Origin of the sequence: Leptospira dzoumogneensis, assembly GCF_004770895.1 — a bacterium.
GTDB classification, from domain to species: domain Bacteria; phylum Spirochaetota; class Leptospiria; order Leptospirales; family Leptospiraceae; genus Leptospira_B; species Leptospira_B dzoumogneensis.
Map to the genome: position 1 here is coordinate 748,118 of NZ_RQHS01000005.1, position 115,343 is coordinate 863,460.

Sequence of the window (115,343 nt, forward strand, 5' to 3'; positions counted from 1 at the left end):
AGTTTTTCTTTCCTCCGAGATTTGGGCGAGCAGAAGGTTGACGGAGACCTCATCTCTTTTGCGGATCGCCCTTGCCTTACAGTCTTCTCTCAATGTTAAGATCGGTTTTTCCTGATTGGGGACTGGAACAGTCACCACTACTTGGAAATAATCATGAGATATAAAACCCGAGTCGTTTATATTATCCCAGACCTTTCTTCTGTATTCAGGGTCTGCAGGTTCACAATAACCTAAGAAGAATGTCAGGAATAAGACCGACGAAACCCGCAACATAGTTCCTAGTTTAAAGCTCCCCTCTACAAAAACCAGCGGGATTTTTTCCCGGTATCTTCTGGACAACATAACTTTTAGGGGAAATCTTGTTGGTATGTGGGAATATCTTTCCAAGTCCGTCATTTCTCGTTTCAACTTTTTGTTTTTCACACTTTGTATTTTTATAAACTTCGAAGCATTCGCTAACGAAGACATCTTCTCTGAGATCCGAACCACTTTGGAATCCAGAGTGAAAAAGGTGACTTTAAAGAATGGGATCAGACTCCTCATGATGAAAAGGGCCGATTCTCCAACTGTCGCAGTCTATACCAAATTTTTGGTAGGTGCTGCAGATGAAACTCCTGAGATCGCGGGCACTGCCCACCTTTTAGAGCATATGCTTTTTAAAGGCACTAAGAACATCGGGGTCACCGATGCTAAAAAAGAAAAAGTATATTTGGACCAGATACGTGTTTGGGGAAAACGTTTAGATTCGTATCGTTTGCAGGAAAGAGAATTGGCTGCTAAGGGTGAGCCTGTTCCTGAAAAGCTTATCAAAGATAAGAATATTTTAGAGATCCGATTTAAAAATCTGTTGGAGCTCCATCGTAAGTTCGTGGTTTCGAACGAAGACTCTTATATTTACGAGAAGAATGGAGGCACAGGTTTTAACGCATACACTACGAATGATGTTACGAATTATCAAATTCTTCTTCCTGCAAATAGATTGGAGATCTGGGCAAAACTAGAATCGGATAGATTAAAAGATCCTATATTAAGAGAATATTATACGGAAAGGGATGTGGTCCTGGAAGAGCGCAGGATGAGAGTGGAAAACCAAGGAATGGGGATCTTAAGAGAGAAGTTCTTAGGCGCCGCTTTCCCGAATCACACTTATGGAATGCCGGTGATCGGTTATGAATCCAATCTTCCTTTTTTAGATATAGATAGAACGGAAGAATTTTTCAAAAAGAATTATAGACCTCATAAAATGGCGATCGGGATCGTAGGAGATCTGGATTTTGATAAGACTGAAAAATTGGTCCGAAAATATTTTGAAGATATTCCGGACGGACCTTCTCCTAAACTTTCTCATGCTTCAGAGAGTTATGATCATGAAACCAGGAGAATTAGCGTAAAACATTCTTCCGGTCCTATGAAGGTAATGGGTTGGTTGACCCCTGCTTCTCCTCATCCCGATAAACCTGTTTTGGAATTGATAGATGCGATCTTGTCCCAAGGTGAGACCGGTAGATTATACAAACGACTCGTGCTTAGGGACAAACTCGCTCAAAGAGTAGCCTGTTGGACCGGAGAGCCTGGAGAAAGATACGCGAATTTATTTGCGATCTACGTGACTAATGTAAGAGGAGCGGATCCGGATAAAATAGAATCTTCTATCTTGGAAGAAATTGAAACTCTTAAAAAGGAAGCGGTCACCGAAGAGGAACTGGCAAAGATCAAAAATCAGATCGTCGGGGACTATATCAGAGGACTAAACAGCAATTCCAAACTCGCGGACGTTCTTACCTATTACGAATTGGTGCCAGGAGATTGGACGGAAATTTTCGATGATTATGCACGTTTGGATAGAGTGACTCCGGATGATATCATGAGAGTTGCCCAAAAATATTTTACGCCTAGGAATTTGACCGTAGGTGATCTGATCAATTCAGACGGAGAGAAAAAATGAATATTATAAAAAAGATCACTATCTCCGTTTTCGTATTTTTATTCTCCTTTGTCAGCGCTTATGCTGCTCCTGGAGATTTTGTAAAAGATGTAAAGATCCCCGCTTTAGAATTCCATTTTCCTGAAATCAAGGAGATCGGTAAGGATCCGAATACTAGAATACTTTATTTGGAAAATTCGGAGTTCCCGATCAAAACTCTGGAGATCACATTTTACGCAGGACCGGATTTTTATACTAAGGCACCTTTAGAGTTAGTGGAAATTTTTCCGGAAGCTTGGAAGAAGGGAGGCACAACCTCCCATCCGGGAGAAAGTTTTGCGGAAGTTTGGGAATCTTACGGTTCCAAAATGAGAGTCGCATCCGACTTGGACACTGTGACTTTGACATTCTCCTGGCTTTCCAGATACGACCAAGAATCAAAGGCATTGATCTCCGAATTTCTGAAACAACCCATCTTCGGAAAAGAAGCGTTCGAGATCGCAAGACTGCAGTTAGGCGAACAGATCAAAAGAAGGAACGACAATATCGTAGGACTTGCTTTCAGAAAGGCGAACGAACTTGTATACCAGGGAAAAGTAAAGGGTAGGTCCGCATCCTTGGCTATATTGGAACTGTTAAAAGAAGAAGACCTGGAAGAATATTATAAAAACCAATTATTAAGTTCCAGACGTTCCATACTCGTAAGCGGTAAATGGAACCAGGAGGAGATACCTCAGTTTCTGGGAGATATTCTGCCTGCATTCTCCGGGACGCCTGTAATAGAATCCCAAGGTTCCAACCCGGAAGAATTAAATAAAAATCTAAAGCAAAAAGAGATCAAGAACCTGATTATCGATAAGGCAAATACCCAAAACGTAGTTTTGTTTTTGGGAGTCGGACCCGCTCATAATGACAAGGATTTTTATGCGGTCCAAGTTTTGAATTATCTGGTCGGAGGAGGCGGTTTTACTTCCTACTTCATGAGTAAGATCCGCTCGGATAAGGGGCTTGCTTATTCTTCTTCCAGTCATCCTGTGTTTGAAAAAGATCATTCCGTGATCTACTTTTTCACTCAGACTAAATCCCAAAGCGCCATGGAAGTTTATAATCTTATGGGAGAAATTTTGGGAGATTCTACCTTCTCCAATATAAGCGAAGAAGAATTGAAGAATGCAAAAGAAGCAATTTTAAACAAGTTCATCTTCTTATTTACAGACTCTGTGGAAATCCTCAGGAACGAGGTCCGTTTCAGAGAACATAAGATGCCTAAGGATTATCTGAAAAATTATAGAGATAAGATCCAAAATGTTACTCTTGAAGATTTGAGAAGAGTGGGTAAGATATATTTTAGAAGAGATAAACTGACTGCGGTGATCTCCGGTCCAAAATCTTCGGTCTCTTCCGAGCTGCCTGGGCAAAAAACAATCGGTCCGGAAGATCCGATCCCATAATGGATTGTAGGTTCGAACATAAAGGATATTTATTCGAAGGAATTTCGGAAGGAGGAATTCGAACCTCCATTGTAATGCCTCGTTTGAGTTTGATGTTCGATATAGGACACCAAAATCCGAATCGTATCAATATAGAAAGATTACTTTTGACCCATGCACATTTGGATCATTCTGCAGGGATCCCTTATTATATCTCTCAAAGGTCCTTACGTAAATTAGGACCTCCTAAAATATATCTTCCTAAAACTTTAGAAGCTCCCATGAGGGAAATTTTATCTCTCTACTCCAAGATAGAGGACTTCCCTTACTCCTACGAGATGAAAGGATTGGAAGAAGGAGAAGAGATCGAAATAGACGCGTACCATTTTTTTAAAGTCTGGAAAACATTTCATAGAGTGGACTCACAGGGTTATACGATCTATGAAAGAAAGAAAAAATTAAAGGCGGAATTTGCGGGATTAGATCGAAACGAACTTTTAAAAAAGAAAGAAGAAGGTATCGACGTTAACGAATTTCATTCTAAACCTGTGGTCAGTTTTTCCGGAGACACTAAGATAGAATATGTGCTGACCCACAAAGATGTGGCAGAATCCGAGATCTTGTTTTTAGAATGTACTTATATAGACCAAGAAAGAAATGTAGAGAATGCAAGAGAATGGGGGCATATTCACCTCGACGAGATCTTACATCATATTTCTTCCTTCAAAAACGAAAAGATAGTTCTGATCCATTTTTCAAAACGTTATCCCCCCGCTTATATTCGAAAAGTATTATCTAAAAGACTTCCTCCTTCCGAAAGAGATAGGATCCATCTCTTTCTTCCCGAATAATATGGCTTCTCAAAATCCGAAACAAAAATACGGGACTTCTATTTATAAGGAAGGATTAGAAGATTGGATCCATTCCGAATTAGTAAAACGCCCGTATGATTGGCTGGAGGATCTAGAAAAGAAGGCGGCACAAGATAGATTTCCAGTTTTAACTCCGGCCTCCGGAGCGGTTCTTGCTTTTTTAGCTTCTTCTTGGGATCCGGATTTTGTTTTGGAATTAGGAACAGGTTACGGGATCTCCTTATTCTGGCTCATCTCTGCTGTTCGAAAAAATACTAAGATCCAAACAGTGGATAGAGAGGCGGAGTTCATACAAGTTGCGAAAGAATTTTTTGCCAAGTTGGAGCCTAACTCTGATAGAGTGGAATTTACAAACGCGGACTGTTCCGAGATCGCAAAGGAATTTTTGGAACCTTCTTCTTTAGATCGAAAGGAACTCATGTTTGTGGACTGCGATAAGATCCGCTATCCGGAAATTTTAGAAATGATCCTGGAAAAAGGGAAAACCAGAAATCTAAGAGTGATCTACGATAATGTTCTTTGGCATGGAAGGATTGCTGACCCTGAAAACCAAGCCCCTTCCGACCAAGCGGTACGTAAATTATGGTCCTTAACCAAAAATTCTAAGATAGAATACACCTTATTCCCTGTTGGTGACGGAATATTATGTTTCGATTTTAAGCAATAAAAAGCTTGTTTGCTTCTTAAGCGTTGTGTTATATTACCGCGAAGGGTCGATCACATGATAAAAATTTCTTTCCCTCGGATCGTCGCGGTTCTTGCGGCATTCTTCTTAATTTCGTACGGCGTAACTGCACAAAATAAACCTGCAAATAATGACGGTAAGGGTTCTGCCTTGGCTAATGCGGCCGAAGATCCTAAATACCAGGGAGATTATTTGGAAGAGTTCCATTTTGCCAGGACCTTGGATTCCACTCAGAATAAGATCAAAGGTGATTTAGGTGCCTTGGAAGTGGTTGTAAAAAATTTCGGATCTCAGGTACAGAACTCCCAACAGGACTTCGATACCATCTGGAAAAAATACAACGAGGCATATCGATATTCTTTAATGCGTAAATACGTTGTCGCCGGCCGCAAGATGAAAGAGACCGAGGACGAGACAAATAAACTATACGGCAAATTCTCCGATCTTTATAACCAAAAGGTGGATCAACTCCTGGGAGAATGTGCGGATGCGATTGTTTCCATCGAGCAAAAGTCCGGACCCGGCGCTGCCGCAAAAGGATATGCAGGAAGAGAAGTTTCCAATAACCAACATAAACTTCAGATCGCTTATTACCAATTCATCCAAGCGGAGAAGATGAGAAGGGATTCCAGATTTAAGGAAAGTCTCATGCATCTTAGGATCGCGAAAGAATACGGGATTTCTATCCTCAGCAAATTAAAGACCGAAGAGGAAAGCAAGAATGTCCGGGAGAAATACAAAGTGGATCTGAGCGATAACCGCAATATGGTTTACGCAGAATCCAAACTATAAAAGATCTCCGGAAGGAAAACTTCGGATTCCTTCCTTGACGTATCGTATGGGGATAACAGGCTATGCCTGATATCCCCGGAGAAATAAATTTCCATACGTGATACGAAAAATTTTCCTTATTCCTTTACTCCTCATTTTTTCATTCTCCGTTTCTTCTCAAGAAACAATCCCGAAAAGAACCTATAATATAGTCATAGATCCGGGGCACGGTGGTTTGGACTTAAAACCTAAAGAGGAACACGGAGACAAATACGATCCGATCTCGAATAAATATCTGGAACCTTATAAAGCGGGAGCCCAAACAAAATCCAGAAGAGAAAGCGAAGTGGTGCTGGCTCTCGCAAAAGAAGTAAAAGAAATTTTAGATCTTACAAAAACTGCGGAAGGATTCGAAACATTCAGATCTCACGCAAAAAAATTCACGAACGAACCGTTACCTTGGATACGAATCGATTCGGATCTAACCAGAGAGGAAACGGCAAAAGAAGAAGGAGCAGATCTATCTTCCGACCCGAATGCTTTTTACAGATTATACGATTATCCGGATAAAAAAACGGGCAAGCTCAAACCCGGAAGAATTTCCAGGATCAATGCCGCTCGACCTTATTTAGTTCTGTCTCTGCATTTGAATCCAAGTTGGAAGGGACATCCTGGCGGAATGGCGGCAGTTCTTTCTCCTTCTTATAGAACATTCTATAATTTACGAAAAATTTCGGAAGGAAAATCTTCCAAGTCTTTCGAAGACGGGCCTTGGAGTGAATGGATGCGCTTCAAAATGGAATGGTCCCGTTTAGAAAATGCAGTGGCGGATGCTTGGATCTATTTTAACGGATACTGGCCGAATAAATCCGGAAAAAAAACGGACCTTTCCAATTTCGAAGGATACCGCCAAAATATGGTGACTTGGAAATATGCGGATCCTTCTGGCTGGATCGATAAAGCGGTGTTAGACGGTCCTGGGCCTTATGCCAAAAAACATTCGGAATATTCCGCAAAAGGAAAGTTTTGGGATAGAGAAAGAGCTGAACCTGAACTCTGGAGAAGAGAAGACGGTGCAGAAGGATTCGGAGGAGACAATCATTACGCCGCCGCGGAACTAATGAGGTTCTTGCAATATGGCCTTAGGACTTTGCCTAATTCAGAAGAGGAATTATCTAATCCGGGTCCGATCAATAAACCGTATATCTCTACGTATAGCCTTCCTACATTTATCAATGCGATCTCCGCTTATTTAGAGATCGGTTATATTGATAAGGAGAAGGACATGAAAATCCTGACCCAAAGAAGAAAAGACACTGCGATCAGTTTGGCGGTAGGTGTTTATTCCTTATTTCATGGCATCAAGATCAAGTCTGCGGATCTACCTTATACTCCTAAAGGGAAGAAGATAGACTGGGCGCGTTATGAGAACTTGAAAGAAGGAAATTATTTCAGGGTGGTAAGGGAGGATTGATTCCCTGTTGATATTTATCAATAGCCCATTTTCCCATTTATCGTAAAAATTATGAATGACAGCAGTCACATTTTTCTATACATACGTTAAACTCATTTTTCAAGTTATTCTCCTTTGATAAATGGATTTTAGGTCGGGATTGGCGATAATGGATCAGGAAACAGATCGTCATTGGATCAATATTTTTGCAGCGTTTTTTGTCGCTTCATTGCCTATCCTGATCATCCAAGTTTTCCATCCATCCGTTTATTTTGAATCTAAGATCCCTCCTTATCTCGTTTTTCATAATATCGCCGAGTCATTTAGTATTATCGTATCCATGTCTATCTTTGGAGTGGGATGGTTTACTTATGCGCAAAGTAAGGATAAGCATACTCTATTTTTAGCGACCGCTTTTTTGGGGATCGCTTTAATCGATATGATGCACATGCTGGGATATTCCGGTATGCCGGATTTACTTACCCCCAATTCTCCCAATAAGTCCACTCTGTTTTGGATCACAGTTCGTTTCTTTGCGGCAATTTCATTTTTGATGAGTGCGTTTATCCCGAAGGAGAACGGTCTGCTTAAGTGGAAGAGTTGGACACTTTTAGCGCCGATCCTGGTTTCCGCTTTTACGTTTGTTACGGTAACTTATTATCCGGATCTTCTTCCTGCTACTTTTTCTCCCGAGGCCGGTTTAACAAATTTCAAAAAGGTCTCGGAATTCGTTATTATTTTTATCCTAATACTTGCTCTGGTCGCTTATTGGTTCAGAATACCAAAATTCGGCTGGGATCATACTAAATATTATATATACGCATTCGTATTTTGTATATCGAGCGAACTTGTATTTGCGATATACACTACTGTATTCGATATATATAATGTATTAGGTCACGTATATAAGATTGTGTCCTTCTTCCTTATTTACAGAGGGGTTTTTATTTCCACTATCAACAGTCCTTATCGAAACGTCTTAGAAACGAATGAGAAGTTGTCCAAGTCTTTGGCTGAAAAGGAGAATTTAATCCGGGAAATATATCATCGTTCTAATAACACTTTGCAAGTGATCGGCAGTATGATCTATCTGCAAGCGGAGGCATATCCGGATAGTCAGGAAGTTAAAACGGTCGTATATAGGACCCAGGATCGTATACAGGCTATTTCTCTAGTGCATAGGTTACTGTTTTCCGGGCAGGATCTGTCTTCCGTCCCGATCAAACAGTATATCTCCGATTTATTAAATTATACGCTGCAGGCTAACGCCAATAGTTCCTGCCAGTTAAAATTGAATATGGATGTGGAGGATAAAAAAGTCCTTTTTGATGTGGTAATTCCTATAGGTTTGATCCTTTCCGAACTTTTGAATAATTCGATCAAATACGCTTTTCCGGAGGCTTCTTCCGGAAATATCTCGATCACTTTTAGGGAAAGGCAGGACGGCAGATTTCACTTAACGTATTCGGACGATGGGATCGGGATGAAAGAAAATTATAATTTTAAGGACTGCAGTTCTTTAGGAATACAACTTGTCAAAGGGATTTCGGAGAGCCAATTGTCCGGAAAAATACATTTTAAGACAGGCCCTAAATTTCATTGCGAGATCGATTTTCCGATTAATATATATAGGAAACGGGTGTAGTCTTAAATGAACAATTTAAACGTACTTATTGTAGAAGACGAGGTCTTAACGGCCATGGTGATCCGAAGGGAATTAAGGAAGATCGGATGTAATGTGGTAGAACTCGCCACTTCCGGAGAAGATGCGGTCCGAATTGCGAAGGAGGATAGACCGGATCTGATCTTAATGGATATTACTCTTGCCGGAGAGATGGATGGGATTACTGCGGCTTCCGAGATAAAAGAATATCTTGATGTTCCTATCGTTTTTGTCACCGGCTATCAAGATAAGGCGACTAGAGAAAGGGCTTCCTTGACCAAGCCCTTAGGTTATTTTGTAAAACCTTTACAGATCGACCAACTGAAAAATTTGATAGACTCTCATTTCTGATCTTTCTTTAAATATTCTTCTCAATACCGAAACTTAAGCTTAATACTGAAACGGATTTGCTGAATTGGAATTGAGCCAATTGGATATCTTTCGCGGAAAAGATAGAATGTGCAAGAGCCCAATCCGAAGATCCACTTCCTTGCATAGATTTTGGAAAAGCATATTCAACGGCCAAGTGGATCGCGGAACCGTTCGAAGTATAATATCCTAAACCTCCCGCAAGATGATGTTCATTCGTAGTCCCGAGCATTGGATTCAATCCCTGAGGGGTCATAGGAGTTTTGGCATAACTGTATCCTGCTCTGAACCTAAATCCATATTTCCATTCGTATTCCGCACCGAATGCGAAACAATATTGGTCTCTCCATCTGAAATTCATCTGCATTACGTTAGATTCTAGACCGATCGGAGTGGTTAATAACGGTTGTTCCAGGATGAATCGATTCGTGCGAAAACTTTGGGACCAAGGAATGAATTTGATATCAAAATCGAAGATCCAGGAATTATTACGATAAGAGATCCCGAATATATGTCTGTCCGGCCAAACCATATATCTGGAGACTCTGGATCCGTTCTTAACGATAGGATCTTCTCCTTCTACTTTCATTTGTCCGTCCATATGTAGAACGTTTCGCAGGGTATATGAATAGGCTACTCGAACATTAGAGGAAAGTTCATAAGAAAATCCTAATTTCCCCCCGTAAGAGTAGGCGGGATCGCTATTATATGCGAGGCTGCCCGGCAGTTCGACTGTCCTGCTCAGATCCAAGTTTGTCTTCTTCATTTCCATGAATGCATACGCAAGATCGAGTCCTAAACCCACTGATAAATTTCCGAATCTATATCCGGCGCCTATAGTCAGCTTAGTCAGCATAAATTTGAATTTTAGATCTTCTTGTACCTTTCTTTCCGTTCCGAAAGGAACATTGCCTCTTAATGTATCATTTAAACTTTGTTTTCCGGGCGATATGCGGGTGATATTCGAAAAAGAACCTCCTCCTCCGCCTTGTGTATATAATGCAAATCCGATCCCGAGACGATCCGTGACAGGATGGATATAGCCCATATAAGGAAAAACGGCTCTTGGAGTTTCTATTATATTATTTTGGTAGGAAAGTTTAGGATCTTGGTCTATAAAAGAATCTGAATATTCTATTTTTGCAAAATGAACGGAAGTCCCGAATTCCCATTTAGGAGTAGTGAGTCTCGCCAAATGAGATGGATTTGATTCCAGGTCCATAACGGATCCGCCGACTGCCTGGAATGCGCCTCCCATCCCCGCTTGCCTTGCTCCGAAAGAAGTGGGCATAATCCCTTGGAATCCATAAACAGAAGAGTAGATCGAGGAGAATAGGAGTAACAGGATCGGCAAAAGTGGGCCAGTGGCTCTTTTCGGGCCGTTAGATTTGCTCATTATTCTGATAATAATTCCGAGATTCATTCTCAAATTATACAAGATATTCCAAGCTTTGCATTGATCCAAGTCAATTTTTCAGAATCTGGTGAGATAAACCATAGGTTCAGGATATGCTGGATAACGGATAGAGAACCTGGATGCAGTTTCGGTTTTTCTTCTATCTTCCGGAAAGCAGATGAATTCGATCCGAAAATCCCGGATTTCCATCTCGGGAGGCTGGATCCCGTCTATAAAATCCATCCACTCCCAAGTTGGAACATTAATAAAAAGTAATCCCCCCTCCGGGAATTCATAACGCGGCTCTTTCTTATATTCGTTCGAATTCCATTCTAGATGGATATACACTCTGGGATGATGTTCTTCGAAATCCATTATCAATTCGTAATTGATACGATCGAGTGCAGGTTTTAGAGAGGGGAAGGAGATCGTTTTCATAGCTTTCGTTTTAAAAATTTTGCGGCCTTTCTTCCGATTTCTTTTCCTAATTCGACCGTTTCCTCCAGCCTGGATTGTTTCGTGGTGATCAATCCGACTGGGAGTTTGGATTCGGGTGCGATCGTATAAATGCGGACCCCTTTTGGAGGATTAGAAGCGATCTCTCTTGCTGTATTATAATTCGTATGATGGGAAAATTTCATGATCTTGGACAATTTCCTATCTAGAGGAAAGGATAAAAATCTACTGATGGATGTAAGCGGCGGAGAAGAATGTTGGATGGGAGAATTTAATACTACGGTAATATCCTTATATCCTGCCTGAATTAGATCCTGTAATGGCAAAGGATTTAAGATCGCTGCGTCGGATAAATATTCACCTTCTACTTTATATTTTCCCCTGGTTGCGATCGGAAGGGAAGTGGCCGCTTTTAATAGATCAAAAAGATTTTCTTTTGTAGCTTTTCTGTATTCCACGGATCTGGAGCGAAGATTACTTACCGCAATCCTGAGTTCAGGCAGTCCTTTTTTTCCCAAATTTTCGGTTAAGATCCTATATTTTTTTCGGAATAGATAATCTATTAAATATTTCTGATCTAAGAACGGTTTACCGAAAAGGGGGTGGAAGACCGAGATCAATTTTTTACCTGCGAGTTCGTATTTCCAGATAGAAAGAGTGTGATCTCCTGAGACAGGTTCTGGGTCGGGAGTGGTCGCATAATAAGCTGCACAGCAAGCTCCCGAAGAAACCGCCAGGACCAGATCGAAATTTTTGGCAGGTAAAATACAATTCAGAGAATGTAATACTCCTCCCGCAAACGCCCCTTTCATTCCTCCTCCTTCTACCAATAGTGCTCGCTTTCCTTTTTTTGCTTTAGGAAGTTCCATAATTTCTCCTTTGAAGGAAACTTGGAAATTTATTTCTAGTTTCCATTTACAAAAGATAAGAGATCATCCCTTCCGAAAATGTTGCAAATTCAAGACAACCCTAAGGTTAAGAAATTCATTACAACTTATTAAACATGATAAATGTTAATGCGCACATTGATATCGATCAATTGCGTCGGAAAGATTTTCAGTTAAAATTTTATTCTGAAAATGGAAGAGAATAAGAAAGAAAAAATATCCTTATCCACCGAAGTTTTAGTGATCGGAGGCGGTCTCGCCGGGATCGTTCTCGCTTTGGATCTGCTGGATGCCGGAAAGAGAGTAACCTTGGTAGATCGCGATTCCGAGGATCGATTAGGAGGTCTTGCTAGACTTTCTTTCGGAGGTATCTTTATGGTCGATACCCCGATCCAAAGATGGACTGGGATACAGGATAATGTTTCTTTAGCTCTTTCCGATTGGAATTCTACCGCCGAATTTTCGAAGCAAGACAGGTTCCCAAAACTTTGGGCGCAGGAATACGTTAACCGATCCTTAGAAGATATATTCTATTATCTTAAGGGAAAATCCGTCGGCTTCTTTCCTGTCGTTCATTGGGTGGAAAGAGGGATGTTCAAACCGGGGAATAGTGTTCCTAGATTCCATATGGTTTGGGGAACAGGAGACGGATTGATCTCCGCCTTAAAGAAAAATTTATACTCACATAAAAACATAAATCGACTTCATTTCATATTCGGCACCCGAGCTAAGGAGCTGATCCGTTCCGGAAAAAGAGTGCAGGGTTGTGTCGCGGAATCTGAAACGGATGGAATAAGATACGAGATCTTTGCGGAACATACCGTACTCGCCAGCGGTGGAATTGCGGGAGATATGAAGAAGATCCGAAAACATTGGCCTAAATCTCTTGGAAAACCTCCTGAGATCATTCTGAACGGTTCCCATAAATATGCGATCGGAGATCTTCATACCGCTTCTGCAAAGATAGGAGCGAATCTAACTCATCTGGATAAGATGTGGAATTATGCAGCGGGTGTTCATCATCCTGATCCGAAATGGGAGGGAGAAGGACTCAGCTTGGTCCCTCCTAAGTCCGCTCTTTGGTTGAACTCTAAAGGAGAAAGGATCGGACCCATTCCTTTAGTTACCGGTTTTGATACTCGCTATCTTGTAGAAAGGATCTGCGCTCAAGAAGAGAAATTCTCTTGGCAGATCATGAATTGGAAAATTGCAGCTAAGGAACTTGCAGTTTCCGGTTCGGAGTTCAACGACTCGATACGTAATAAGGATTTTTTCGGATTTTTAAAAACGGTATTTTTCGGGAATGAACCATTCTTAAAAAAGATCAGCTCTGAATGTACTGATTTCGTAGTGGCAAATTCAGTCGCGGAACTTGCGGAAGGAATGAACCAATTGAATGAAGATCGTTCCATCGATGCGGAAAAATTAGAAAGAACAATCCTAGAATATGATGAGATGATCGAAAGAGGAGAGGCATTCCATAACGACGATCAACTTAGAAGGATCACACAACTTCGTAATTATCGGGGAGATCGTGCGAGAACCTGTAAGTTCCAAAAGATCTTGGATCGAAAAGCAATGCCTCTCATTGCGATACGTGAATTTATACTTACTCGAAAATCTATGGGTGGGATCCAAACGGATCTAAGATCCAGGGTTTTGGATCCGAAAGGAAATCCTATAGAAGGTTTGTATGCAGTCGGAGAAGCGGCCGGCTTCGGTGGTGGGGGCATCCACGGAAAAGGCGCTCTAGAAGGGACCTTCTTAGGAAGTTGTATACTTACCTCCAGAATCGCCGCTCGTTCTATTATAAAACCATAAATAACAGGGATCATCATGAAAAAGACCGGAGCAGAGTTGATCGTATACGCCTTGGAGCAGATCGGAGTGAAATTTACTTTCGGGATACCCGGCGTTCATAATACGGAATTGTACGACCAATTGAATATATCTAAGAGCATTACCCCTTATCTAGTAACCCATGAATGTGGAGCTGCGTTTATGGCGGATGCAATTAGTCGGACTTCCGAGTCTATCGGAACGCTCGTGATCGTTCCTGCGGCGGGAGCGACTCATGCATTAAGCGGAATTGGAGAGGCATACTTGGATGGAATTCCTATGCTTATTATCTCGGGCGGGGTGAGAACAGATTCCGGAAAAAAATTCCAGTTACATCAAATTGATCAGTCGGGTTTTCTAAAAGGGATCACTAAAAAATTCTTCCGGGTAGAAACTCATGAAGAAATTATCCCGATCATATTCGAGGCCTACGAGGTGGCAACGGAGGACGAGGCAGGGCCGGTTTTTATAGAAATTCCGGTAAACATACAATTATTTTCGGGAAAAGTATCTTATATTCCAAAGTTCACACCTGAAAGGAATGTATGGAAGATAAACGAAGCAGCGTTAGAACAAGCATGTGATCTTTTGAAAAACTCATCTCATCCGGGAATTTTTGCAGGCTGGGGAGCAAGAGAAGCAACGAAAGAATTGATCGAACTTGCGGAACTTCTGGGTTCTCCTGTTGCAACTACCCTGCAAGGATTGAGCGTATTTCCGGGAGACCATCCTCTTCATACCGGGATGGGATTCGGGCCTTATTCCGTTCCTGCAGGAGAAGCCGCTTTTGAAAATTGCGATTGTCTCTTAGCGATCGGTACAAGGTTTTCAGAGATCCCTACCGGAAGTTTCAGTATGAAAGTGCCTGAAAATCTGATCCATATAGATGTGAATCCGGATGTATTCTCTAAGAACTATCCTGCTAAATCCGAGTTAGAAGGAGACGCCAAACATATATTAGGTGCTATCTTAGAAAAATTGAAGAAGGAAGGAATTCAGAAAAAAGGATCCGAGAAAATGAAGGATCTAATTCTGAAAAAGAAAAAAGAATACGAAGAAGAATGGGAAAAACATTCCGTTCCGGATAAAGTGAATCCTTCTATTTTCTTTCGAGAGCTGCGTAAACAAATGAAAGAAGAAGATATCCTAGTTGTGGACGACGGGAATCATACTTTTTTAGCCGCAGAACTATTCCCGGCAATCCGCTCTAAAACATTTATTTCTCCTAGTGATTTTAATTCTATGGGGTATTGTGTACCTGCTTCTATAGGAGCTAAGATCGCAAATCCGGATCGGAATATTGTAGGTATTGTTGGCGACGGTGCATTTTTAATGACCGGGTTAGAGTTACTCACCGCTAGTACGAATTCTATCGGGGTAGTGATTTGTGTGTTTTATGACGGAGAGCTAAGCCAGATCTCTCAAGGCCAACAGATACCTTATTCCCGTAAAACTTGCACCATTCTTGGAGAATTACAATTAGAGGGTATCGCAAAAGGAACGGGTGCTGCTTATCTTTCTCTAAAGGCGAATGAAAACATTGAGTCAGTGCTTCAACAAGCGTTTCGTATCTCGGGAGAAGGAAGACCGGTCATCGTGGATATAAAGATAGATTATTCTAAAGCAACTAGATTTACTAAGGGAGTGGTCCAGGCCAATCTAGGAAGATTTCCTTTAGGGGAAAAATTCAGATTTATCGGCCGTGCTCTTTGGAGAAAATTGACAGGCTAAAGCTTATTCTTCATGTATTTTATAGCTCTATTATTCCATTTTTTCGCGGCTGCCTTTTGGGTGGGTGGAATGCTTTTTTTTGTGCTGATCTTTCGTCCCGTATACAAGGATAAGGAGCTTTCGGACGTTAAAACCCTGTTATTACTTAAAATCGCGTTACAATTCCGGAAACTTTCTTATTATGTATTTGTAATATTATTGGCATCCGGGATAAGTATCGCCTATTTGAAGGGATACTTTGAGGTTTATTCTCAGTTCTCTTACTGGATATCCCCTCATGGGAGCATTTTTCTCGTAAAAATGCTCCTCTTCCTTCTGCTGCTTCTTAGTTCTATTCTACATGATTTTTTGATAGGTCCAACCGCGTTTAAGGATATGGAAAAGGGGATCAAATCGGATAGTAGGAGTAGGAAATACGCTTCCATTTTCGGAAGGATCAACCTTCTCATCTCTTTATTGATCGCAGTGTTAGGTCTTGCGTATTCTAGGGGTTTTACGTTTTAGAGTACCTTCTACCCTAAATATGTATTAGAAAAATTTTTTTAATTCTTCCTTATTCAAAACTTCTATCATACCTCTTTCCGGATTTATGATCCCTTGGTCCTTAAGTTGTTTGAGTGCTCTTGAAAAAGTTTCAGGTCTCAATGCGAGCATGGATGCGATCTGAGAATGCGCAAGAGTTGCTTGGCTCTCAGGTAAATAATACAAGAAGTGAGCGACTCTTTGCAGGGAATCCATGGTCATTCCGCGATTAATGGAAAGATTTAAGGCTTGTATCTTACTGAACAAGGATTGGATCAAAAGGTGATTTAAAGGGATGTCCGTTTTTATTCTTTCACGCAGCTCTTTAAAAGGAAGGGAAAGAACTGCTCCATCCGTTACGAATCTGCCCGAGGCAGGAAAGGGGATCCCGTTGATAAGTGCAAGTTCCGCGATCATCGAAACCGGATTAAAAAAATTCAGAGTGATCTCATTAGAACTGGAATCATATTTAAATATCTGTAGTTTACCCTCTATAAGAAGATGCAAACAATCGGTCTCATCGCCTTGGTGAAATAAGAATTCGTCTTTTTTTAGGATACGTTTTCTTCCGGCGGAAAAGATCGATAACATCTCTTCCTTAGATATTTCATCGAAGATCATTAATCCCATATCTTACTCATTATCATTCGATTCTTTTCTATATGTTTTGACGATCTGAAAACGGTTAACTCGATCTGCAGACCGTATGACAATTATCATCGGCGGCTTTTGTATTGGATTGATCCGGGTCAAGGTGCTTCTTCTCCGAACGTAGTTAGATGAGTTGAAGTCCGGTCATAGGATCTGATCGCAGAAAACTAAAGATCCGGACTCTCGGGTGTTTATGAAGATAATTAAGAATATCATAAAATTCGGTAAGATCACTCCGGTACTGTTAGGTTTAATCGCTTTCTCTTATTGCGGGAAAGAAAAACCGGCAGAGGCCGAGAGTTCTGTCGGTAGTAAAGGGATAGGGCCCGTCACTTCTGTTACGTTAGGCGCATTAGATGAAGGGATGGCTCAAAAAGGGAAACAGAACTTCGAAACAAAATGTAGTGCCTGTCATAAATTCGAAGAGAAGGTCGTAGGACCTGCACTAAAAGGAGTAACTGAGAGAAGGACTCCTGAGTGGATCATGAACATGATCTTGAATCCTATGGAAATGACACAGAAGGATCCTATCGCTCAAGAACTTCTCGCAGAACATTTGACCCAGATGACTTTCCAAAACGTACAGGAATCTGAGGCCAGAGAGATCCTGGAATATCTTAGAAAAATGGATAAGAAATAAGGGAGGAAGAAAATGAAAAAACACAAATTCAGGAATCTTGTGCCTTTCGGACTGATGATCTTCATCGGTTTAGGGTACGGATGTAAGGGTGGGGCGGCGACCGCTGCTCTCGCTTCCGATGCAGCGAAACGTGTGTATGTTGCACCGGGAGAAAAGGACGAAGTTTACGCCTTCCTTTCCGGAGGATTCAGCGGCCAAATGTCCGTCTACGGAATTCCTTCTGCTCGTTTATTCAAGATCATTCCGGTCTTCTCGGTCTTTCCGGAGAACGGTTACGGATATGATGAAGAAACTAAGAACATGCTTAGAACTACTCATGGATATGTTCCTTGGGACGATAGTCACCATATAGAAGCATCCATGACCGATGGAAAACAAGATGGTCGTTGGTTGTTCTTGAATGCAAACAACACTCCTAGACTTGCTCGGATCGATTTGAAGTCTTTTGAAACTAAGGAGATCATCGAGATCCCTAACAGTGCGGGTAACCATGCTTCTCCTTTTGCCACCGAAAACACAGAGTATCTGATGGCGGCGACTAGGTTCTCCGTTCCGATCCCTCAGGCAAGTGTTCCTATAGAAAATTTCTCTAAAGGAGATTTTAAAGGAACAGTTTCTATGGTGAAGGTGGACCCTAAATCCGGAAGACTTTCTATCGAGCTTCAGATCCTTGTTCCAGGTTTTGATTACGATCTATCACACTGCGGAAAAGGAAAATCCCACGATTGGTGCTTCTTTACATCTTATAACTCCGAACAGGCATATAAGATGATAGAAGTAGGAGCTTCTAAGAATGATAAGGACTATATCTTAGCATTCAACTGGGTCCGTGCAAAACAATGTTTGGACCAAGGAAAGGCGTCTAACTTTGGTGGAGAATATTATAGAAATTATCTACCGGAGAACCAACCCGTGATCTCCGAAAAGTTGAGCGGAGTGAAAATGCTCCAACCTAAGGACTGTCCTGGGGTCATGTATTATATGCCTACTCCTAAAAGTCCTCACGGAACGGACGTGGATCCTACGGGAGAATATATCGTAGGAGGAGGAAAACTCGCTACTGTTATTCCGGTCCACTCCTTCTCTAAACTTATGGATGTGAAAGATAAACCGGAACATAGATCCGGAATGATCATGGATATCCCGGTTTTAAAATACGAATCCACTCTTGCCGGAGAAGTTAAAAAACCTTGTTTAGGTCCTTTGCATACGGAGTTTGACGGAAAGGGATATGCTTATACTTCCTGTTTCGTAAGTTCCGAAGTTGTAAAATGGGAATTGGGGACCTGGGAAGTTGTACAACATCTTCCTGCTTATTATAGTGTAGGACACCTTTCAATCGTAGGTGGAAGTTCCAAAGATCCGTACGGAAAATATCTGATCGCATTGAATAAGATCACTAAGGATAGATATCTTCCGGTAGGTATGGAATTACCTCAGAGTGCCCAGCTCTACGATATTTCCGGAGGTAAAGCGGAACTTCTCTCCGATTTCCCTACGGTAGGAGAGCCTCACTATTCTCAAATGATCCCTGCAAAACTTCTTATGGATAAGGCTGCAAAAATCTATCCATTAGAAGAAAATAAACATCCTTATGCGATCAAGAACGAGAAGGATGCGAGAGTTGTTCGTGAAGGAAATACAGTTCGTGTTTATATGACACAGATACGTTCTCACTTTAAACCGGACACTATCGAAGTGAGAAGCGGAGACACCGTATTTTTCCATGTGACTAACTTGGAACAAGACTTCGATATTCCGCACGGTTTTGCAGTGGGTGGGGCGCCTGAGATGCCTAACCTTCTGATCATGCCGGGACAGACCAGGACTTTCAAATGGAAAGCGCCTAAGCCTGGAATATATCCTTTCTACTGCACGGATTTCTGTTCGGCTCTTCACCAAGAAATGCAGCAGTACATTAGGGTGCTTCCTTAAACGAGGGATCTTATGCAGGAACTTCTCTTAAAGAAGATCTCCAAAATGAACCGGCTCCTAATTTTAGGAGTCGGTCTTTTGTTGATATCAGTTTATTTTTTGCCTATCTGGCATATATCGTTAGCCGCCCCCCAGTATCCGGAAGGTTTGGGAATGAAGATCTGGATCGATAAGATTACCGGTTCTTCTACTTATGATCTTCAGAATATCAATTTACTGAATCATTATATAGGAATGCATGAGATCGTTTCGGAATCCGTTCCGGAATTATTGTTTATGCCGTATGTTTTGGGATTTTTGATCTTCGGGGCATTCGTAACATTTCTTCTTCCGAGAGTGTATCTGATCGTTTTAGGAATTCTGAATATTGTAATATTGGGGATCTTAGGAATGTATGATTTTTGGAGATGGGAATATAATTACGGCCATAATCTTAATCCTGATGCTCCTATCGTGGTTCCGGGGATGGCCTACCAACCTCCGCTTTTGGGATGTAAGGAGATGTTGAATATCACCGCTTGCAGTTTCCCTTCTTGGGGAGGGATCATTCTGTTCGCGACCCTCGGGATCCTTGTTTTTATACTATGGAATGAGAAGAGGAGGATGGATGTTTCGAAATAGATCCGGTTTTCGGACTATCATTCTACTCTTGTTAGGTTCGATTTCGGTTTTCTGTTCTAAAAGAGAACCGATCCTTCCTGAATTCGGAAGGGAACTTTGCGCTCATTGTTCTATGGCAATCGTGGATAAACGTTTCCATGTTCAGTTATTAACGGAGAAGGGGAGACGATACTATTTCGATTCCATAGAATGTTCTCATTCTTTTGAAAAATCCGCAAGGTATTCTTCCGGATCAGTATGGTTTGCGGATTTCGAAAATCCGGGTCAAATGATCCCTGAAGATATGGCAGTGCTCATAAAATCTTCGGAGCTACGTTCTCCTATGGGAGAAGGTCTTGCGGCATTCTCCTCTATGGGCCGAGCAAAAGATTTTTTGAATACTCATAAAGGCTCTATCTGGAGTCGAAACAATGAAAAAGATCATTGATCTGCATCCTGAAGATTATAGGACCGGCTTTAGACATTCGCGATTGATTGCGATGTTCTCCTTCTTCTTTTGTCTAACTACTTCAGATATTTTTTCCAAAGAAATAGAAGTATGTACGGATCAGTGCGGCTTCTCCACTATTCAAGCTGCGATCGATTCCGCGAATTCCGGGGATACGATCCGGATCGGAAAAGGTATCTATCGAGAAGGTATGATATCGATTTCGAAACCTTTAGTTTTGGAAGGTTCGACCGGTGCTACCCTGGATGGAAAAAAAGAAAAACATGTGTTGGATATTCGATCCAATCATGTCGTAATTCGAGGATTGAACATCATAGGAAGTGGAGTTTCGGATACCTCGGAGTATGCCGGAGTTCATGCAGAAAAAATAAAATACTGCGTAATAGAGAATAATACTTTTGAGGACAATGCGTACGCGATCTATCTGGCAGAAACGGAAGATTGTGCCGTGCGAAGGAATATTTCGACTGGGAATGCGGTAAATGAAGTTTCCGGAGGGAACGGGATCCATCTTTGGTCTTCTAAGGGAACCAGGATAGAAGGGAACGAATTAAAAAAACACAGGGACGGCATCTATCTGGAGTTTTCGAGTAATCTTAAGATAGAGGATAATATTTCACACGATAATATCCGTTATGGAATGCACTTTATGTTCTCTTCGGATAATGATTTTAGGGGGAACAGATTCGAAAATAACTCGGCGGGAGTCGCCGTGATGTATAGTAAAAATATTCTGATCGAAAATAACAGCTTCGAAAATAACTGGGGGGATAGTTCTTACGGACTTTTGTTGAAGGAAATCTCCGAGAGTATTCTTACAAAGAACTCATTCATACATAATACCGTGGCGGTCTTTGCGGACGGATGTAATCGAAATTATTTTACTCATAATGAGCTGAAAGATAACGGATGGGGAGTGAAAATTTTAGGTAATAGTGAATCCAATCAATTCGTACAAAACGAATTCAAAGAGAATGTATTCGATATCAGCACTAATACGAAACACAGCACGAATTCGTTTAGAGAAAATTTTTGGGATAGTTACGACGGTTACGATCTGGATCTGGATAGATTCGGGGACATTCCTCATAAGCCGGTTCATTTTTTCGGATATTGGGTGGTAGTTTATCCTTTTCTAATGGTTCTTTATAATTCCCCGGTTGTGAACTTTTTACAAGCGATTGAAAAGGCTTTTCCGATAGTTACCCCGATCGATTTGGAAGATCCAAAACCTAAGATGAGGAGTCATGTATGATGAGGGTAAAAGATTTAACCGTTCAATATGGAAGATCACTTGCCGTTAAAGGGATTTCTTTCGATGCGGAAGAGGGGCATATTCTATCTTTGATCGGCCCAAATGGTTCCGGAAAAAGTTCAGTCCTCAAAAGTATCGTAGGTTTAGTAAAACCTGCCCGGGGGCATATAGAATTTGTGGGAAAGGAAGAAGAGCGGGTTAACTCTAAGATCGGATATATGCCCCAATCCCCTTTATTCCCAAAAAATGTAAAGGTATCCGAACTTGTGGATTTTCTAAAAAAACTGGAATCTTCCGATCCGGAGGAATTCCGGGAATTATTCGATCTACTAGGTTTAAAGGATTATGAAAATATAAAGTTCGGGGCTTTGTCCGGGGGTACAAAACAAAAAGTAAATATTCTACAATGTTTTTCGATACGTAAGCCTGTGTATATAGTGGATGAGCCTACTGCAAGCTTAGATCCTTATATTTCTAATCTTTTAAAGGAAATATTGCTTCGAAAAAAGAAAGAAGGGGCTTTGCTTATTTTTTCCACTCATATCTTAAGTGAAGTGGAGGAGATCGCGGATCGTTTTTTGCTTATGTCGGAAGGTTCTCTATTAATCGATGATTCACCTGGAAATTTCGTAAAAAATAGGGATAGAGGGAATCTTCAGAATACGTTAATGGAATTTTGGAATACCAAGTATTCGGAAAGAATATGAAAGAGCTAATCTTATTCGAACTCAGAGAAAATATCAGAAGCAAATGGATGTTCGTGTTCGCAGGCTTTCTTGCAATTTCTGCAGGAGCGCTTAATTATTTTGGGGACGAAAGCGGGGGAAGATTAGTGGTGAGTCAAATGAATTTGGTATTATTCGTCGTTCCTTTATTTTGCATTACATTTGCCGGATTAACATTTAATGATTCTCTTCCTTTTGCAGAAGTACTTCTCTCTAAATCACTGACCAGATCTCAGTATTTTTTCGGAAAATACTGCGGGGTAAGCCTATCTCTTTTTTTAAGTTTTCTGATCGGGCTCGGAATTTCTGGAGTTCCACTTTTCTTCAGCGAACCTAAACTCGCGATCTTATTCTCCGAGTTGATCTTTTTCGGAACCGTGCTGATCTTAGTATTCGTTTCTTTGGGATTTTTATTAGCTTCCTTCTTTAAAAAAGGGGAATTGATCGTTTCAGGAGCCTTACTCGTTTGGTTATATTTCTTTTTACTTTTTGATTCATTCGTGTTTATGCTGAGTATTTATTTGGGAGATTATCCTGTAGAGATCCCTGCATTACTCGTAATTCTATTTAATCCGGTCGATCTGGTGAGGATTTTGATCATTCTGCAGACTAAGGCTTCCGTACTGCTCGGATTCTCCGGAGCATTTTTGATCAGAAGTTTAGGAACATCGATGGTAGTTCTATTATCTATCTTGTTCCTAACGTTTTGGGTTCTGATACCTTTACACATTTCATATAAAAGATTTTTAGTTCGAAATTTTTAAAAAAGAAGAAGGCCCGCAATACAAAACCGATCCGGGCCTTCTACACTTTATATTAAAGATCGTAACGAACGAATACATTGAACATTGTCTGCATTGCAAGTTGAGGTCCGTTCAAATGTTGGTGGAAAGGTTTGCCAAGTTCGAAACCGAATCTAATTTTTTCATCTAAAAGGAAATTCATCCCGACTAATGCGTCCGTGCGATTTCCTCCTTGTCGATTCGGATCGTTTTGAGGATCCATCTTAGGGTCCAAAGAACCGTCTTGCCCTTTGATATTATCCCAATAAACCGCTTGTACTCTGATAGATACGCTTGTCCAAGAAAATATAGAATAAGCGATCCATGAACTCAGTTCATATATATTCCCGAAACGATATTGGTTCTGATTTTTCGAGCTGCGCAGATTTGCGTTCCCTCCTAGTCCCCAAGAGAATCGATTCGATTTTCCGGAATAAGCTATCCCGGGTAAATAATTGATCGTTCCGGTTCCCGGCTGCATATTATAGGGAACTTTTTGATTTCCCATCATAGGCATCCAATCTCGTTCATCAATGGAACCGGTGGGAAGAGAGATCCCAAAATTCAGAAAGAATTCGTGATCATTCCGTTTGAGTATACGGTGTGCCGCGGAAAAAGAAATATCTCCCACTCCTCCCGACTTCATAGCAGAAGAATCGAAATTACTAGTTTCCATCATCATTTGGTTTTTTATTACCGGGACCATGAACATGATCATCGTATCGTCCGAAATACCGTACATCGCACTCGTCATATAAGATTCCATTAACATGGATTTAGGAACCGACATATAACGATATCCGTTAACGGATGTTTGAGGAATGCTCGGTCCTCCCGTCAGCAGGCTCCCGCTCGGCATAGAAACGCTCGGATCGAATTGAGGGAACCAAAGAGTTTCATAAGTCCCCATGGATCTGCTTCCGTTCAGCAGTCCCGACATCTGCATTCCCATATAGCGAAAATCCAAAACCCAAGAACCTTTGTTATGAACATGAGGGAACATTAGACCTGCAGGTGCGATCTGATCTGCCCTCGATCCGTGGTGATGGCCTTGTTCTTTAGATCCATTACGGTGATGAGCGTGAGGATCCGTTTCTTCTACAGGCTTAGGTACATCGATCTCGCCCGAGAAAATATTATGAAAAGAAAATATAATTAAAAAAGAAAAAATGAAAACGTGATACTTCATGATCACCTCCAAGTATCCGGACCAAAAAAAGAGGGCCGCTTATGCGGCCCCAGTGGAAACAATCAGTCGACTTGGGACAAAATCGAACCGATCGTGAAAGACGTTAGTTTTGCTCCATTCAAAATGAAGCCGATCCTATCTCCGGAATAGGCAGGCACGCTCATCATCTGCATGACCGGGAACATCATCATGGAATTTCTTTCCGCCTGAGTGACCTCGGAACAGGCTTTGGGCCAGGCGTTGATCCATTGCTCCGAACTTGCGTATTGGAAGTCGATACAGTAGGTGTAATTCGTATCAGGGGATAAGGCAGCGGTTCCTTTACTCACGACCGCAAAGTTCCCCGACATATCGGAGTAGAATTGTTCCTTGGTTGAATCCGTTAGCCGGAATGCAGGACCTGAGATGGGAGTTCCGGATCCGTAGACATATATTGTCAGACTTCCGCCGGTTTTAAGCGAGAAGGAGACTTCCACATTTGTTCCTCCATTTGAACCGGGAAGAACAACATTACCCAGGCTGGAGAATGAAGAATCCGAGGAATTTCCACTCAATCCTTTTTCCAGATTGGGGGTATTTCCGCTGAATCCGAGTCCTTCTATATCGCTTGGAGAACAATTTTGGATATCATATCTTGTGCGCTTGGGATGCACATATGAGAGAGTGTTCGAGATCGGAGTTAAACTTTGGGTAGAACATCCTTCCTTTGCAGCTACTCCTAGGACGAGAGTCTGCAGTAGTTGTTGTTCTGAAGAAGTTCCGTTCGACAAAGAACCCAACTGGGAACAGTCGAAATGGAAGAAAGAGAGAATGATCGCGGTTATTGAAATATGACGTGATAGCATATTTACTTTCCTTTATATTATGAATATACACTTATGATCTCTTCTAGAACGGTATATGTTATTCTAGAAGACGGATACGATTAGGCTAAGGAAAGATGTTTGGGCGGGCGTTTGAATTTTCGGTTATGGGCTTTGGACAATTCTGCGGAGTATAGATCCTTCATTTCGAAGGAGGGTCCGAGAACTGGAATAATATAAATCCTAGGTATGATTACATAATAGGAAAAAACCCTGATTTGAGAGTATATCCGATCCGAATTCTCTTTTTTGCATCTACATTCATGAACGGTTGATTTCGGATCGGAATGGCAGTTTATACGATCCTGTTTTTCGGGATCGGAAGATTTAGTAAGATCAATCTTAGTACGGAAAAAATCGTCCTCTTTGCTTGTATGTGTTTCTTTATCGGAATTATGATTACAGTGACAGATCAAATTTCCTAAAAATAATTTTTCAAATATGCTGCCTTCCGCAGGAACAAGCAGGCGTGGAAAAAAGATCAAAATTAAGGAATAGGCTGTAATCGTTTTCATCTCGAGAGACTCTAACGTATCGAATTTAACTCCTTATGATCTGAAAATGCATTGATTGTGGTCAATCTGAGAGGATAAAAACCTTTATAGGATTTTGATTTATCTCAAGAGTTGGATTGGTGTTTGGAAAGGAGGACGAATGTCTTTGCCTTGCTCAATATTTTTTGAAAAGGTAAAAAGTAGATCCTAAAAAGATTTTCGAAGTTGCTATCTTCTTCTTCCTTTAAACCGAAAACCGTATTTTCTGCTTCTCCTTTCTCCGGAATATAAAGACTTCCGAAAAGGATATCCCAAAACGCGAAAGATACTCCTATGTTCTTGTTTTGAAGGTTAATATCAGTACTATGATGGATTTGATGTTGAGCAGGACTTAAAAATATTCTGCTCAACCATTTGGGAAATCTAAGACCTATATGAGAATGCCTTAAATTCGCATATAGGTTAAATACGAAAATTCCCGCATTCACTCCTAAAAAAGACAACATATTGATCCCATTCGGAAATAAAAAAACGGCAAACCCGGTTATGATCCCCGAACAAATAGCTCCGAACGAATTTACTAAGATAGCTTCCACAGGATGTACTCTATACACTGTGAGAGGATTTAATACTTTTGCGGAATGATGTAATTTATGGAATTCCCAGAGAAATGTTTTATGAAGAAGCCAATGGGCGAAAAATCTTCCGAAATCGTTCGCAAGCCAAAATAAAATGGAATAAATTATAATAAAAAAGGTCCCGGGAGAGGAAAGATGATTTGTCTCTCCGAATATTTTAAACAGAGATCCACTGATGTATGTGGATACAACTGCTCCGGATATAACGAAATAACTGAAGAAGAGTGCGAATAAGAACGTATTTATTAAATAATACTTATAATCTAATAAGGCGGATCTATGCAACCAGATCTTCTTAGAAAGATTTTCACGAAGATAGTCCTTGGATCTAAATCCTTTTTCCTTCCGACTTCTCCATACGATCAATAGTAGAGTGAACAGGATCGAACTTAAAATATAGAACCAATATATCTTTACGGAAGGAAGAAATATGATCCGTATCGGACTTAAAAGAGAACGAAAAATCTCAGGCACTGGTGAATGCTCTCGGGCTTATTAAAATTTTAGAATATTGAACCGCAAATATCAAAAACGAGATTATCCAGAATATTGCGGAAAACAGATAAGCTTCCCTGTACTTATTCAATAAGGGAAGAAATACCCTGGCTACAACCGCTAAGTTAATCAAAATATATCCAAGGATTATCGATTTGGAAGCTCTAATCGGCCTGCCCGTATGACCAAGTGAAACCCTAGTGATCATACCGTATATAAAAACTCCTATTCCTCCTACGGTGAAGATATGAAAGGCGGAAGAAGTGGGAAAAAATCCTAAATGAGAAAGTCCATATGCTAAAAATCCGGAGCATAACCAGAAATAACCCGAATGTAAGATCCAGAGGATCGGCACCTTTTTGGATTTCCAAGGTTCCCAGAAAAGCCAGCGAGAATAGTTTAACATTCCGAAAGCGAGACAAAATAATCCTGCAAATGGAATGATCTCAGAAAACCAGAAAGCACAAGCTTCTATTATTAAAAATATAAATCCTCCGTATCTAATCAAACTTTCTAATTTTAGAAATCTTTTCGGACTTGAACCTGGGATAGCTGCCGAAGTGAAGAAGGGCATAATCCTTCCTCCGATAAGTATGACAAATTGAAGTATTACAAAAAGAGAAAGATGAATAAAATGTAAACTCCATCCCTCCGGTAAAATATTCAAAAATGAGAACGCAGTCAATATATGAAGTAAGAATAATAGAAAGTAAGTAACCGCAACAACGCGGTTATGTTCCTGGCCTTTTGCGAATAAGGGTGGTGCCAGATAAAAAAGTACAAGTAGATCACAATACAGGTCTGCAGTAAGTGCAAGATAGGAAAGATATTGGTTGGATAAAAATCCGAATCGACCCAAAAACCAGAGTCCGAATAGAAGCGCTAGATAACCTTCTTTCGCGAGTACTTTTTTTGTCCAATTCTGACCTGCAGTAAAAAGGAATCCTATGATCGCTCCTCTTCCAAAACCGAAGACCATCTCATAAGAATGGATCTGAATTCCTCCGGTGAGAAAAGGAGAAGGAATGATCGAGAATAGGATTAAGATCCAGACAAGTACTGCAAATATAGCGTGGAATGAACTGGCTAAAAAGAACGGGCGAAAAGCAACCGACCAGATCGCAGAACGAAAATCAAGAAGTGATTTCATCCTTTCTATTATAAGAAAGGAGCCTTCTTTTGTCTTTGATCTGTGTCAAAGTAGAATGTAATACATTTTCCGGAAACGGTAAGTACGGTATTTTTTTGTTGATAAAGTCGTTTCTTATTTCAAGATCATTTTCTCGGAATAGAGTGGAATTGGAATCGAATAGTCTCTCTCCTTATAAAGGGATCCTCTATTTATGGAATAGTAGAGTGATCTTTGCGACGAGTGTTATGCAGACGGATTTTCATGAGCATTACGCCGCTACTTTGGCGATCTCTCTCGAAGAAAATATCTGCATAGAAACGGAAGCAGGAAAAGAAGAATATCGTGTGGCACTGGTCGCTCCCAACACTTATCATAGGACCATTTCCCCCGGAGTGAAAATGGTTTCCTTACTGATCGATCCTGAAACCTACGAATACGGAGCCATTTCAGAATATGCGGGAAGGGGTATTGTCAAACGTTTGGAAATTTCCTCCTTCCTTCCTTTGATGGGAAGGTTATGGGATCTATATTATGGAAATTTAACGGACTCCGAAGCTTGGGATCTGCATATAGACTTATTGCAGTGTGTACATCCTTTTAAAAAACTCGAAAAGAATATAGACGAACGGATCGTCCAAATCGCTCATAAGATCAGAACTGAAATACCCGACAGCATTCGGATGAAAGAGATCGGTAAGGACTTTTCGATCTCGGAAGATAGATTGATCCGTTTGTTCAAGGAGAATCTAGGCATTCCACTCAGAAGATATCTTTTATGGGTCAGGATCCTGAATACCGCAAAACTTTTAAAAGATGGAAAGAGCCTGACAGAAGCTGCACATTCCGCAGGATTCTCCGATTCGGCTCATTTTTCTAGGACCTTTAAGGAAAACTTCGGATTTGTACCTTCTCTATTTTTCGGACATTTAAAATCGATAGATGTTCGATTTTGTGATTCAGGCGATCTGATCTAATTAAAAATTTTTCCGATACCGGAATCATTCAAGCGGAACTTACCTCTCTCTGTTACTCTTCTCTTATCCGAGTTTAGAGAAACGATATGCCAATAGAAAATCAGAGAGGATTTTTATCCAAACTCTCCTCCAAAATTTCCAGATACAATTCCACATCGATACATACGCCTAACCAAGAGGAAAAGGCCGGATTTCTGAAAGCACAAAGATTAGCATATCAATGTGTTACGGAGATAGAAAAAGAAATGCAGGAAGGTTGGACTGAATTCCAAACAGCAAAACGTATGAATACATTCCTGAGAGATCATGGAGTAAAAGTATTTTTGCATCGTCCATTCGCTTGGTTTGGAGAACATGCAAGATTTGACGGCTATAAAAGATTCACTCAATTCCATCCGAATAAAAAAAGAAGATTACAGGCAAACGAATCATTCATCTTAGATGTTTCCCCAGTGGTGGATGGATATATTGGCGACATCGGATACTCATCTTCATTAACTAGGAATTCGGAATTAGATAATGGGATGAGATATTTATTAAAGCTAAGATCCGAACTTCCTAAATTATTTTCCTCTTCCATGAGTTCTTCGGAGATCTGGCATAAGATAGATCAGGACTCCAAAAGACATGGATTTGATAATGTTCACTCTTTGTATCCGTTTGCGGTGCTCGGACATAGAGTTTATAAGGTAAATTTACCTAATATATCCTTTCCTCTATTGCCTATCAGTTTTGCGAGTTGGTTCAGTCTGCAAGGATCTTTCGAGTTCCTAAGTCATAAGGTGCTTCCCGAACTTTTGACACCGGATCATGAAGGAGAAAAAACCGGTCTTTGGGCGATAGAACCTCATTTAGGAAGAGGCAAGACGGGTTTCAAATTCGAAGAGATCCTGGTGGTAGAAAAAGATAAAGCCTACTGGCTGGACGACGAAGTTCCTCACGTAAAAAAATACGGAAAATTATTGGAAGCGGTATGAAATTAAATTATAAAATATTAATATTATCTACTCTTGCTCTTGCTCTTGCAGGTGCATGTAATCCTTCCGGGATCAAAATAGGGGAACCTTATAAATTGGGAGAAGTCCCTTCTTCTATTTCAGAAGTACAGGACAAAGAGGATCCATTCTTAAACGGACTCAAAGTAGAAATGAAAGATCTACCGGGTCATGACGATCTACTTTTCGATCGTGCGAAAGGATTCGGATACGCCTCCGGAATGGATGGCTGGGTCTGGAGATTGGATTTAAAAGCAGGCAAGGCGGAACAATGGATAAAACCTCCGGTAAATCCGGCAGGGATGCAATATTCGGATAAGGCTAAGTCAAAAATTTTAGTATGTGCTTCCAGACTTGGAGGAGAAATCTACGAAGAAAAAAATAGGGTAGGACTTTATGAAATAGATATTGATACTAAAAAAATAGATCCGATCATTTTAGATCTTCCTAAATTAGAAAAAGAGGAATTTGAAAAAGTATATTCTTATTCGGAGATGCCTGCCTTCTCTCTTGAAAATTTGGATCCTTCCAATTCAAGATCTTTTTCCTTATGCAATGACTTGGCTGTGTCGGATGATGGAAATAGGATATATATTACGGAACCTTTTGAAAGGTCGGATGCGGCTATGGGAAGCGGTGCCGTTCCGGAAGCTATCGGTCTTTATCCTCACGGAAAACTTTGGATGTTGGACAGAACTAAAAATACAATCTCACTTGTGTTAACCGGATTTACTTTTGTGGACGGGATCTTGGTCGAAAATTCTGAGAACGGAAAAGAAGAGTCCGTGGTATTTACGGAAACAAGTAAGTTTAGGATCATAAGAGCGTTTCTTTCCGGAAAAAACCGGGGAAGCTCCGAGGTATTATTCGAAAATCTGCCTGGCCTTGCAGATGGTCTAGAAAGAGATACGGAAGGAAGGATTTGGGCAGGGATTATCAAAAAAAGATCGGGGCTGATCAACTTTGTACATAAAAATCCTTGGCTGAAAAAATTGATCCTATCCTTGCCTCAGAAGATATTACCGATCTCTCATAATACTGGAATACTTGTGATCGATCCGAGCGGGAAAAAGCCTCTCTATTATTCCATGCATGACGGTTCTAAAGTTAATGATATTTCAGTTTCTGTTCCATTTGAAGATAGAGTATATTTTCCTTCTTTCGATAAAACTTCGAGAGGTCTGTATTCTTTGCCTATATCTTCTATAAAAATTAAGGAATTTTAATGCACTTCCACTGCAAGTAAAGTGACGTCGTCCTGGAAACCTCTCGGGCCTACGAAAATTTGCAGTTCAGAGATCAGATCCTCTGCTACTTCTTGGATGCCTGTATTTCTGCTTAAAATGGACAAAACTCTGTTTTCTCCGAATTCCTTTTTTTCCTGGTCGAATTCTTCGAAAATACCGTCCGAAAAGAAAAAGATCCGATTTCCTGGAAGGAGAGGCACGGTCACATTTTTATATGTAGCTTCTTTTTTTAGACCGATGATCGGTCCTCTGGAATACAGATAATCCGCGCCTTCTTGTTTTTGTTTTAAAACCTGAGGAGGATGTCCCGCAGAAGAATAATACAGAACATTATTGTTCAGGTCTATATCGGCGAGTACTGCGGAGAATATAATATTGATGCTCCTATATTTTTGGCAGCAAGCCGCATTTAATAATTCTAATATTCTAGAAGGTTGGTCTTTGACAAATTTAATACTTTCGAATTCCGCTTTGATGGTCATCGTAAGAAGTGCGGCCTGGACCCCGTGTCCGGTAGCGTCCACTAAGAACAAACGGAAATAACCGGGTTCCAATTCGAAAATATCGTAATAGTCTCCTCCTATCTCCGACATAGGTAGATAATAAGGATGAATGGATACATTCTTTCCGTTTAAGTTTAGAGTAGGCAAGGTCTTCTGTTGTAACTTTTTAGCGAGAGAAAGGTCTCCTTTTAAAAGTTTCAAAGATTCGTTTAGATTTTCCGTTCTTTCAACTACGATCTGTTCCAGATTTACGTTCAGTCTTTTGAGCTCCTCTCCCAGGTCTTCTGCGAGTACGAATCCTTTGGAAAATCTGGAAGCAAGCAGCACACATTGGGAAAGAACAAGCGCTAAAACTCCATACGGGACCATATAGAAAGAATCTATAAACTTATTCAGATATAGTACATCATTTGCAACAGTGATCAGGTTTACGACCAGGCTGAAAAAACAAATTCTGGCGCCTTCTACCTTTTTTAAGGACATAAAAGCAAGTCTGAAAAATAGATAGGTCAAAACTCCCAGCATCATTATCTCTAAAGAATTGATGAAGAAGGACATCGTATAAATTTTTGTGGGAAGGAATGTCGCCGAGAAAACTAAAAGTAAACTTAAGTAAAATATAATATTAAATACTTTGTCCTTTCTGAATTGTTCCTTGAATATGGATTGGACATATAAAATTGTACCCGGCAAAAGTAAGAATAGGAATAAAATTTCTCCCCTGACGGAGAACTCATAGTTTTTGAAGATCGGGAACACATTATAAAATATCCTTTCCCCGTAAAAGGAAACTCTAAGTGCGATACACAAGCAGAGCACGGCAAAGAATAGAGCGGAAGGGTCCCTTCTTCTCATTAAATAAAACGTAAAATGATATAACGACATCACGAACAAGGTCCCGAATGTGATCGAATCCAGCATGGTCGCTCTTAAGGATAGTTGTTGGATATCGGATGTGCTGCCTAGCTGGATCGGATTCCAGATCCCGGAACCGTTGGAATATTTATAATTCGAAACATGGATCAATATATCCAACTCAGGTTTGTCGGAGATAAAACTAAAAACGCCGGGTTTATAACCGGGGGAATATTCGGATTCTTCTTTGCCTATATTCCCTCCTTTGGAGATCTCTTTTCCATTTACGAACAAAGTATAAGAGGAACTGATGGAAGAGATCTTAAGACTGAGTTGTGTGCTTGCTTCGGGTAATAATACTTTTGCCCTATAACTCGCGAAACCATAGCTCGGATATTTATGAACGACGTTACGTCCTTTATCCCATTTTGAAGGGACCTTTATGTAAGAGATAGAAGATGATCCGTCTTTAGATTTGGTATCCGGAAGAAGCTCATTCCAATAAAATTCCCATTCTCCGTCCAGGCTGATATTCCCGTCCGTTTGGAAATTCCATTGCCTAAGATCCAAGATCCCTTGTATAACTTTAGGGCTTTCTTTTCCAGGCTGGCAGCCTAAAAAAATGAAGAACAGTATAGATCCTAAGAGCCTCTGCGGTATTTTATTCTTGCTCAAAATCGGGATCTTCCTGCTGAGAAATTTCAATAGGCTTATGCTCTATATGGATTTCTGATAGCTAAAAATATTCGGATCGGATTTTTTTTAGGGAGAGAAACACGGGTTAAACGCCCCGTTTTTTCGTCGAATGCCTGATGCGATCCAATATTTTAATCATAGAAAATAGGGAAGAAGAATACATATGGATCCGAACTCTATTAGGAGGTATCGAGTCCTTTACTCCTAATTGTACCAGGGCCTTGGATTTTCAAGATGCCTTGGATAAGACCAAGACCGAATTTTTTGACGTTATATTATTCCAATACGATTCCCGGAATAGTTTAGATATTCTGGAGAAGTCCAAGATCCTTCTCCCCTTGATTGCGATCGCAGAAAATCAGGAAAGTAAGGAAGTCCTCAAAAATTCAAAGATCAATTTTTCGGATCTATTGAGTAAAGAGAGTGTGAACACGGATCTTTTGGATCGTTCTTTACGTTTAGTTATACAAGCTAAGACAACGGAAGAAAATCTAAATCTTCTTAAAATAGGGATCGAAAGATCCAAAGATATTTTTCTGATCACGGAAGCTTCTCCTATAGATGAGCCGGGGCCAAAGATCGTATATGTAAACGGAGCCTTTGAAAGGTTAACAGGTTATAAAAGGGAAGAAGTATTAGGAAAAACCCCAAGGATCCTGCAAGGCCCTAAGACGGATAGGATTGTGCTGGATCGGATTCGAAAGGCAATCTCCGAAGCCAAACCTTGCTTCGAAGAGATCATCAATTACGATAAAGATGGAAAGGAATATTGGATCGAGATGGATATCTTTCCTATCGTGAATGAGAAAGGTATAGTCACTCATTTGATGGGGATAGAAAGAGATATTACGGAAAGGCGAAACTCGGAGGAAAGGATCAGGCATTCACAAAAGATGGAAGCTGTAGGACAGCTCGCCGGCGGAATGGCTCATGACTTTAATAATCTATTAAATGTAATATTAGCAAATCTAGATCTTCTTGAAATGAAGTTGAAAGATTCGGAAGATCTGATGAAAAGGGTACGGTCCGCGCAGGACGCTATACAAAGAGGAGTCGAGATCAATAAAAGACTTCTTGCCTTTTCTAGAAAGCAGGCCTTGAATCCGGAATCATGCGACGTAAACCGGGTATTAAAGGACTTTGTTCCCATACTGGACAGGATCAGGACTGAAAAAATAGAGATCGAATACGAGATCGCCGACGAAAAGACGGTTTGCGACATAGAAAAGACCGGATTAGAGAACGCGATACTCAATCTTGCATTAAATGCAAGGGATGCTATGCCCGATGGCGGTAAAATATTTATTTCCACTGGGTTTGTTCGTAATGGAGATACAAAAGGGCCTAAAATTTCCGGTTTGGAGGCAAAGGATTATTTTTTGGTTACCGTTACGGACACCGGGACGGGCATGGACGATATCACTAAAGCCCGTATTTTTGATCCCTTTTTTTCGACCAAGGGAGGTGGAAAAGGAACCGGTTTGGGATTGACCATGGTTTACGGTTTTGTAAAACAATCGAACGGTTTTTTAAAAGTTATCACAGCACCGGAATATGGTTCCAGTTTTCTAATATTCTTGCCCCTGCATGAGCAGGCAAAGAACGAGCAACTTACCGTGGCCAAAAAGAAAACTTTGGTCATGGAAGAAAATCGAGAAACTGCCGAACTTGCCTGTGTATACTTAAGAGAACTGGGATACGAACCTCACGTGAGTTCGGATATGAAACGGTTGGCAAAATTTTTCTCAGGCGATCCAGAGATCTCTTTCGTATTGTTGGACCTCCAACTAGCGGATTCCAAAGGAATAGATCTGAAAAAAGAACTGGAAAGATTCGGTTCCGGAAAAATAATCGCTACTTCTTCGAGCCGAGGAGAAAGTTTAGAACTTCCTAATACTATTCCTCTGGTCCGAAAACCTTATACCAAAACCTCATTGAAAGAAGCGGTTCGTAATATCGGAGAAATTCTTCCATGACGGATTTAAGAAATTCTAAAAAACTTCTGATCCTGGACGATGAAGAAGAGATTGCAAAGATCTTGGGAGAGATCGCGGTAGATTGCGGTTTTGAAGTTTCCCTATCTCATACTGCTCCTGATTTTTTAGATAAAGTAGATCCAAGCTTTGATTGTGTGATCTTAGATCTGATGATCCCGGGAATGGACGGGGTAGATGTGATCCGCTTCTTGTCCGAAAAAGAGGTTCATCCCGATGTGATCTTGATCTCGGGTGCGGATAGGAGAACCCTTCACAGCGCAGAGACATTAGCCGGCGAATATGGATTACATATCGCAGCAGTTATGGAAAAGCCGATCCGAGTTTCCGATATCCGAAATACATTATCTGCGATCGCTGAAAAAGAATCGGATATTTCTTCCCGCACTAAAACCGGCGGGAAAGGAAAATCGGGACCCACCTTCGAGAAGGAAGAAGTTCTGGACGCAGTCCGTTCCGATCAGTTCGTATTATTTTATCAGCCTAAGTTCGATCTAAAAACGGGAAGGGTGGAAGGTTTCGAGGCCCTGGTAAGATGGAACCATCCAAAACTTGGATTGGTTTTCCCTGATTCATTTTTACCTTTGATGGAAAAAGAAACTGCAATCTTAAATCTGATGACGGAGAAGATCATAGATATCGCTCTGGATGAGACAAGGATCTGGCATACAAACGGGCGAAAACTGCGTGTTGCGGTTAACGTTTCTCCCGTAACTTTAACCGAGTTGGACTTTCCGGAAAGGATACTTGCTAAAATTAAGAATAAAGGAATTCCACAAAGCCAATTCCAAATGGAGATCACGGAAACAGGGTTTTTGGAGAACATTCGTTTTACTCAGGATATTTTGACCAGGCTTAGGATCAGAGGGATAGGTTTGTCCATTGATGATTTTGGTACAGGCTATTCTTCTCTAAAACAATTACATAGATTTCCTTTTACCGAGCTGAAGATAGACAAGTCCTTCGTTATGGATTCCCCAAGGGATAGGGAATCCTTGTTTATTTGTCAGGCTTCCGTTGATTTAGGGCATAAGTTAGGAATGAATGTCGTTGCGGAAGGGATAGAGACTGTAGAAGTAGAAAGATTGATGAAAGAAGCGGGTTGTGATGTGGGGCAGGGTTATTATTATTCTAAACCTGTTCATCCGGAAAAAATCCCAGAAATTCTTTCCAAATTCGGTTAACAATAATACCCTTGGCAGAATGTCCTCGGGAAATAGCAACAAACCATCGGAACAAGCGGTTCCGGGCCGAATTCCCGAAATAAATCAAGAATCAAACTTGGTATTCGATCATATACCTGACGCATTTATATTTGCGGACTTAGAATGGAACCTAACGTATGTAAATGAAAAGGCGGAGGAAGTCTTACGCAGACCGAAAGAAAGCCTGATCGGTAAAAATATACTTACGGATTTTCCAAGAACATTCGGAACGGATCTCGAAACCCAATACAAAAAGGCACAAGAAACCGGCAAACCCCGCATATTCGAAACATTCTTCGAACCTTTTAATTCATGGATAGAAGCCAGGATCTATCCTAGGCCTGATGGATTTTTAGTTTATTATTTGGATATCACCCAAAGGAAGAAAAAAGAGATCTCTTGGGCAATTGGAGAAAGTTTACTCTGGGATATCTCCACTTCCGACACTCTCAGCTCCGCATTCGGAAAAGTACTAAAGACTTTAATTAAAAATACTGCATGGACTTACGGACAGATCTGGAGATCCAAAGATAATACAGTTTATATAAACGAAGAAGATCCGTATGCTTATGATTCGGATCTTCAGCTTCTATTTAGAAAAGAATCCATAAATAAATTTTTCAGCATCAAAGAAGGAATACTGAAGAAGGTCAGCGAATCGGGAGAATTGTACTTTATCCCTGATCTTGCAGCAGATAGCTCATTAAAAAGAGGGGACGCAGCGTTAGCCGCGGGCTTTCGTTCTTGGCTGGGAATCCCTATACTTTCTCACGGAAGATTTTACGAAATAGAACTCCTTTCTGAGAGAGTTCTGAATCCGGAAGAAGCATACTTGGATCTTCTTGGAGTAGTTTCCAAAAGATTCGCGGAGATAGTAAGCAGAAGGGTCGCAGACGAAGAAAGAAAAGCGCTGATAGAACTTTCTTCCGAGATCATACTGAGTTTGGATTCCAACTGCTTGATCCGAAGGACAAATTCGGCCTTTCAAAGGATCTTAGGTTACGAAAGAAAATATATTAAAAATAGAAGTTTGTTGGAATTCCTGCATCCGGATGATGCGGAATTCACTAAACAGAAAATTTCCTCGGGTTCCAAGGAAGGATTCGAAAATCGTTACATTACAAAAGATGGAAAGATCCGTTATATAAACTGGAATACGGTCCGTCTTCCGGATTCGGAAACGATCTTTTGTATCGGCAGGGATATCACGGAAGAAAAAGAATGGAACGATTCTCTTAGGCAATTACAAAAGATGGAGGCAGTCGGGCAGCTCGCGGGAGGAATGGCCCATGATTTTAATAATCTTCTGAATATCATCTTGGCAAATTTGGATCTTTTAGAATTAAACCTAAGAGAGACTCCCGAGTTATTAAAAAGAGTATTCTCCGCGCAAGACGCGGTCAGAAGAGGCGCTGAACTCAACAGGAGATTATTGGCATTTTCCCGTAAACAGGCCTTAAACCCGGAACAGACCGATGTGAGTCATGTGATCTCCGACTTTGCGGACATACTCACCCGGATCCGAAATGATATAGTTAGTATAGAATTTTGTTTCGAAGACTTTCCTATGATCTGTTCTTTCGAGAAGAATGGCCTGGAAAATGCACTTCTAAATCTTTGTTTGAACTCGAGAGATGCGATGCCTCAGGGAGGAAGAATTTTAGTAAGCACCGGATTTTCTCCCGCAGGAAAAGAACATAGATCTATGATCCCGGGATTTGTGGATATGGAAGACGCGTGTATCATTTCAGTAAGAGACGAAGGGACCGGAATGGATTCGGGAGTGCTCGAAAGATTATTCGAACCATTCTTCACTACTAAACAATCAGGGAAGGGGACCGGTCTTGGAATGCCGATGGTTTACGGATTCGTAAAACAATCCAACGGAATGGTACATGTTCATAGTGAGATTGGTAAGGGAACTTGTGTGGAGATTTTTCTACCATTAAGCAGAAGTCCTGAGATCACTTATGAAAATAGGAATGAAAAGGTCTTAGTATTAGAGAGAAATTTAAAAGGCCAAACGTATTTAGCTGCATTATTAAGAAGATTAGGTTTAGAAATATTTCCGGCTTACGATATTCAGGAAGCAAAAACTATTTTAGAAAATTATCCGGAGATGTATGCCATCTTTGCGGAAGAAGAGATCCTTTCCGAAAACTCCGATTGGGAAAAATTTAAGAATAAGGATCGGATCATAGTAATTTCCGAATGGAATTCAAGATCTGATCTTGATCCTTCTTTGAAAGTTTTGAAAAGGCCTTATACTTGGACTAAGCTGAAAAAAATGTTAACTTAAAGAAAATATAAAGTATCTTCACGCCTGCTTTCAGGCTTCCTATCAAATTCCCGCTGATCTTGGATTTTCCGCCTTTTCTTCTTCTATACTGAACTGGAACTTCTTGGATCTTGAACTTCTTTCGGATGGCTTTGATCTGCATTTCCAAATTCCATCCCCATGTGGGATCTTGTAGATGCAGATCCAATAAAGACTGCCATCTTAGAACACGAAATGGTCCTAGATCCGTAAATTTTACCCCGTAAAAAGTCCGGATCAAAAAGCAAGAAAGCCAGTTCCCGAACTTCTGCAGGAAAGATAAGGAACCAGGCTCCGCATTCCCTAAAGTTCTGGAACCTATCACAAAATTCGTATTTGGCTCTTGGGAGAATGGGAAAAATAGATCTTTTAGATTGTCGAGATCATCCGATCCATCCGCATCCATGAATACTATAAACTCGGGTGAAATTTTTTTTTCCTGAAGATAATGAATGCCTGCTAAACATGCTGCCCCGTAACCTCTTTTCGGTTCTTGGACTAAGATAACCCCTGCATCGATCGCGATCTGCGGAGTAGAATCTTTGGAGCCATTATCCAAGATCAAAATTTGTTTTGGTGAGATCCCAAGTTCGAAGAGAGAATCCAAAACCTTAGGTAAGGATTCTTCTTCATTTAGAGCGGGGATCAAAAATTTGGAATTTGCCCAGGGAGCCGACAAATGATCTATTCTCCTCTTCTGTTCTTGGAGATCCTGAAAAGTTCCTCAGCAGAATAGATCCTGCTTTTTCCGGAATTTAGATCTATGTCTTCTTTATGAACTAAACTGGAAAAAGGATAAAAATTTTCTATTTCAGAGATCTTTTTGCGAAGATCAGAGTGAACGTTCTCACTATTCTTTCTCATATGTTCCGCATTAGACTCTTTCAGTCGAGTATGATAAATTTCGAATACTATCTTAGAATTCCCTTTTTCAATCCCGGTAAACAGATCCTTCCAGACTTTGGTCTCTCCCGGAAGGATACGAGTGTCCGCAACCAGTCTCGCCTTAGGATACCATTCCCATTCTTGTCCGAATTTGATCTCTTTAGTTGCCGTAGATTTGCCTTTCGAGTCCAATAACGAAATTTTCAGAAGTATAAATCTTTCAGGATCTCCGGTGGGGATATTATGGGCCGCTTTTTCATTCTTAAGAGAAACTGAATATTCTAGATCGTTTCCTTTTTTATTCCACTGGACCGGTTCGATCTTCAACCCGGTCTTATATCCTCCGGGGATCTGCTTTTCATAGAGTTCGAATTTTTTGGGAACTCCACCTCCTATAAAGGAATGTTTATGAGAAGTTCTGATCGGAGTATTTAGTTCAGGTTTAACTAATTTGCGCTGTAATTCTCCCATATGGCAGGAACCACAGGCGATATTTCCGTGGGAATTCCCTTCTTGTTTCAACTCGTTCCCCGTTTTGAAAGCGCATACCAATTGGTCGTCCAAAACATAATTTGCATTATGGCAATCCAGGCATCGATTCCTCAATTTATCCGGATCTATCTTTACTGGATGAGGAGGTTTCGTATTACCGTTTGCTCCTAATACGTAGGAATTTCCCTGTTCATCTAAACGAACATGGCAAACCGCACAGGTAACACCTTCTGCCTTCATCTTAGGATCGAATTTCGGATTCGGTTCCTCTATAGGAGTTCTATAATCTCCGTTATTTAGATAGTTGACCAAAGTTTCTCTCTGGTTTGCAACGGGAGTATGGCAGTTTAGGCAAAGCCAGCGAGGAGAAGAAGACTTAGAAAGTTCGGACTGGAACTGCAGGTCCGAAAGTGCATTTGCATGAGTGGATGTTTTCCATTCCGCGTAAATTTCCTTATGGCAATTCCCGCAATTTTCCGCTCGAACTTCCCCGACTCCTGCAAGGGGAGGAAGATGGGGCAAAGGTTTGGACCAAGGCGCCTCGGAAAATACCTCATTCACAGGGACCGGTTTATCTTTCGGTTTTGTAAAAATACAATAGAACAGACTAACAGCCGAGGATAAAGATAAGACCGCTAATATGAAACTTCTTCTTTTATTTAAGAACATTATAAAATTTTTATTTAATTACTAAGGGATGATTTTGGTCGCCCTTAGAAGACCATTCCCACATAGATCCTGCGTAATTTTTTGCATTATAGCCTAAGGAAACCAGAACGGATGTCATCCAACCGGATCTTACTCCCCCGGTACAATAAGAGACTACGGTCTTATCTTTGGAAATCCCTAATTCATAGAGTTTGGCAAGTATCTTGGATTCACCCAAAAGATAACCGTCCTTATCCAAAAATTGTTTGTAATAGATCCATTTCGCTCCAGGAAGATGTCCTCCTCTGGATTCTCCGTAAGGAGTCTGCCCTAAAAATTCTCTTTCTTCTCTGGTATCTATGAAAGCGAATTTTTTATCCGAAAGTTCGGATTGGACCAATTTGGAATCCGCAGACCAGCCTTTGTTTTCGGAAGTGGAAGAGTTTACCTGGGAAAGTATTTCAGGACGTTTAGGAACGGGAGAAGTGGAAGCCTTCTGTAATGCGTTAATTCCTCCATCCACGATAAAAGATTTAGAAAAACCTAATGTACGCAGGGACCAAACGATCCTGCCTTCTTCTCCCCATCCTCCTGCAGGATCTCCGAATACCAATACGATCTTGCTTCCATCCAGACCTTTTTTGCGTAATACTTCCTTCGCTTCGGAAGCCTGAGCTAAATTCCCTTGGTTCGGAAATTCTTTTTGAGAGATTTCCTGCCAGCCCAATGGGACGGCCTTGGAAAAGCTGGAAATTTTGATACCTTCTCTTGCGTCCACGAACACTGCGCCTTGTCCGTGCAAATATAATGCTTCCGGTGCGCTGATGAACCATCCTCTGACTCCGGAAAGTTTTTCGGAGGCGAGAAGGGACTGGGAAACGAATAATACTAGGGCAAAAGAGATGATCAGTTTCATTTGGGCCAACTCTGATTTGGGATTAAATTGCGTCAATAAACAATACAAAAATTCCTATATAACAGAATATTTTTAATATCACAGAAGATTATCCCGTATTTTAATGGTGTTTAACAGTGAAAAGGAAAATGGATCTTGGAATTCGAAAGGAATAAAAAAAGAAGAAGCAGAGGCATTACAGATCGAATCAACCTGACCTGGATCCTGGCTGCTCTTGCGTATTTAAGCATTTTTTTATTCTGGGAACTGAAGAACCAAGGAAGAAGTTTAAACGGAAATTTATACATTCTTGGATTTTGCGGGTTAAGTGTAGTCTACGGATCTTTATTTTTTTCTAAAACTTTTGAAACTCCCACAAGATTAAGTTTTGTTTTAGGAATTCTACTTCGTATTGTTTTGATCTTTTTTACGCCTATTTTCGAAGATGATTGGGCTCGCTACCTTTGGGATGGATGGATCAGTTCCGAAAAAGGAAGTCCTTACGGGATCACTCCCGAATCTTTTTTTGGGGAATCAGATCCCACTAGAACTGAAATACTTTCCAGGATCAATCATCCTGATTGGCCCACCATCTATGGCCCTGTGCTCGAGATCTATTTTTATCTGGTCCATCTTCTATTTCCCTGGAAACTCTGGGCTCTTAAACTTTTTCTTTTGATCCCGGACATTCTTCTATTCTTTTTGATCAAGACTAAGTATGGCACTCGTTCTTCCGCATTATATTTTTGGAATCCCATCCTGATCAAAGAGATCTTTCTAAATTCTCATCCGGATATCATTGGGATCTTTCTTCTGTTTTATTCTTTTTATTTAGCGGAGAAGTCTAGGTTTCGTTTAGGCTTTTTTATTTGGGGACTCAGCATTGCCGTAAAAGGATTCGGAGTATTTCTTTTTCCTTTCTTGTTGAAACAATATTGGGACAAAAATCATAATTGGAGAAGAGCAGTGGTAGATGCGGCTTTTTCCATTTTAGGAGTAGCCTTAGCATATTCTCCCTTTCTATTCTTTTCACAAGAGACTGATTTTACCGCTCTTAGTAGATTTATAGGAAGTTTTACATTCTTTCCTTTGGGTTATAATATTCTTCATGGTTTATTCGGTGAATTCTCTCGAGTTTTCTGGGCGATCCCTGCACTTATTAGTATATTATTCTTTTTGAATAAATTACACTCTACGGATTTGGGAGAAGAGGAGAAGATAGGGATTACATTCTTCTTATTCTTCTATTTTTCGCCGGTGGTAAATGCTTGGTATTTGCTTTGGATGTTCCCATTTTTACTTAGAGGGTCTGCGGTTTTCTGGCCTTCTTGGTTGTTTTTGTTCTTGGGCCAGGTATCTTACTTGAACTACGCAAACCTGGGAGATTGGAAGTCGGTATTAGAAAAAGGTTATTATGCTCATCCTGATATAATTCTATTTTTAGCAGGTTATATATTCCTTCCCGTTATTTTTCTTTGGTACCGGATTAGATTTTCTTCTAAAATCTCTCATTCCCTCGAAAAACCATCTCTTTTGGGCTAAATCGGATTTTTTTCTCCTTTTAAAGAATTTTGATTGTTATTTTGAACAGTATTTCCAATAAGTTGGATGAAATATTGCTATAGCTGTTTGGAAAAACAAAATTCCGGAATATGGAAAGGAGGACCAGCGTATGCCAACGATCGATCCGATTGAAAGAGGTTTAATACAATCTATTGGAACCTTGGTTCGAAAGAGAAGACAGGAATTGGGTCTTTCTCTTGGAAAGCTTGCCGAATTATCACAGGTAAGTAGAGGGATGTTGAGTCTGGTGGAATCCGGAAAGGCAGCTCCTTCAATCGCATTATTATGGAAAATTTCGAAGGCGATCCGTATGCCTTTGTCCAGCCTTATGGAATTTTCTAAGGAAGAATTTCCTAAAATTTTCAGGAAAGAAGACTCCAGCGAAAATTCAGTAGAAGAGAACCAGTATGTGATCCGTCCTCTTCTCCATGAAGAAACTAGATTTCAAACTAGATTATTCGAGATCAGGCTTCTACCGGGTGTTGCCAAAACATTCATTACAAAAGTACAATCCAAACAAAGACAGAATTTATTCCTACAATCTGGCGCACTTCGTTTGAAGGTGGGCGGCAAATGGTTCGATTTGCAGGAAGGAGACAGCATGACCTTCTTAGGAAAAGATCTGCAAGAACTTGCAAATTTAGGGGAGAAGGACTCCTACCTGATCTGGTCCTCTTCTCTTTCCGATGACTGAAATAGATTTCCGGTTTTGTTTAAGTTCGATTCTTCCAAAATCACACTATCCATGTAAAAAGGATCCGATCTTTCGGATCCTTTTTTGTTTTTATCGGGTTAAAAATCACTTTATGAAAAGGTAATTTCGATTTTCTGAATATTCTGCTTTAACGGAAAATGACGTGCCCTCGGGTACAAAAACTATTTTCCGGATCCATTTTGTTTCCCATTTTTTCATGTTTATTCTGTTTTGTTTAAAAAATTGATCCTTTATTATAATATATTGTTCAATCTATTGGATTATTTGTTCGTTATATTGAAATAATCTTGGTAAAAACGGAGCCTTTTCTCGACTTTGTGTTTAGAGTCCGCAGTGGAATAAACATGAGGGAACCCCGATCGGACCAGCATTTAGGAGAACAAAATGAAAAATACGCTCATTTATTCGAGCCTCCTGGCAATTGCGCTGGGATTACTCGGGAATTGTGGAGAGGGATCTTCTGACAGTTCCGCTGCAGCATTGGCTGCTCTTGGAGGAGGAACTTCAAGTGTGAAAGTAGCAAGTGCTTCCGATCTGTCTATCGAGTCTGCGGATGATTATAACGATAACCAATACGGTCTGATCACTGCGGCTACTTTAAGAAGCTGGGTTAACGATTGGGCAAACAATAAACCTGCGGGGATTACCGGAAACCTAGTAATCTACCAAGCGAATAAAGCTGGAACGGATGCGAATAAAAGTTTAATCCTTCCTAAAACCGGCGTAAAAGTTTTTGTCGCGGTTACAGGAAATAACACTGCTTTATATTCTTGGAAAACTTTTAGAGAGACCAGATACAACGGTTTGATCTCTATTCCAGGCGGTACTGCAACCACCGGAGGTAACGGACTTTTAAGCGGAGCAAGTGTAGATGAGTGGTTCCAAACTTACGGAGTAGATCCTACTAAGGACCTGATCGTATTTGCAAGCGGTAACGGAGACAACTACGGATCCATCGGCCACCAGCATTATACATTAAGATATTGGGGAGTTGCTCACCAACATCTTGCAATCCTGAACGGAAGTATCAAAGGACAATTTCCTGAAGCGGAATTGGGTAATGATACTGACGAGTCCGTTCCTCCTTTGAACGGGACTTTCTCTGTTAAACAACTTAAGAATGTTGATAACAGAATTCTAACATTAAGTATCGAAGATACGATCGAAGTTGCTAAGAACAACGGTCATCATAGTGTGAAAGGACTTTCCTCCACTGTTCTGATCTCGGATAACAGAACTGCGAACAATAACAACGATATCAGCGTTTATACTTCTTCTGCTGGATGGCAGGAGTATAACGGTGGAGAGAACACCACTGGAACTACTAAGTCCGGAGGAGGAGCTGTCGCTTTTGAAGGTCACTTGAAAGGTGCGGTTTTCGTTCCTCACTACAATCTTGTAGATCGTTCTACTTTGGATAACACTTATGCTTATGGAGCTTCCGCTGCCGGAACTTTTAACACTCTTAAGTTCAAATCCAAAGCGGATGTTAAGGATATCTGGGACACTTACGGAACCACTGGCGGACCTAACTCAGGTGCACCTGCATACGAAGAAGGCCAGACTATTCTTCAATACTGCAGAACGAATACCAGAACTCAAACAAGTGGAATTTCAACTCAGCTGATCTTAGGACGTCCTTCCGTATTCTTAGAAGATGGATGGAGTATCTTCGGATTCTTGGCAGGAAACTTTCCTTCCGGAAATTTCAATGATGATGTGACTGCGGGAGCTTCTTCTTATCCTTCCGTTCCGGTTAAATTTGCCGCGGACGTTCAAGGTGCGATCGAGTCCGGCGCGAGAGGATCCGGATTGGGAGCTCATTATAATACAGGTGTGAAAAAATCCACTGTGGATTATTTCCAGATCAATTCATCGGCGACCACAACCAAACAAGCATTCGTAGAGGATTGGAACTACAAAAATCAATAAACTACGTTATACAACGGGGGCGGAGATATCTCCGCCCCTTTCAATTCTGTAACATAAAATAAAAAGAGGGAGTTACTGCTTTATGAAAATATTATACATCTCGGCGCTGATAGGCGCATTATTCTTCTCATCTTTGGATGTAATTTTAGCCTCCGGTGGATTCGGAGGAGGCGGGGTGGCCGGACAGGCACTTCGCGGAAAAGAAAGGGAAAAATTCAATCTAGGCAAGGCTATCTATAACGGAGAAGTCGCCCTGGACACGAAAAAAGAAGATCTCGCAAAAACCCAAAAAAACAGGTTGGAATACCTACAAGGCTCTTTACCCAACTCCGAAAAAGGAAGGGTCAACTTAGAGGATTTAGCAGGTAAATTATCCGAAGAGCAGATTTCCGCTTTGGAATTTTTCGTAAGTATCCGCTTCAATGTGAAGTTGGAGGAGAAGAAGGATTAATCAGGGAATCTTTATATAATGAAATTATTATTTAAGAAGGGAGTTTTTCTTCCCCTTCTATTTTTGGCCCAACCTTTTTTTATAGGGGAATTATTTTCCCAGACGGTTTGGGCGCCTTATCAAAGACAATTATGGGTCCGGACTACTGCGGTAAATTCGGTTTATAATTCGGCATATGTGGGAAAATACCATAACACTTACGACGATGATGTTCGGATCAACGTAGGCGCTCTTGCTTTCGAGTATGGGATCACAGACAGACTTACCGTGGATCTGCAAACCGGTTTTGGTAAATTAGGAAGGGTCCAATTGATAGATCGTTATTTTGGAACTCTAACTTCTCCGGAACAACCGGATAAGTACGGGATCATAGATTCCAGAGCAGGTTTACGTTATAAGGTTTTGGATGAATACGATTATGATTCCATTTGGGTTCCGACAGTCAGCGTTCGGATCGGCGGGATCAAAAAAGGTGATTATGATAGGAACCCTCAGGCCTTGGGAGATGGAGCAAACGGCGCCGAAGTAAATATCTATTTAGGTAAAGACTTTAATGTTTGGGGACTTGGTGCTTTGGGTGAATGGAGTTATCGAAAAAGAGAAAGACCTGTGCCCGATGATATTCTTTATTACGGAGCCTTGTATAAACGTTTCTTCGATTCATTTATTTTCATAGTCGGAAGCAGGGGACAGATCGGTCAGGGAGGATATGCATTTGCCGATCCAAGAGGAACACCTCCATTAAACTTGATCCAGGTAAATCCGCCTTCCATTGCACCTTTTGGAACGGATTGGTACAATTATTATCTAGAACATGAAAGGCCCGCCTGGGGAAGAAAGGAAATCTATCATAACCTGGAAGTGAGTTTAGGTTATACGGATAAGTACGGGAATTATTATAACTTCTTCTATTCTCATACCTATGCCGGTTATAACACCGCAATCTTAAGAACCTTCGGGTTCCTGATCAATTTTCCATTTAACTTGTAGATCGGAGGAGAATATGTTCGGTTTAACAATTAGAAATTTAGGAATTTGTTTATCATTAATTCCTTTTTTGGGAGCCTGCGATGCTCCGGAGTATCTCACTCCGTATCAAAAGCTTGCTTTAATACAACCCGTGGAGGTGTTCAATACGTCTCAACTTTTGTCCGTATCGAGCGACGACTATAATAGCAATACATACGGACTTATCACCGCTTCCACTTTGGAAGCTTGGAGATCCAATTGGGCGGCAAATCATCCTCCTGCGATCGGTGGAAGATTGATCATCTTTCAGATCAGCGGAGGAGCACTTGCGGGTTCTTATGTAAGACCTGAGACTGGTGTAAGAGTGTATGGGATCAGTGCGAGTTCTACCGATTATACATTTTTCGGACAGACCAGATTTAACGGCCTGCTCGATACCGAGACAATTGTTCCGGAGGGGAAAAATATAGATGCGTTCTTAAAACGTTTCGGTGTGAACCCTACAACCGATCTGATCGTTCTTGCACAGGATGTTCCTTCGGATGGAAATCTGATGATGACTCTTCGTTCCTGGTATACATTGTATTATTGGGGAGTGGAAAAAACACATCTTGCAGTTTTGAACGGTGCTGTCTCCACTAAGATCGCGGCTTCTCAGCTCACTGGCGGGTCTTCCTACACTGTTCCCACAAGCGACGGAGCAGGAGCCGTAGGAAGTTTATATAGAGATCATACTATCTTGCAGGCTACATTGGCGGATGTTTTTAACGCAGTGCAAGGGATCACAAATCCGACATTCACAGGTTCCACTCCTGCTCCTGCCGGAGGAAGTTTCATATTAGATGCGAGAGCTTCTACCGAATATGACGGGACCGGATCCACTGTGGGGCCTTCTAATTATACCTGCGCGGATACTCCAAGTTGTTACACATCTTTTGAAGGTCATATCAAAGGTGCTAAAAACATTTGGTTCACGAATTTTATCAATGCGAATAAGGAGTTCCTGCCGAAATCGGATCTTCAAAATTTACTCGCATCCAACGGATATGCGGAAGGACAAACTGTTCTCACATATTGCAGAACGAATGTAAGATCTTCTATCACCGGATTTGCTACTCTTGCGATCCTGGGATATCCTACCAGATTTTATGACGGCTCTTGGGTGGAATGGGGATCTCTTGCTTATGATTCCAACGGCGCTTGGTCCAATCTAAGTGCTGTATCCTCTTGGAGAACGGATCGTTCTTCAGTGACAGAGTCAATCACGTATAACGTAGGAAGGTCAGGGATAGACGCATCCAATATTTCTAATTTAGGAACTTATTTCACTCCGGAACGCAGCTTTGCGAAAGGTACGAATGATATCATAGACCAGGATAAAAAATATCTCTCAGGTTCCGCTTCTTCCGGCGGCGGGGGAGGTGGCGGCGGTTCAGGAGGAGGTGGAGGAGGAAATCCTTGCGGAGGATAACCTCTCTCTTCTTCTTCGCCGCTTTGATCGCGGCAGCCTTCTTCTTATTATTTTGTAAAGAAGAAGGGTTTCACCAGAGGCATTGGGCATTCCCCCTCGAATCCCAAGGCTCGATTACAGTAGATCCGAACCCGGCCTCTTGCGGGAGCTGCCATTTACAACAGTTCGGTTCCTGGAAGTCGACTCTTCACTCCCGGGCCATCGGCCCGGGCTTTCTTTGGCAATTACCTAGGATCGGAAAACACGGATCCGAAAATTGTATGAACTGCCATAGCCCAAATCCTGAAACCAAAACATTATTATTCTCTCGTTTAGGTTGGGAAGAAGCCTCCGGCTCTGCTTGGAAATCAGGCTCCGAAGAAAACGGAGTACAATGTGCAAGCTGCCATCTCCGAAAAGGAAAAGTTTACGGGCCGTTCCCAAAAGACGGGAATAAGGATAGAATATTCCAAAATTCGAATATTCCTCACCAAGGTTTTATTCCTCAAAAAGAATTCGAAGAGTCCGAATTTTGTAAAAACTGCCACCAATCTCCTGAAACTGCAAAACAGGTAAACGGAAAGTTCCTGATGGATACGTACGGACAATGGAGAAGGTCCGAATTTGCAAGATCGAATGTACAATGCCAGAACTGCCATATGCCTGACAGAAAACATGAATGGAAAGGTATCTCCGATCCGGAAATGGTAAAACAAGGAGTCCAAACATTCTTACAAGTTTTACCAAAAGAAGAAGGCGCCGAAATTCTCGCCGAACTAAAGAACTCCGGCGTAGGACATTCTTTCCCAAGTTATTCAGTCCCGAAAGTATATCTAGAAGTTTGGACAGAATCTATAAAGGGAGAAAGAAGAAAGATCTCCGAGAAAACTTTAGGCTGGATGTTGGATCTGGAATTGCAGAAGGAAATTTACGATACAAGACTTTCCCCGGGAGAATCCGCTCTTCTTCGCGTAAACTTATCAAAAGAAGAATTTTCTAAACTCAAAAGAGTGGAATTCATAGTAACAGTAGATCCGAAAGAATATTATAAAAGAATGTTCCAAGACAATTGGAATTACAGAGATACTTTCCGAGAAGATACAAAACCCTGGGTGCTGCCTCACTTGAAAAAAGCTCTCGAAGAAGCGAATGCCGCAAAGTATGAATTAGTTCGAAAAGAATGGAAAATCTAGGAATTCCAACATCGGATCCCAAAAAAATCAACTTGAATAGAATCACTTTTTGTGATAATGCCTTGTGGGTACCTCCGCGCCTTAGCACCTCTGCGTGCAAAAAACTAGTTTCCCAATTCACAGTAGAGTCCCAAACTCATCCCGAGTATGGCATCTCTATCTGAAGAATCTGAATTTCCTAAATTGATAAGCGCTTATAGAGAGGCTCTAAAAAGAAGATATTCCAAAAACAATCTTTCCAAATATCCGAAGTTCTCCTCTATTCCGGAAGAAAAGGTGGATCTTTTGGTGCGTTACTTTCTGGAACTTCTATACCCTGAATACGAGGGAAGGAAAAAATTAGACGGTGCATTCGAATCATTGGCGGGATTTGTACATTCACCTCCAAAAGTATTCGGACTTCTAGGCTCTTTGAGTATGGCAGTATTCAAACTGGGCCGACATTTAAGATCCGCATTCCAAGCAGGATTTGCTGCGTTACATTCTTATGTAACCGCTCATAGATTCGAAGAGATCATGTTCTCCAAGGCAAAAGAATTATTAAAAGAGGGAAAGGATCTCCAAAACAAATCGAATTTTGATCAAGTGCTTGCTTCCGTTTCTAAAAAAGATGCGGATGAGTTCAGACAAGATATCTTAAAACTATTCGCAACACTTTCAGACAAGGAACTTCTTTCTAAGATCAAACAACTCATGGATGCAGTTGTTAAAACAATGAAGTCCAAACCTAAAACTTATACTCCTGAAGAAGTAGAAGGTATCATGTTAGGTGCAGGAATTCTCACAAAAGGAGAAGAATTGTTTTCAGGAATGACTAGAGAAGAAATGGATCTGATCTTAGAAGCGATCGATCAAGTGGAGAAGGATGCGTTTGAAGAAGCGATTGCTTCTGTTACTAGGTAAATAACCCTGCCGACGGTCGGAGTCGAACCGACACGAGGTTGCCCTCGCTGGATTTTGAATCCAGTGCGTCTACCAATTCCACCACATCGGCGGGTTTTATAATTCCTTATTGGATCAGGAATCGAGTTCGATGTATTTGCCCTTACCACGGGCAACGATTTTACCGATCTCGTTCTCAATTTCGGCTCTGTTTTCGATCACTTTTTTGTTCTTTTTAACGAACCAGCCGCGTAAATGCAGAGGTTGATTTACTTGCGCAGGTTGCAAGAAACGGATCGTTAACTCGCCGGTTGTTGTTTTAAAATTCATCGCCTCATTGATTTTGGCCATGATTTCGTCCAAAATAGTAGCGATGATTCCGGGATGGATCACGTCCGGAGACCCTTGGAACTTTTCAGGAACCGTATAGTCACCGTAAGCGGTTTTAGTGTCCTCATCAAAGGTGATCTTTAACTGAAGACCGTCCGGATTGTCAGGACTAGACCCGAAGCTCAGGTTTTCCCGAACCGTTGATTTCATATATGTCAAGTTATTACTTAACATTCATGGTGTCAATCCGAAAAAGCTACTGATTGCTGTTTAAGAACGATGTAATACTCTGTCGAAAATAATAGGTAAGAATCTTTTAGATGACTGCACTTCTTTTATTATTAGGACTACTTTCTGCGGGAGCAGGAGCTTACACTTTATTCAGAGATCCGAATAGATCTTCCGGAAGTTCTGCGCCTTCTCCAGGTGGCGGACGTTCCGGAGGAAGCGGCGGTCCTGGGTCGAGTGGTTCCGGTGAAGGAAGTCCCGTTCCAGCTGATAGAGGAAAATTAGTCAACGTAGGAGACCAAGATCCTTCTACTTCTTCCTCTTCTTCTCCGCCTCAAAGAAGTGGTGGGCAAGCAGAAGCGGAAAAGCCTAAAGAAGAATGGAGTCCTCCTCCTGCCGGTGGTGAAAAACCTAATTATCCAGGATTAAAGAAGAAGGATAAATTACAACTTCCTCATGCAACGGATGATATCATCCGCAATAACTCCCGTTATGCGCATCATAGAAGACCTCTTTTACATTCGGAAGCATTAGTAGATAAAGAAAATTTCTTAGGTGCGTTGGAGATCTTAAAGAGAACTAACGCTAGAATTCCAGATTCGGATATTAATGAAAAAATAGATAATAATATCCAAGCGATAGAAGATCATATCAACTCTCCTCCGGAGGAAGAGACCTATACTCCTGATGATCCTAATTATACAGGACCTCCTATTCCTATGGGAGACTTGGTCAAAGCGATCAAGGATATCAGCCAAGCTTTGGGCGGCAGTCTCTCCCAAGGATTTTCAAATCCGATACAGATCCAAGCTCCTCCAGGAACGGAGGCACCTAAACTTCCTGCTGAATTGCCACCAGGGCCAGTATCCTATCAAATTATTTCTTATGCTCCTTCTTCCGGGCAGATGCCTCCGCCTCCACCGGGTGCACCAATTTCTTATAGTGCGGGAGTTCCTTCCCCACCTGGCGCTCCTCCACCAAGCGGCGGGCCAGGTCCTGTAAGTCCGGAAGATTTTGCTCCTTCTGAACCTTCTCCCAAGCCTAAAGATCCTGCACATTTAGATCCGAATGAGATGGATCTTCCTGAAGATACATTCTTCACGGATGAATGGGATAAGTTTAAGGACCTTCCTCTTGTCGATAGAAGAACGGGAGAAGATCGCCGTTCTCAAGGAGAAAGAAGAGGTGGAGAAGGTTCTCGCAAGGATAGAAGAGGAGAAGACGACAGAAGAAGAGAAGATCTTTTCCAAGAGAGAGATGATTATCTCAAGAAGAAGGCGGAAGAAAAACGCCAAGAAAGAGAAGAGCAAGCATTAGAAGAACCTTTACCTCAGGATTGGCCAAGACCTGAATACCCTCTTTCGGATCAGATCCCAGGTTATGCTGCGCCTGTTCTTCCTCAGTTAGATCTAGTTCCGATCCGTTTACCTGATCCGGAAGATAAAGTTCTAAGAGGAGAACCTGAAGGAACTCCACAAGCTGCACCTGCTCCAAGTGGAGAAGCTGCTCCTGCACCAGGTCCGATTGAATTACCTAAGATCGATCTTCCTGATCCAGTAGATGAAACCAAACACGAAGAATATACACCTGAAATTCCTCCGCTCGCAGGACCAGGCGCTCCGGCTCCGGCAGGTGCTGCACCTTCTCCCATTCCAAATGCGGAAGAAGCTCCTGAAATTGAAGTGTTGGACGGAGGTCTCGAACCTTTAGACCAGGATAGGCCGGAAAGTCCAAGCGGAGGCGGGGACGACGAGCCTAAAATGATCCATGGTATTCTGGAGTTAAAACCTCCGGAAGTGGATGATGCTCCCTTCTTAACATTAACTTATGATTTCGGAAAGATACCTCACTCATTCAAACTTTCCAAGAATTACAGTATTATGGAATACTCATATTATAAGTATAAACCGATGCTGATCAAGGCCCAAGAATTTGCCCGCCGCAAAATGTTGAAGAATGCTTTGAACTATTATCGAGTGATCAAATCGCAGAACATCCCTCCCGAACTCAGAAAGATGATCAACCGGAACATCAAGGACATCACAGAGTTCATGGAAAAATACCTCATGGCTAAGGGGTGAGTCGCAGAGTTTAGAAGAGACGCAGGGTTTTCTCACGCAGAGGCGCTAAGTCGCAGAGGGTTTTAATATGGTAGGAACTCTTGAGCCCTGACTCCTCTCTGCGCCTCGGCGTCTCTGCGTGCCATATTTGTTCTCTGCGCCTCCGAGTCCGAGTGAACCCGTCTTGTCTGAAATTCTGACAGAAAAAGCGGTTTAGAAAAAAATCCTGGAATTTCTTAAAAAAGAAAAACTGCTTTCCATCCTGGCTGTCTAAATTTAGAATGATTCTAAATAGGAGAGAGCAAAATGCCTCAAGTTACTTCACTCGCACCGGACTTTAAAGCAGAAGCCGTAATCGGCCAGCAAATCAAGGAAATCAAACTTTCCGACTATAAAGGAAAGTGGGTTGTTCTATTCTTCTGGCCCCTCGACTTCACTTTCGTATGTCCTACTGAAATCATCGAGTATGATGCAAAACTGGACGATTTCAAAAAAATCGGAGCGGAAGTTCTGGGAGTTTCCGTAGACAGCGCTTTTACTCACCTTGCATGGAAAAACACTCCTCGTAAACAAGGCGGATTGGGAGATATCAAGTATCCTCTAATTGCAGACATAACCAAGTCGATCGCAAGAGATTATGGTGTTCTTCTAGAAGGCGGAATGGCTTTAAGAGGAACTTTCATCATCGATCCTGCTGGAGTGATCCGTCAGTCTACAATCAATGACCTTCCTGTAGGAAGAAACATTGATGAAGCGATCCGTTTAGTGAAAGCTTTCCAATACGTGGAAAAACACGGCGAAGTTTGCCCTGCAAACTGGGACGAAGGCAAAAAAACCATGAAAGCGGATCCAGAAAAGTCCAAAGAATACTTCTCTGCGGTAAACTAATCCATTCTTTCGGAAATCCGGTCTTAGGACCGGATTCTCCTTTCTAATTTCTCCTGGTCACCCATCCTTTCCCTTAAAATCTTGTTATATAGCCCTCATTCGGGCAAAACTCGCACTTCAGACCCTGGAAAAGGTTGCATAAGATCTTTCTAAAGTCTAAGATATGGGAGAAGAATATTATGGCACAAGCACTTGAGATCATTTCCGACGAAGACAGATATTATCGTGCGGATAATTTTCCCAAAGGACTTACACGCAAAGTGGTGGAGTCCATCTCCCATATTAAAAATGAGCCTGCTTGGCTGACCGAATTCCGTCTAGAGGCATTTAAAATTTATGAAAGTAAACCTATGCCTGGTTGGGGATTTTTTCCCAACTTCAAAGTGGATATAGACGAGTATGTGCATTATATAGGCGCAAATCGTAAAAAGAAAAAATCCTGGGACGAAGTAGATCCTGAAGTATTAAAAAGTTTTGAAAGACTCGGGATCCCTGAACACGAAAGAAAATACCTGGCCGGGATCGAAGCCATGGAAGATTCAGAGACTGTTTATGCTAACGTTAAAAAGGAACTTACCGATCTAGGAATTATTTTCTGCGATATTGATACTGCTATTCGTGAATATCCTGAGATCGTTCGTAAATATATAGGGACCGTTGTTTCTATCGGGGACAATAAATTTTCCGCATTGAACTCAGCAGTGTTTTCAGGAGGATCTTTCGCTTACGTTCCGAAAGGTGTTAAAACTCCTATGCCTTTACAGGCTTATTTTAAAGTGAGTGCAGCTTCTTCCGGTCAATATGAAAGAACACTTCTCATCGCAGAAGACGGGGCGGAGTTGGAATATTCGGAAGGATGTTCTTCCGTGCAAGACAAGGGCACAAATTTCCATACTGCAGTGGTGGAACTGATCGCTCATAAGAATTCCAAAATATTCTACACTACGATCCAAAACTGGAAAAAGAATATGTACAACTGGACCGTTAAGCGCGGTCTTTGTCATGAGGCTGCTCATATCACTTGGACAGATGTGAATATAGGCGCAAATACGATCAAGTATCCGGGTATCGTATTACAAGGTGATAATTCTACAGGTGATATTCTATCCTTGGCTTTTGCTGGTTCCGGTCAGATCCAAGATACTGGTGCAAGGATTATTCACGTAGGTAAAAACACTCGTAGTAATATTTTAGCAAAAGGTGTTTCCTTGGACGGTGGGATCAACTCTTACAGAGGTTTGGTAAAATTCACCACCGGTTCTTCTAACGCATACAGCCATGTGAAATGTGATGGTCTCATGATGGATGACCGTTCCCAGTCACATGCTTATCCTTATAATGATGTAAGCGGGCAGAATGGTACCTTGAACTATGAGGCGACTGTTTCTCGTATCGATGAGGACCAACTCTTCTATCTTCAATCCAGAGGACTTTCGGAAGACGATGCAAAACTTCTCATCATCAACGGTTTCTGCGAAGGTGTGACTAAACATTTGAACGTGGAATATTCCGTGGAGATGACTAGGCTCATCAGAATGATCTTGGAAGACGGGAAAGTTATTTCCGAACATTCGGATTCTGCTGTTTCCTAACCGGAAAAAAGCTGGTATTCCTTTTAAAATCCGGTCATACAGATCATATGCAGAGAGTATTAGGTATTTTCCTGGTGGTTGGTTTGATCCTGGCTGGATTTCAGATCTTTTCTCCGGATGGGTCTGTTTCTTCTAACGAACCTGAAAAAACGAATTCTACGGTAAAACCGGAAGAACAGGAAAAGACTGAAACTCCTAATGCGGTATTTTTTTGGATCACCGCTACTATCAGTTCTTTTCTGGACCAATTAGAAAAAGAATCAGCAAGCCGTAATGCTCCTACCGAAGTTCTTACTGACCAAGAATTGAACGAACTATTCCAACAAGGTTTAGATTCTTATAATGCATCCGAATACGAAAATGCGATCTCCCAATATGATCGTTATCTCGCAGTGAATCCTAAAAATTCTTCCGCATTCTATAATCGTGGTTTAAGTAAATATTATCTGAATCGATACACCGAGTCTGAAACCGATTTTAATTCCGCGTATTCTCTGGACGAAAAGGATCTGGATGCGTTATTTTATAGAGGGTTAAGTCGTTTCGGTCTGGAAAGAAAGGAAGAAGGTTTAAACGACATGAATAAGGCCATCCGTTCCGGTCTGATAAAGTCGTACGCATTTGCGGAAAGGTCCATCCAATTGAGTATATTAGGAAAAACGAAAGAAGGTCTGGCGGACGCTAAAAAATCAGTACAATTAGAACCAGAATATCCTAGAGCGATCTTTGCCTTAGGGTTTGCAAATTACGCTTCCGGAAAATACAGAGAGAGCGTGGATTCTTATTCCAAAGTTTTGAAAATTCTGCCGGACGATTCGATCTCATATTTCAACCGTGGATTGGGTTACGCTGCCTTAAAAAGAAAAGTCGAGTCCTGCAAGGATTATAAAAAGGCCTGGGACTTGGGATATGAAAACGCAGAAAAAGAATATAAGGATTCCTGCAAGTGAATGAGACCATTCCCAATACTGAATTAGGGGAGAATGGATCCGGAAAAATCCCCGTCAAGGGTCATACCTTGGAGGAACTCACTCAGATCATTTCGGAACTGGGTGAAAAACCTTTTAGAGCTAAACAAATTTATAATGGATTGTACGCAAATCGTTACGAGTCCTGGGAAGAATTTTCCACGATCGGTAAGGATCTAAAGGAAAAATTAAAGGAGAAGTTCAGCTTTTCCTCTATCAGCGTTGCTAAACATTTAAAATCAGTAGACGGCACTCAAAAATTCACATTCGAATCCGTTCCTGGAAGCGGAAAAGAATTCGAATCCGTCTGGATCCCTTCCGGTGACGGTGGAAGAAAAACGATCTGTATTTCTTCTCAAATAGGATGCACCTTAAATTGTAAATTCTGTGCCACTGCTAAACTTCCTTATATGGGAAATCTAAAAGCGGGAGAGATCATAGATCAGATCCTCCAAGTGGAAAAGATAGTAGGTGATCGTGCCACAAACATAGTATTTATGGGAATGGGCGAACCTATGCATAATTACTTTAATGTAATGCGTGCAGCAAAACTTCTTCATGATGGAGAAGCTTTAGGAATGGGCGCTAAAAGAATTACCATCTCCACTTCAGGTGTGGTGAACGGTATCCGTAGATTTATAGAAAATAAAGAGCCTTATAATCTTGCAATCTCTCTCAATCATCCCGATCCGAACGGAAGAAAAGAGATTATGGATATAGAAGAGAAGTTCGCACTTCCCGAACTTTTGGACGCCGCCTTAGAATATACCAAAGTCCTAAAACGCAGGATCACATTCGAATATGTGATGATCCCAGGCGTGAATATGAGTGCGGAAGACGCCAAAAAATTGGTGAAGATCGCAAGAAGACTGGATTGTAAAATAAACGTAATCCCTTTGAACACTGAGTTCTTCGGTTGGAGAAGGCCTACCGATCAGGAAATAGATGAGTTTTTGCGCCATCTGGAACCTGCAGGAGTTCCTATCTTGAATAGAAGGTCCCCTGGAAAAGACATCAACGGAGCATGCGGAATGCTCGCCGCAAAAAGTTGACCTTAGATACGTATCGAATAACCTAGCTGGAATGAGGCTGTACTTTCTTTCGACCTTATTCTTATTTTCTTTTATTATGATCGGGATCGCCGATTGTAAAGATCCTTACCAGCAAAAATGCCAAGAGATCTGCGGATTTTTCACCTCTTGTGTGGAGAAACAATTCCAAGCCACGGGACCCATGGAAGCCTCACAAAAAAGTTTCATGCAGATCGAATGTGAATCCGGATGTTTGAGAGAACAAGGATACGCAATGCCTTGCTATGAGTCTGAAAAAACATGTACCGGATTTACACGCTGCCTCATGGAATCCGGGCTCATGGATTGATATTATCGTTTTTCTATTAATTGGAGTATTATAAAAATATGAATTTCGTTCAGGATGGGAAAAACGTTCCGCTCGTAAAATATTCTATTTGGTTCCTTTTAGCAGTGGCTGTCCTGCCTTTATTTCTGACATTTCCTCTGGATGTGATCGATATTGATTCTTCCCAATACGCAGAGATCGGTAGGGAAATGACCGACAGCGGAAATTGGTTTTTTATCCGAGACAACGGAAGAAGATACTTAGACAAACCGATCCTCACTTTTTGGAAGATCAGTTCTTCTTTTACTCTTTTCGGCCAAAATAATTACGCATTTCGTCTGCCTGCGATCTTAATGACTCTTCTTTCTCTTTGGGGAGTCTTCACGATTACTAAGCTGTATTCAGGAAATAGTAAACGTGCCTGGATCTCCGTTTTTCTATACGCGTTGTCTCCGGGATTGTATGCGATGGTGGTGGATCCTAAGATAGACGTATACGTAACTCCTTATATCATTTTAGTATTCGCATTTTATTATTTAGGAACCAAAAAAAATCCGGCCTATTACTATGCGATGTATTTGGCGATGGGACTTGGCTTTATAACAAAAGGTCCGATCGCAGTCGTAATTCCAGGAATTGGAATTGGCGGGGATATACTTTTTAGAAGAGACTGGAAAAGACTTCTGGGGATGAAACTTTTCCCTGGAGGGATTTTAGCATTACTTCCTCCATTCTTATGGTCTATTCCTTTATATTTGGAATTCAATACTTACGGACCTTATTTCTTTCTTTGGGTCCAATCTTTCGGTCGTTTTTACATCAAGATGTACGACCAAAAGTTCAATCCACTCTTCTTTTACTCCAACTTCTCATGGGCGTTCGGAATATTCATACTGCCTCTTGTCGCCTGGATAGTGTCGAATTTGATCGGATTTGTAAAAAAAAGGGGCAAAGGTCTATTCTCTAATATTCGAAAAAATGAATGGAAGGATCAGGATTTTGTTCCTGCGTTCTGGTTATTCTTATTTTTGTTCTTGATCAGCTTTTCCAAATACCAACTTCCTCAGTACATTTACTGGTGCCTTCCTGCGGGAGCGGTGATCGGTTCCGGATTTTTACTTAAACTGATCGAAAGTCCTCAAGGATCTCTTTCTTTTATAGGTAAAATTTTAGTTTATCTGACTAGTTTGGGATTCGTATTCGCTGGGATCTTATTTCCTATCTTGGTTATGGATGTTCCGGTTTCCTATTATGTTTGGGTGGCGATTTATCTAGGAATTGCAGCAATCATTCTACTGTATTTCAAAACGGAAGCGGTGCTTGGAACCTTGGTGGTATCCGTCTCCTTCTTCTTTACTTTGGTAAGTTTGTATGCGTATCCATTGCTTGTTTCTTACCAACCTTCCAAAGAAGTGGGGGAGATCATACGAGAAGCGGAACCTGGAAAAGAAAAGTTTTTGATGTTCGGAGTTCCTGCCTCTAAAAGATCTTATGCGTTTTATTCTAAACGTATCACTAGGACCTTATTTGATCCGGAAGTTCTTTTCGAAGCTCTACAGAAGGATGGAGAAAGAATGATACTTATCTCCGAAAAATATCTGCCTCATTTTGATGAGTTCACTGCGAATCGAGTGGATCTGGATATTTTTGCTGAATATGAGAGTTATAAGGTGGCAACTCCTGAGTTCGGTTTCTTCTTAAAATCTAAAAGAGATTCTTTGACTACTAAGGTATATTTAGGAAAGATCCGCTTTAAACCTGGAAAAGAGGCGGCAGCTTCGAATTCTAAATAATACTTTTTTTCTAAATTTAAGAAAAAAAGTATAAGGGAAATTTTGTAAACCCACCGAATTCTTAAGTAGGCTTTGTTATGAGCCTGGTTTGGTTTTGGTCCCAGGGTCCTCCTGGGGCTACTTTTCCCTTTTACTGTATTTCTTTTTTCACACAGAGTTCACGGAGAACACAGAGCCATAGGAATGTTTAATTTCCTGAAATAATTTTTTTAATCACTAATCTCAGTGTTCTCTGCGGGCCTCTGTGCGAAAATCCATAAGTAATTCTCGACTTTTAATCATTCTGCTTTTAAAAATGACGAATGAATTTTTCCCGTTCCATATTCCTCGGTGCGATCTTATTCTTATTTCAATGTGTCATATCTCCCATTAAAAACACTCCTATGAAGGAAGAGAATCGTATCCTTTCTTGGGATAAAAGAGAAGCGGAAGCTGTTAAAATCCTAACAGATCTGATCCGGATCAAATCTGTAAGAGGAAACGAAAAACAAGCCGCAGAATATATCAGATCTATTTTCGAAAAAGAAGGTATTAAGACTAAATTTATCTCCGAGCCAGGGCATCCGGATAGAGTGAATCTGATCGCGGAACTGGAGCCAAATATTCCAACTTCTGAAAAAGGTTTAATTTTAGGAAATCATTTGGATGTGGTAGAAGCAGATCCTAAAGAATGGACGGAAGATCCTTTTGCAGGAGTAATCAAAGAAGGCAGGATCCATGGAAGAGGAGCCTTGGATTGTAAGGGCCTTATTGCAATGCAGATCGTTTCTTTTCTGGAACTCAAAAGATCCACTATTCCACTTAAAAGAAAAATAATGTTCTTAAGTATGGCCGACGAAGAATCCGGTAGTGAAAGAGGTGCCAGGTTCTTATTAAAAGCTCATCCGGAATTATTTAAAGGTTACGGATACATGTTGAACGAGGGAAGTTTCGGCACCAAGGATGTTGCCATTCCTGGAAGTATCATCTTCAATATCCAATATGCAGAAAAAGGAAATCTTTGGTTGAATGTACGAGCAAAAGGAGAGCAGGGACATGGAAGTACTCCCAGCCAAAATTATCCGGGCCTTAGGCTTTTGAGATTTTTAACGGAAGTTTTAGAATATGATACTGATATTCGTATCTCGGAAGAAACCCAAGGATTTTTCTACCAATTAGGAAGTATCAGCTCTTTTCCTAAATCATTTATATTAAAAAATTCAAATATTCCGGTTTTAAGAAGATTATTATACGGACCTATTCGAGCGAGCAGGCAACTAAGTGCTATTACCCGGAATACTAAAGCTGTTTCCGGCCTAAAGACGGAGGAAGGTAAAGGTCATAATGTACTTTCTTCCTTAGCGGAAGCAAAACTGGATGTGAGACTTCTTCCTGGGTTTGATCCTTTGGAATATTTGAAAGAGATCCAAAAGGTCGCAGAAAAATATGAAGTGGAAGTAGAGCCTGCGGCTACAGTGCCTACCGATATTTCTACACTAGATTCTATCTTATTCCAAAAACTTGCCTCGGTTGCGACTCGTAAAATTCCCGGAAGTGTTGCGACTCCGTTTATTTCTCCCGGCAAAACGGATAATGCTTACTTTCGTCAGATAGGCATGGAATGTTATGGGTTGATCCCTGTTCTACTGAACGAAAAAGAACTTACGATGCTTCATGGTAAGAATGAAAGTATTAGTATAGAAAATCTAAAATTGGGAACTCAGATCTTATTCGAGATATTATACCAAATGAACTGAGGCCTTTTTGCTTGTCAAAGAAACTAGACCGAATCCTTATGTTCGAAAAACAAGAATTGGATCTGCCTTGGTTCGCTATATTATTCCCTATATCTTTTTATATTTATTTTATCTGCCGTTTAGGATTCTACCTTATAGAGCATGTTTAGTCTACGGAAGATTTTTAGTATGTCTTCTTTATCCTCTCGCTAAAAAACATCGTAAGATCGCTTACGATAATATTTCTTACGCGTTTCCCGATTATTCGGAAGAAAAAAAGAAGGAACTCGTATGGAAAAGTTTTCTTCATATAGGTAACCTTCTCGCAGGTACTTTATTTGCTCCTCGTTTAAGCCGCAAGTGGATGGATAAATATCTGGTTTATGATGCAGAGTCTTTGGCAATCGAACAAAAAACGATCCAAGAAGGCGTAGGAGTTGTTCTGATCTCGGGACATTTCGGTACTTGGGAAATTCTTGTGCAGTTCATGGGAATCAGAATGAAGGGAGGAGGGATCTATAAAAAAGTCCGAAACCCTTTCGTGGATAAACTCATTCATAAATTAAGAAGTAAGAATGGAATTAAATTAGTTTCCACAGAAGAATCCAGCCAAGTTACTAAAATGTTAAAACAAGGATACTGGGTGGGATTCGGTTCCGATCAGAATGCAGGTAAGGTCGGGATCTTTGTGGACTTCTTCAATCGAAAAGCTTCTACTTACCAAGGTCCCGCTTTGATGGCATACTTAACCGGCGCAAAAATGTTGCTTTATTCGGTTTTATGCGGAGAAGGTGGAAAGGTTATGGTCCGAGTAAAGGATCTTGGCTTTGTAGATAAATCCGCGTTCTCGGACAGGGAAGCAGCAATTCGTCATTACACTGAAGTTTGGACCAAAGCGTTAGAAGAAGAAGTGAAGCTGTATCCTGAACAATATTTTTGGGTACATAGAAGATGGAGAACCAAACCGGGGGATTTCCCGGGTCAAATTTAGTCATGGTCCCTGCGATCCCGATCATCTCATTTACGATCTGCGTTTTTTCCGCATTTCTGATCTTTACTAAAAGACCTAAATATTCTTTCGATTCTATTTATTCGATATTTATAATATTCCTGGCAGCTCCTCATCTTGGGCATTTGCTTGTCCATCGATTCGAATGGGGTCCCGAATTTTTGGATTTTACTATTCTTTTCCCTTATACATACGGTCCATTATTATTATTGTATATTCAAAATCTAACGACTGAAGGCAGGGATTTTAGGAAAGCGGACCTTCTTCATTTTATTCCTTTTATAATCCTGCTATTTATACTTTTTGCTAAATTATTCATTATCCAAACTGATGATGAATTTTCTCCTCATGATTGGCATAGACCGAGCAGGGGATTTCATCCGAATGGCGGGTTGCTTGTCACTTCTATGCTCGTGTATTCTGTTTGGACATTTTTACTTTTGAATAGGCATAGAAGGAATATGGTAAATCATTTTTCTAATATAGATAGTATTAAGGATTTACGATGGATGTTTTGGAGCCTGGTATTATTCGTACTGTCCACAGGAGTTCATATTTTATTAGAAGGTTTGCTGCTCACAGATCTTCCACCTGAATCCTACCAACCCCGTCTGGTTCGAGGTGCGGCAGTGCTCGCATTCTCCGTTTTTTTCTGCTGGTTCGGCGTGAGGCAAACTGTGGTTTACACTCATAGAGAGTTACATGCGTTTAAAGAAAGAACTTTAAATGAAGAAGAGGAAGTGGAAGAAGATCGTAAAAAATACGAAAAATCAGGACTGAGAGAAGATATGATCCCTGAATATCTTTCTAAGATCCGAAATTATATGGAGTCCGAAAAACCTTATAAAGATTCTGAATTCTCCATTGATCTACTTTCCGAAAATACGGATATTCCTAGATTCTATATCACCCAAATATTAAGTGAAACGTTGGAAACAAATTTCTATAATTTTGTAAACGAGTATCGGATCAAAGAGATCATCTCCGCTTTGGAAAATGTTTCGGAAGAACGTCCTAATTTTTTGAGATTGGCCCTTGAGTATGGGTTCAATTCAAAGTCTACTTTTAACACTTCTTTTAAAAAAGTCACAGGAAAGACACCGACCCAGTACCTGGAAGAAATTTCCAAAGTGGGTTCCGCCTAAAATCCTAAAAATATGGTTCGAGCCGATTGGGACGGTCGAATTCATCCGAAAGATTTCGTAGATTATTCTAAACTAATAAGTTTGGAGTAGTTATGCTTCGTTTACGATCTATTCTGTTGACTGCTGTTGCGGTTCTTGTTTGGAATTGTGATAGCTCCGGAGGGACCGATCTTTCTTCCGCTGCGGTTTTATTGTCTTCTTCCCAATGTAAACCTACAACCACCACTACAATGCCTACAACTTTGACGTCCAATACGTCCTGTCCGACTGCGATCAGCGAGACAGCGGATAATCTAGGTTTTGGAGGTCCAACTTGCGTTACCAGTATCCCCGCAGAGGCTCCTTGTTGGATGAAGACAAACTTTCACTGTGTGACCGTAGCGATAGTCGGTTCTAATTATGTAATTACAACTACCGATAGGCCTCCTCATTCAAGTTCTTACTATACTGGAGCCGGGGATAGTCCTTACTATGATAGCGCTATGGATTCGGGCTTTCATACGAATCCAAATCATATCATTGTCCAAAATATTACAATGACCATTCCTACTACTCCTACTGTCACTGATTGTTCTCAGTCCAATGCAGGGACGGATTCCGTGGGAATTACAACATTGGGAGTTGTGATCTTTAATAACCAGGCAGCTCCCGGAGATTCTTTTTCCACTGAATATTACACAATGGATCCTGCCCAAGGTCACCCTCAGAATACCGGAAAATATCATTATCATACTGAACCTTATAAGATCACAAATAATGATGATAATCTGGTTGGGCTCATGTTGGACGGTTTCCCGATTTATGGAAAGAAGAACCAATCAGGCTCCTATCCTACATTGGATTCTACCACTCATACAACTTCTTGTACTCCAACGGAGTTTCCGGATGGAACATACTGTTATCACGTTGAAAACAATACCGGTTATAACGGATACATTATTGGAAGTTACTTCAAGGGAACTCCAGGTTCTGTAGACTAATAGAGGTCGGATTGAAGTTCTATTTACTTGCGATCTGTTTTTTTCTAGTTGCTTGTGATCCTGCTCGGGTTGCAAGTACGGATCCTTCTATTACTCGAAATGGAAGGATCGTTTTTTATAGAGGAGAAAAGTTCTACGGACTTTTGGAATCAAAGTCGGAAGAATTAGGAGTTTTTCGAGTAACTTCCTATAAGAACGGTTTGCCTGATGGGATTGAAAAGGATGTGCATTCAAACGGTCAGGTTTTGGCGGAAAGAGAATTTTCTGCGGGGAAGAAGATCGGAACTCATCTAGGTTGGTTCCCCGACGGTAAAAAACGTTTTCATAATGAATACTTAGAAGGTCAGTTCCATGGTTCCCAATGGGAATGGAGAAATTCAGGGTCATTATATTCTTACGCAAAATTCGATCATGGAAAAGTGATCGGAAAGAAGATGTGGAGAGAGAACGGGCAGATCTATATGAACTTTGTGATCTATCAGGGACGAGCATACGGAATGACCGGTGGGAAATTATGCAGCCAGGTTAGGGGAGATGAAGATGGGAATACGATCCTATTCTAAAATTTTATTCTGCAGTTTGGTATTGTTTTCTATTTTCACCGCTTGTACTAAAGATCCGAAAGAGGAATATTCGGAAGAGATCACGGACTTCTCCGTTCCACAAAAAGACAAACTTCCTTTGTATTATGGAAAGGATCTGCAACCTATTTGGGAAAATAAAAACTCTTCTAAGCCTAGGGAGATTTCCAAATTTATAATGAAGGATCAGGAGGATCAGAATGTCTCGGAAGGCCATTGTAAGGGAAAAATTACCGTAGTTTCCTTCTTCTTTACTAAATGTGCAGGGATCTGTCCAACGATCACAAATAATTTGAGTTTGGTACAGAAGGAATTTGAGGCAGATCCTAATATCCAAATTTTGTCCTTCTCCGCTACGCCTAATCTGGATTCTCCTCAGGTCCTAAAAGAATACGGATCTAAACGAAAGATCCGTTACGAAAAATGGAAACTTCTCACCGGGAACCAAAAGGAAATTTATGCTTTAGCAAGAGATTCCTTTAATGCAGACACTGCGATCCCGAAAGAGGATGCTAAAAAGAAACTCACTGAAAATGATTTTCTTCATTCGGATCATGTTTATCTTTTAGATCCTCAACGTAGATTACGTGGAATTTATAACGGAAAGATGAAGTCTTCTATCCAAGAATTAAATTCGGATATAGAAGTTTTGAAACGAGAACTTTGATTCCGCAACAAACGTAAGACGCATCGAGTTCGCGTTAGCTGCCAAAAATGGAGGTAACACGAACTTGGAACCAATATTCCGGTAGTGCAGGGCAAATTGAGATCATTCTGATTGACGAATTAGAAAAATGTAAACATCCTTGGGTCATGAAAACGACAGAAACAGGACTCAAATATCAATTTCCTTTGGTAGGTTTTGAACAAGAAAAGCCTAAAACAAAAAACCAAATTCCGGCTAATAAAGTTGGAAAACCCAAAAAGAGAAAACTGGGAATCTTAAAAGGAAAAGCCTCCTTTAAGATCTCTGATGATTTCAAAATGACAGAGGAGGAATTTCTGAATCTGTGAATTATCTATTAGATACACATGCGATCTTATGGGTATTATTTCAGCCGGAGAATTTATCCTATAAAGTAGAATCAGAAATTCTAAACCACAGGAATCGGATCTTTATTAGTAGTATTTCTTTGTGGGAAATTTCCCTGAAATTTTCTTTAAGAAAGATAGACTTGCAGGGGATAACACCCGAGCAATTGCCTAGGAAGATTAGAGAAGCCGGGTTCGAATTTATAGGAGATTCTCCTGAAATATTTGCGAATTATTTTAAGCTGCCGACTGGAAAACATGCCGATCCGTTTGATCGATTTTTAGTCTGGCAGGCAGTAAGTTTCAATTTTGTGTTCATTACGAAAGATAGATATTTAAAGGAATATAATCCTCTGGGTTTAAGATTGTTTTGGTAAAATAAAAATGCAACGACATTGGCACCTCTATCTTATCTAACGTCCTGTGTATATCTCCGGTGCAGGATGTTGGATATTTTTTTACATTTTGTATTACTGTCCATTATCTCTCTAATAACAGATCTGCACTTACGGGACAATGATCCGAAAGGCCTTTTTCTGCGCTTGGATTCCCATCGAAATTGCCGTCATCTGATTCAAACTTGGTTTGGACAAAACTTCCTTGTTGCCAATCCATATTCGTGATCAGATAATCTATAAATCCGTCATTATGCTGCCAACAATCCGATTTTTGTTTATAGTTCGCCACTTTAAGTTTTAGATTTCTTTGCAGGATTTTCAAAAGATCTACTCTTCTTTCCAGGACCTCGTTAAAATCTCCTAATAGGACGAATTTGCCTAGGGAGGGTAGTATATCCTTTAGTGCAAGTATCTGCTCCTTTCTTTCCTTCTTATCTTTAGGAGAATGGCCTGCTTTTAAATGAACGACTAGCACGGAGACCTTCTTACCATCAATGTTAAACTCTGCAAGTAGTCCTTTTCTGAGTCCCGGGCGAATGGACAGTTGTTCCAGTTCGCTGATAATAGGTTTACCCAGTTCCTTCTTCCAACAAAGCCCTAACTCTTGTGAATAACCCGGAGTGACGGTGGCTGTGCATTCATATTCGTTTATTATAATATGATGAAGTGCTGTTTCATTTTCTATTTCTTGGAATCCGATTATATCCGGATGGTTGGATAAAATGATCTTTTTGATCTTAGTAAAATCTTCTTCCGTTCTATGCTTTCTATCTTTAGGGAATTTGTGTGAATCTCCTATCTCATCATATAAAAAGTAGGAATTGAAGCTTGTGACTTTGAGTTTTTTTATAGGACCTTTCGCGATAGTGGAGATTGTTATTAGGAAAACGAAGGGAATTCCCAGAAATCGGATCAGTGCGCGGTGCATCATTCTTTCCAAATTAGATTTTTGAATTCATATTTTAGTTATATGAGAAAGTAAAAGCCAGAAATTTTCTTATCACCAAGAACGATCGTTCTAATCATATCTATCATAAACTTAGTTTTGTATTCGAGATCTTTTATCTTCTAAAATAGACCTTAATTAAGTATAAATAGTATCCATTTAATTGATACTAAGTCTCAGATAAAAATGCAAGAAATCGCCAAACCAATCGCGTTTTTACGCGTTTACTTGCAATTTTAACCGAAGCCAAAATCCTTGTTCCCAAACCTTATTTTGGAACCCACGGGACTTCTCACGAATGAATAAGAAAGCTTTGAAACTTTCGGTTCCGCTTATTGCTATTGCAGCAGTGGCTTACCTGATTTTTTCTCCCTCCAAATATGTAGGCTACTCTCCGGATCAGCCTATACCTTTTAACCACAAGATTCACGCAGGTGATAATAAGATAGACTGTCGTTATTGTCACACTGGTGTAGAAACAAGCGCGCATGCAACGGTTCCCAATACTTCAACTTGTATGAACTGTCACTCGCTTGTTGCAAAGAACAGCCCAGATATAAAATTTTTGAGCGAAAGTTACTCGAACAAGAAACCGATCGAGTGGGTGAAAATCCACGACCTTCCGGATCATGTTCAGTTCAATCACTCTCGCCATATCTCAAGAGGCGTGGATTGTTCGCAATGCCACGGCAATGTAGCTGAAATGGTCAAGGTCAAGCAGGTAGCATCCCTGAATATGGGATACTGTATCAACTGCCACCGGGAGAACAACGCTCCTACCGACTGTTCCACCTGTCACAGATAATCAGGAGATAGCATAACAGATGGATAAAAAGAATTTCCAGAAAGAAAAGAAAGCTCACTGGCTCTCCCTCGAACTGAAAGATAACGAAAAAGAAACGAAGGATCTAGCGCGCTCTGAATTTTTCACTTCTCCGGATCCAGTCATCGCAAGGATTAAGTCAGGGGAGTTCGATCGTAAGACCTTCCTTAAATTGATGGGTGCGGGAGTCGCAATGACTTCCTTAAATTGTGTACGCAAGCCTGTCGAAAAAATCGTTCCTTATGTGGATCTGAAAACTGACGAAGGTACTTTCGATTTCGTAAAACACGGACAATCATATTACTATGCTACCGCATTCAACGGAACAGGTTACTTAGTAAGATCTAAAGACGGACGTCCTCTAAAATTAGAAGGAAACGAAGATCACCCTGTATCTCAAGGTGCTCTCGGCGCTTCCGGACAAGCTGCTATTTTTGATCTATATGATCCGGACAGAGCACAAGGTCCTGCGGCAATTTCCGGCGGAAAAGTGGAGAATATCCAATGGGCCGCTTTGGATTCTAAAGTTCAGGAAGCTCTTTCTAAGAACAAGGGTAACACTGTAATCGTAACAAGACCTCTTGATTCTCCTTCCACCAAAGCGATTATCGCTGACTTCTTAAAAGCAGTAGGTGGAGGACAACATTTAGAGATCTCTATCACTTCTCCTGAAGATGCGATCTCTAAAGCTCAGGCTGCTTCTTACGGAAAGGCACTCGTTCCTAACTATAATTTCGAATTGGCGAACACTATCCTGTCCATCGATTGCGATTTTATGGGTGGATGGTTGTCTCCTGAAGAACACCAAAAGGATTTTGCGAAACGCAGAAACCTAAGAGATGGAGCAAAAGATCTTAACTACTTCATCGCTGCCGAATCCATTCCTACTATGTCCGGATCTAACGCGGATCTTAGACTTCCGATTCGCCCTGGCGACCAGTCCAAACTGGCTCTTGCAATCGCTGCAGGTTTAGGAGAATTAGGAGCGAACGCCAAAGATGTTACCGGAGCTTCTACCGTAGAAAGTCTGGCTAACGATCTTGGAGTTAGCGCAGAAGGTATCCGCAAAACGGCAAAATCTCTTTGGTCAAACAAAGGCAGATCTCTTGTGGTTGCGGGCGGTCTGGCTGCTTCTACCAAAGAAGCTGTGGATCTTCAGATCCTTGTGAACTTCTTAAACTCTACCTTAGACAATGACGGTAAGACTGTTGATTACGCTTCTCCTAAAAAAGAAGGTTTAGCGGATTATTCAGGTAACTTAAACAAACTTACTGAAGCATTAAAACAAACTAAAGTAGGAGTTCTATTCCTCTATGACACTAACTTGGTTTACCAAGCCGGTGATTCTTGGAAGGACCTTCTTCATAGAGCTGCTTTAACTGTAAGTCTTACGGATAGAGCGGATGAGACCGCACTTGCTTCCAACTATCTGGCTTCCACTACTCATTTCTTAGAGTCTTGGGGAGATTCAGAAGGAACTAAGGGAATATTCTCTATCCAACAACCTGCGATCCGTCCTCTATTCAACACTCGTTCTTTCGAGGACAGCTTGATCGCTTTCGCAGGCGGATCTCTCGCCAACGAAAAATCATTTTACGAATACGTAAAGAACTCTTGGACCAAAAAGCTCGGTTCCAAACTAAAATGGGAAGATCTTCTCAGAGTTGGAACTACTGTAAGAGCTAAGGACCGCAGAAAAACTGCAAGTGCTACTCGAGGCTTCAATAAAGCTGCCCTGAAAAAGCCTGCAGGTTATCCGGCTGGGATTCGTTTGGCTCTTTATGAGACAAGCTCCATCGGAGACGGTAGAGCGGCGAATAACTCTCTATTACAAGAGCTTCCGGATCCTGTTACCAAGGTTACTTGGGACAATTATGTAATCCTTTCACCAGGACTTGCAAAAGAAAAAGGGATCCAATCCAATGATGTGGTTTCCGTAAAAACTACCAAAGGTTCTATCGAACTTCCTGCTCAGGTCCAACCTGGAATGCATAAGGATACGATCGGGATCGCGGTTGGTTACGGTAGAACTGCAGCCGGTAAAGTAGGTAACGAAGTAGGTAAGAACGCATACGTTCTGGCAGAAGATGGAGTATTCTCCGGAATTTCTGTGACTTCTCTCGAGAAGACTGGTAAAACCTATAAGCTTGCTTGCACCCAGCACCACCACGTTTTATCTCCAGGTTTCGGATACGAAGATCGTCCTCTGGTTCAATCTACTTCTTTGGAAGAATGGAAAAAGAATCCTTCTTCCGGAGTGAAAGAATCCGAAATTCCTAAAATCAAAAAAGACGGTAAGATGGTCTACGCAGTCGGAGCAAATCCGGTGCATGAATACCCTGGTTATAAATGGGGTATGGCTATCGATTTGACCGCTTGCACCGGTTGCGGTTCTTGCGTCATCGCTTGCCAAGTAGAGAACAATATTCCGGTAGTAGGAAGAGACGAAGTTAGAGTGGGTCGCGAGATGCATTGGCTTCGTATCGACCGTTACTATATCGGTGATCCTGAAAAACCGGAAGATCTACAGATCGCTCACCAGCCTATGCTTTGCCAACAGTGTGATAACGCTCCATGTGAGACTGTTTGTCCGGTTATGGCAACTGTTCATAGTTCTGAAGGGATCAACGACATGGTTTATAACCGTTGCGTTGGAACTCGTTACTGCTCTAACAACTGTCCTTACAAAGTTCGTCGTTATAACTGGGCTCAACACTGGTATAACGATACCGGAGCCGAAAAAGGATCCAGAACTCCTAGATATCTCGGACTCAATCCGGATGTTACGGTTCGTGGAAGAGGGGTTATGGAAAAATGTAACTTCTGTTCTTCTCGTATCGCGGAGAAAAAGATCCAGGCTAAAAACGAAGGTCGTACTTTGAAAGACGGAGAACTGAAGACCGCCTGCCAACAAAGTTGCGCGGCTGATGCCATCAGTTTCGGAAACACGAACGATAAAACTTCTACGGTATCCAAACTCAGTGCGGATCCTAGATCTTTCAGAGTTCTAGAGTATTTAAATGTCGGTCCCGCGGTCGCTTATTTGACCAGGGTAAGAGCTTAATCCGGAGTAATTAAAGCGCTATGTCTATACCTAACGCAATCAAAGAAGCCCTGGATATCCAACCCTTAGTCACCGGCGGCAAGTCCGTCCGTGACGTTACCGAGGATATCCTCAAGCCGGTCGAAGCTTTCCCCACTTCTCTGTGGTGGAAGGCTTTCATTCTGGCTCTTACCATTACCGTAATCGATTTAGGTATCATCGGATACTTGGTATACGAAGGTCTTTATATCCTTGGGATCAACAATCCTGTTGGTTGGGGATTTTTCATCGTAAACTTCGTATTCTGGATCGGTATCGGTCACGCTGGAACTCTGATCTCCGCGGTTCTTTATCTGTTCCGCCAAGAGTGGAGAACCGGTATTAACCGTGCTGCAGAAGCGATGACCATCTTCGCGGTATTAACTGCTGCATCCACTTTGATCATCCACATCGGACGTCCTTGGATGGGATTCTGGTTATTTCCTTATCCGAACGAAAGAGGACCTCTTTGGGTGAACTTCAGATCTCCTCTGATCTGGGATACTTTCGCGGTTTCCACTTACTTGAGTATCTCTCTTGTTTTCTGGTATATCGGTTTGATCCCTGATATCGCAGCTGTGAGAGACAGGGCGACTACACCTCTTCGTAGAAAAGTTTACGATATTCTTTCCTTTGGATGGGTTGGATCCAACAAAGCATGGTCTCACTTAGAGACTGTTGCGATGATCCTCGCTGCATTGTCTACACCTCTGGTTCTTTCGGTGCATACGATCGTATCCTTCGACTTCGCGGTTTCCATCGTTCCTGGATGGCACACTACGATCTTCCCTCCTTACTTCGTTGCCGGTGCGATCTTCTCCGGATTTGCGATGGTGGTTACTCTGATGGTAATCGCAAGGGAAGTCTTCCAACTGAAAGATTATATCACCATGAAACACTTGGAAAACATGAACAAAGTGATCATGGTTACAGGTTTGATCGTTGGTCTTGCTTACTCCACTGAGTTCTTCATGGCTTGGTATTCAGGAAACGAATACGAAGGATTTACCTTCGTAAACAGAGCATTCGGTCCTTACGGATGGGCATACTTCATCATGTTCAGCTGTAACGTGTTTGCTCCTCAGGTATTCTGGTCTAAAAAACTTAGAAACAGCATCCCTGTGATGTTCATCGTTTCCATCATCGTAAACATAGGTATGTGGTTCGAACGTTTCGTGATCGTAATGACATTACACGCGGACTTCTTACCTTCCAGCTGGGATAAATACATTCCAACGGTTTACGATTTCATGATGTTACTCGGAACCTTCGGTATCTTCTTCACTATGTTCCTTCTCTTCTGTAGATTACTTCCTGTAATCGCGATTGCGGAAGTGAAAACAGTAATGCCTCATAAAGATGGAGGTCATCATTAATGTATACTCCTAAGAAAGAACAGTTTCATACTTTCGAAGAAACAGAGCATGGAGTTTTCGGATTATTCGATACTCCTGCTCAGATCATAGACGCGGCTCAAAAAACAAAGGAGAAGGGTTACACCAACTTCGATTGTTTTACTCCGTATCCTGTTCACGGATTGGATGATGCAATGGGCCTTCCTCGTTCCGGACTTCCTTGGGTAACCTTCTTCATGGGAATTTTTGGATGCACTGTCGGCTTTGGTATGCAGTATTTAACTCATAAATACGATTGGCCGATCAATATCTCCGGAAAAAGTTTCAACGCTTGGTTTGCGTATATTCCGATCACATTCGAGTTTACAGTGTTCATGGCTGGACTTTCCACAGCTGCAGCTTTGTTCTTCCTGGCTAAACTTCCAAGAACCGGTCGTAAGGTTTTACATCCGGACATCACTACCGACAAATTTGCACTTTGGATCCCTTCCAACTCTGCGAATTATTCAGAAGGTTCAGTGACCGACTTTATCAAAGGCCTCGGCTCTAAACATGTCGAGACGGTGAAATAGGAGAATTTTGATGATTTCACTGCAAAGAATTTTTGCTCTTTCTCTCGCAGGTTTGATACTTTGGAACTGCGAGTCTAAGACTCCTCCTATGGAGTATATGCCGGATATGGCTGACTCTCCAGCAAGAGAAGCACAGGAAGCGGACTCTAATTTTCCGAATAATACTTCCTTACGCCTTCCTCCAGTAGGAGCAGTTCCTCAGGGATATTTCCCTTACGAGTATGCCGGTTGGACTCAAAGCTTGGATGCTCTCCCAAACAAGGGACTTGCGAATCCTATTAAAGGAGATCTGGCTACTCTTCAAAAAGGGGAGATCAAATACCAAACGTATTGTAGTCCTTGTCACGGCGTTAGAGGACAAGGAAACGGTACCGTAGTAGGTCCTGCTCCACGTTTGAATATGGCTCAATCTGACGGAAGCCCGATGGCTGCATTAACATCTGCAACCGCTAGAGCTTATTCCGACGGACAGATCTATCATATCATCACCGAAGGAAAAGGAGCTATGAAAAGTTACGCTTCTCAAGTTCCTTCCGATGATCGTTGGAAAATCATATTATATGTTCGTAAATTACAAGAATACGACAACAGAACGGCTGGTAAATAATGGAAGTTAAAGTAGAACAAAACTTAATCAACTTTAAGTTGGATTCCAAAACCAGAAACGCTCTGGTCGGAATGATCCTCGTAGGTTTGGCGAGCATTGGTCTTGCGGCTTTCGGTCTTGGACATCCTGAACTTCGTCATGAAGGCGGCCATTCCAACCCGGCTTGGTCCGCATACTTAGTCGGTGTATTCTTCATTTTGGGAATTACACTTGCAGGGATCTTCTTCACCTCTTTGGCACATATCACCGGTGCTCATTGGCCGGTAACTCTACGTAGAATTTCCGAAGCGTATGGATTGTTCGTTCCGGTTGCAGCGGTACTTCTTCTTGTTCTGATCTTGGGAGCTCATGATCTATACGAGTGGACTCACGCTGAAGCGGTAGAAGCTGATAAACTTCTTAAACACAAAAAACCGCTCTTAAACATCGGATTTTTCTCCGTGATGGTGGTTGTTTTAGGAGCAGCTTGGTCCGCATTCGGATATCTTTTCTATAAGAGATCCGTTTCCCAAGACAGCGACAAAGACGTGGCACATACGCAGTTCAATGCGAAGTTAGCCGGAGGATATATCATATTCTTCGCACTTTCCTTCTCCTTAGTTTCCATCATGTTGGTAATGTCTCTTACTCCTCACTGGTTCTCCACCATGTTCGGAGTTTACTGCTTCGCGGGAGCTTATCAGGCAGGACTTTCTTCTTTCGTGATCATGGCGTATTATCTGAAGAAGAGAGGATTTTTAGGAAACCTGGTGAATGAGAACCATATCCATGACTTAGGAAAATTCATACTCGGTTTCACGGTATTCTGGGCTTATGTTGGTTTCTCTCAGTTCATGTTGATCTGGTATGCTTCCATTCCGGAAGAAACTTTCTTCTATGAGCAAAGGTTAACCGGCGGATGGGAATATCTGACTTTAGCATTGCCTGCAATCAAGTTTGCAGTGCCTTTCATGCTCTTGTTAAACCGCCCGAATAAAAGAGACATCGATTTCCTAATGAAAGTTTCTCTTTGGGTCATCTTCACTCAAGCTACTGAAATTTTCTGGCTGGTTTACCCTGCTAATTTCGTGGACTTCTCCTTTGGAGGATACCTGGTATCTCTGGGATCCGTAGTAGGAGTGATCGGATTATTCGGTCTGGTAGTTCTGAAAAGATTGGAAAAAGCTCCTTTGATCCCTGTGGGAGATCCGAGATTGGAAGAAGCTTTACACCATCACCAATAAGGAAAAGGATCATGAAAAAATTAGCATTAAATATTACGATCCTCGGAATTGCAGCTCTCGCATTGGGAGCATGCTCCAACACTGCTCAAATCGTGGGGAATATCAACTGCCCTACATTAGAAAAAGATAAGTTGGATCCTAAAGTTGGAATTCTTTCCGATGACCAATCAAATCCTGTTCCTGTGGAATTCCTTCCTGTCGGAACTGTAGTAAAGGTTTATGATTACAGAAACCATTACTATATCGCGAAAAAATTGGTACGTATCAAAACCGAGAAAAACGAAGGTTGGGTAGATCCAGTTTGTTTGGTAGTCGCTCAGAATCCTGACGATTCCGTTTTCAAATGGGGATATCGTTCCGATTATAAACCTTTCTTGGACAGAGAAGATAGAGATAGATATAATCATAAAAACGATCCTAATGCAGGACCTGATTCAAAAGGAAGATCTGCAGACGGATTCGAGTATGATATTTATAAGAACCTTCCAAAAGACAAGGTTCCTCTTGCCGATCTGGCACCTGAGCTGAAAAAGTAAAAGAAGAACGTTCTTTTATCCGTTTCAAAATTCACAAAACCCCCTCCGGACAAAGGTTCGTTGGGGGATTTTTTTTATATTGGTCTTCTGCCATAATATTTTTTCCTTTTATACATTTCATAATTATCATTTATGGATCGTTCGAGGTTTGTAGATGATCAAATATAAGAAAAAATTGATATTGGTGATTACCCTATTTGGGATATTGGGATGCAACGCTCATTATTTCGTAAAATATCCCGATGAGAGCATAACTGTTCCGGTAGCTTTAAAGAAAAACGTTAAAATCGCTTATGTAGGTTTTGTTCCGTTTCGTTCTTTCGTTTCGGGAGTTTCCGGAAGGACAACCACGTATACGGCGGTTCTAGATAAGAGTAAACGTCTCTCCTTATCTGAAACGATCGCTAAACCAGCTCATGCTTTAAAAAGTAACGGGATACGTAATGACGTTCCTAAAGAGAAAGTGCAAAAATTCATTTCCGATTACCTTACTATAGTCAAAAAATCGGGTACTGAGGAATTAATTCATATAGTCGAACCGGTGAAGGACGGCAAAAAGACCGAAGACGGTAAAGATTCTTACACTGCTTATCTTAGAAATTTAGACGTAGATTATATAGTTGTAGGCGCTTTAAGTCCCGCATTTGAGGACATGAACTTTGCCTTAGCTTTTCCTCATTTGTTTAGCACTCTCTTCTCTATGGTGACCTTGGGTATATTCCCTTCATTTCAATGGGGGAATGCCGCTATAGATGTCAAGGTATATGATAAGAATTTAAATCAGGTTTGGCAAAAGGAATACGATGCATCCTATACAGTATTACGCGCTTTATGGATATCTTCTTATCCTAAAGAATGTTCGGAAAGGTTAAGTTGTATGGTGAAACAAAGAGAAGCTGTTCCTGGGTTCGTATATAGGGATCTGCTCCCACAAGTGGAATCCGACGTTTCCAATTTTGTAACTTCAAATTAATAAAATAATCTGATTTCCGGCTCCAAAAGCTTATTTATAAGAATGGGGCCGGAAATAAAAAACAAAAATAAAAAGACGGGATCAAGCCGATTTTATAAACATACGATTTGAATAAAAATGAATCAGATCCGCAAATTCGCCAGAATCCTATTACTTCTATTTTTTTCCTGTTCTATCATTTTTCATACGATCATTATCTCAGGTACAGTACCTTTTTCCATAGTATGGGGAGGAAGGCTGGAAACTTGGGAACAGATGATCGCATTTGAATCAATTTCCATTCTTCTAAATTCAATATTTCTAATAGTGATCGCACTCGACGCCAAATATATCAAACTCCGAATTCCCGGACGGATCGTTCGGATCGCGATTTGGATCATGGCCGCGGTCTTTTCTTTGAACACTCTTGGAAATATATTTTCTTTGAATTCCACCGAAACTGTAGTATTCACTCCTGTTACTTTAGTGATCGCCCTATGCTGTTTGGCTTTAGTATTGATCCCGGCTAAAGGGGGCCGGTTGGACTAACGAATTCTAAATTATCCTTGCCGAATTGACTCAATAATTTAACGTTATTCTCCCTATGAAGAATTTTCTTAGAAATTTATTTTCTCTTTTTTTAATCTCCGTTGTTCTTTTGTCGATCAATTGTAGTACACGAGTTTATCCGACGCTAGGCGAACCTTATGTTCGTAAGACCCTTGCTGAAAATCAAAAAAAACCAAAAATCGCTTATATCGGGTTTGCGGGTTTTAAAGAAGAGTTAACCGCTTCATACGGAAGGAGACGGACTTATACGGCTAGTTTAGACTATTCGAGTAGGATTTTAACCGATCCTTTATATGGAGATTTCGGTTCTGATGAGCTTGCAAAAGTGAGTCAATTCCGACGAGATATTCCTTCGCTAAAAGTTCGTAATTTCGTTTTTAGCTTTCTGGATTCTGTTCGCCAATCCGGTTTGGAGGACATGAAGAAGTATGTTCATATAGTGCCGCGCGGAAAAGAATATGATTATTTCCTAAGAGACCATGGATTTGATTATTACGTAATCGGGATTCATCTGCCTGCTTTTCCGGAAAGTGCGGAAGATGAAAATTTCCTCCATGCTCTTTCTTTTCCTTTTTCTTTCTTCACGCTAGGAATACTCCCGTTTGTTGGAAAAGGAAAGGCATATACTACGGTGATCATTTTTGATAAAAACCTAAATGAGCTTAAACGTTTTGATTATAATAATAGATTCACTGAAATATCTGCCCTTTGGATGCCTGCATCCAAATCTTGTGAAGTTTTGCGATGCCTTAACGGGAATAATGCGAGATCTATCAGGAATGAGCATATTTATTCGGGGCAAATTCCTGCTATTGAGAAGGACATCGAGTCGGTTATTTTCAAATAAATCCAAAATTTGGTTTTACCCGATAAATTTTTTACTGGTATCTAAGCTGGGAATTGGTTAGAGTTTCTGAATGCGTTTGCTCTTTCTCAGCGTCTTCTTTTTATTTTTATCCAATGCCTGCGCTTCCAGATATTCTCTTACCCAGACCGGTGATGTAGGAATTCCTACAAAACAACCTGCTAAAAAATTTAGGATCGCTTATCTAGGCTTTAATACTTTTAAATCCACTAAGGTAAAAAATCCAGATGGAACAGTGGACTTCGAAGCACTGTCAGATCCGTATTCCCGTACGATTAAAGAGCCTATCGGGGGGAGTTTTCCTATCCCTGGGGAAAATAAGCCGAACGGGATTAGAAAAGATTTGGCTCCGGAGAAAGTTGCTATATTCGTAAAATCTTTCTTAGAGGTGACTGGGCCTACGGGGATCAGAGAATTGGAAAAGTTTTTAGAGATCTCAAAAACAGGGGAGAATTATACTTACTACTTTAAAAATCTTCCTTATGATTATTATATCGTGGGGTTACATTACCCTGTTTTTGAAAAGACCAGAAATATTGGCCTGAACTTTGTAACAATTTTCTCTAGTTTATTCAGCGTTGTTACTCTGGGGATCCTGCCCTCTTACGAGGCGTATGCCGCAAATACTAAAGTTCTAATATATGATAAAAACCTAAATTTACTCAAAGAGCTTGAATACGATAATAATTACTCGGTTTGGAGGGCATTATGGATCTCTCCGAATCCTAAGGAATGCGGGATTGGAAGTTTAAGCTGTCTCGGAATGTTTAGCCCTACATTGGGAACGAATCCGCCTATGGTATTCGAAGCAAGTTCTCCTAAGATCGGTTCCGACTTAAGCGATTATATAAATACATTGAAATAAGAAAAGACACCCGGGGTGGTTTGGTTCCCCGGGATTAGAAGCTATTTAGCGAGAAGGGATGCGAGGATACTTTTCTTATCGATAGGAGAATCGAAAATAGAAGCAGAACAAACTTTGTAATTAGCGGCAGAAGGGCAACTTGCCGTTCCTCCTATCTTACATCCCGACTTCTCACATTTTTTACGGTTTTCGGAAGTATCAGAACCGGAATAGCTACAATAATCTCTACAATTTGAATTGGAACCTGAACCACAGATATAACATCCATCCGCATAAAGACCAAGTTTAGAATGAGCGGAAAAGATCAGGATGAGAAGCTGTGCAAGAATCAGTTTTTTCATATATTTCCCAAACTCGAAAATGGATTAATAATTTATTTCCAAAATTGAAGATAGTCAACCAATTAATTTTTCGAGGATTTTACCCTGCTTTTCACGTTCACCCGTTTGAGGGATACGTTAGTCGAGGTGAGTATTCCCTAACGGATAAAGTTCGGTAAAAAATTTTTTCCAAAAGAAAGCGATTTTGCCTGAAAAAAATCGAAAACGAAAGACATTCCAAGAATAAATCGTGAGTCGGTTAATTCGGAAAGGATCAATTCGCTTATTAAAAGAAGCCTAGTCGGATTATGCAATATTTTGAAAAGAATTCCAGAGCTTTAGATTATATCGTTTCCAAAGATCAGAAAAAGCATGTCATTCTGAAATATCTGCTGGACCAGGAACTTTCCCTCAAGATCTATCCTTTCGATCAAAAAGCCGTCATCAAAAAGTATTTGGAAGAGGATGAAAAGGTCCTGATCCGCATGCCTGAGAACTGGGAAGAAACAGGAGAGAAAAAGGTCTCCTTGTTCAAGATCCTAGCCAAGTATATAGAAATTGACTGTCAATTCCTTCAAAAAGCGGAGAAAGACCTTTACCTATTAAAGGTAGAAAGACTTGCAATTGCAAAATTGAATCGGGAAAGTCCTAGGGTCCAAGTCTCAAACGGCAAAGCTGTCGTTACGAATTTAATCACACCTAAAACGGTGATCGAAGCGAATATGTTCAATATTCCGACTCTGATAAAAGTGAATTTAGAAGATTATAAAAACCGCCTGAAAAAGAACAGTGCTGATAATATTGTGATCGATACATTTAAACCGGGACTGGATAGAAAGTTTGAGATCGTAAAACGTTCTCGTAAGTCTTTGCTCTTAGAAGATACACAAAACGTCGATTCTTATTCCGAGTCAGGGCCGGATCGTTTGGATTATTCCAAAGATATAGACGACGATATAGGAACGATCATCCGGAAATTTAAGGATCAAAAAATCGTTTCAGAACTCATTCGTCCTATCATTTACAAAAACCATTCCGATCAACCGATCCCGATAGGTTATATCTGGATACAAAGTAAGGATAGAAAACTCACTTCGGATTATTTGGCGGAATTAGGCAGGCTTTCGGATGAGGTTGTAGGCCGGATCAAGGAATCGAATACTATCAAGACCACTGAAAAATTTACGATCTTAGATGCTTCTGCCAAAGGACTTAAGGTAAAAATCCATGATCCGAACCTGATAGATACCTTACCTAAACAAGAGAGTTTTATCTTAGATGTTCTGTTCAAAATGCAGGCTCCTTTGACTGTTTCCGCGGCGATCCGTTGGTGGGGAAAAGACGAGGATGGAAATTTGACATTAGGTTTGGAGTTTAAGAGTAAATCGGATCATCCTGGAGAAAGAGACAGATATATTAAAAATTTGGAATTGATACAAAAGGGTTCACTTTAATCTAAAAGTCGAATCTACCCTGAGGATCTATTAGAGAGTCGAAATCCTTGAAAGATGCGAATTCCGCCCAAACTTCCCTAAAAACCCCGACTAATATTTTTCTGTAATATTCTTTATCGAAACCTGTTCTTTTGATCTTATTCGGATAGAGTTGCAGCTCTTCTTCCGGCATGTATCTTCTATCCTTGGTTTTTGATTTTTGGTTCAATACTAAATATTTAATTTTTTCCCCAGCCTGGACATCCATACCGAAATCTTTCAGTTTCATCATGGAGAGCGCAGTGGCTCCCATTACTTCGTATTCTTCCAGCTCTCTGGAGCTGGATTTGAGAAGTAGAAGATTTTCAGGAGGGATACAATCCTGTCGGATCATAGAATCATATTTATGATAGATGGATAAAATTTCGGATTCGGATTTTTTTAGATCTTGTATAGTGACCTTGGTCTTCATCCATTCCAACATTTCTCTTTGCGCGCTTGTGATAAAAGCGGGGAGGTCCTTTCTTCTGGCTCCTATTCCTCTACACTTCAATTTTCCGGATTGGAATCTTCCCATATATCTATTTGCAACGGGCATTTCTGGATCTTGGCTGGAAGGAGGAAAAAGTAACCAGGTATAGACTCCATCCACTTCCATTCTAATTTTGGTGCGCCTATATATTTCCGAACATAAGGAATCCAAATCGGATGTGCTTAATGGAGAAGAATCATAGTGTTTGATAAATATACTATCGGTGATCGCATGAACGAACTCATAACCGAATTCTTCCGCGGTTTCTTTGGCGAGTAGAAGTTTTTGTCTTCCGAACGCGTTTACACTTTCGTGGCTTTCTAATCTTCCGAATTTTGCGTTTCTATAACCTAAGTATCCGAAAGAAGTAACTAACATCCATTTTAAGCTGGCTTGTTTCGCTTCATAATCTTCTAACTGCCTTCCTGAAGTGACTTTGGATTGTTGTTTATAATAAGTCCTTCTGTCTATTATATGTTTTAAGGCTTCTGAAACGACTCCTTTACGTTTATCGCATATTCGATATCCTATATCCGGGGCTTTCGGAACTGTTTTATCGTTTACGCAGCATAGGCAGTTCACACATTCCGGAGAAATATTATGCATCGCCATGATGCTGGGATACATCTGCGCAAAATCCAATTGTGCAACATTCTCTGCCGTTTTCCCATGAGTAATATCCGGTTGGAAAACTAATCCTCCTTTGTCTGCCTCCAGTAATTGGAGTGCTGTTTTAGGAGCTTCTACCGCACTTTTTTGCCAAGGAACCAAGTAACCTCTTCTTAAGGCCACATCGGTCTCTATATAAGTAAGCGCTTTTCCCGTGGATGCTCTCGCCATTTTTTGCATAGGAAGCCTGGAAAGTCTTGCGAGTTCTATTACTCCCATTAGATCCGCTTCCTTATATACGAAGCTGTTTTTGGAATCTATATGCCATCTTCCGAATAAAGGATAAGAAGGTGCACGAAATACAATATTTCCATATGTAAAATAACTAGTTCCCTTGGTGCTGATATTCCTTCGGATCGGAGTTGTTCTATCCCTGTCTAATGCAGGTAGAAATCCCTGTCTTTGTGATTGGTAGAATATGTAGGGTAGAATAACCTGATCTCCGTATCTGGTCAGAAGAATGTCCGGATCTTCTTCCCTTAAAAGTGCATCTAGTTTTTCTAATAGTCTTCTGGGATTTGACCCGGATAGTTCATGGTAATCGGTTTCAGTTCGAACTATCAAAGGGTTGTTTTCTAGATTGATCCTATGGCTTTTTTTTAGCTCCAAATGTAAGGTCTTGAATTTGGGGACCTCATAATCCATTTCCGAAGGAGAATCTTCTGTCCTTACGTTTACGATCCTTTTTGCTCCGGGATCCTCCGTGTAATCTATTTCCATTTTACATAATGGAAATAGACCTTTCTGGAACATATAACTAGTAGGAAGATCCAGATCCGAATGATAGATCTCGAATTTTCCATACAAGGCATATAATTTGCGGCTGATCTTAGGCAGGATAGAGGGTTTGGTGATGACTATCCTTAGGACCGGAACAGTCTTATTCTCGTAGAATAGATTTCTATTTTCGTAAATAGGAACATCCTGAATGGCATCCAATTCAAAAAGACGTTTTACTAATTTTTTAAGTAGATCGGCTTCTCCTCTGGCATAAATGATCGGATTAAATTTATCCAAAAAGAGTTGGGATTCACCTGCTTCGTTTTTCAACCATAGATATACCATGTCCTCCGCATGATAAACGTCGAACAAATATCCTCTGGCAGTTTGGAGTTTCATTCTTGGCTGCGAAAAGTTTCCGATTCTTTTTTTAATCTGAGGATTTCTTTTTTTAGATCTATCATCATAGTAAGAAGCATGATATCGATCGGATAAGGAGAAGAAGCCATCACTCCTGCTTGTACTTGTAGTTTTGCAGTTCTGATCAATTCGTCGAAAATTTCCTGGTCCGGCTTACGAAGACCTCTTCTGTATTGTCCGAGACTTGACTCAATATACTGCATTTGCCTGGAATATGGAATAACTGTCCTACCCATAAATAAACTCCTGTTTGGAATTCGGATCCGTTCCGATCTCGTACGTAGATTTCGCTTTTCTGATCTTTAGATAGGAATGACCTTCCACTACGTTTAATTCCCAAAGATCTTCGGAGAGCTCTACTAATTTGGGAAAAATTTTTTGAAAGGTTGGATGAGTGTATTTTGTGGATTCTACAAGTACGATCGGAATACGTTTAGCGCGCATACGCTCCAATAATATTACCAATTTTTCCAAAAGAAAAAGACCCTCGTCGTCCTGAACATCTCCATCAAAGAACTGCTTGCAAGGAGCTAAAATGAAATAGATAGTATTCTCTTTTGTGGAAGAGTAAATCTCACGGACGGAATCCAAGATCTGATAAGGAGTGAATGCTCTTTGGACCAGGATTTTTTCTAAAAGAGCTTCGGGAGATACTCTTCTCTTTCTTGTCTCTTCCGTAATCGTGAATACATCGAAACGAATGGCGCAGTCCAAATTAAAAACTTGGAATCCGGAAACTGCAAATGCGTATTCCCAGAGAAGTGCCAATTTATAGATTCCCTGTCTTCCTGTTAAGAGCCCAACATTGTCTCTACTCCATCCTAGGACAGGACGAAACAACTGGTCTTGGAAACCCTCCAGGGGACCTAAATACATATATACTATATAAATGATATGTTAAAAAATGTAAAGTGATTTGATATGTGGGAATTCCAAAAAGAGGGTTTTAGGCTCTGGGCTACTACAATTATGTCTTGTCGAAAAAAATTTTCCAAAATCCTTGGAGCTATGGAATCAGATCATTTCAAAACGGTCCGCGCCCGTTCTGCGGTAGATTACCTTTTTAGGACCGTTCACCAACATCATTCTCAGCTTAGCCAAATGGCAGATCAGAAGGCAAACATTCTGATAGCAGCATCATTCGTAATACTTTCACTTTCCTTGGGATATGTCCAAAGACCTACCTATAGAACAGGCTTGTTGACACTGATGGTATTCATAGTAATTGCAGCGAGCTTAGCCATACTTGCAGTGATGCCTACCTTCAAACAAAAGAAGAACGGTAAATCGAATCCCTTGTTTTTCGGACATTTTGCTCCTATGAGTGAAAAGGAATTTATGAATAAGATGGAAGAGATCGCCTCGGAAGATTCTTCCTTATACGAAGCCTTGACTAGAGATCTATATCAGTTGGGAAAATCCCTCTACTTTACAAAATACAGATATTTAAGATGGAGTTATCGCTGTCTTTTAGTCGGCGTTACTTCTTCTATGGTCTTAATATTCCTGGAAATTAAAGGAATTCTTTAATAGGATCAATTCCTATGGAAGGATTTAAGATCTCCCTTCGAGATGGGAACTATGGAGATCTAAAAACTTTAGAAGATGCAGGTTCTGATCGGATAACTGCAGGATTTATCTTTTAGCGGGGGAAGATTGGAGAAACGTATGGAAGTTAGGTTTTTAACAACCCGCTACTTAATCTGGATCGGAACGAATCGATTTAAGATTTCCCTTACCACCCTGTTCAGTCTAGGTTTTCCTTCCGCTTCCATTAGGATCCAATAGGCATAATCGAGACTAAACATATCCTTGATATTCTTTCCGACCTTTAGCCATTGTTGTTCTATTCTTTTTTTGGCTTCTACGGTTAAGTTCGGATTCTTTTGGAAGTTTTCCAAATAGGAATAATACTCTGAAGTAAGAGAAGCCGGGATAGGGTCATTCCATTTTCTGCCCCTTACGGTTCTTTCCGTCTCCCAACGGAATTCCCCCAGTGTTTTGGTGACTACTAATGTTGCATTTTCAGTCATGACGACCGGGAATAATAATCTGCTGTAATCCTGGCTGCCGACACTTGTTTCTTGCCAAAGAACTCCTCTATTTCCGCTATAAGGTAGAAGGATACAATCAGCGAAAAATTCTTTTCGATATTGATCTGTTTGGCTTGGATCTGCATGAGAAATTACGCTCACTTCTCTATGGAAGATGCTTGTATCTATCTTTAAAACTCTTTCCGCATTCGATAGGACCTTACCCGGGAAAGTCAGATTGGATTCCGTTGCTCCGTAGAATTGGTCTTCGGATAGGATCGGATAAGCGAAATTCGGATTTAAGGAGACTCCTAAAAGTCCCATATAAAGAATATTCTCCAGTTCCCAGTCCAGAATATGCAAAAGATATTCTTTATTCATAATATTCTTCGCTTCCGATTCTTGGTTCCATCGCAGATTCGATTTTTGGATCTGATCGTAGGTTTGTCCCAGATGATTTTGGGAAGGATTCTTTTTACCGGAGAGTATAAGATTTAACCAATCAGGAAGAAGGTGAACTGAAAGTTTTACTTCCTGGTATTGGTGATCGTTGACTGAAGATTTTAATGTAGTGATCGCAAGTTCCAGATCCTGTAATCGTTTTGCGGAGATTAAACCTTCGTCCAGGAAGAAAAAATGTATAAATAGTAGTACCGGTTTGGGAATATTCGCCGCTTGAGAACGGAATTTTATAAAACAAACTTTGTATAGTCGTATTAATATTTTATAATCTTCTTGTCTATGTCTCCTGCGTATCAAGCCTGGGTGCTCTTTGTATGCAGTCACAAGCCTTGTGATCTCTTCGCAGACACCCGGATTTAACCCCGAATATTCTAAAATTTGGGCAAGGCTGTTTATATACTCGTCCGGTACAGCACCCGGATGTGCCGGCCCTGCAGGACTTGTTTTAGGAGCTTCAATCCATTCTTCATTTTTTTTCTCATCAATTTCCGGGGCCGTTTTGATCTGTAAGGTAAGATTTGTTCCTTCTTGAGAGATCAATATCGCTTCCGATTTGAGCCATTGTTTGTTCTCATCCGGCACTAAGATCTGCATTCTTTCGTATCTAGTAAGGGAGAATGTAGCTCCTATTTTTTTAGTATAGATCCTGGCTCGTATCGCTCTGTTTAAGGAACTTTCATCCAGTTCTTGGATACCTAATAAGGCGGGAAATCTTTCCTCTGAGTCCGTTTCTAAGATCGCAGTGATAAAGTTTTTGGCTGTGGATTTGTGATCTTCTATCAAATGATCTAAAGTATGCACGATCAATATATCTTTCCATGCCGGAAGATTACTTTGCTCTGCGAGAAACTGTAAAAATTCAGGAAGAAAATATTTTCGATACCAAGAGGGGTCTTCTGCTAATCGTTTTAGATCCGAGTTATCAACCTGGTCCAAGAACGTATGAAAAAGATTCGTGTCCCTGGAATTGAAATGGTGAAGTTGTAGTTTGGAAACGATCTTAGCTCTATGTTCTAATGCGAGATTGTTCTGTCGGCGTAGATAACGTTGTAATAGAAAGATTACGGTGAATAGAAGGACTAAAAAGATCGCTCCGCTGATAACTGGAGTCCAAGAGAACTCCGGCCAAATCAGGATAGGGTTTCCGGGATCCTGACCTAATATGAGCATGCAAAAATATTAAATAGGATTATAAAGTAGTCAAGATGTTTACTTAGTTTGGGAGCTCTTTCTTTTTCATTCTTTTTAGTATATAATCTCGAATTGCGAGAAACGGTCTTTCCGTAATGTAAAAAATCGGAACACAAACGACAAAAACAAATAATACCGTATAAATTCCAAGAAGCAGGTAAGGTCCCGCTTCTAATCCGGATGGAAGATTATTTTTGAATATAAAACGAAGGGCAGCCAGCAAGAACATTCCATGCCAAAGATACATCGTATAGCTTGTCCGAGCTATTGGAGTGAAAAAGCGCGATCTGAATATAAAATTCCAGAAATTTCCTTCCAATAAACATGCGATGAATAAAATAGCGAAGCTGATTTGGAAATATGTATGAATGAATATCGAATGTATATTCGATCTACTCATCAGAAGCGCAATACAAAGAGATAACGCGGCTCCGATCGCAAAGCCTAAGTTTTTTGCCCGGCTTGCATTCTTTATGAACTCAGGTTTCCATCTTACAAGTTCAGTCAGTAACATCCCTACAATGATCGCGTCAAAACGGGACTCGGTATGAAAGCTGGTCCAATCCGTTGTAAAGTCGAAGTGATAATAGAAACTTCTGATAATCATTGGGATAAAATATAGTATGATCAATATGATCCTGCGTATTTCCGCTTTTTGTTTGAAAAGAAGAATGGAACATAGTGGAGGAACGATTAAATAGAATTGTTCTTCGATGGAAAGACTCCAGCCGAACGAGAATAGTCTATCGTGGAAAAAATTGGAAATGTATAAAAAATCGGTCCAAGAATTCGCTAGAGAGTTCGCTAATTTTTCTTTTACTACCAGGATTTCAGGGGACGGGGAGGTCATTTTTTCGCCGATTTTATAGACGGCTTTAGTTTGTATAAAATGAACAATTAGACAAATGTAATATGCAGGTATGATCCTAAAGGTACGTTTTAAGTAGAATTTTTTTAGATCGATCTTGGAATTTCTTCCGTATTCATCCAATAATCCGCCGTAGATCAAAAATCCACTCAACATGAAAAATAAATCTACCGAGGATTGTAAGTTTACGATAATTGTGGTCAATATCTCCCCGTCGGAGACTAAAACTTTTCCCGCTCCGGTCCCGAGGTGGAAAATAATCACCATAAATATAGAGAGAGCTCTTAGGCCATTTAATGAGGGGATCTCTGCTTCATTTTTAGCAAATAAGAATTTTAGCATGTATTTACCGTATTAATTAGGTGTAGAGGCGGATCGGGCCTTTAGCCGGGCAATCCATTTGTCTTTAAGACTTAAGAAAGGTCTCTCGATCAAATAGAATAGGATGGTACAGAATAAGAAAGTGAATAGAACCGCGACTATAAAAGTGGCGAAAGTTCTGGAGTAACTTAAGGATTGTATTACCGTTCCACAAACTACGGAGATTGCTGCGGAAGTCGGGTATAAATGCCAAAGATACATCGTGTAACTTACACGGGCGATAGGGCGAAATCCTGAAAAACTTAAAAATTTGCCTATATAAGAATTTTCGGAAAGGCTGACTAATACGATCCCTGCAAAGCCAAGATTTATACAGTTATAAGCGTAAATTTGGGTGAACGCGGTCTTTTGGGTCAAAAAGCCTATTGCCGCAAGAATAATAGAAGCAGCAAGGACAGTATAACGGATCGGTTTTTTCTGGGAAAAGTTGGAATAATGAGAAGAAAGAAAAAATTCAGAACATAACATTCCAGCAATAAGCGAGTCAAATCTAGTCTCGCTATGAGTGTATATAATATGTGTAGGTAAAATATCGAATTGGGAGTAGACTGCTCTTAATATGACCGGGATAAAATAAAGCCCGACGAGTAGGATCCTTCTTGTGGAATCTGAAATTTTAAAAAATAACAATGCACATAAAGGAGGAAGTATTAAATAGAACTGTTCCTCGATCGACAATGACCATCCGTAATCGAATAATCTTCCTTTCGTATAATTGGAAATATAGAATAGATCCGCCCATACATAGGAAATACTTTCGGTCAAACTCTGTTTTAAAAGGGTTTTGGAAGCATCTAAATTTTCCGCAGCGTTCAGGGATTTTAGCATTCCTCTCATGCTGAGATATTGTACTAAGAGAAGGAAATAGTAAGCGGGGAAGATCCTAAGAGATCTTTTGATATAGAAAAAGGATAGTTTTATGTTCCCGTATTTTACTTTTTCTTTTAGTAGATTTCCGTAAATTAGGAACCCGCTTAATATGAAGAATAAGTCGATCCCTGCGGTAAGGTTTTTTAAAGCGGTATCCAAAAAATACGGGATATTCGGGATAAAATGATTTGCCCCGATCCAGATATGGAGCCCTATGATCATCATGATGGAAATAGCTCGGACTCCGTTTAGGGCCGGATATTCCTCGTCTCTCTTCTCTGTAATATACGAAAAAAATTTCATAAGGCTCTCTTGTGTGTTAGCTTAGGGGATTAATCCAATCTGAAATTGGTCATCGGGAATTGTTGGGTGATCTCTTTCACACCGGCCTTGACTTTTTCCTTGGTCTTTTCGTCGTCCGGGTTGTCCAAGAAATCGCAGATCAGATTTCCTACTTTTTCTATATCGGCAGGCTTGAGTCCTCTAGTAGTCAACGCAGGAGTTCCTAAACGGATCCCGGAAGCAACCGCAGGAGGATTTTTATCGAATGGGATCGCGTTTTTATTCACTGTGACCCCAACTTCGTCCAATCCGTCGGCCGCTTTTGCGCCGGTTAAACCTTTTACGGAAACGTCCAGTAGAACCAGGTGGTTGTCGGTTCCGCCGCTCACTACTCTGAATCCTCTTTTTACAAAAACTTCCGCCAAAACTTTTGCGTTTGCGAGTACTGTTTCGATGTACTTTTTGTAATCAGGAGTTAAAGCTTCCCCGAATGCCACCGCTTTTGCAGCGATCACATGCATTAAAGGTCCACCTTGGATCCCAGGGAATACTCTGGAGTTTAGCACTTTCTCATTTTCTAATTTAGAAAGGATTAATCCACCTCTTGGTCCTCTTAGGGTTTTGTGAGTGGTAGTAGTAACATAATCAAAGCTATCGATTGGAGAAGGGTGATAACCGGTGGCAACTAATCCGGAGATATGTGCGATATCCGCCATCAGTTTTGCACCTACTGATTTTGCGATCTCTGCGAACTTATCAAAATCGATCGTTCTGGAATATGCAGAAGCACCCGCAACGATCAATTTAGGCTTATGTTCTTTTGCAAGAGAAGCAAGAGCATCATAATCGATCGTCTCGGTTTTAGGATCCACACCGTAAGGGATCGGTTTATAATATTTTCCGCTGATATTTACTGGAGAACCATGGGTCAAATGTCCTCCATGGGCCAGGTTCATTCCTAAGAAAGAATCTCCAGGTTCCATGGTAGCTAAGAAGACTGCCATATTCGCCTGGGCACCGGAGTGAGGCTGAACATTCGCATATTCTGCTTTGAAGATCTTTTTGGCTCTTTCGATCGCCAAGGACTCTACAGCGTCTGCGTTCACACATCCGTTATAATATCTTTTTCCAGGATATCCTTCCGCATATTTATTGGTAAGAGTGGAAGTATAAGCTTCCAGAACTGGTCTGGACACGAAGTTTTCAGAAGCGATCATTTCCAGGTTTTGTTCCTGTCTTTGGTCTTCTGCTTGTAAGGCTTTGAAAATTTCGGGGTCTTGTTGGGGAAGGTATTTCATTTTTTCCTCGGTGCTGCCTAAGAGAATCATTCTCCCAGAATATAGCCTAGATCTGAATATTTTTCCTGGAACAGCCGATCTGCCGCCTTGCGAACGTTTCGAAAGAAGGAAGGGTCAGCTTCGGTACCTATGATTTCAACCCCCAGATAATCCGCAAATAAAAGGGAAAGGTCTTGTTTGAATTTTCCGGGGGAAAATGAGGCTGGCAAGGAGGTCACAAATTCATCATGAGCTCTGCCTTTTCTATATTCAGGTTCTTCCGGAGGATGGGGTAGGAGGTCCGACACCAATGGGATCAGTCTGGAATCCAGGATCAGGGTCCCGTGCTGCACGATACAGTTCTTCTTCCTGAATTGAGCGTTACCCGAAATTTTTTTCCATACATCCGGAGATAGTTCCAAGGCAAGGTCGGACTTACCTTTACATTTTGTTTTTAGTCCTTGTCTGTTTAAAGCGGAAGATATCAGGCCTAAGAATATATTATAAGAGTTAGAGACAGGATATAGTTCCGGTTTTGTTTCTAAGGAAACAAAAAGACTGAAGTTTAGATTCCATCCCGGTTCATGAACAACTGTCCCGCCGCCGCTTGCTCTTCTGGCAATATACACAGGATCTTGGAGAGAAGGTTTTTTGGGCCTTTGTCTTTTTTGGAATTCGTTCAGGAAGTTTTCTATATTTTCTTTTCCTGCACTTAGTTCCGGTTTTTCAGAGAGACCCATTATGATGGACCTGGGTCCTTCCCAAAACCGAACCCCGCCGGAATATCCTCCGGATACTAGTTGGACTGCGAGAGCTTCTTCCAAAGCTAGATTATAATAAGGTGTCCGAATGGATTTTTGGTCTAGTATAAAAGTTCTCACTTCGAGACCAGAGTCTAACCGCCTATAGTTTTCGTCCATGGGTTTTACTACGGACTGTAGTCTTTAATCGGTTTATTTGAACATTAGTCCTAATCTTCTTTTTTAGTTTCTCACTCAGGGAATAATTCTGAACACTTTGTGCGAACAAAAATGAACCGCGTTCCATTTGTATTATGAAAATATAATATTAAAGTGCACTTTAAGTTTAGTTGAACTTCGGTCACCGTTACGCTATTTTTAGGAAAATTGGAACATTATCCTTTCTTCTCTTGTCCTAATTTATAGAGCATTATGAAAAATGAATATAGGATATTACTCTCGGTTTTCGGTTTTTATTTTGGCCATGTCCCTTTTGTTAGGGGCATGTGTGATAGACCAAGATACACATTCCAAAAAATCCAAATTATATAAACCTAGCTTTGCACTTTTCGGGGATAGCATCTCTGCCTTCTGGCCTGTAGAAGAACAGTTTCCTGAATTTGAGACTTATAAGAAGGCGTTTCCGGGCAGAAGGACTTACGAGATCCAAGAGGCAGCCAAAAACGAAACAGGGAGATATAGATCCTGTATGTTGAACGGCGGTGTAAATGATTTCCTGAATAATTTCGAACCCACTTGGGAAGAGGTCGACGCCACAGTACAACGTCAACTCAAGACCTTAGAAATACTGAACGACCACTGCGATTATATAATCGTTCTGAATGTATGGACCGTGCAGCTTCCTTGGCCTGTAAAGGCAGCGTCCATGATCAATTTAGAAATGAAGGAGAAGGTCACATTCTTACCAAGGATCGACCCTGAAGATCTGATCCATGGTGAAATGTTATTAGACGGAGGTCACTTAACCGACGAAGGTTATGGAATTCTTTCCCAAAGAGTGAGAGAATATTTAAGAGCTAGTTTGCCTGAATTCTGGCTGGAGTTCTTATGAAGTTTCGGTTCTTATTTCTTTTGGTATTCCTGAGTCCAATTGCGGAAGTTTTGGGCTCCGATAAGAATGTGATCCCTTATCCGGTATGGGGACAATCCGTCGGAGTATATAATATTTTTGTAATTAGTGCGGATGCGAAAGAATATAGGAATTCTAAGGATTATGATCGAAATCGTAATATTTCTGTGGATGGGGAATTGAAATTAGGAGATCATTTTTCCGTTTCTGCGGGGTACGGGTATGTGGACCAATACGCCACAAGAACTACTCCTTGGAGCGGTTGGGATAGATGGAAGGCAGGCCTAAAAACTTTTTTCACTTTCGGAATATTTTCGATAGGAGGAGGTGTAAACGTTTACGGACCTTCTGCATCCGAACCTTGGATCGGAGAAAGAAATCCCGATCTATATTTGGTCCGTCCTCATTTGGGTTTCGTGTTGGATTTCGGTAGAACCAAGTTCCAAGCATTCGGTTTATACGAAAGAGAAACCGATTCCAGATTCAGAGATCCTGTCCAAGAGAAATATTATCGTTACATGGAAGCGGGAGCTACTTTGTCTTACGAAACAAATTCGAATTGGATCCTTCTTTTAGAAGCTACCTATCGTATGGCTGTAGAAGATACGATCTCAACTCCTCGTTCCGATTCATTCAATCTTCATCCGGGAGTTCAATATAAGGTAGGAGATGGAGGTAGAGTTTTCCTTAGCGGTTTGTATGGAATGAGAAGGGATAATACATACGACCAAGGTTTTAAGGTCGGCTACCAGCAGATGTTTTCTTTCGAGTGAACCTGGCCGAACTCAATCTTCGACCTTATAGTATTTGCTCGAAGCTTCCTTCAGGAATTTTTTCTCTTTTTTGTTCAGGGAATTCATTCCTTCTTTGGAAATTTTTTCTAAGAGACGATCTACTTCTTCTTTTGCCTCTTCTCTGGTTTTCATCTCTTCTTGCCAGCGGACCATTTTTCTTTTTTGTCTCCATCTGGAAAAAGAGAAGCTTGGGAATTTAAACCCGAATCTATATTTTACTTTAGTATAATATAGGAAATAGAGTCCACCGGCAGCGAATCCGCCTATTCCGTTTGCGATCGGAGTTCCGGATTGTAATCCTAATAGTACGAGAACCAGTAATATTAAAACTGCCAGGTATTTTGCTTTGATCGGGAAAATTCCCCAGAACAAAAGTTCTCTATTGGGCCAGATCAATGCGTAAGCTGTGATCAGCCCGTATAGAACCGCGGAAATCCCGAGTACTGTGCCTTGCTGGAATCCAAATAGGGAGGCGAGCACTGTAGCGACCCCGCCTCCGAAGATACAGAACATAAAATAACGTAAAAAATTCCTGGTTCCCCAATGGGATTCTAACGCGGACCCGAACATCCAAAATGCGAACATCTCGAATAGGAATCCGATCAGCATATTAGGAGAATGGAAGAAGCTGTAAGTCAGTAGCTGCCAGCCAAAAAACTTTTCTAGGACTAAACCCGGAGTCAGTCCGAATAATCCCAGGATTGCCAAAAGAATAGAAGGGGCAGCCAGGCTTAGAATAAACTCTATCCCGAAAATCGCTATGTTTAAGATCAAAAGTTTACGAACGAGGGGAGAGGTTGAGACACCGAATCCGCTAGAGAAAGACGCCATTGCCTTCCTAGTTTTCATTTTTCCTTTCGAACGACAACCTAAATCCGGATTTTGTTTCCTTTGACAGTTTGGGCGAAATATAGTAAATGTTCCTAAGATGGAAATCTTCTTGTACGGAGTCCGGGGCTCTATTCCTGCCCCCTTATCGAATGAGGAATACAGGGAGAAAGTAATTTCCATATTGAGACTTGTCGCCAAGTCGGAGGGAAAAGCTTTCTCTTCTCCCGAAGAATGGTTTGATGGGTTGCCTGAACCTCTGAATTATGTGGTCGGCGGAAATACTACCTGTGTTCGGATTATCGGTTCTTCCGGGGTCGAACTGGTCGTGGATCTTGGAACTGGAGCCAGAGTTTTGGGAGAAGACTTGGTCAAAGAAAAATTCGGACAAGGAAAGGGAGAAGCTTCCGTATTTTTCACTCATACCCACTGGGATCATATTCACGGGATCCCGTTTTTCAAACCGTTATATATTCCTGGAAATAAGTTCACCTTCTATTCTCCCCTAGAAGATCTTCCGGAGAGATTAAAATACCAACAAGAACCCAGATTTTTTCCGATCCATTTCGATCATTTCGGTTCAGAAAGAAATTTCCATAGACTCCAAAAAGGAGAAGTCCTGGAAATCGGCGGCGTTAAAGTAGAATGGCTGGCTCTCAAACATCCCGGCGGCTCCATCGCTTACAAATTCACCGAAAACGGGAAAAGTTTTATTTTTGCCACCGATGCCGAGTATAATGGTGAGGATTTTCCTCTCATCCAGGAGCAAAAACCTTTCTTTAAAGGGGCGGATCTTTTGGTTTTGGACGCTCAGTACACTCTGGACGAATCCTTCCAAAAATTCGATTGGGGCCATACTTCTTATACTATGGCGGTCAATTGTGCTTCTTCCTGGGAGGTCAAAAAACTGGCCTTGACCCACCATGAACCCGCCTATTCTGACGAAATTTTAGCCATCATCTTGGATGACGCCAGAACCCATGCTGAAAATCTTGGAGCTAAGGACCTATCCATTGTACTGGCTAGAGAAGGAATGAAATTCAAACTCGTATGAATCTATTTAGCGAAGGAATTCACAGAGCTACAAAAACACTTTTGGTCTTAGCCTTATTGGGCGGTCTTTTTTTCGGATACATTATCGCAGAAGTGGACGAGGGGGGAGAGCTTGCCATCTTAGCTTCTTACCAACCTACTACTCCAACTCGTTTATATGATATCAATGGTGTTGTGTATGCGGAGTTGTATCGTCATAAGCAACAACTTCTAAAATACCAAGATATTCCTCCTCATGTAGTCCAAGCATTCCTCTCGGTCGAAGATAATAACTTTTTCAATCACTTCGGGATAGATTTTTCCGCGATCCTTCGCGCGGCAGCAGTCAATGTGATCTCAGGCAGGATCAAACAGGGTGGATCCACTCTTACCCAACAGCTTGCTAAAACCGTTTTGAATAATAGGAAAAAATCCTTTATTCGTAAATTCGTAGAGGCTCTGTTCACTCTTCAGATAGAACAGGAATATTCTAAAGAAGAAATATTAGAAATTTATTTTAACTTAATATACCTGGGTCATGGGACCACAGGGCTTGCTTCCGCGGCGGATGTGTATTTCCATAAGGATGTTTCCGACTTGGATGTGGCAGAAGCTGCACTTCTTGCAAGACTTCCTAAGGCCCCTGTGGATTATTCTCCTTATAAAAACCCTGCGGCTTCTAAAAGAGCTCATATAGAAGTCTTAAAACTGATGGCTTCTCAGGGATTTGTTCCGGCAGATAAGGTCCAAACTATTCATGACGAATTCTGGGAAAAATACTGGCCGATCGTAATCACTCAATCTCCTTCTCAATCTACTTGGGGGACCAAGTTGAATAGGGCTCCTCATTTTACCGAGTTCGTAAGACAGAGATTATTAAAAGAATTGGGAGAAGATAGGATCTACAGCGGTGGTCTCAAAATTTACACCACTTTAGATATCCGCAAGCAGGAGATCGCTCAAGACGAACTTCGCAAGGCCCTCAAAAAACACGATGACCTGGTTTCAGGTGTTACAGTGAATTATGCGGGCGGTGCGGATCGAGGTCTTGTCGGACTTTATAATTTTATAGGTTCCTTATTCCCTGTGGCTCCTACTTTTGTAAGCCGTTTGGATGATAAGGCGAACTTTAGGGTGGCTCTCGAAAAAGAACTTATCGATTCAGCAGATGTGCTCAGTTTACTTCTTCCCGCGGATAATGAATCTGCCGCATTCACCGAATTCCAAAAAAGATCCGCAGTATTCGGCAAAAACCTTCACGTAGAAGGCGCTGCTATCACTATAGATCATACCAACGGCTATATAGAAACCATGGTCGGAGGTTATGAATTCACTCCTAAAAACCAATTCAACCGTGCGGTCCAGGCGAGAAGGCAGACTGGATCTTCTTTCAAACCTTTCGTGTATGGAGCTGCGATCGCAGAACGTATCGTAGGTTCCGGAACCGGGATCATGGATGCACCTTTGACCACGCTTACGGAAGAAGGAGAAGGTTGGTCCCCTCAGGATTTTGACGGGGATTTCCAAGGAATGGTTCCTCTTTCCAGGGCGCTTTCCATGTCATTAAACATAGTTTCCGTGCAGGTGTTCCTACGCACGGGTGCGGATGCTGTCATAGATTTTGCTTCTCGTTTAACAAAAGCTGATAAGAGTAGATTTATGCCGAGCCCTGCTCTTGCATTGGGAATTGCGGAACTTTCTCCTTATGAAATGGCGGTGGGATATTCTATCATCGCAAATAAGGGAAGAAATGTGATCCCACTTTCCGTTCGGTATGTGATCGATCAGTCAGGAAATGTAATTTATAACGAAGAACTAAAAGTCAGAGAAGAATTAGATAAAGAAGCGGAAGACGGTTCTATCCAGATCATTAGCGAAGGAACAGCCTATATTCTTCGCAAAATGTTGACCATGGTTGCCATGGGTGGAACTGCAGCGAATGGACTTCATTCTCCCGACCAAGGAAATTACAAAGGGATCGCTGCCGGAAAAACAGGATCCACTTCTTCTTTTACAAATGCTTGGTACTGCGGATTTGATCCTAAATTGACCACTGTCATTTGGCTTGGATTTGATAAGAGTTCTATCTCTCTCGGAAGAGGTCAGGCTGCAGGGGTTCTTGCGGTTCCTATCTGGGGAAAAATGTACCGTCGTTTCTATAACGGTGAGAATTATCCAACTTTCGAGGATGAACACGGCCTGGATCCGCAGCCGGAAGAAGTGCAAGGTGGAGGAACCTGTGCGTATAATGGACTGTCTCCTAAACCGGGAGTATGTCCTGTTACCCAGAACCTGACCTTAAAGCCGATTACTGTAGCAGGCGTGACAAAATCCGTCCAAGCAAACCGCCAATGCGATGGAGACCGGGACCATCATAAGTCAATAGATTTCAGAGAATTCCTGCAATTGGAATACCAGATCAGCGACGAAGAGATCGGAAAAACGGAACGTAAGTTTAAACCGCAAGCGGACTAAAAATCGAGTGCGATTTCGGGAAAATTCAACCAAAACACCGATTTGACAAGAACGGCTTTACAGAATTTTTCCGCTTTCCGAAAGTGAAATGGAGGCGGTCCCGGAATGGGACGTATACACCGACCTCCGTAGGATCAAGATGTCGATAGAGATCAAGGTTCCCGAAATGGGTGAGTCCATTACGGAAGCAACAATAGCAAACTGGGTAAAAAAAGAAGGCGAGCGAGTAGAACAGGACGAGATCCTGGTGGAATTGGAAACCGACAAGGTGACCATGGAGGTGCCAGCCCCCTCGGCGGGAGTTCTCCAAAAAATTAACAAGAAACCGGGCGAGACGGTCAAGATCAAAGAAGTGATCGGAATCATTGACCCTTCTGCCTCTGCAAAAAGCACTCCTACTCCAAGCACTCCTTCCACAACAAATACAGCACCAACTAACACGACTAACGCAGCGCAGAATGATACACTTCCTCCTGCAGTTCGTAAATTGATAGATGATAACGGATTAAATCCTGCTTCTATCTCCGGCTCCGGTAAGAACGGACAGATCACCAAAGAAGACGTGTTAAACGCAATTGCAAATAAACAGTCTGCGGCCGCGGTTTCCGCGGCTCCGGCAGCGGCTAAGTCTGCTCCTTCTCCTGAAATTCCTAAAGCGGTTCCTGCCGCTTCTCGTAGTAATCTTCCGAGAGAAAACGTAGTTCCGATGACTAAACTTCGCCAGACGATCGCAAATCGTTTGGTTGCGGCTCAACATAACGCGGCTCTTCTCACTACTTTTAACGAAGTGGATATGAGTGCTGTGATGGATCTTCGCGCTAAGTATAAGGACAAGTTCAAAGACGCGCATAATATCAATTTAGGATTTATGAGTTTCTTCACTAAGGCAGTGATCGGAGCATTAAAATTTGTTCCTGCAATCAACGCGGAAATTCGAGGTACTGATCTAGTTTATAAAAACTATTTCGATATCGGTGTGGCTGTTGGAGGTCCAAAAGGTCTGGTAGTTCCGATCGTTCGTGACGCTGATCTTTTAAGTTTCGCTCAGGTAGAATCAGAGATCGCTCGCCTCGCAAATAAGGTGAAGGACGGAAAGATCGATCTATCCGATATGGAAGGTGGAACATTCACCATCTCCAACGGAGGGATCTACGGTTCCATGATGTCCACTCCTATCCTGAACCCGCCTCAAAGTGGAATTTTAGGACTTCATAATATCGTAAAACGTGCAGTGGTAGTGAACGATCAGATCGTGATCCGACCTATGATGTATGTTGCTCTTTCTTATGACCATAGGGTTGTAGATGGAAAAGAAGCGGTAACCTTCCTCGTAAAAGTAAAAGAAGCGATCGAAGATCCGACCCGCCTTCTTTTGGAAGTCTAAGGAATAGAAGGAATCATGGCGGAACAATACGACGTATTAGTGATCGGATCGGGCCCCGGAGGTTATGTGGGTGCGATCCGAGCGGCTCAACTCGGATTCAAGACCGGGATCATCGAAAAAAGAAAAACCTTGGGAGGAACCTGCTTGAACGTAGGTTGTATCCCTTCTAAGGCACTTTTGGATTCTTCTGAAGAATATCATAAAGTTTTACATAAGACCGATATCCATGGGATCGGGGTCGGAAAAGTGACTCTGGACCTAAACAAACTTATGGAGCGCAAGAATACTATCGTTAAGGAAGTCACGGACGGCGTAGACTACTTGATGAAAAAGAACAAGATCACTCGTTATGAGGGTTTTGGTAAATTGCTCGGCGGCGGCCAGGTAGAAGTTGCCTTAGCTGACGGCAAAAAAGAAGTCATTAGCGCAAAACATATCGTTCTAGCAACGGGATCTGTTCCGATCGATATTCCCGGCCTGCCTGTAGACGGTAAGTCGATCATCACTTCCGACCATGCAATCGATCTAAGATCAGTTCCTAAAAAACTGGTAGTGATCGGGGCGGGAGTGATCGGCTTAGAGTTAGGTTCCGTATGGGGAAGACTCGGTGCCGAGGTTACAGTGGTGGAACTACTACCAGGACTTCTACCTACGGTAGACAGATCTTTCGGCAGCTTGTTACAGAGAAGTTTAGAGTCCCAAGGTTTTAATTTCTTATTCGAACATAAGGTATTAGGAGCGACTGCTTCTAAATCAGGTGCTAAAGTAAAGATCGCCGCGCCTGATGGAAAAGAATCCGAACTAGATGCGGATGTAGTGCTTGTAGCAGTTGGACGTAAGCCATTTATCGATGGGATCGGATTAGAAGCAGCCGGGGTCCAATTGACAGAGAGAAAAAGGATCAAGGTAGATTCTCATTTCCAAACCAGTGCGGCCGGTATCTACGCAATCGGGGACGTGATCGACGGACCTATGCTTGCTCATAAGGCGGAAGAAGAAGGTGTTGCACTTGCTGAATTACTCGCAGGTCAATCAGGACACGTGAATTACGCCGCGGTTCCGAGCATTATCTATACCTGGCCTGAAATGGCTTGGGTCGGAAAAGGTGAAGAAGAACTAAAAGCTGCCGGTGTAGAATACAAAGTTGGTAAGTCATTATTCAAGCCGAATGCAAGAGCTAAGGCTATGAACGAAGCGGAAGGCCAAGTCAAAATTTTAGCGGATAAAAAAACGGATAAGGTATTGGGAGCGTTTGTGTTCGGGCCTAGAGCTTCGGATATGATCGCTGAGCTGGCGGTTGCAGTGGAGTTCGGTGCTTCTTCGGAAGATATAGCACGTTCTTTCCATGCGCATCCTACATTGTCCGAAGTCGTAAAAGAGGCCGCTATGGCCGTAGACAAGTGGGCGATTCACGCTTAGGGAGATCCGATCATGAAAATCGAACAATTGATGGCATTATACGGAGAGAACGGAGCATTACTCGAAGAACTTTACGAAAAGTTTAAGAAGGATCCGAACTCTTTGGACAAAGAATGGTCTCTGTTCTTTCAAGAAGTAGAGACGAACGGAGTATATCCTCAGAACGGATCCAACGGGAACGGGAATGGCAACGGAAAATCAGCCGTTGCTACTTCTTTTACGGATGCGCAAGCTGGATCCATCAGAGAGATGGGGATTATCAACCTGTTAAACGCGTATCGCAGACAGGGGCACTTAGCTGCAAAATTAGATCCTCTTGGAATTTCTCAACCGAACCGCAAGTTTATCGAATCTAAATTAAGCAATCTAACTCCTGCGGACTTAGATACGGTAGTCGACACACAGAATCCTTCTCTGGGTCGTGCAAAACTGAAAGATGTTGTAGCTTGGTTCGAGAAAGCATACTGCAGCACTGTAGGTTATGAGCAATATTATCTAGTAAACGACGAAGAAAGAGAATGGCTCCAGAATCAAATCGAGTCGGCTGAGTATCATGCACCTCTTCCTAAAAGTACACGTCTAAGACTGTTCGAAAAATTATTCCAAGCGGATCATTTGGAAACATTCTTAGCTAAAAAATACGTAGGAAAAAAACGTTTCTCTCTCGAAGGGGGAGAAAGTATGATCCCTATGCTCGACACCATCGTCGAAGAAGCCGGACGTTTCAAAATGGACGGACTCGTGATCGGTATGGCGCATAGAGGACGTTTGAACGTACTCGTAAACGTGATCGAAAAACCTGCTTCTTTAGTATTTGCCGAATTCGAAGAGAAGGCGGATGCAAAAGCTCAAAATTATGCGGATGTTAAGTATCACTTAGGATATTCTAACAGTAAAATGACTTCGAGCGGAAAAGAAGTAAAACTTTCCCTCGCGTTCAACCCAAGTCACTTGGAAGCGGTGAACCCTGTGGTTACAGGTTCCGTTCGTGCTCGCCAAGAGCAGTATGGTGATGCGGATCGTTCTAAATTTATGCCGATCACCATCCACGGAGATGCGGCGTTTGCAGGTCAGGGAGTTGTCGCAGAGACAATCAACCTAATGAATCTGGACGGTTATACTACCGGTGGAACTTTCCATATAGTGATCAATAACCAGATCGGATTCACCACTTTACCGAACGAATCCAGATCCACATTATACGCAACTGATCTTGCAAAAGGTTATCAGATCCCGATCGTTCATGTAAACGGGGACGATCCGGAAGCGGTATACCGAGTGACCAAACTCGGAATGGAATACCGTCAAAAGTTCAAAAAAGACTTTATCATAGATTTGATCTGTTACCGCAGATTAGGTCATAACGAAACGGATGAGCCTGCATTCACTCAGCCTAAGATGTACTCCATCATCAAAAGTCATCTTCCTACCGCTCAACTATATGAGAAAAAACTGATAAACGACGGTGATGTTACCGGAGAAGAACTGGACTTCATTAAGAACGGTTCCGCTCAAGGTTTAGAAGATTCTTTCCAGAGAGCAAAAGAGCAAGATATCAAGATGAAAGTGGATACCATGCAGGGTGTTTGGGCGAAATACTCCAAAGAACCTCTGGATAGTGGTACTGCCACTTCCCTGCTTGCGGAACAAATAGATCGTATCGTAAAAGCGATCACTACAGTTCCGGAAGGTTTCACTCCGAATCCTAAGTTAGTAAAACTTCTACAAAGCCGTAAGGAAATGGCGGAAGGAAAAGTTTCTTTAGATTACGGAATGGCGGAAGCTCTTTCTTTCGGTTCGATCTTGGAGAACGGATTTAGAGTTCGTCTTTCCGGTCAGGACAGCCAACGCGGAACATTCTCCCATAGACATGCAGTTCTTGTGGATATCAACTCAGGAGCAAAATACGTAGGTCTAAATCATATTTCAGAAAAACAAGCCAAGGCGGAAGTTGTGAACTCCTCCTTGTCTGAATTTTCCGTTTTAGGTTTCGAATACGGTTATTCTCTTTCCGATCCGAGTGCTCTCGTTCTTTGGGAAGCTCAGTTCGGTGACTTTGCAAATAATACACAAGTGATCTTTGATCAATTCCTTTCCAGCTCGGAAGTGAAATGGCAAAGGATGTCCGGTCTTGTTGTACTTCTTCCCCACGGATACGAAGGACAGGGCCCTGAACATAGTTCCGGCAGGATCGAAAGATTCCTGCAATTATGTGCGGACAATAATATGCAGGTAGCAAACTGTACGAATGCTGCTCAGTATTTCCACTTGCTTCGCCGACAGATACTGCGTAATTTCCGCAAACCTCTGATCATCTTCACTCCTAAGTCTTTGTTACGTTTCCCTGGAGCACTTTCTCCTATAGACGACCTATTAAAAGGTGCGTTTAGAGAAGTTCTTCCGGATCAACCGGAGATCAAAGCGGATAAAGTGGAGAAGGTCGTATTCAGTTTCGGAAAAGTATATTATGATCTTCTAAAATATAGAGAAGAGAATAAGGTGCAGAACACTGCGCTGATCCGAGTGGAACAAGTTTATCCTTTCCCTGCGAAAGAGATCCAAGAAGTCCTTAAAACTTATAAGAACGCTAAATCTTTCGTTTGGTGCCAAGAAGAGCCTAAGAACCAAGGTGCTTGGACGTTCGTGAGAGACAGATTTGAAGATCTTCTTCCTAACGGAACAAAGCTTAAATACGCGGGAAGAAAAGAATCTGCGAGCCCTGCAGCCGGACATATGAAAGTCCATACAAAAGAGCAGGAACAACTAGTTTCAGACGCTTACACAGTCTGAAACTAGGATGTCGAATAACGTGGGAGAACCAGTCCTATTAGCATTAGTCTTTGCGGATCGGGTCATCTCGGAAGACAACGGGAAAAAAGGGATCATAGGGACTTTTACAAAGTTCTTTACCGGACAATTTCCCGTAGTCTTTCCTCCTTGGGGAATATACGTATGTGTCACAAATCTTTCCCCGGGGGACCATGAATTTTCTCTAGAACTCGAGCACGCAGATTCAGGAGAAAAAGTAATAGGAGTCGGAGGAAATATCCGGGTCAATAACGGCTCCGAACCGGTAGAGATAGGGATCCCGATCCCCCACGCGGTTTTCCCTAAAGAAGGACGTTACATTCTACTTTTTAAAGTGGGAAAGGAAATCGTGGGAAGTCGTCCCCTCTGGGTGGATAAATTAAATCCCCCTGCTTAAACCTTTCTTTTAGAAAATCCTAACTCTTTTACGAATCCCTTCGTTTTCTTGTACGATCGGATAATAATTTTTTTCCAATATTAATCTTTTGAAATACGCTTGCTTTGGGAAATTTTTCCAAGTATTCTTCCCGTCTCTAATAAACGAATTTATTATATTATGGCGACGCCCACTCAAAAAGATATCACATTGGAAAAGGCTTTGAAGGATGCGAAGCTGATCGAATCCAGATTCAAAGTGCTTTTAGAATCTTTACCCGATTCTATCGTAATGGTAAACGATTCCGGAAGTATAGTATTCGTGAACGAACAAGCTCTCAGAATGTTCGACTACAAGCGGGAGGAACTTTTAGGACAAGCGATAGAGATACTTCTACCCGACCGTTTTAGAAAAAATCATATTTCTCACAGAGATAAATATTTCAGCCAACCAAGGACCAGATCTATGGGAGTAGGTTTGGAACTTTTCGGCAGGAGGTCTAACGGAACCGAATTCCCGGTGGAGATCAGCCTGAGTCCTTACCGCACGGAAGAAGCGACATTAGTTCTAAGTGCGATCCGAGATATAAGAGAAAGAATGAAAGCGGAGGCAAAGTTTCGAGGACTTTTGGAATCCGCTCCGGACGCGGTCGTGATCGTAAATCGAGAGGGAAATATAGTACTCATCAATTCCCAAGCAGAAAAATTATTCGGATACCCAAGAGAAGAATTATTACACAAACCTGTAGAAGTTTTAGTGCCCGAAAGATTCAGGGCAAAACATCCGCAAAACAGGATCGGTTTTTTCAAAGATCCGAAAGTGAGAGGAATGGGGAGCGGATTGGAATTGTATGGACTCAAAAAAAACGGACTGGAGTTCCCGGTAGAGATCAGCTTAAGTCCTTTGGAAACGGAAGAAGGTATGCTCGTTTCCAGTTCCATCCGTGATATCACCGAAAGAAAACAACAAGAGGAATTCAGAAGAGCTGCATTAGAAGAACAGAATGAAAGGATGAAGGAGACCGCCAGATTGAAAAGCGAATTTTTGGCGAACATGTCCCATGAATTAAGGACACCATTGAACGGGATCATCGGTTTTTCGGAATTACTTTCCGACGAGAGACCGGGACCTTTGAACGAAAAACAAAAAGAGTATTTAACGGATATCTTAAATAGTGCGAATCATCTTCTGAAATTGATCAACGATGTTCTGGATCTTGCGAAAGTGGAATCAGGAAAGATGGAATTGTTTTTGGAAACATTCTCGTTATCCACTGCGATCAAAGAAGTTTCCTCCATTATCCGTCCATTATTAAGAAAGAAGAAGATCAATTTTTCCGTAAAAGTCGATGACTCGATAGATCTGGTGACATTGGATCCTCAAAAAATAAAACAGATCTTGTACAATCTATTATCCAATGCCGTAAAGTTCAGCCACGAAGATGGAAATATCAGAGTGAATATGGAACTGGAAGGAGAGGATCTAATCCGAATGAAATTCGAGGACGATGGGATAGGCATCGGAGAACAGGACCTTACAAGGATTTTTGAGGAATTCCAACAGATAGACAGCGGTGCCAACAGGCAATTCCAGGGCACAGGGTTAGGGCTCGCTTTGACAAAAAGGATAGTAGAGCTGATGAACGGGACAATAAACGTAGAAAGTGAGTTGGGAAAAGGTTCCGTTTTTACTATAATACTGCCTAGAAGGATCTCTCAAGGTAAATAAATATGCCTCCTAAGGTTTTGGTCGTAGATGATAATATCGTAAATCTGAAATTGATCTGCGAATTATTGGAATTGGACGAATATGAAGTTTTAAAAGCCGGGAATGCGGAAGAAGCGCTTCAGATCATAGAAAATTTTCCATTAGATCTGATACTTATGGATATAGAATTACCCGGAGTGGACGGATTAACTCTCACTAGGCAATTGAAAGAAAGAGAGAATACGAAAAATATACCGATCATAGCTGTTACTGCTTTTGCAATGAAAGGTGACGCACAAAAAGCATATGGGGCCGGTTGTGACGGCTATATTACTAAACCGATCGATACTAGGAAATTTACGGAACAAATTACCGGTTTTATCAAAGGACTGAATCCATGATCCGGGAAATTTTTTTCGTCCTATATCGATATATGATCCGTTTTTCGGATCTTTTTTTATGATCATTCTAGTCGTAGACGACAGTTATCAAAATCGGAAATTAATTTCCGCACAATTAGACAACGGGTCCAGAAAAATTTTCACAGCTTCCAACGGAATAGAGGCTCTGGAAATCATGGAAAATGCGGAAATCGATCTGATCATTTCGGATATTCTGATGCCTCAGATGGATGGATATCAATTCTGTTCTCAAGTAAGACAGAATGAGAAATATAAACATATTCCGTTTATTGTATATACCGCCACTTATACTTCGGATTCCGATGAAAAACTTTCTTTCGATCTGGGTGCGGACGCATTTTTAAAAAAGCCCGCCGGTCTAAAACTTTTGGAGGAGACCGTCAGCCAGTTGATCGATCATCCCAGATCGGAGCGTAATGTCAAAAAATTGGTCATGGATTCCGGACCTCTTCGTCAGTATAACCATAGACTTGTGGAAAAATTAGAGGAGAAAAATTTCGAACTGCAGAAGAGAAGCGAGGAACTAGGTTACGAAATAGAAGAAAGAAGAAGGGCCGAAAGGTTGAACCGTGAGGGCGAAGAATTATTCAAGGAACTCACCGATGCGATCCACGAAGTGTTTTGGATGACCAGTCTTTCTAAAAACGAGATCGTTTATATCAGCCAAGGTTACGAACAGATCTGGGGAAGATCCAGGCAAAGCCTTTTGGAAAACCCGATCTCCTGGCTGGAATGTATCCATCCTGATGATAGGGATAGGGTGTTTAACAGCGCAAAGACAAGGCAGACCAGCGGAGAGTATAGGGAGGAATATAGGATCGTTCGCCCCGATGGTGAGATCAGATGGATCAGAGACAAAGCATTTCCAGTTAAAAATGAAAGAGGGGAAACGATCCGAGTTGCCGGAGTCGCGGAAGATATCACTGAACATAAGTTAAAAGAAGCCCAATTAAAAGATGTGGAGAAAAAAAGGGCAGAATTAGAACAACAGCTTATTCAGGCCCAAAAACTGGAAAGTTTAGGGACATTAGCAAGCGGGATAGCTCACGATTTTAATAATATACTTTCTATCATCATGGGCCATACATCCGTGATAGAGATAAGCAGAACAAATCCTGAAAAATTTTCCCAGCATATATCTGCATTGCATATGGCTACCCAAAGAGGAGCCTCTTTGGTCAGGCAACTCTTGACATTTGCAAGAAAGACGGAATTTAATCTGGAACCTACACAAATAAACGATATTATATTAGAGATCAGTAAATTGATTCCTCAGACATTTCCTAAAAATATCCGGCTTTTTACGGACTTTCAGGAAAATCTTCCTTTGGTCCATGTGGACTCCAACCAGATACATCAAGTTTTGCTAAACTTATGCGTGAATGCTAGAGATGCGATGCAAGAAGGAGGGATACTGAGTATAGAGACCTTTTTAGCGGATGCGGAAAATCTAAGGATCGGTTATTCCAAAAGTTTTGCGGAAAAATATATCATACTTCGGATCTCGGATTCGGGAAGCGGGATGAGTGAAAAGATCAAACAGAGGATTTTTGAACCGTTCTTTACTACCAAGGATATAGGAAAAGGTACGGGACTAGGTCTTGCATTGGCATACAGTGTGATCGATAACCATAAAGGCTGGATAGAAGTAGAATCCGAATTAGGAAAAGGTACCACATTCTTAGTATATTTACCTGTGCCTAAAGAAAAGTCCGAAGTAAATGTAAAACCTGCTTATTCCGAATCGGAATCTTTAGGAGGAAAAGAAAGTATTCTGATCGTAGAAGACGAAGAACTTCTTAGGAATATGTTAGGAGATCTTTTGGAGTCCAAGGGATACAAAGTATACTTGGCCGTGGACGGAGAAGACGGTGTGGAACAATTTCTTCTTAGGCATTCTCAGATCTCGCTCGTTCTTACCGATTTGGGTCTTCCAAAATTCGGCGGGGGGGAAGTGATCAAGAGGATCCGCGCAATTCATAGTTCGGTAAAGATACTTTTAGCAAGCGGGTTTATGGAACCTGAGTTAAAACTTTCCTTAAAAGATTTTGGTGTGAGTTATTTTATCCAAAAACCTTATTTGGGCACCGAGATACTTTCCTGTATTCGATCCGCTTTGGACCAAAAATAATATATTGACCAGTGTAGCAATCGCTACAGTGTTGGTTTTAATTTAAGTGAAAATGAGAAACGAAAATGAGCCATGCACGTCTTTTGCCGGTCCTAACCTGGAGGCTGGAGTTATTCACTCACACTGTTCCGGTCCCGTTCGCGGTATATTTTTCCGCGGTTACAGGTTCCTTATATTCTTTGGAAGAATATCTTTCTATGGGGGCGGCCGCAACGATAGCCGCCACAGCTATGCTTTTAGGAGCCTTCTATCTTAGATATATAAGATTAAAAAAAGCATCTTATTTGGAGGATAGAAGTTCCGTGGATCCGAACCTTCTTTCTTCCGCAAAATCGATTTATATTACCCAGCCAATTTACGAATCCTTTGTGATCGCGGGCCGTTGGTTTTTCGGAGTGCTGCTTGCCCACCTGATCGTTTATTTGATCGTGGGTTATAGACCGAATCTGATCGCTACTATTCCCGCATTGTATTTAGGGATTATTCCGATTTCGTTTATTAGTTATTTATTTATTACTGAATATTCTATTCGTCCTGCTCTGAGTAAGAATAAGTTCAGAGAAGTGGAAGCTAGGACCAGGTTATTTTTTCCTTATTCTAAAAGATTACTAGTAGTGGTAATGGCGATGATCTCCATGCCATTCAGTCTTTTGGGTTATATGCTGTATGCAACTGTGGATGGAAGGATCCGTTTGGAAAATCCGCTTCTACACTTGGCGATCATGGCATTCTTATTTTCCGTTCCTTTGGTCTTTACAGCTTGGATGGTGACTGAGGCGATCCGATCCAGACTTTCTTCCGTAACGGGGTTTTTGGAAGAAGTAGGAGAAGGTAATTTCGGTCTGAAAATTTCTCCCTCTTCCCTGGATGAGTTCGGTAAACAGGAACAAAGGATAGGGAAGGTTGTAGAAAGATTGAGAGGTCTTTACGAGGAGATCCAATCCTTGAACGAAGGTTTGGAATCCAAGGTAGAAGAGAGGACCAAACAATTAAAGGAAACCGCAGACGAACTAGGAAAAAGTCTGGAAGAGATCCAAAAACTGAAACTCAGTCAGGATGGGGATTATTTTCTGACTTCTCTTTTAACGGAACCGCTTCATTCCATTCAATTGCAGGATTCTGAATATTCTTTTCGTTCTTTGACGATCCAGAAGAAAAAGTTCAATTATAAACAGAAAGAAAGGCAGATAGGCGGAGATATTTCACTCGCACATTCTATCCGACTAAGAGGTAAACCTTATATTGCATTCGTAAATGCGGATGCGATGGGTAAATCTTTGCAGGGAGCAGTGGGTGCTATTATTTTAGGTTCCATCTCCAGATCCATGATCGAAAGAACTCCTGCCTTATATCGAAATGTTTGGCCGGAGAGATGGTTAAAGAACTGGTTTATAGAATTACAAAAAGTTTTCGAAGCATTCGACGGTTCATTGATGGCTTCCGCTTTTTTAGGATTATTGGATGAGTCCAGAGGAGTTCTATATTATATAAATTGTGAACATCCTTCTCCGGTTCTTTATAGAGATGAAACCACTATGTTCTTGGAGCCTAAGGAAAAGTATTTTAAGATAGGTCATTCAGGAATTGGACGCAATGTTCATATAGAAGTTTTCCAATTAAAACAAGGAGATGTTCTATTCTCCGGATCGGATGGAAGAGACGATCTTCTGATCCAATCAGAGATTGATCCGGACGATTCCAGGTTTTTGGAAATTGTGGGAAAGGCAAAAGGAGATCTGGATCGTACTTACGAATTGATCTTACAAGAAGGAGAGATTACGGATGATCTTTCTCTTCTTAGAATAGAAACCCCTAAAAGAAATTTAGCATCTACGGAAATCCTACTCAAAGATCGCAATCCTGAAAAGAAGAATGGGATCCAAAAAACGGTTTCAGTCCAGGAATGTAGAAGATTGGCCTTGGAATATTCCTCCGGTAAAAAATATACTAAGGCAGGAGAGCTTGGCCTGAAGTATGTACAAAGAAGGCCTACGGATACGGAGTTTCTTTTTACCGTAAGTAAACTTCTTCGTAAATCGGGTAAGATCGTTCTTTCCATTGATCTAGGGGAAAGATATAGGATGAGAAATCCGATAGACTCCGATAATTTGCTCCATCTTGCGGAAATGTATGCTTCTAAAAGTAGATTAGAAAGATCATTTCAACTTTTGGCGGAAGCAACAGCGATCTCTCCGGAGCATCCAAGGGCTAAAAAACTTTCAGAATTTCTAATAGAGAAAACGGCTCAAATTTCCGAGTCCAGTGAGGATCGAAGAATATTAAGGTAAGGTTCGCGCCGAGAACGCAGAGATCACGGAGGGTGGCGTGTTGGAGTTCCTACACGCGCAATCAAGGTAAAGATCTATCTTAATTTCATTTTTCGGATCTCTTCTTCTACAGGGATATTTTGGTATTCTATCCTTTCTTTTCCGAAATAAAGAAGGGCCTCTATTGAGTTTATTTTTGGGAAAAATTTTCGGATCTCTGCGAGAGGGATGCGGATCGTATCTGAGTTCGGGCTTTTATTAAAAAACTCGGTATTCTCGGCTCTTAAGATGAGTTGTAGTTCCTTCGGTTCGAATATTTTGGTCTTTTCGGATTTTAGTATATTCTCGGAAAGTGTTACTTCTTCTTTTTTCCTGGAAATCGTACGAAATGGGATGGTTGTCCATTCGAAAAGCGCTCCTATGTCTGCGAACATTCCGAGGATGTATCTATTCCAAGGTTTATCATCATTATCCAGTTGTCTGTATCCGTCAGTCTTCTTATAATCGTAGTGAACGATCTTAGTTTCTAAAGTTTTCCTTTTTTCTAATGTTTCTTGGAAAGAAGCGCCTTCTATTTTTAATACCAGCTCGAAATTTTGGAATTCATAGTCTATTCTTCCCTTATTGGAGAGTATCTCTTCTTCTTTTTTATCCAGTAAACGAGAATCTATAGTTTCCTGTTTGTACGGAAATACGGTGAAACAGTTTAGAAATATAGAATGGACCAGGATTGAGGCGGCACAAACTCCGAAAGACCGAAACCTTTTCACTGAAATAAAGGCACCATTCCGTAAGCGGATTCGAATGCATCAGCTTGTTCTTCACATGCCCAAAGTTCCAGACTTTTATCGTAATTCTGGTTTGTGACCAAGGTGAAGATCGCCTGGTTTTTTCGGACCTGGCATTTGACGGTCTCTATCAGTCTTTGTCTGTTCCGATTGCAAGCGCTCGCGATCCTTAAAATTGCGGAAAGTTTTTCGACCGTTTCCTGTTCTCTTGGGCCGACTCTTTGGAATTCTCTATGTTTGGACTTAGGAGAACTTTTGCGATGGTATCTTGCAGTGAGTGCTATGATCTCTATTTCTCCCCAGGTAAAACCGAGCATTGCTTCCGAGTTTCGGATCAGATAATAACTATGTTTATGATAGGCGGAATGTGAAATGAATAGTCCTACTTCATGGAGTAAGGAAGAAGCTTCTAAATATTCTCTTTCTTCCTTTCCTAAACGATGTACGGATTGGAGTTGATCGAATATATCCAGTGCAAGTTTGGCTACATGGCGGGCGTATTCTTCGTCTCTTGTGTAAGAAACTAGAAGATTCAAAATGGACTTTTGACGGATATCGTCCAGATGTCTGGAATGTTCCAAGTCCTGGAAATGTTCCCATTTTCGGATGGTATCGTAGATAATCCCTTCTCTAAGAGCGAACTCGGAAACCGTCATATCCGGGAGGTCCAATAATTGGAATAACTCATCCAGGATCAACATTCCACCCACAATAATATCGGAACGTTTGGAATCGAATCCCGGGATCTTACTTCTCTTTTTAGAAGTGTCCGCTTCCAAGATCATATTCCTCGCTCTTTTGAATTCCGAGGACTGGAATGTATAATGATTGAGAGGTCTTTCTTCTATATCTCCCTCGAATGCTCGAATGATCCCGGCGGTTGCCTGGACTGTTCCGGAGGAACCGATGATCATTTCCGGTTTTAGATCTCGGATGATCTTTCTGAAAGGAAGAATGATCTCTTCCACATAGAGTTTACATTTTCGTATCTGAGAAGAATCCAGGGTTTCCGATCTCAGGAACTTTTCCGTGAGTCGGATCGCTCCCAATTTGAAACTTTTGGAGAATAAAATGTCCCCTCTATAACCCACCAAAACTTCGGTACTTCCTCCGCCTATATCGACGAGTAATACCTTTTTATCGAAAACCGGAAGTCCTTGCAGGACCCCGAAATAGATCAATCTGGCTTCTTCATATCCGCTGATCACATCGATTTTTATGCCTGCTTCCTTTAAGGCGGCTGCCTGGAATTCGTTTCGATTGGAGGCTTCTCTCATTGCAGATGTAGCGACTGCTCTGATCTCCGCTTTTGAGTTATCAGCGAGCATCTTAAAACGCTTTAAACACTCGATTGCACGCCTAAATGCGGGAGGATCGATCTCTCCTCCTTCTTCCAAACCGCTTCCGAGACGAACGTTCTCCTTCTCTCTGGCGATAGCTTCAAAGGTCCCGTTTTCTCGGACCCGGACGATAATCATGTGAAAGGAGTTTGTGCCTAGATCGATGGCTGCTAGGGTGTTTTCCCGGACCATAAGTTCCCCAAGTTTATGGAGGTCGCAATGGGTTCCAATTTGTTTTTCGTTTTTTTTGTTTTGGAATTGCCCCGGAGGATCGGGCCGGAAATATTGAATTGGATCGCGACAGTAAAATCCTAGAGATTTTCACGGATGTTGCAGATAATAAATAAGATCAACCAGCCTTCTGGCAGCAAAGGATAGAAATGATATTCGATAAGCTATACGGATTATTTTCCAACGATATGGGAATCGACCTCGGAACCGCAAACACTCTCGTCCATGTAAAAGGGCAAGGTATCGTTCTTTCCGAGCCTTCCGTAGTAGCGGTCCACGCAGCTACGGGCAAAGTGCTCGCAGTAGGCCAGGAAGCTAAGAGAATGTTGGGACGTACTCCCGGCGAGATCGTAGCGATCCGTCCTATGAAAGACGGGGTGATCGCGGACTTCGAAACGGTCGAAAAAATGATCCGCTACTTCATTGCAAAAGTCCATAATAGAACTACTTTCGTAAAACCTAGGATCGTGATCGGAGTTCCTTCCGGTATTACCGAGGTGGAAAGACGTGCGGTTCGTGAATCCGCAGAACAAGCAGGTGCGCGCGAGATCTTCTTGATCGATGAGGCATTGGCTGCTGCGATCGGTGCAAATATTCCGATCAACGAACCTGCCGGTAATATGATCGTGGATATCGGTGGTGGAACTACAGAGATCGCTGTGATCTCTCTTGGCGGTATGGTAATCGCCGAGTCTATCAGAACCGGTGGTGACGAGTTCGACGATGCAATCATCAAATATTTAAGAAACCAATACAACCTGGTTGTCGGGGAAAGAACTGCGGAAGATATCAAACTGACTATCGGTAATGCTTACCCTGAGAAAAAAACCGAGACCATGGAAGTAAAAGGTAGAGATGCGATTTCAGGATTACCTCGTACTCTTGAATTGGAATCCAACGAGATCCGTAAGGCTCTTAAAGAACCGACCGACGAAATTTTAGACGGAATTAAAAGAGTTCTGGAAAGAACTCCTCCTGAACTTGCTTCGGATATCGTAGAAAGAGGGATCGTTCTTACCGGAGGAGGATGTCTTCTCCGCGGATTAGAAACCTATCTTTCTAAAGAAACCGGTGTGCCTGTGTTTAGAGCGGAAAACCCTCTGACCTGCGTGGTACTTGGAACCGGAAAATTCTTGGACGAAGTTAAGTATCTGAAACCAGGGATCCGTTAATTCGGATCTAGGTCTCCGGTTTGATCGCCGGAGTCCGATACGGAATTTTTTATGCTTTGGCTTCAAGTTAATAAAAGTAAGGAAACCGTTTCCCTTTTATTCTGTATTGTATTCTCTCTTCTTTCTCTGACTTTTAAAAGTAATGTTTTAGTCAGAGGGATTGCAAGTTTTCAGAGAGTAGGTGACTCCGTTTCAGGTTCGATCGACGGAGTGGGTTCCTTTTTTAAAGGTGCTTATACTAAATTAGAATCTTTTGAAGCGGTTCGTCAGGAAAGAGATGCCTGCGTCGCCGCTATAGACGATTATAAACTTCTTCCCCAGGATCTGGAAAGAGTAAGCAGAGAGAACGAAAGTCTCAGAAGAGAATTACGTTTTAATACTAAACAAAAATATTCTACAGTCAAAGCGGAAGTTCTTTCCGTGCGTTTAAATTCGATCTATCGTACTATCATTATAGACAAAGGTTCCGAAGCGGGGATCAAACCTTATATGCCTGTCACTGCAAGAGCGGTGAACCAAAAAGGTGAAATAATAGAAGCACTCGTCGGAAAGGTGATCGCAGTCACCGGAGGATCCGCGGTGGTCCAGCCTATCATCAATTCCAATTATAATATGGGCGTTTCCATTCCGGAAAGTAATCTTTGGGCAACTCTATCCGGAAACTCAGGAAGAGGAATGGAAGCATTGATGAATTATATAGATAGCGGTATCATCATTGATCCAAGGATTTTCGGAGATTATCCGATGGGTCCGAGTGAGATGATCCAATACACCGAGTCTTTAAGTAAGATCGGAAAACCTGTATATAGTTCAGGTTCTTCCGGAATGTTCCCACCTGGAATTCCTGTGGGTATCATTACGGAAGAAGGTCCGCGCAACGGAAGTTTTAAAACCGCATTCTTGAAACCTTTTGTTCGTTTTGATATGTTGGAGTCGGTCACTATCCTGATGAAACTTCCTGAAAAATGGGCGGAGACCTGGCCGGAAGGACAGAATATCAATATAGAAAATCCATATTTTGGTGAATTAAATTACCCTAAAGAAGAAAGAGAACCTAAGGTTCCGGCTCCTGTAGGAAACAAACCTGCGGAAACCCCTAAACCTCAAAAACCGGAAGGAAATGGATCCGGATTCTCCGACGAGGAAACAAACTGATGATCTTAGAATATATAGTCATCGGTGCGGGGATTTTGATCTCTCACTTCTTGAACGGAACAAATCTATTCGAGATTTCCGGATTTAAACCTGATTTTATGGTGATCTTCGTTCTATTCTTTGCTCTCCGCAGGGGAACAATGGCCGGGATCTGGATCGGATTTTTCGGCGGATTACTTTCCGATTCCGGTTTAGGCGGAGAAATTGTAGGAAACGTAGTTACCTATAAAATAGGACTTCACTCTCTTACATTCTGTATCATGGGTTATATAGTAGGAAAATTCGCAAGACCTGCTTACCATGAAAATCAGATTTCTATAATGTTGTATTCTCTGGTCGTAACTTTGATCTCCAGGATTGCTTCTTATTTCTTATTCTCCCTATTCTTTCACGAAAATTTAAACTACTCCATCATCAGTACCTCTATCTTTAACGGAGCGATCGCTCCTATATTCTTCTGGGTACTTGGAAAATTGTACAGATTGGAGCAGGCGGAAGGCTAAAATGTTGGGGGGAGGAGGATCT

104 protein-coding genes and 1 tRNA gene (2 of these 105 running past the window's edge) are annotated in these 115,343 nt (G+C 41.4%); 76 read left to right on the top strand and 29 right to left on the bottom strand.

Annotation, left to right across the window (positions count from 1 at the left end; all coding sequences use genetic code 11):
* Positions 1–273: the 5' portion of a hypothetical protein gene (locus EHR06_RS04940; RefSeq protein ID WP_135755960.1), read on the bottom strand. Its footprint begins 348 nt before the window's first position; 273 of the gene's 621 nt are visible here — the first part of the coding sequence; the start codon lies at positions 271–273; the stop codon falls past the left edge of the window.
* Between the two features lie 94 nt (positions 274–367).
* Between EHR06_RS04940 and EHR06_RS04945 the strand changes: the two genes are divergently transcribed.
* The 8 genes from EHR06_RS04945 to EHR06_RS04980 all read left to right on the top strand — a co-directional run bounded on the left by EHR06_RS04945 (position 368) and on the right by EHR06_RS04980 (position 9,149).
* On the top strand, positions 368–1,945 hold the full coding sequence (locus EHR06_RS04945) for a M16 family metallopeptidase (protein WP_135755961.1): 1,578 nt from the start codon (positions 368–370) through the stop codon (positions 1,943–1,945).
* The gene (locus EHR06_RS04950) at positions 1,942–3,375 is read left to right on the top strand and encodes a M16 family metallopeptidase (protein WP_135755962.1); all 1,434 of its coding nucleotides are present in this window, start codon (positions 1,942–1,944) and stop codon (positions 3,373–3,375) included. Before EHR06_RS04945 ends, EHR06_RS04950 begins: the two co-directional genes overlap by 4 nt.
* The gene (locus EHR06_RS04955; protein WP_135755963.1) at positions 3,375–4,205 is read left to right on the top strand and encodes an MBL fold metallo-hydrolase; all 831 of its coding nucleotides are present in this window, start codon (positions 3,375–3,377) and stop codon (positions 4,203–4,205) included. The genes EHR06_RS04950 and EHR06_RS04955 overlap by 1 nt, the downstream gene beginning before the upstream one ends.
* 1 nt (position 4,206) lies before the next feature.
* Positions 4,207–4,893 carry an O-methyltransferase gene (locus EHR06_RS04960; protein WP_135755964.1) on the top strand — a complete coding sequence of 229 codons (687 nt, stop codon included), beginning with the start codon at positions 4,207–4,209 and terminating at the stop codon, positions 4,891–4,893.
* A 54-nt stretch (positions 4,894–4,947) separates the two neighbouring features.
* Entirely contained in the window at positions 4,948–5,703 is a 756-nt protein-coding gene (locus tag EHR06_RS04965; protein WP_135755965.1) for a hypothetical protein, read from the top strand.
* Positions 5,704–5,800: 97 nt separating this feature from the next.
* Positions 5,801–7,156: an N-acetylmuramoyl-L-alanine amidase gene (locus tag EHR06_RS04970; RefSeq protein ID WP_135755966.1), complete on the top strand. Its 1,356-nt coding sequence runs from the start codon at positions 5,801–5,803 to the stop codon at positions 7,154–7,156.
* A gap of 148 nt (positions 7,157–7,304) precedes the next feature.
* Positions 7,305–8,780 carry an MASE3 domain-containing protein gene (locus EHR06_RS04975; RefSeq protein WP_135755967.1) on the top strand — a complete coding sequence of 492 codons (1,476 nt, stop codon included), beginning with the start codon at positions 7,305–7,307 and terminating at the stop codon, positions 8,778–8,780.
* A gap of 6 nt (positions 8,781–8,786) precedes the next feature.
* On the top strand, positions 8,787–9,149 hold the full coding sequence (locus EHR06_RS04980) for a response regulator (protein WP_135755968.1): 363 nt from the start codon (positions 8,787–8,789) through the stop codon (positions 9,147–9,149).
* A gap of 7 nt (positions 9,150–9,156) precedes the next feature.
* Here EHR06_RS04980 and EHR06_RS04985 read toward each other — a convergent pair whose 3' ends face one another.
* The 3 genes from EHR06_RS04985 to EHR06_RS04995 all read right to left on the bottom strand — a co-directional run bounded on the left by EHR06_RS04985 (position 9,157) and on the right by EHR06_RS04995 (position 11,888).
* On the bottom strand, positions 9,157–10,563 hold the full coding sequence (locus EHR06_RS04985) for an OmpP1/FadL family transporter (RefSeq protein WP_135755969.1): 1,407 nt from the start codon (positions 10,561–10,563) through the stop codon (positions 9,157–9,159).
* Between the two features lie 78 nt (positions 10,564–10,641).
* The gene (locus tag EHR06_RS04990; RefSeq protein WP_135755970.1) at positions 10,642–11,001 is read right to left on the bottom strand and encodes a hypothetical protein; all 360 of its coding nucleotides are present in this window, start codon (positions 10,999–11,001) and stop codon (positions 10,642–10,644) included.
* Positions 10,998–11,888, bottom strand: coding sequence for a patatin-like phospholipase family protein (locus EHR06_RS04995; protein ID WP_135755971.1), 891 nt, complete (start codon positions 11,886–11,888; stop codon positions 10,998–11,000). The genes EHR06_RS04990 and EHR06_RS04995 overlap by 4 nt, the downstream gene beginning before the upstream one ends.
* 210 nt (positions 11,889–12,098) lie before the next feature.
* Between EHR06_RS04995 and EHR06_RS05000 the strand changes: the two genes are divergently transcribed.
* Genes EHR06_RS05000 through EHR06_RS05010 form a run of 3 tightly spaced genes read left to right on the top strand, consistent with a single transcriptional unit; the run spans position 12,099 to position 15,980 of the window.
* The gene (locus tag EHR06_RS05000) at positions 12,099–13,727 is read left to right on the top strand and encodes an FAD-binding dehydrogenase (protein WP_135755972.1); all 1,629 of its coding nucleotides are present in this window, start codon (positions 12,099–12,101) and stop codon (positions 13,725–13,727) included.
* A 15-nt stretch (positions 13,728–13,742) separates the two neighbouring features.
* Positions 13,743–15,476, top strand: a complete 1,734-nt coding sequence (locus EHR06_RS05005; protein WP_135755973.1) for a thiamine pyrophosphate-binding protein — start codon at positions 13,743–13,745, stop codon at positions 15,474–15,476.
* 12 nt (positions 15,477–15,488) lie between these two features.
* The gene (locus EHR06_RS05010; protein WP_135755974.1) at positions 15,489–15,980 is read left to right on the top strand and encodes a copper resistance protein CopD; all 492 of its coding nucleotides are present in this window, start codon (positions 15,489–15,491) and stop codon (positions 15,978–15,980) included.
* 24 nt (positions 15,981–16,004) lie between these two features.
* Here the strand turns inward: EHR06_RS05010 and EHR06_RS05015 are convergent, their stop codons facing one another.
* Positions 16,005–16,589, bottom strand: a complete 585-nt coding sequence (locus EHR06_RS05015; protein ID WP_244288496.1) for a Crp/Fnr family transcriptional regulator — start codon at positions 16,587–16,589, stop codon at positions 16,005–16,007.
* Positions 16,590–16,842: 253 nt separating this feature from the next.
* Between EHR06_RS05015 and EHR06_RS05020 the strand changes: the two genes are divergently transcribed.
* Genes EHR06_RS05020 through EHR06_RS05050 form a run of 7 tightly spaced genes read left to right on the top strand, consistent with a single transcriptional unit; the run spans position 16,843 to position 23,037 of the window.
* On the top strand, positions 16,843–17,289 hold the full coding sequence (locus EHR06_RS05020) for a c-type cytochrome (RefSeq protein WP_135755976.1): 447 nt from the start codon (positions 16,843–16,845) through the stop codon (positions 17,287–17,289).
* Positions 17,290–17,343: 54 nt separating this feature from the next.
* Positions 17,344–19,224 (top strand): Sec-dependent nitrous-oxide reductase, encoded by a 1,881-nt coding sequence (nosZ, locus tag EHR06_RS05025; protein ID WP_244288511.1) that lies wholly within the window; start codon positions 17,344–17,346, stop codon positions 19,222–19,224.
* A 12-nt stretch (positions 19,225–19,236) separates the two neighbouring features.
* Positions 19,237–19,845, top strand: coding sequence for a hypothetical protein (locus tag EHR06_RS05030; RefSeq protein ID WP_135755978.1), 609 nt, complete (start codon positions 19,237–19,239; stop codon positions 19,843–19,845).
* Positions 19,832–20,272: a nitrous oxide reductase accessory protein NosL gene (locus tag EHR06_RS05035; protein WP_135755979.1), complete on the top strand. Its 441-nt coding sequence runs from the start codon at positions 19,832–19,834 to the stop codon at positions 20,270–20,272. The genes EHR06_RS05030 and EHR06_RS05035 overlap by 14 nt, the downstream gene beginning before the upstream one ends.
* Entirely contained in the window at positions 20,256–21,548 is a 1,293-nt protein-coding gene (locus EHR06_RS05040; RefSeq protein ID WP_135755980.1) for a nitrous oxide reductase family maturation protein NosD, read from the top strand. Before EHR06_RS05035 ends, EHR06_RS05040 begins: the two co-directional genes overlap by 17 nt.
* Entirely contained in the window at positions 21,545–22,255 is a 711-nt protein-coding gene (locus EHR06_RS05045; RefSeq protein ID WP_135755981.1) for an ABC transporter ATP-binding protein, read from the top strand. Before EHR06_RS05040 ends, EHR06_RS05045 begins: the two co-directional genes overlap by 4 nt.
* Complete coding sequence (locus tag EHR06_RS05050) at positions 22,252–23,037, top strand: ABC transporter permease (RefSeq protein WP_135755982.1); 786 nt, start codon at positions 22,252–22,254, stop codon at positions 23,035–23,037. Before EHR06_RS05045 ends, EHR06_RS05050 begins: the two co-directional genes overlap by 4 nt.
* Positions 23,038–23,089: 52 nt before the next feature.
* Here EHR06_RS05050 and EHR06_RS05055 read toward each other — a convergent pair whose 3' ends face one another.
* From EHR06_RS05055 to EHR06_RS05075, 5 genes are all read right to left on the bottom strand, one after another.
* Positions 23,090–24,244, bottom strand: a complete 1,155-nt coding sequence (locus EHR06_RS05055) for a transporter (RefSeq protein ID WP_135755983.1) — start codon at positions 24,242–24,244, stop codon at positions 23,090–23,092.
* Positions 24,245–24,306: 62 nt separating this feature from the next.
* Positions 24,307–25,089, bottom strand: a complete 783-nt coding sequence (locus EHR06_RS05060; protein WP_135755984.1) for a hypothetical protein — start codon at positions 25,087–25,089, stop codon at positions 24,307–24,309.
* An 80-nt stretch (positions 25,090–25,169) separates the two neighbouring features.
* Positions 25,170–25,622 (bottom strand): LIC_11090 family protein, encoded by a 453-nt coding sequence (locus EHR06_RS05065; protein ID WP_135755985.1) that lies wholly within the window; start codon positions 25,620–25,622, stop codon positions 25,170–25,172.
* 104 nt (positions 25,623–25,726) lie between these two features.
* Entirely contained in the window at positions 25,727–26,713 is a 987-nt protein-coding gene (locus EHR06_RS05070; protein WP_135755986.1) for a sterol desaturase family protein, read from the bottom strand.
* Positions 26,706–27,884 (bottom strand): NnrS family protein, encoded by a 1,179-nt coding sequence (locus tag EHR06_RS05075; RefSeq protein ID WP_135755987.1) that lies wholly within the window; start codon positions 27,882–27,884, stop codon positions 26,706–26,708. Before EHR06_RS05075 ends, EHR06_RS05070 begins: the two co-directional genes overlap by 8 nt.
* A 209-nt stretch (positions 27,885–28,093) precedes the next feature.
* Here EHR06_RS05075 and EHR06_RS05080 point away from each other — a divergent pair, with 209 nt between their 5' ends.
* From EHR06_RS05080 to EHR06_RS05090, 3 genes are all read left to right on the top strand, one after another.
* Positions 28,094–28,840: a helix-turn-helix transcriptional regulator gene (locus tag EHR06_RS05080; protein WP_135756102.1), complete on the top strand. Its 747-nt coding sequence runs from the start codon at positions 28,094–28,096 to the stop codon at positions 28,838–28,840.
* A gap of 86 nt (positions 28,841–28,926) precedes the next feature.
* A complete protein-coding gene (locus EHR06_RS05085; RefSeq protein ID WP_135755988.1) occupies positions 28,927–29,817 on the top strand; it encodes a M24 family metallopeptidase in 891 nt (296 codons plus the stop codon).
* Entirely contained in the window at positions 29,814–31,061 is a 1,248-nt protein-coding gene (locus EHR06_RS05090; protein ID WP_135755989.1) for an SMP-30/gluconolactonase/LRE family protein, read from the top strand. Before EHR06_RS05085 ends, EHR06_RS05090 begins: the two co-directional genes overlap by 4 nt.
* Here EHR06_RS05090 and EHR06_RS05095 read toward each other — a convergent pair.
* Complete coding sequence (locus EHR06_RS05095) at positions 31,058–33,115, bottom strand: PP2C family protein-serine/threonine phosphatase (RefSeq protein ID WP_135755990.1); 2,058 nt, start codon at positions 33,113–33,115, stop codon at positions 31,058–31,060. The two genes, EHR06_RS05090 and EHR06_RS05095, sit on opposite strands and share 4 nt — an antisense overlap.
* 137 nt (positions 33,116–33,252) lie before the next feature.
* Here EHR06_RS05095 and EHR06_RS05100 point away from each other — a divergent pair, with 137 nt between their 5' ends.
* The 3 genes from EHR06_RS05100 (at position 33,253) to EHR06_RS05110 (ending at position 38,634) form a co-directional block, all read left to right on the top strand.
* Positions 33,253–35,112, top strand: a complete 1,860-nt coding sequence (locus tag EHR06_RS05100; protein ID WP_135755991.1) for a PAS domain S-box protein — start codon at positions 33,253–33,255, stop codon at positions 35,110–35,112.
* Positions 35,109–36,314, top strand: a complete 1,206-nt coding sequence (locus EHR06_RS05105) for an EAL domain-containing response regulator (RefSeq protein ID WP_135755992.1) — start codon at positions 35,109–35,111, stop codon at positions 36,312–36,314. Before EHR06_RS05100 ends, EHR06_RS05105 begins: the two co-directional genes overlap by 4 nt.
* Positions 36,315–36,411: 97 nt before the next feature.
* A complete protein-coding gene (locus tag EHR06_RS05110; RefSeq protein WP_244288497.1) occupies positions 36,412–38,634 on the top strand; it encodes a PAS domain S-box protein in 2,223 nt (740 codons plus the stop codon).
* Here EHR06_RS05110 and EHR06_RS05115 read toward each other — a convergent pair.
* Genes EHR06_RS05115 through EHR06_RS05125 form a run of 3 tightly spaced genes read right to left on the bottom strand, consistent with a single transcriptional unit; the run spans position 38,609 to position 41,593 of the window.
* Entirely contained in the window at positions 38,609–39,331 is a 723-nt protein-coding gene (locus EHR06_RS05115; protein ID WP_135755994.1) for a glycosyltransferase family 2 protein, read from the bottom strand. The two genes, EHR06_RS05110 and EHR06_RS05115, sit on opposite strands and share 26 nt — an antisense overlap.
* 5 nt (positions 39,332–39,336) lie before the next feature.
* A complete protein-coding gene (locus EHR06_RS05120; RefSeq protein WP_135755995.1) occupies positions 39,337–40,698 on the bottom strand; it encodes a multiheme c-type cytochrome in 1,362 nt (453 codons plus the stop codon).
* 10 nt (positions 40,699–40,708) lie between these two features.
* Positions 40,709–41,593, bottom strand: a complete 885-nt coding sequence (locus tag EHR06_RS05125) for a sulfurtransferase (RefSeq protein ID WP_135755996.1) — start codon at positions 41,591–41,593, stop codon at positions 40,709–40,711.
* 135 nt (positions 41,594–41,728) lie between these two features.
* Between EHR06_RS05125 and EHR06_RS05130 the strand changes: the two genes are divergently transcribed.
* The 8 genes from EHR06_RS05130 to EHR06_RS05165 all read left to right on the top strand — a co-directional run bounded on the left by EHR06_RS05130 (position 41,729) and on the right by EHR06_RS05165 (position 50,748).
* Positions 41,729–43,114, top strand: a complete 1,386-nt coding sequence (locus EHR06_RS05130; RefSeq protein ID WP_135755997.1) for an MptA/MptB family glycosyltransferase — start codon at positions 41,729–41,731, stop codon at positions 43,112–43,114.
* 130 nt (positions 43,115–43,244) lie between these two features.
* Entirely contained in the window at positions 43,245–43,829 is a 585-nt protein-coding gene (locus EHR06_RS05135) for an XRE family transcriptional regulator (RefSeq protein ID WP_135755998.1), read from the top strand.
* Between the two features lie 405 nt (positions 43,830–44,234).
* Positions 44,235–45,782, top strand: coding sequence for a sulfurtransferase (locus tag EHR06_RS05140; RefSeq protein WP_135755999.1), 1,548 nt, complete (start codon positions 44,235–44,237; stop codon positions 45,780–45,782).
* A gap of 82 nt (positions 45,783–45,864) precedes the next feature.
* Positions 45,865–46,233 carry a hypothetical protein gene (locus tag EHR06_RS05145; RefSeq protein WP_135756000.1) on the top strand — a complete coding sequence of 123 codons (369 nt, stop codon included), beginning with the start codon at positions 45,865–45,867 and terminating at the stop codon, positions 46,231–46,233.
* Positions 46,234–46,251: 18 nt separating this feature from the next.
* Positions 46,252–47,223 (top strand): hypothetical protein, encoded by a 972-nt coding sequence (locus tag EHR06_RS05150; RefSeq protein ID WP_135756001.1) that lies wholly within the window; start codon positions 46,252–46,254, stop codon positions 47,221–47,223.
* Positions 47,224–47,236: 13 nt separating this feature from the next.
* Positions 47,237–48,673: a sulfurtransferase gene (locus EHR06_RS05155; RefSeq protein WP_135756002.1), complete on the top strand. Its 1,437-nt coding sequence runs from the start codon at positions 47,237–47,239 to the stop codon at positions 48,671–48,673.
* Positions 48,661–49,845 carry a multiheme c-type cytochrome gene (locus tag EHR06_RS05160; protein WP_135756003.1) on the top strand — a complete coding sequence of 395 codons (1,185 nt, stop codon included), beginning with the start codon at positions 48,661–48,663 and terminating at the stop codon, positions 49,843–49,845. Before EHR06_RS05155 ends, EHR06_RS05160 begins: the two co-directional genes overlap by 13 nt.
* A gap of 147 nt (positions 49,846–49,992) precedes the next feature.
* Positions 49,993–50,748: a hypothetical protein gene (locus EHR06_RS05165; protein ID WP_135756004.1), complete on the top strand. Its 756-nt coding sequence runs from the start codon at positions 49,993–49,995 to the stop codon at positions 50,746–50,748.
* A gap of 7 nt (positions 50,749–50,755) precedes the next feature.
* On the opposite strand, the gene EHR06_RS05170 is transcribed toward EHR06_RS05165, so the two are convergent.
* A tRNA-Leu gene (locus tag EHR06_RS05170) sits at positions 50,756–50,839 on the bottom strand.
* A 23-nt stretch (positions 50,840–50,862) separates the two neighbouring features.
* Positions 50,863–51,267, bottom strand: a complete 405-nt coding sequence (locus tag EHR06_RS05175; RefSeq protein ID WP_008595600.1) for a PaaI family thioesterase — start codon at positions 51,265–51,267, stop codon at positions 50,863–50,865.
* Positions 51,268–51,377: 110 nt separating this feature from the next.
* Here EHR06_RS05175 and EHR06_RS05180 point away from each other — a divergent pair, with 110 nt between their 5' ends.
* The 15 genes from EHR06_RS05180 (at position 51,378) to EHR06_RS05250 (ending at position 66,784) form a co-directional block, all read left to right on the top strand.
* Entirely contained in the window at positions 51,378–53,366 is a 1,989-nt protein-coding gene (locus tag EHR06_RS05180) for a hypothetical protein (RefSeq protein ID WP_135756005.1), read from the top strand.
* A gap of 285 nt (positions 53,367–53,651) precedes the next feature.
* On the top strand, positions 53,652–54,233 hold the full coding sequence (locus EHR06_RS05185; protein WP_135756006.1) for a peroxiredoxin: 582 nt from the start codon (positions 53,652–53,654) through the stop codon (positions 54,231–54,233).
* A gap of 179 nt (positions 54,234–54,412) precedes the next feature.
* Positions 54,413–55,825 carry a Fe-S cluster assembly protein SufB gene (gene sufB, locus EHR06_RS05190; protein ID WP_135756007.1) on the top strand — a complete coding sequence of 471 codons (1,413 nt, stop codon included), beginning with the start codon at positions 54,413–54,415 and terminating at the stop codon, positions 55,823–55,825.
* Positions 55,826–55,872: 47 nt separating this feature from the next.
* Positions 55,873–56,775: a tetratricopeptide repeat protein gene (locus EHR06_RS05195; RefSeq protein WP_135756008.1), complete on the top strand. Its 903-nt coding sequence runs from the start codon at positions 55,873–55,875 to the stop codon at positions 56,773–56,775.
* Between the two features lie 8 nt (positions 56,776–56,783).
* Entirely contained in the window at positions 56,784–57,845 is a 1,062-nt protein-coding gene (gene rlmN / locus EHR06_RS05200; protein WP_135756103.1) for a dual-specificity RNA methyltransferase RlmN, read from the top strand.
* 31 nt (positions 57,846–57,876) lie between these two features.
* Positions 57,877–58,173, top strand: coding sequence for a Cys-rich protein (locus tag EHR06_RS05205; RefSeq protein WP_135756009.1), 297 nt, complete (start codon positions 57,877–57,879; stop codon positions 58,171–58,173).
* Positions 58,174–58,211: 38 nt separating this feature from the next.
* On the top strand, positions 58,212–59,945 hold the full coding sequence (locus EHR06_RS05210) for an ArnT family glycosyltransferase (RefSeq protein WP_135756010.1): 1,734 nt from the start codon (positions 58,212–58,214) through the stop codon (positions 59,943–59,945).
* A gap of 302 nt (positions 59,946–60,247) precedes the next feature.
* Entirely contained in the window at positions 60,248–61,681 is a 1,434-nt protein-coding gene (locus EHR06_RS05215) for a M20/M25/M40 family metallo-hydrolase (RefSeq protein WP_135756011.1), read from the top strand.
* A 67-nt stretch (positions 61,682–61,748) separates the two neighbouring features.
* Positions 61,749–62,651: a lysophospholipid acyltransferase family protein gene (locus tag EHR06_RS05220; protein WP_135756104.1), complete on the top strand. Its 903-nt coding sequence runs from the start codon at positions 61,749–61,751 to the stop codon at positions 62,649–62,651.
* Positions 62,612–63,814: a helix-turn-helix domain-containing protein gene (locus tag EHR06_RS05225; RefSeq protein ID WP_244288498.1), complete on the top strand. Its 1,203-nt coding sequence runs from the start codon at positions 62,612–62,614 to the stop codon at positions 63,812–63,814. Before EHR06_RS05220 ends, EHR06_RS05225 begins: the two co-directional genes overlap by 40 nt.
* Positions 63,815–63,906: 92 nt before the next feature.
* Positions 63,907–64,794 carry a YHYH protein gene (locus EHR06_RS05230; protein WP_135756012.1) on the top strand — a complete coding sequence of 296 codons (888 nt, stop codon included), beginning with the start codon at positions 63,907–63,909 and terminating at the stop codon, positions 64,792–64,794.
* 11 nt (positions 64,795–64,805) lie between these two features.
* Positions 64,806–65,357, top strand: a complete 552-nt coding sequence (locus EHR06_RS05235; protein ID WP_135756013.1) for a toxin-antitoxin system YwqK family antitoxin — start codon at positions 64,806–64,808, stop codon at positions 65,355–65,357.
* Positions 65,335–66,042 carry an SCO family protein gene (locus EHR06_RS05240; RefSeq protein ID WP_135756014.1) on the top strand — a complete coding sequence of 236 codons (708 nt, stop codon included), beginning with the start codon at positions 65,335–65,337 and terminating at the stop codon, positions 66,040–66,042. The genes EHR06_RS05235 and EHR06_RS05240 overlap by 23 nt, the downstream gene beginning before the upstream one ends.
* 47 nt (positions 66,043–66,089) lie before the next feature.
* A complete protein-coding gene (locus EHR06_RS05245; RefSeq protein WP_244288499.1) occupies positions 66,090–66,389 on the top strand; it encodes a hypothetical protein in 300 nt (99 codons plus the stop codon).
* Positions 66,386–66,784, top strand: coding sequence for a type II toxin-antitoxin system VapC family toxin (locus EHR06_RS05250; protein ID WP_135756015.1), 399 nt, complete (start codon positions 66,386–66,388; stop codon positions 66,782–66,784). The genes EHR06_RS05245 and EHR06_RS05250 overlap by 4 nt, the downstream gene beginning before the upstream one ends.
* Before the next feature lie 103 nt (positions 66,785–66,887).
* On the opposite strand, the gene EHR06_RS05255 is transcribed toward EHR06_RS05250, so the two are convergent.
* On the bottom strand, positions 66,888–67,733 hold the full coding sequence (locus EHR06_RS05255; protein ID WP_135756106.1) for an endonuclease/exonuclease/phosphatase family protein: 846 nt from the start codon (positions 67,731–67,733) through the stop codon (positions 66,888–66,890).
* Between the two features lie 316 nt (positions 67,734–68,049).
* Between EHR06_RS05255 and EHR06_RS05260 the strand changes: the two genes are divergently transcribed.
* The 11 genes from EHR06_RS05260 to EHR06_RS05310 all read left to right on the top strand — a co-directional run bounded on the left by EHR06_RS05260 (position 68,050) and on the right by EHR06_RS05310 (position 79,201).
* Complete coding sequence (locus tag EHR06_RS05260) at positions 68,050–68,556, top strand: cytochrome c3 family protein (protein WP_008594443.1); 507 nt, start codon at positions 68,050–68,052, stop codon at positions 68,554–68,556.
* A gap of 19 nt (positions 68,557–68,575) precedes the next feature.
* The gene (locus tag EHR06_RS05265; RefSeq protein ID WP_135756016.1) at positions 68,576–71,638 is read left to right on the top strand and encodes a TAT-variant-translocated molybdopterin oxidoreductase; all 3,063 of its coding nucleotides are present in this window, start codon (positions 68,576–68,578) and stop codon (positions 71,636–71,638) included.
* A gap of 26 nt (positions 71,639–71,664) precedes the next feature.
* Complete coding sequence (nrfD, locus tag EHR06_RS05270; RefSeq protein ID WP_024863936.1) at positions 71,665–73,032, top strand: NrfD/PsrC family molybdoenzyme membrane anchor subunit; 1,368 nt, start codon at positions 71,665–71,667, stop codon at positions 73,030–73,032.
* Positions 73,032–73,583: a DUF3341 domain-containing protein gene (locus tag EHR06_RS05275; RefSeq protein WP_008594153.1), complete on the top strand. Its 552-nt coding sequence runs from the start codon at positions 73,032–73,034 to the stop codon at positions 73,581–73,583. The genes nrfD and EHR06_RS05275 overlap by 1 nt, the downstream gene beginning before the upstream one ends.
* A gap of 10 nt (positions 73,584–73,593) precedes the next feature.
* On the top strand, positions 73,594–74,190 hold the full coding sequence (locus EHR06_RS05280; RefSeq protein WP_135756017.1) for a c-type cytochrome: 597 nt from the start codon (positions 73,594–73,596) through the stop codon (positions 74,188–74,190).
* A complete protein-coding gene (locus EHR06_RS05285; protein ID WP_135756018.1) occupies positions 74,190–75,413 on the top strand; it encodes a hypothetical protein in 1,224 nt (407 codons plus the stop codon). The genes EHR06_RS05280 and EHR06_RS05285 overlap by 1 nt, the downstream gene beginning before the upstream one ends.
* Positions 75,414–75,424: 11 nt before the next feature.
* Positions 75,425–75,949: an Lsa16 family lipoprotein adhesin gene (locus EHR06_RS05290; RefSeq protein ID WP_135756019.1), complete on the top strand. Its 525-nt coding sequence runs from the start codon at positions 75,425–75,427 to the stop codon at positions 75,947–75,949.
* Between the two features lie 154 nt (positions 75,950–76,103).
* Entirely contained in the window at positions 76,104–76,922 is an 819-nt protein-coding gene (locus EHR06_RS05295) for an Lp29 family lipoprotein (RefSeq protein ID WP_135756020.1), read from the top strand.
* 117 nt (positions 76,923–77,039) lie between these two features.
* Positions 77,040–77,450 carry a hypothetical protein gene (locus tag EHR06_RS05300; RefSeq protein ID WP_135756021.1) on the top strand — a complete coding sequence of 137 codons (411 nt, stop codon included), beginning with the start codon at positions 77,040–77,042 and terminating at the stop codon, positions 77,448–77,450.
* 55 nt (positions 77,451–77,505) lie between these two features.
* Positions 77,506–78,318 carry an Lp29 family lipoprotein gene (locus tag EHR06_RS19405; RefSeq protein ID WP_135756022.1) on the top strand — a complete coding sequence of 271 codons (813 nt, stop codon included), beginning with the start codon at positions 77,506–77,508 and terminating at the stop codon, positions 78,316–78,318.
* A gap of 70 nt (positions 78,319–78,388) precedes the next feature.
* The gene (locus tag EHR06_RS05310; protein ID WP_135756023.1) at positions 78,389–79,201 is read left to right on the top strand and encodes an Lp29 family lipoprotein; all 813 of its coding nucleotides are present in this window, start codon (positions 78,389–78,391) and stop codon (positions 79,199–79,201) included.
* Positions 79,202–79,242: 41 nt separating this feature from the next.
* Here EHR06_RS05310 and EHR06_RS05315 read toward each other — a convergent pair whose 3' ends face one another.
* Positions 79,243–79,542, bottom strand: coding sequence for a hypothetical protein (locus EHR06_RS05315; protein ID WP_135756024.1), 300 nt, complete (start codon positions 79,540–79,542; stop codon positions 79,243–79,245).
* A gap of 287 nt (positions 79,543–79,829) precedes the next feature.
* Here EHR06_RS05315 and EHR06_RS05320 point away from each other — a divergent pair, with 287 nt between their 5' ends.
* On the top strand, positions 79,830–80,975 hold the full coding sequence (locus EHR06_RS05320; RefSeq protein ID WP_135756025.1) for a DUF1577 domain-containing protein: 1,146 nt from the start codon (positions 79,830–79,832) through the stop codon (positions 80,973–80,975).
* A gap of 1 nt (position 80,976) precedes the next feature.
* On the opposite strand, the gene EHR06_RS05325 is transcribed toward EHR06_RS05320, so the two are convergent.
* Genes EHR06_RS05325 through EHR06_RS05335 form a run of 3 tightly spaced genes read right to left on the bottom strand, consistent with a single transcriptional unit; the run spans position 80,977 to position 84,171 of the window.
* On the bottom strand, positions 80,977–83,274 hold the full coding sequence (locus tag EHR06_RS05325) for a DNA polymerase domain-containing protein (protein ID WP_135756026.1): 2,298 nt from the start codon (positions 83,272–83,274) through the stop codon (positions 80,977–80,979).
* A complete protein-coding gene (locus EHR06_RS05330) occupies positions 83,271–83,531 on the bottom strand; it encodes a DUF8156 family protein (protein WP_135756027.1) in 261 nt (86 codons plus the stop codon). Before EHR06_RS05330 ends, EHR06_RS05325 begins: the two co-directional genes overlap by 4 nt.
* The gene (locus EHR06_RS05335) at positions 83,524–84,171 is read right to left on the bottom strand and encodes a hypothetical protein (RefSeq protein WP_135756028.1); all 648 of its coding nucleotides are present in this window, start codon (positions 84,169–84,171) and stop codon (positions 83,524–83,526) included. The genes EHR06_RS05330 and EHR06_RS05335 overlap by 8 nt, the downstream gene beginning before the upstream one ends.
* Before the next feature lie 132 nt (positions 84,172–84,303).
* On the opposite strand from EHR06_RS05335, the gene EHR06_RS05340 reads away from it, so the two are divergent.
* Complete coding sequence (locus EHR06_RS05340; protein ID WP_244288501.1) at positions 84,304–84,825, top strand: Pycsar system effector family protein; 522 nt, start codon at positions 84,304–84,306, stop codon at positions 84,823–84,825.
* 164 nt (positions 84,826–84,989) lie between these two features.
* Here EHR06_RS05340 and EHR06_RS05345 read toward each other — a convergent pair whose 3' ends face one another.
* Genes EHR06_RS05345 through EHR06_RS05365 form a run of 5 tightly spaced genes read right to left on the bottom strand, consistent with a single transcriptional unit; the run spans position 84,990 to position 91,540 of the window.
* Positions 84,990–86,960 carry a hypothetical protein gene (locus EHR06_RS05345; protein WP_135756030.1) on the bottom strand — a complete coding sequence of 657 codons (1,971 nt, stop codon included), beginning with the start codon at positions 86,958–86,960 and terminating at the stop codon, positions 84,990–84,992.
* 43 nt (positions 86,961–87,003) lie between these two features.
* Positions 87,004–88,191, bottom strand: a complete 1,188-nt coding sequence (locus tag EHR06_RS05350; RefSeq protein ID WP_135756031.1) for an acyltransferase family protein — start codon at positions 88,189–88,191, stop codon at positions 87,004–87,006.
* Positions 88,192–88,203: 12 nt separating this feature from the next.
* The gene (locus tag EHR06_RS05355; protein ID WP_135756032.1) at positions 88,204–89,403 is read right to left on the bottom strand and encodes an acyltransferase family protein; all 1,200 of its coding nucleotides are present in this window, start codon (positions 89,401–89,403) and stop codon (positions 88,204–88,206) included.
* 29 nt (positions 89,404–89,432) lie between these two features.
* Positions 89,433–90,680: a serine hydroxymethyltransferase gene (glyA, locus tag EHR06_RS05360; RefSeq protein WP_100724946.1), complete on the bottom strand. Its 1,248-nt coding sequence runs from the start codon at positions 90,678–90,680 to the stop codon at positions 89,433–89,435.
* A 26-nt stretch (positions 90,681–90,706) separates the two neighbouring features.
* Positions 90,707–91,540, bottom strand: coding sequence for a lipoate--protein ligase family protein (locus tag EHR06_RS05365; RefSeq protein WP_135756033.1), 834 nt, complete (start codon positions 91,538–91,540; stop codon positions 90,707–90,709).
* A 343-nt stretch (positions 91,541–91,883) separates the two neighbouring features.
* Between EHR06_RS05365 and EHR06_RS05370 the strand changes: the two genes are divergently transcribed.
* Together EHR06_RS05370 and EHR06_RS05375 are read left to right on the top strand one after the other, a co-directional pair.
* Complete coding sequence (locus tag EHR06_RS05370; protein WP_244288502.1) at positions 91,884–92,471, top strand: SGNH/GDSL hydrolase family protein; 588 nt, start codon at positions 91,884–91,886, stop codon at positions 92,469–92,471.
* On the top strand, positions 92,468–93,262 hold the full coding sequence (locus EHR06_RS05375) for a hypothetical protein (RefSeq protein ID WP_135756034.1): 795 nt from the start codon (positions 92,468–92,470) through the stop codon (positions 93,260–93,262). The genes EHR06_RS05370 and EHR06_RS05375 overlap by 4 nt, the downstream gene beginning before the upstream one ends.
* A 12-nt stretch (positions 93,263–93,274) precedes the next feature.
* Here EHR06_RS05375 and EHR06_RS05380 read toward each other — a convergent pair whose 3' ends face one another.
* Positions 93,275–94,114, bottom strand: a complete 840-nt coding sequence (locus tag EHR06_RS05380; protein ID WP_135756107.1) for a rhomboid family intramembrane serine protease — start codon at positions 94,112–94,114, stop codon at positions 93,275–93,277.
* Between the two features lie 97 nt (positions 94,115–94,211).
* Here EHR06_RS05380 and EHR06_RS05385 point away from each other — a divergent pair, with 97 nt between their 5' ends.
* The 10 genes from EHR06_RS05385 (at position 94,212) to EHR06_RS05430 (ending at position 110,153) form a co-directional block, all read left to right on the top strand.
* Entirely contained in the window at positions 94,212–95,165 is a 954-nt protein-coding gene (locus EHR06_RS05385; protein ID WP_135756035.1) for an MBL fold metallo-hydrolase, read from the top strand.
* Entirely contained in the window at positions 95,162–97,618 is a 2,457-nt protein-coding gene (locus EHR06_RS05390) for a penicillin-binding protein 1A (RefSeq protein ID WP_135756036.1), read from the top strand. The genes EHR06_RS05385 and EHR06_RS05390 overlap by 4 nt, the downstream gene beginning before the upstream one ends.
* 139 nt (positions 97,619–97,757) lie before the next feature.
* Complete coding sequence (gene odhB / locus EHR06_RS05395; protein WP_135756108.1) at positions 97,758–99,002, top strand: 2-oxoglutarate dehydrogenase complex dihydrolipoyllysine-residue succinyltransferase; 1,245 nt, start codon at positions 97,758–97,760, stop codon at positions 99,000–99,002.
* 15 nt (positions 99,003–99,017) lie between these two features.
* Positions 99,018–100,421: a dihydrolipoyl dehydrogenase gene (gene lpdA, locus EHR06_RS05400; RefSeq protein WP_135756037.1), complete on the top strand. Its 1,404-nt coding sequence runs from the start codon at positions 99,018–99,020 to the stop codon at positions 100,419–100,421.
* A 12-nt stretch (positions 100,422–100,433) separates the two neighbouring features.
* Entirely contained in the window at positions 100,434–103,211 is a 2,778-nt protein-coding gene (locus tag EHR06_RS05405) for a 2-oxoglutarate dehydrogenase E1 component (RefSeq protein WP_135756038.1), read from the top strand.
* Positions 103,212–103,218: 7 nt separating this feature from the next.
* On the top strand, positions 103,219–103,626 hold the full coding sequence (locus EHR06_RS05410; protein ID WP_208757740.1) for a DUF6941 family protein: 408 nt from the start codon (positions 103,219–103,221) through the stop codon (positions 103,624–103,626).
* Positions 103,627–103,785: 159 nt separating this feature from the next.
* Entirely contained in the window at positions 103,786–105,333 is a 1,548-nt protein-coding gene (locus EHR06_RS05415) for a PAS domain S-box protein (RefSeq protein WP_135756040.1), read from the top strand.
* A 2-nt stretch (positions 105,334–105,335) separates the two neighbouring features.
* A complete protein-coding gene (locus EHR06_RS05420) occupies positions 105,336–105,713 on the top strand; it encodes a response regulator (protein ID WP_135756041.1) in 378 nt (125 codons plus the stop codon).
* A gap of 58 nt (positions 105,714–105,771) precedes the next feature.
* Complete coding sequence (locus EHR06_RS05425) at positions 105,772–107,865, top strand: ATP-binding response regulator (protein ID WP_135756042.1); 2,094 nt, start codon at positions 105,772–105,774, stop codon at positions 107,863–107,865.
* Positions 107,866–107,930: 65 nt separating this feature from the next.
* Positions 107,931–110,153, top strand: coding sequence for a SpoIIE family protein phosphatase (locus EHR06_RS05430; protein WP_135756043.1), 2,223 nt, complete (start codon positions 107,931–107,933; stop codon positions 110,151–110,153).
* A gap of 74 nt (positions 110,154–110,227) precedes the next feature.
* On the opposite strand, the gene EHR06_RS05435 is transcribed toward EHR06_RS05430, so the two are convergent.
* Entirely contained in the window at positions 110,228–110,902 is a 675-nt protein-coding gene (locus EHR06_RS05435; protein ID WP_135756044.1) for a hypothetical protein, read from the bottom strand.
* Entirely contained in the window at positions 110,899–112,452 is a 1,554-nt protein-coding gene (locus EHR06_RS05440) for a Ppx/GppA phosphatase family protein (RefSeq protein WP_135756045.1), read from the bottom strand. Before EHR06_RS05440 ends, EHR06_RS05435 begins: the two co-directional genes overlap by 4 nt.
* A 188-nt stretch (positions 112,453–112,640) precedes the next feature.
* On the opposite strand from EHR06_RS05440, the gene EHR06_RS05445 reads away from it, so the two are divergent.
* The 4 genes in view from EHR06_RS05445 to mrdA are tightly spaced (at most 51 nt apart) and all read left to right on the top strand, a layout consistent with a single transcriptional unit that may run on beyond the window.
* The gene (locus EHR06_RS05445) at positions 112,641–113,663 is read left to right on the top strand and encodes a rod shape-determining protein (protein WP_008595388.1); all 1,023 of its coding nucleotides are present in this window, start codon (positions 112,641–112,643) and stop codon (positions 113,661–113,663) included.
* A 51-nt stretch (positions 113,664–113,714) separates the two neighbouring features.
* Positions 113,715–114,818 carry a rod shape-determining protein MreC gene (gene mreC, locus EHR06_RS05450; RefSeq protein WP_135756046.1) on the top strand — a complete coding sequence of 368 codons (1,104 nt, stop codon included), beginning with the start codon at positions 113,715–113,717 and terminating at the stop codon, positions 114,816–114,818.
* Positions 114,818–115,321, top strand: coding sequence for a rod shape-determining protein MreD (gene mreD, locus EHR06_RS05455; protein WP_100708168.1), 504 nt, complete (start codon positions 114,818–114,820; stop codon positions 115,319–115,321). Before mreC ends, mreD begins: the two co-directional genes overlap by 1 nt.
* Before the next feature lies 1 nt (position 115,322).
* On the top strand, positions 115,323–115,343 hold the 5' end (the start) of the coding sequence (mrdA, locus tag EHR06_RS05460) for a penicillin-binding protein 2 (RefSeq protein ID WP_135756047.1). It continues 1,920 nt past the right edge of the window; 21 of the gene's 1,941 nt are visible here — the first part of the coding sequence; its start codon is at positions 115,323–115,325; the stop codon falls past the right edge of the window.

Bases quoted from the DNA above. Each gene is read 5' to 3' on its own strand.
- EHR06_RS04980 (WP_135755968.1), top strand. From the start codon at position 8,787: ATGAACAATTTAAACGTACTTATTGTAGAAGACGAGGTCTTAACGGCC.
- EHR06_RS05140 (WP_135755999.1), top strand. From the start codon at position 44,235: ATGAAAAATACGCTCATTTATTCGAGCCTCCTGGCAATTGCGCTGGGA.
- EHR06_RS05155 (WP_135756002.1), top strand. From the start codon at position 47,237: ATGTTCGGTTTAACAATTAGAAATTTAGGAATTTGTTTATCATTAATT.
- EHR06_RS05135 (WP_135755998.1), top strand. From the start codon at position 43,245: ATGCCAACGATCGATCCGATTGAAAGAGGTTTAATACAATCTATTGGA.
- EHR06_RS05055 (WP_135755983.1), bottom strand. From the start codon at position 24,244: ATGAAGTATCACGTTTTCATTTTTTCTTTTTTAATTATATTTTCTTTT.
- EHR06_RS05370 (WP_244288502.1), top strand. From the start codon at position 91,884: ATGTCCCTTTTGTTAGGGGCATGTGTGATAGACCAAGATACACATTCC.
- EHR06_RS04965 (WP_135755965.1), top strand. From the start codon at position 4,948: ATGATAAAAATTTCTTTCCCTCGGATCGTCGCGGTTCTTGCGGCATTC.
- EHR06_RS04990 (WP_135755970.1), bottom strand. From the start codon at position 11,001: ATGAAAACGATCTCCTTCCCCTCTCTAAAACCTGCACTCGATCGTATC.
- EHR06_RS05350 (WP_135756031.1), bottom strand. From the start codon at position 88,191: ATGCTAAAATTCTTATTTGCTAAAAATGAAGCAGAGATCCCCTCATTA.
- EHR06_RS05300 (WP_135756021.1), top strand. From the start codon at position 77,040: ATGAATCAGATCCGCAAATTCGCCAGAATCCTATTACTTCTATTTTTT.
- EHR06_RS05295 (WP_135756020.1), top strand. From the start codon at position 76,104: ATGATCAAATATAAGAAAAAATTGATATTGGTGATTACCCTATTTGGG.
- EHR06_RS05085 (WP_135755988.1), top strand. From the start codon at position 28,927: ATGCCAATAGAAAATCAGAGAGGATTTTTATCCAAACTCTCCTCCAAA.
- EHR06_RS05310 (WP_135756023.1), top strand. From the start codon at position 78,389: ATGCGTTTGCTCTTTCTCAGCGTCTTCTTTTTATTTTTATCCAATGCC.
- EHR06_RS05165 (WP_135756004.1), top strand. From the start codon at position 49,993: ATGGCATCTCTATCTGAAGAATCTGAATTTCCTAAATTGATAAGCGCT.
- EHR06_RS05225 (WP_244288498.1), top strand. From the start codon at position 62,612: ATGGAGAACCAAACCGGGGGATTTCCCGGGTCAAATTTAGTCATGGTC.
- EHR06_RS05445 (WP_008595388.1), top strand. From the start codon at position 112,641: ATGATATTCGATAAGCTATACGGATTATTTTCCAACGATATGGGAATC.
- EHR06_RS05185 (WP_135756006.1), top strand. From the start codon at position 53,652: ATGCCTCAAGTTACTTCACTCGCACCGGACTTTAAAGCAGAAGCCGTA.
- EHR06_RS19405 (WP_135756022.1), top strand. From the start codon at position 77,506: ATGAAGAATTTTCTTAGAAATTTATTTTCTCTTTTTTTAATCTCCGTT.
- EHR06_RS05390 (WP_135756036.1), top strand. From the start codon at position 95,162: ATGAATCTATTTAGCGAAGGAATTCACAGAGCTACAAAAACACTTTTG.
- EHR06_RS05195 (WP_135756008.1), top strand. From the start codon at position 55,873: ATGCAGAGAGTATTAGGTATTTTCCTGGTGGTTGGTTTGATCCTGGCT.
- EHR06_RS05375 (WP_135756034.1), top strand. From the start codon at position 92,468: ATGAAGTTTCGGTTCTTATTTCTTTTGGTATTCCTGAGTCCAATTGCG.
- sufB (WP_135756007.1), top strand. From the start codon at position 54,413: ATGGCACAAGCACTTGAGATCATTTCCGACGAAGACAGATATTATCGT.
- EHR06_RS05425 (WP_135756042.1), top strand. From the start codon at position 105,772: ATGATCATTCTAGTCGTAGACGACAGTTATCAAAATCGGAAATTAATT.
- odhB (WP_135756108.1), top strand. From the start codon at position 97,758: ATGTCGATAGAGATCAAGGTTCCCGAAATGGGTGAGTCCATTACGGAA.
- EHR06_RS04950 (WP_135755962.1), top strand. From the start codon at position 1,942: ATGAATATTATAAAAAAGATCACTATCTCCGTTTTCGTATTTTTATTC.
- EHR06_RS05325 (WP_135756026.1), bottom strand. From the start codon at position 83,274: ATGAAACTCCAAACTGCCAGAGGATATTTGTTCGACGTTTATCATGCG.
- EHR06_RS05345 (WP_135756030.1), bottom strand. From the start codon at position 86,960: ATGCTCATATTAGGTCAGGATCCCGGAAACCCTATCCTGATTTGGCCG.
- EHR06_RS05215 (WP_135756011.1), top strand. From the start codon at position 60,248: ATGAATTTTTCCCGTTCCATATTCCTCGGTGCGATCTTATTCTTATTT.
- EHR06_RS05010 (WP_135755974.1), top strand. From the start codon at position 15,489: ATGTATTTTATAGCTCTATTATTCCATTTTTTCGCGGCTGCCTTTTGG.
- EHR06_RS04955 (WP_135755963.1), top strand. From the start codon at position 3,375: ATGGATTGTAGGTTCGAACATAAAGGATATTTATTCGAAGGAATTTCG.
- EHR06_RS05030 (WP_135755978.1), top strand. From the start codon at position 19,237: ATGCAGGAACTTCTCTTAAAGAAGATCTCCAAAATGAACCGGCTCCTA.
- EHR06_RS05125 (WP_135755996.1), bottom strand. From the start codon at position 41,593: ATGAAACTGATCATCTCTTTTGCCCTAGTATTATTCGTTTCCCAGTCC.
- EHR06_RS05000 (WP_135755972.1), top strand. From the start codon at position 12,099: ATGGAAGAGAATAAGAAAGAAAAAATATCCTTATCCACCGAAGTTTTA.
- EHR06_RS05035 (WP_135755979.1), top strand. From the start codon at position 19,832: ATGTTTCGAAATAGATCCGGTTTTCGGACTATCATTCTACTCTTGTTA.
- EHR06_RS05090 (WP_135755989.1), top strand. From the start codon at position 29,814: ATGAAATTAAATTATAAAATATTAATATTATCTACTCTTGCTCTTGCT.
- EHR06_RS05005 (WP_135755973.1), top strand. From the start codon at position 13,743: ATGAAAAAGACCGGAGCAGAGTTGATCGTATACGCCTTGGAGCAGATC.
- EHR06_RS04945 (WP_135755961.1), top strand. From the start codon at position 368: ATGTGGGAATATCTTTCCAAGTCCGTCATTTCTCGTTTCAACTTTTTG.
- EHR06_RS05245 (WP_244288499.1), top strand. From the start codon at position 66,090: ATGGAGGTAACACGAACTTGGAACCAATATTCCGGTAGTGCAGGGCAA.
- EHR06_RS05405 (WP_135756038.1), top strand. From the start codon at position 100,434: ATGAAAATCGAACAATTGATGGCATTATACGGAGAGAACGGAGCATTA.
- EHR06_RS05335 (WP_135756028.1), bottom strand. From the start codon at position 84,171: ATGTATTTAGGTCCCCTGGAGGGTTTCCAAGACCAGTTGTTTCGTCCT.
- EHR06_RS05380 (WP_135756107.1), bottom strand. From the start codon at position 94,114: ATGGCGTCTTTCTCTAGCGGATTCGGTGTCTCAACCTCTCCCCTCGTT.
- EHR06_RS04985 (WP_135755969.1), bottom strand. From the start codon at position 10,563: ATGAGCAAATCTAACGGCCCGAAAAGAGCCACTGGCCCACTTTTGCCG.
- EHR06_RS05315 (WP_135756024.1), bottom strand. From the start codon at position 79,542: ATGAAAAAACTGATTCTTGCACAGCTTCTCATCCTGATCTTTTCCGCT.
- EHR06_RS05105 (WP_135755992.1), top strand. From the start codon at position 35,109: ATGACGGATTTAAGAAATTCTAAAAAACTTCTGATCCTGGACGATGAA.
- EHR06_RS05100 (WP_135755991.1), top strand. From the start codon at position 33,253: ATGCGATCCAATATTTTAATCATAGAAAATAGGGAAGAAGAATACATA.
- glyA (WP_100724946.1), bottom strand. From the start codon at position 90,680: ATGAAATACCTTCCCCAACAAGACCCCGAAATTTTCAAAGCCTTACAA.
- EHR06_RS05415 (WP_135756040.1), top strand. From the start codon at position 103,786: ATGGCGACGCCCACTCAAAAAGATATCACATTGGAAAAGGCTTTGAAG.
- EHR06_RS05145 (WP_135756000.1), top strand. From the start codon at position 45,865: ATGAAAATATTATACATCTCGGCGCTGATAGGCGCATTATTCTTCTCA.
- EHR06_RS05015 (WP_244288496.1), bottom strand. From the start codon at position 16,589: ATGTTATCGATCTTTTCCGCCGGAAGAAAACGTATCCTAAAAAAAGAC.
- EHR06_RS04975 (WP_135755967.1), top strand. From the start codon at position 7,305: ATGGATCAGGAAACAGATCGTCATTGGATCAATATTTTTGCAGCGTTT.
- EHR06_RS05280 (WP_135756017.1), top strand. From the start codon at position 73,594: ATGATTTCACTGCAAAGAATTTTTGCTCTTTCTCTCGCAGGTTTGATA.
- EHR06_RS05320 (WP_135756025.1), top strand. From the start codon at position 79,830: ATGCAATATTTTGAAAAGAATTCCAGAGCTTTAGATTATATCGTTTCC.
- EHR06_RS05290 (WP_135756019.1), top strand. From the start codon at position 75,425: ATGAAAAAATTAGCATTAAATATTACGATCCTCGGAATTGCAGCTCTC.
- EHR06_RS05075 (WP_135755987.1), bottom strand. From the start codon at position 27,884: ATGAAATCACTTCTTGATTTTCGTTCTGCGATCTGGTCGGTTGCTTTT.
- EHR06_RS05210 (WP_135756010.1), top strand. From the start codon at position 58,212: ATGAATTTCGTTCAGGATGGGAAAAACGTTCCGCTCGTAAAATATTCT.
- EHR06_RS05355 (WP_135756032.1), bottom strand. From the start codon at position 89,403: ATGAAATTTTTTTCGTATATTACAGAGAAGAGAGACGAGGAATATCCG.
- EHR06_RS05175 (WP_008595600.1), bottom strand. From the start codon at position 51,267: ATGAAATCAACGGTTCGGGAAAACCTGAGCTTCGGGTCTAGTCCTGAC.
- lpdA (WP_135756037.1), top strand. From the start codon at position 99,018: ATGGCGGAACAATACGACGTATTAGTGATCGGATCGGGCCCCGGAGGT.
- EHR06_RS05240 (WP_135756014.1), top strand. From the start codon at position 65,335: ATGGGAATACGATCCTATTCTAAAATTTTATTCTGCAGTTTGGTATTG.
- EHR06_RS05020 (WP_135755976.1), top strand. From the start codon at position 16,843: ATGAAGATAATTAAGAATATCATAAAATTCGGTAAGATCACTCCGGTA.
- EHR06_RS05065 (WP_135755985.1), bottom strand. From the start codon at position 25,622: ATGAAAACGATTACAGCCTATTCCTTAATTTTGATCTTTTTTCCACGC.
- EHR06_RS05285 (WP_135756018.1), top strand. From the start codon at position 74,190: ATGGAAGTTAAAGTAGAACAAAACTTAATCAACTTTAAGTTGGATTCC.
- EHR06_RS05265 (WP_135756016.1), top strand. From the start codon at position 68,576: ATGGATAAAAAGAATTTCCAGAAAGAAAAGAAAGCTCACTGGCTCTCC.
- EHR06_RS05260 (WP_008594443.1), top strand. From the start codon at position 68,050: ATGAATAAGAAAGCTTTGAAACTTTCGGTTCCGCTTATTGCTATTGCA.
- EHR06_RS05050 (WP_135755982.1), top strand. From the start codon at position 22,252: ATGAAAGAGCTAATCTTATTCGAACTCAGAGAAAATATCAGAAGCAAA.
- EHR06_RS05410 (WP_208757740.1), top strand. From the start codon at position 103,219: ATGTCGAATAACGTGGGAGAACCAGTCCTATTAGCATTAGTCTTTGCG.
- mreD (WP_100708168.1), top strand. From the start codon at position 114,818: ATGATCTTAGAATATATAGTCATCGGTGCGGGGATTTTGATCTCTCAC.
- EHR06_RS05420 (WP_135756041.1), top strand. From the start codon at position 105,336: ATGCCTCCTAAGGTTTTGGTCGTAGATGATAATATCGTAAATCTGAAA.
- EHR06_RS05045 (WP_135755981.1), top strand. From the start codon at position 21,545: ATGATGAGGGTAAAAGATTTAACCGTTCAATATGGAAGATCACTTGCC.
- EHR06_RS05120 (WP_135755995.1), bottom strand. From the start codon at position 40,698: ATGTTCTTAAATAAAAGAAGAAGTTTCATATTAGCGGTCTTATCTTTA.
- EHR06_RS05440 (WP_135756045.1), bottom strand. From the start codon at position 112,452: ATGGTCCGGGAAAACACCCTAGCAGCCATCGATCTAGGCACAAACTCC.
- EHR06_RS05255 (WP_135756106.1), bottom strand. From the start codon at position 67,733: ATGCACCGCGCACTGATCCGATTTCTGGGAATTCCCTTCGTTTTCCTA.
- EHR06_RS05430 (WP_135756043.1), top strand. From the start codon at position 107,931: ATGAGCCATGCACGTCTTTTGCCGGTCCTAACCTGGAGGCTGGAGTTA.
- EHR06_RS05205 (WP_135756009.1), top strand. From the start codon at position 57,877: ATGAGGCTGTACTTTCTTTCGACCTTATTCTTATTTTCTTTTATTATG.
- EHR06_RS04995 (WP_135755971.1), bottom strand. From the start codon at position 11,888: ATGGAACTTCCTAAAGCAAAAAAAGGAAAGCGAGCACTATTGGTAGAA.
- EHR06_RS05060 (WP_135755984.1), bottom strand. From the start codon at position 25,089: ATGCTATCACGTCATATTTCAATAACCGCGATCATTCTCTCTTTCTTC.
- EHR06_RS05230 (WP_135756012.1), top strand. From the start codon at position 63,907: ATGCTTCGTTTACGATCTATTCTGTTGACTGCTGTTGCGGTTCTTGTT.
- EHR06_RS05275 (WP_008594153.1), top strand. From the start codon at position 73,032: ATGTATACTCCTAAGAAAGAACAGTTTCATACTTTCGAAGAAACAGAG.
- EHR06_RS05340 (WP_244288501.1), top strand. From the start codon at position 84,304: ATGGAATCAGATCATTTCAAAACGGTCCGCGCCCGTTCTGCGGTAGAT.
- nosZ (WP_244288511.1), top strand. From the start codon at position 17,344: ATGATCTTCATCGGTTTAGGGTACGGATGTAAGGGTGGGGCGGCGACC.
- EHR06_RS05180 (WP_135756005.1), top strand. From the start codon at position 51,378: ATGACTGCACTTCTTTTATTATTAGGACTACTTTCTGCGGGAGCAGGA.
- EHR06_RS04960 (WP_135755964.1), top strand. From the start codon at position 4,207: ATGGCTTCTCAAAATCCGAAACAAAAATACGGGACTTCTATTTATAAG.
- mreC (WP_135756046.1), top strand. From the start codon at position 113,715: ATGCTTTGGCTTCAAGTTAATAAAAGTAAGGAAACCGTTTCCCTTTTA.
- EHR06_RS05040 (WP_135755980.1), top strand. From the start codon at position 20,256: ATGAAAAAGATCATTGATCTGCATCCTGAAGATTATAGGACCGGCTTT.
- EHR06_RS05330 (WP_135756027.1), bottom strand. From the start codon at position 83,531: ATGGGTAGGACAGTTATTCCATATTCCAGGCAAATGCAGTATATTGAG.
- EHR06_RS05150 (WP_135756001.1), top strand. From the start codon at position 46,252: ATGAAATTATTATTTAAGAAGGGAGTTTTTCTTCCCCTTCTATTTTTG.
- EHR06_RS05385 (WP_135756035.1), top strand. From the start codon at position 94,212: ATGGAAATCTTCTTGTACGGAGTCCGGGGCTCTATTCCTGCCCCCTTA.